Genomic DNA, 115,343 nt, shown 5'->3' with positions numbered 1-115,343 from the left:
ATATTTGCGAACCTATGTTTGATAATGATCCTAGCGATCCTAATTATCAGTCGAGAATAGATTACAGCAAAACATTTGCTTTTAAGGATTATACCTTAGAGCGTAATCCTATAGTTTATGAATTCTCCGATATTGATATGACTACCAAACGCAAGGTGCTTATGGATAACGACTACTTTACCCTGATGGAGTATTCGGCTAAATGGGACCCAATCCCTACCATGCTTTGCCAAAACCATACACAGCTTGTAAAAGGCTTTATGGGGCAAACGACATCGTTTGACGAGAACTTAATCAAATCAAATGTATTGATTATGGGGCAGAACCTGCAAAACGGAGAAGCAAGATACATTCACGGTACAAAAGGGAAAGGAATGTTTACCTTTTACGGAGGGCATGACCCGGAAGATTACCAGCACCGGGTAGGTGATGCACCTACGGTTTTGGACCTGCATCCTAATTCACCGGGTTACAGGCTAATTCTTAATAATGTACTGTTCCCTGCAGCAAGGAAAAAGAAACTTAAAACATAATGTTTTGACAATATAACATCAATAAAAAACCCGCTCATTGAGCGGGTTTTTTGTGTAAGTAAGATATATATTGTTTTACGTAAATTATTTAACTTTATTAACGATAGCTGCAAAAGCTTCAGGGTGGTTCATAGCAAGGTCAGCAAGAACTTTACGATTAAGTTCAATACCGTTAGCTTTAACTTTACCCATGAATTGAGAGTAGCTCATACCGTGTAGTCTTGCACCAGCGTTAATACGCATGATCCATAATGCACGGAAGTTTCTCTTCTTTTGTTTTCTGTCACGGTAAGAGTAAGCCATTGCTTTCTCAACCGCGTTTTTAGCTACTGTCCAAACGTTTTTACGTCTTCCAAAGAATCCTTTGGCTTGCTTCAATACTCTTTTTCTTCTAGCTCTTGAAGCAACTGAATTTACTGCTCTTGGCATAATTTTAAATGTTTTTTTGTAGTAGGCGTTCCTTTATATAAAGAAAACTTAAAGCCATACTCCAGGGTTATTAAATTGTTTTAACCGGACTTAAATAAATATTAGATAAGTCTTAATTGCTCTTTTACGCTTCTCTCATCTGTCTTGTGAACAAGAGTAGAGTGAGTTAGAGCTAGCTTACGCTTTTTAGATTTTTTAGTCAGGATGTGACTTTTGAAAGCGTGCTTTCTTTTGATTTTACCAGAACCTGTCACTTTAAAGCGCTTTTTGGCACTGGATTTAGTTTTCATTTTAGGCATTTTCTTCCTGTATTAAATTATCTTACTTACTACTTTTTTTTTAGCCTTAAAGCCGAAAGTCATAAAGTAATAAGCCTGTTGTAAATAACAAGCCCCTGCTTTAGACTTTCGACCTTATGACTATTAGACTTTACAGTCTTATTTCTTTTTCTTAGGAGCGATAAACATTATCATCCTTTTTCCTTCAAGTACCGGCATAGATTCTACTTTACCATACTCTTCAAGATCCTGAGCCAGCCTTAATAAAAGAATCTGTCCCTGTTCTTTGTATATAATAGAACGTCCTTTAAAGAATACAAAAGCTTTTAGCTTTGAACCCTCTTTCAGGAATTTCTCGGCATTTTTTCTTTTAAACTCGTAATCGTGCTCATCAGTCTGAGGTCCGAAACGAATTTCCTTCACTGTAATTTGTGAAGATTTTGCCTTAAGCATTTTATCGCGTTTCTTTTGCTCGTAAAGAAACTTCTTATAATCCATTATCTTGCATACAGGCGGCGCTGCGTTTGGCGAAATTTCTACCAAATCCAGTTCCTGTTCCTCAGCCATTTGAAGGGCCTGAGATGTTCTGTATACTCCCGTTTCTACATTTTCGCCCACAAGTCTTACTTCAGGAACTCTGATTTCCTTGTTAATTTTGTGAGGATCTTTTTTTTCTACTCGAGGTTGGTAACCTCTGTTGTTTCTTATTGCTATGGCTATAAAATTTTAAGTTAAACTTAGAATGCTTTTAGTGTCTTATTTATTTCTTCTTTTACTAAAGAAGCAAACTCTTCAATTGTCATTGTTTGGTTCGATTTACCTGCATCGCCATGTTTACGTACAGAAATCGTACCATTCTTTTCTTCTTCCTCACCTACAATCAGCATAAACGGAAGCTTTTTAACTTCGGCCTCACGTATTTTCTTACCAATTGTCTCGTTTCGGTTATCAATTAGGGCGCGAATTTCGTGATTTTCCAGCAAATCTAAAACTTTTTTAGCATAATTTTCATATTTCTCACTAAGAGACAGTATGATAGCCTGCTCCGGCATTAACCAAAGCGGGAAGTTTCCGGCTGTATTTTCAAGCAAAATTGCGATGAATCTTTCCATAGATCCAAACGGCGCACGGTGAATCATAACCGGACGGTGAAGTTCGTTATCGGCACCTTTGTAAGTCAGGTCAAAACGCTCAGGAAGGTTGTAGTCTACCTGGATAGTACCCAACTGCCACTGCCTGCCTAATGCATCTTTTACCATGAAGTCCAGCTTCGGCCCATAAAACGCAGCCTCGCCATATTCAACCACAGTGTTAAGGCCTTTGTCTTTAGCTGCGTTAATAATAGCATTTTCTGCTTTTTCCCAGTTTTCGTCGCTACCTATATATTTCTCCCTGTTTTCCTGATCTCTTAATGAAATCTGTGCGCTAAAGTTTTCAAAACCAAGTGAACTGAATACATACAGTACAAGGTCGATTACTTTTTTGAACTCTTCGTCAAGCTGATCCGGAGTACAGAAGATGTGTGCATCATCCTGAGTAAATCCGCGAACGCGTGTTAAGCCGTGAAGCTCACCACTCTGCTCATAACGGTATACAGTACCAAACTCAGCATAACGCTTAGGAAGGTCTTTGTAAGACCATGGTTTTGTATTGTATATCTCGCAGTGATGCGGACAGTTCATTGGTTTTAGTAAGAATTCCTCACCCTCGTTTGGAGTGTGGATAGGCTGGAAGCTGTCTGCACCATATTTTGCATAGTGGCCCGATGTTACATAAAGCTCTTTTTGCCCTATGTGCGGAGTAACCACCTGCTCATATCCTGCTTTCTTCTGCGCCTTTTTAAGGAACTGCTCTAAACGGTCACGAAGGGCAGCGCCCTTAGGTAACCATAAAGGTAATCCCTGTCCTACTTTAGATGAGAACGCAAAAAGCTCAAGCTCTTTACCCAGTTTCCTGTGGTCACGTCTTTTAGCCTCTTCAAGCAGCTCAAGGTACTCGGTAAGGTCTTTCTGTTTAGGGAAAGATATACCGTATACACGTGTAAGCTGTTTGTTCTTTTCGTCACCTCTCCAGTAGGCACCGGCAACGCTCATAATCTTCATAGCCTTAATTATACCGGTGTTAGGAATGTGTCCTCCACGGCATAAATCGGTAAAAGTAGCGTGATCACAAAAAGTGATGGTACCGTCTTCAAGGTTTTCTATAAGCTCAACCTTATAAGGGTTGTTCTCATTTTTATAAAATTCAAGTGCTTCTGCTTTAGTGGCAGAACGCATTTTAAACTCGTGTTTTTCTCTGGAAATGGCCAGCACGCGGTCTTCAATAGCTTTAAAGTCCTTATCGGTAATGGTATGCTCGCCAAAGTCTACGTCATAATAAAAACCATTGTCTATAGCAGGGCCAATAGTAAGCTTGATGCCAGAATACATTTCCTGTAGAGCCTGTGCTAAAACGTGAGAAGTAGAGTGCCAAAAAGCCTTTTTACCCTCTTTATCGTTCCAGGTATATAATATTAATGAACCGTCGGTCGTCAGCGGGGTCTTGGTTTCAACTGTTGTACCATTAAAAGATGCAGAAATCACGTTTCTTGCTAATCCCTCACTAATGCTCATGGCAACATCCAGGGGAGTTACCCCTGCGTCGAACTTCTTGACTGAACCGTCCGGTAATGTAATATTTATCATTATTAAAAATTTATAGAATGCAAATATAGCGTATTAACTATACAAAGGCAATATAGTAAGTAATTAGATTTTGTGGAATTTAATACTAAATTTAAATATTTAAAAAGTTGAAATTTGAGATTTCTCCACAAGGTCGAAATGGAACAGATTTGTTTGGAGAGAAGGTGTGTCTTCCATTTCGAGTGTAGCGAAGCGAAATCGAGAAATCTTAAAATTTATTTTACGAATTAATGTTTTCCATTTCGACCGAAACGCAGTGTAGTGGAGAAATCTAGGTAAAATCCTTACATTTGGATATGTTTCAAACTGTTGATAAACACAACTATTATATTTATATTCTTACGAATAAAAGTAAGAGTGTATTATATATAGGGTTTACAACCGATTTAAAAGACAGGTTGCATTTTCATCAATACCCTGAAGCGCATTCAAAATCTTTTACGGCAAGATATAAATGTTTTAACCTTATTTATTGGGAACATTATACGGAAGTTCAGGCAGCGATTGACAGAGAGACTCAACTTAAAAAATGGAGTAGAAGTAAAAAAGAAAATCTGATTAATGAGGTTAACCCGGATTGGAGATTTTTGAATAATGAAATTTGAGATTTCTCCACAAGGTCGAAATGGAACAAATTTCATTTAGAGAACATATGTTTTCCATTTCGACCGAAACGCAGTGTAATGGAGAGATCTGTATCTATAAGGTATTATTTAAATGATAACAAAAATCCCCGCTCAATTGAGCGGGGATTTTTGTTTTATAAACTATATCTTAATGATCGTGACCTTCGTGGTCGTGTCCCTCATGGTCATGATGTTCGTGTTCTTCAACCTTAAAGTCGGCTCTAATTTCTTCGTGAGTAATTTCGCCACCACTTGTACCTGTCTGGTAACCGAAGTAAATAACTACAACGCTAAATACTAATACTATTACAGAAACGATATTGCCAAACGATTTCTTTTTAAAGCTTGCCCAAAGCCCTACAAGGCTAAGTCCGCCCAGTATATAACAAAGCATGGCTAGCGTTTCGGCTAACTCTTCGTGTTCATGAATTAAATGATGATCGGCACCCGGCATGTGTTCTACAATTTCTTCGGCACCTTCGCCCGAAGCCATTGCCGGCAGTGCACAAACTGCTGCAAGTATAAAAATAAAGTAAGCAGCACGCTTAACTGCTTCCGACTTAGAAATAAATCCGCCAATCATTACAAGTAATCCTATAATAGGGACAATAATAGGCATGTGGTTTACAATAAGGTGAAAATGCGCATCATTCATGGTAATTTGGTTTTTGATTATACTTTCAAAGTTAATCTAATTTTTAAATTACCAAACGGGTGTAAGAAAAGTTAATGGAATTATTATTTTACACTACTATTTATTACTCCCCAAAAACCACATCCGGATTTTCAAGATTATCCAGTTTTTGAATGTACTCCTGTGGTAATAGTGATAGCCCGTATTGATAGGACGCATTCATCCACCCAAACCCCGACTTGGTTATATAAGCAAACTCGGTACCTACATTACCATACTCCGCATATACTTTATGGGTGGTGTTTACCACGTCATATTTTTCAGGAATAGTACCGTTGTAATCCACGGCGTTTTGGGTAATGGTCCAGAGCCAGCGGTAAATCAGTTCGCGGGCCTCATTTTCGTAACCGTAATTTATAAGTCCTTTCCAGAGCAGCATTTGATGCGGAGCCCATCCGTTAGGGTAGTCCCACTGTCGCTGTACATCGTTGGTTTTATATTTTTCAAGGGAAGCTTTAGAAGAGGCAAGAATACCGCCTTTGGCTTTAAGTTCGCTCATAAGTACCGGAACCATTTTACGAGCCTGCTGTGGGGTGCATAACCCAGACCATAAAGGGAAGAAATTTGTCGCCGACATATAATCGGTAATTTCATTCTTTTTAAAGTTGTAATCAAAATAGCAGCCCGCATTTTCATCCCACAGGTATTTTTGCATCAGTTCCCTGCGGTTTTCTGCCTTTTCACTCCAGTAAGACGAAGTATAGGTTTTTCCGTTTACGGTAAAGCTGTCCTTAAAATAGGTGCCTATTAAAAACTCAAAATCCTTCTCATATTTATATAGGAGTGCATTAATATCAACACAATTCAGGTCGGCAGCTATATTGTCCAGTCGCCAGCTGGTGTCGTGGCCGCTTTCGCGGAGGGTACGGTCGTGTACAAAATAGCGGTCTAAAAGGCTGTCTTTTATAGTGCCTGCCTTGTATTGTTCTTCAAATTCTGAAACCGACATGTTATACTTGTCGGCATATTCCTGTAATACCGCCTTAAAATGTCCGGGTTCTGTTTCGGGAGGTATGCCTATCCCTCCGGCATAAAAACGGTTAAGTCCGGTTTCGGGAGTATAGCGTTTACCGTGCATCCATACATTTTCATACTCCTTTATGGCTGTACGCAGACTTTCTTCCAGCCATTTTTTATCTTTAGGGTGCATGGCACTGTACACCTCTCTTATATAAGAGGAAAGAAAAGGCGGTTGCGTACGCGTTAAGTAATACGATCTATTAGCATTAAGAATCTTACCGTAATGCTCTATCTGATAGCAAAAATTGTCTACCATGCCTTTGGCAAGGTCAAGTCTGTGGTCTATAATAAGGCCTATGCCTTCAAAATAACTGTCCCAGCCATACATTTCGTTAAACCTTCCGCCGGGAACAACAAAGGGCACTCCTTTGTTATTCTCAATCTTTAGGGCTAATATTCCCGGATTGTTATTAATGGACTGTACATATTCTGCCGTAATCTCTTTAGGTAGGACTACCACATCAAGATTGGGCATTTTTTTCTGTAGGTTCTTAAAGTAAGCAATCCCTACATTATCATCATACGGAACGTAAATACGCCTGCGTTCGTCATGCATTTTATCGTCGTCCGTAATACGGTTAATGCCGTTTTCGTCTATTGTTCGGGTAAGGTCGTCCCAAAACTGGGTACGTATGCGGCGCGAAATGCGTTCGGCAGGAGGTTCCTGAATCTGTCTTAAGGTTATAAGGGCGCTTTCCTGCGCATTTTCGTGTGCAATGGCAAGCTCCTGTAAAAGGTTAGATAAATAATAGGTGTTCCTTATAATAACGGTGTCGCCTTTAGTACTTACCATAAAGTAGTCTTTGTTAGGCGCGTCGTCTTTTGTTATTTTCTTATCACCATCGGTATCATAACCAGCTAAAAGTTCCTGCATGGTTTTATCCACAGGAAGGTCAAATACGGTTTGGCTCTCAACAAATTTATCGTTGCAACTCATAAATATACCAAATGTGCTAACCGCAAGGGTAACTCCTATATATAAGGAGTAGTTGCGGGAGGTCTTTATATTGTTTTGCCTCATTTTTAAATGCTTTAAAAGTGAGAATGCCTAAAATTAGTAAATTCTTACAGCTTATAAAATTGTAAGACATTGCTTAACATAATATTAGTATGTATTTACAGGATTGAAAATTTTACATACCGTTAATTATTAAATATGAAAAGCATGTGGTGTGATTTGGGAAGGGAGTATGCTTGGGTTTATTTTTTATATTTGAGTTTATTTCAGAATATATGGATGACACTTTAATAAAAAGAGCTGAAGAGTTTTTTATCTCAGAATGCGGAGGTAGCAGGGCTGATTTTTATATTAATGATTGTATAGAAATAAAAAGTGAGCTTAAAATATTTGTCTTTATAAGACCGGCAGATTTTGAATTAATGAAAACTTTGGGGTTTTATTATGTAGGCGTTCCGGGGCCGGCAGTATATGATATAATAAAAGATGAGTTCTCTATGAGTAATTCAGTGTCTTTCTTAATGGAATATGGAGAACATGAAGAATACTTGGCAATAGGTAATGAAACAATGGAAACTAAGTATACCTATCAGGATATTGTTAATTACCTGGATAGGAGAGGGTATTTAATTACCGATGACTTTGACAGGGTTCTTGAAGCTTTAAAAATTGAAGATCGTGGTAAATTGTCATATAGATTGACAAGGTCAAGACGCGATGAAATTATTATTTGCAATCCACCTAATGAATGTTGTGAGGCATTTGAGTTTTTTCTTAAAGAATTAAAAGCTGATTATGTAATAGAAGGTGATGAGATATTTGTAAAAAAGGATTTATTGCATTCTTCAACATATTATGACGATGAAGAAAAAAGTTTAAAGATGAGAGGAAAAGAATAAGTATATGTATATTTTATCTTTAAATATTACAGGCGGAGATTATATTCTATGGTTTATTATAGGAGGAGTTTGTCTGTTATGTTTATGGGTTTATGTATTACAACTTAAATATTCAGTATTCCAAAAGAATGATAGATTGAGGCGTGAAGCGTATATTAAAGAGGATAGTATTAAAATAACCGTCACTTTTGATGATTGTAAGGTTAAGGAAAAGAAGAGTTATTCTGTAAAACCATCATCAAACGGATACAGGTCTCAGGGGCTAAATTCCTTATTGGATTGCCGTAATGCCCAAACTGCAACACAAAATAAATATTATAATATCGAAGCGAAAGCTAAAGCTAATGGTACAACAAAAACATTTAAGGTAGATAACCTGCCTTTTGACAGGGAAACACTTCTTATTAAACTGTATATTCAAAAAGAAATAACTATATACTGTAATAAACACCTAAACAGCTACCTTTTTGATCTTAGCTTTTTAGATTAAAACAATCTTTAGTCTTGCAATTATGATGTTAAAGAAAATAATTATTGTTTTCTCATTGTTTGTTTCTGCCGAAGCCAGTTACGCTCAGCAGTCAAACGGATATATGGATGGCTTCTTTTTAGATTATGTGATAACAAAAGACGGAGATACTATATATGGAGCTGTAAAAGAAGAATTGTTTAAGGCTTATATCTTAAAAATAAGTAATGATGGGACAGGGTCCTATACCAGATATGAAGCTGATAATTTAAAAGGTTATCGATATAATGGCTATGTAACTATTAATAAAGAACCAAAAGATGGTATCTATACCGGGCTGAAAGCTAAAAAGGACTCCTTAGATAGTGCGCAGAACGATTATATTGTAAAAAATAACGACACTATATATGGAGATGTACATGAACCTTTGCTTGGTTCCCGCTATATTATCCCTAAACAGGGAAAGAAAATAAAGTTTAAGGGAGAAGTTGGTTTGGTGTATAAAAGAGGTCAGTATATATATGAGTACAGGGATAAGCCTAAAGTAGAAACATTGGATTCAAAAGAAGATTGGCTGTTGTTACTATATAAAGGTAAGGGTTTGAAACTTTATGGATATGCTACCGGTCATCAGGGTACGTGTTATTTTATAGAAAAAGATAAAGAAATGCATCTTTTACGAATGGACGAAGACTGGCTTGATTTGCTTAATAAACTATTTGCAGATAAACCCGATGTTCTCAAATGTTTTAAATCAGGTTTCCTTAGCTTCGAAAATATATATCTGGCAGTACGCTACTACGATGAACATTCTAATTAAGTAATGATTCACTATATATATAATAGAGTAGGGGTGTTGTTCCTATATATATTATACAGGAGTAAAGAATACCACACTATTATGTATATAGGAGTCCCTTTTCCCTTTTCCCTTTTCCCTTGTCACTTTACTTAAAAAAAACTTTCACGGTCAAAAACCACCTTTTCAGTTAGTTATGAAATAAGGTTAAAAAAAGATTAAAAAAAGGGCATTAAAAGTTTGCGTTAGTGGAAAAGATGGCTACTTTTGCACCCGCATTAGAGGCACACGTTCTTAGAAAAACAGCTTACCGGACCGCTTATTATAGGAGTGGAATTACTGAGAAAAAATAATCAGAAAAAAATTCGGAAAAAGTTTGTGAGAAAAGAAAAGTTTGCTACTTTTGCACCCGCAATAACAGCGAGTTCTTTTGGAGAGTGATATTATCTGGAAACCCTTTTAAATAAAGGGAGGAGCTTAAAAAGGCTTCGAAAAAAAAGTTCAGAAAATATTTGCAGAAATGAAAAACTTGTCTACCTTTGCAACCGCAAAACGAGCGACGTACTTTGAGATAATGAAACCGCATTTTGAGCTTTACTTTTTAAGTGAAGAAAAGCTTAAAAGAATCTGAAAAAAATAAGAAAAAAGATTTGCAGGTTAAGGAAAAAAGATAGTATCTTTGCCTTCCCGTTTCGGAGATGAAACGAGCCGCAATCACTGATTCTTTATCGGAAAAGCTTTAAAAATAAAAAAGAAATTTTTTTTTGAAAAAAGCTTGCGGGATTAAAAAGAAGTTGTACTTTTGCAGCCGCTTTGAGAAACAAACGCCGAAAGGCTGAGTGATTGAGGTGAGAATAAAACAGAAGAATACGTTCATAGACATATTGGATTGACAGCATAAAGAGAGAGTAAGAAACTCGATTTATCGAAAAACACAGACCTAGCAATAAAGATCGTAAAAATATTAAAAACATACGATGAAGAGTTTGATCCTGGCTCAGGATGAACGCTAGCGGCAGGCCTAACACATGCAAGTCGAGGGGTAGAGGAAGCTTGCTTCCTTGAGACCGGCGCACGGGTGCGTAACGCGTATGCAATCTGCCTTGTACTGGGGGATAGCCCGGAGAAATCCGGATTAATACCCCATAGTATATAGAACTGGCATCTTTTCTATATTAAAGAACTTCGGTACAAGATGAGCATGCGTCCCATTAGCTAGTTGGTATGGTAACGGCATACCAAGGCAATGATGGGTAGGGGTCCTGAGAGGGAGATCCCCCACACTGGTACTGAGACACGGACCAGACTCCTACGGGAGGCAGCAGTGAGGAATATTGGTCAATGGACGCAAGTCTGAACCAGCCATGCCGCGTGCAGGATGACGGTCCTATGGATTGTAAACTGCTTTTATACGGGAAGAAACCCCTCTACGTGTAGAGGGCTGACGGTACCGTAAGAATAAGGATCGGCTAACTCCGTGCCAGCAGCCGCGGTAATACGGAGGATCCAAGCGTTATCCGGAATCATTGGGTTTAAAGGGTCCGTAGGCGGCTTTATAAGTCAGTGGTGAAATCCGGCAGCTCAACTGTCGAACTGCCTCTGATACTGTAGAGCTTGAATTACTGTGAAGTAACTAGAATATGTAGTGTAGCGGTGAAATGCTTAGATATTACATGGAATACCAATTGCGAAGGCAGGTTACTAACATTATATTGACGCTGATGGACGAAAGCGTGGGGAGCGAACAGGATTAGATACCCTGGTAGTCCACGCCGTAAACGATGGATACTAGCTGTTCGGTCGCAAGACTGAGTGGCTAAGCGAAAGTGATAAGTATCCCACCTGGGGAGTACGAACGCAAGTTTGAAACTCAAAGGAATTGACGGGGGCCCGCACAAGCGGTGGAGCATGTGGTTTAATTCGATGATACGCGAGGAACCTTACCAGGGCTTAAATGTAGAGTGACAGGACTGGAAACAGTTTTTTCTTCGGACACTTTACAAGGTGCTGCATGGTTGTCGTCAGCTCGTGCCGTGAGGTGTCAGGTTAAGTCCTATAACGAGCGCAACCCCTGTTGTTAGTTGCCAGCGAGTAATGTCGGGAACTCTAGCAAGACTGCCGGTGCAAACCGTGAGGAAGGTGGGGATGACGTCAAATCATCACGGCCCTTACGTCCTGGGCTACACACGTGCTACAATGGCCGGTACAGAGAGCAGCCACCTGGCGACAGGGAGCGAATCTATAAAGCCGGTCACAGTTCGGATTGGAGTCTGCAACCCGACTCCATGAAGCTGGAATCGCTAGTAATCGGATATCAGCCATGATCCGGTGAATACGTTCCCGGGCCTTGTACACACCGCCCGTCAAGCCATGGAAGCTGGGGGTACCTGAAGTCGGTGACCGCAAGGAGCTGCCTAGGGTAAAACTGGTAACTGGGGCTAAGTCGTAACAAGGTAGCCGTACCGGAAGGTGCGGCTGGAACACCTCCTTTCTAGAGACACGATCGTTAGGTTAAGTAATGAGTGATAAGTAAAAGACTTACTCTCGCTGTTAGTTCAAAAATTTAAAGTAAGAGAGCTGGAAGAAAGCTGCTGAGTAACAGAGTTGCTAAGTAGGTAAGATTCTAAAGAAATATAGTCTCGTAGCTCAGCTGGTTAGAGTACTACACTGATAATGTAGGGGTCGGCAGTTCGAGTCTGCCCGGGACTACTAAATCTCTTCTTATTTTAGATACAAAGGAAATTTTAGAAGTTGAGTTACACTTTTAGTGACCGTTTTAAACTGTTAACTGAAAAGAGTTAGCTGCTTACTGAAAAACGGGGGATTAGCTCAGCTGGCTAGAGCGCCTGCCTTGCACGCAGGAGGTCATCGGTTCGACTCCGATATTCTCCACATCCGGCTAAAGTCGCTGATATTATTGTCAGTGGCGAGATGCCACACGTTCATTGACATATTGAGATAAATACAAGTAGAAAAATATAGAAAGCACAGTTGTGTGTTATTTATAACACACATATAAAGTACAATAAGCAAAATAAGGGCGTATGGGGGATGCCTGTGGCTCTCAGAGGCGAAGAAGGACGTGATAAGCTGCGAAAAGCTGCGGGGATTGGCACATACGAATTGATCCGCAGATATCCGAATGGGGCAACCCACTATATTGAAGATATAGTATCCGATAGGAGGCAAACCCGCTGAACTGAAACATCTAAGTAGGCGGAGGAAGAGAAAACAAAAGTGATTCCGTGAGTAGTGGCGAGCGAAAGCGGATTAGCCCAAACCAGTGTTGTTACGGCAATACTGGGGTTGTAGGACCACGACATTGTATGTAAATTGAATCAGAAGCATCTGGAAAGTTGCACCATAGAGGGTGATAGTCCCGTATGAGTAAGAGATATAATACATAGTGGTATCCTGAGTAGGGCGGGGCACGTGAAACCCTGTCTGAATCCGGCGGGACCATCCGCCAAGGCTAAATACTCCTGAGAGACCGATAGTGAACCAGTACCGTGAGGGAAAGGTGAAAAGAACCGTGAATAACGGAGTGAAATAGATCCTGAAACCATACGCCTACAAGCGGTCGGAGCCCTTTAGTGGGGTGACGGCGTGCCTTTTGCATAATGAGCCTACGAGTTACCGTTGCTGGCAAGGATAAGTGATTAAGTCACGGACCCGTAGCGAAAGCGAGTCTTAATAGGGCGCTTTAGTCAGTAATGGTAGACGCGAAACCGTGTGATCTACCCATGGGCAGGATGAAGCTGTGGTAACACATAGTGGAGGTCCGAACCGGTTGACGTTGAAAAGTCTTCGGATGACCTGTGGGTAGGGGTGAAAGGCCAATCAAACTCGGAAATAGCTCGTACTCCCCGAAATGCATTTAGGTGCAGCGCTGGATATAGTTATATAGAGGTAGAGCTACTGATTGGATGCGGGGGCTTCACCGCCTACCAATTCCTGACAAACTCCGAATGCTATATAATGTTTACCAGCAGTGAGGGCATGGGTGCTAAGGTCCATGTCCGAGAGGGAAAGAACCCAGACCATCAGCTAAGGTCCCCAAATGTATGCTAAGTTGAATAAACGAGGTTTGTCTGCCCAGACAGCTAGGATGTTGGCTTGGAAGCAGCCATTCATTTAAAGAGTGCGTAACAGCTCACTAGTCGAGCGGACGAGCATGGATAATAATCGGGCATAAGTATACTACCGAAGCTATGGATTTACGTTTAGGCGTAAGTGGTAGGGGAGCATTCTATTCAGCGTCGAAGGTGATATGTGAGTATTGCTGGAGCGGATAGAAAAGAAAATGTAGGCATAAGTAACGATAATGCGGGCGAGAAACCCGCACACCGAAAGACTAAGGTTTCCTCAGCTATGCTAATCAGCTGAGGGTTAGTCGGGACCTAAGGCGTACCCGAAGGGGGAAGTCGATGGCCAACGGGTTAATATTCCCGTACTGCTTATAATTGTGATGGGGTGACGGAGTGATGAAAGTACCGCGAACTGACGGAATAGTTCGTTGAAGCACCTAGCTATAAGGCCTGTAGGCAAATCCGCAGGTTTTGGTGAAATGCGATAGTACACGGAGTCTTCGGACAAAGTGATAGTGTACCTAAGGGCTTCCAAGAAAAACCTCTAAACTTAGATTATAAGCACCCGTACCGTAAACCGACACAGGTAGTCGAGGAGAGAATCCTAAGGTGCTCGAGAGATTCATGGCTAAGGAATTAGGCAAAATAGACCTGTAACTTCGGGAGAAAGGTCGCCAGCAGCAATGCTGGCCGCAGTGAAAAGGTCCAGGCGACTGTTTATCAAAAACACAGGGCTCTGCAAAATCGTAAGATGAAGTATAGGGCCTGACACCTGCCCGGTGCTGGAAGGTTAAGAGGAGATGTTATCTTCGGAGAAGCATTGAATTGAAGCCCCAGTAAACGGCGGCCGTAACTATAACGGTCCTAAGGTAGCGAAATTCCTTGTCGGGTAAGTTCCGACCTGCACGAATGGTGTAACGATCTGGACACTGTCTCAGCCATGAGCTCGGTGAAATTGTAGTATCGGTGAAGATGCCGATTACCCGCAGTGGGACGAAAAGACCCTGTGCACCTTTACTATAGCTTAGTATTGACCTTGGATAAGTGATGTGTAGGATAGGTGGGAGACTTTGAAGCGGCGTCGCCAGGCGTTGTGGAGTCATTGTTGAAATACCACCCTTTGCTTATCTGAGGCCTAACCGCACTTTGTGCGGGACATTGCTTGGTGGGTAGTTTGACTGGGGTGGTCGCCTCCAAAAGAGTAACGGAGGCTTCTAAAGGTTCCCTCAGCAGCTTGGTAACCGTGCGTAGAGTGCAATGGCATAAGGGAGCTTGACTGAGAGACATACAGGTCGATCAGGTACGAAAGTAGAGCATAGTGATCCGGTGGTTCCGTATGGAAGGGCCATCGCTCAAAGGATAAAAGGTACGCCGGGGATAACAGGCTGATCTCCCCCAAGAGCTCATATCGACGGGGGGGTTTGGCACCTCGATGTCGGCTCGTCACATCCTGGGGCTGGAGAAGGTCCCAAGGGTTGGGCTGTTCGCCCATTAAAGTGGCACGCGAGCTGGGTTCAGAACGTCGTGAGACAGTTCGGTCTCTATCTACTGCGGGCGTTAGAAATTTGAGTGGATCTGACTCTAGTACGAGAGGACCGAGTTGGACAAACCTCTAGTGTATCTGTTGTCCCGCCAGGGGCACCGCAGAGTAGCTACGTTTGGAAGGGATAAGCGCTGAAAGCATATAAGCGCGAAACCCACCACAAGATGAGATTTCTTTTAAGGGTCGTGGAAGATGACCACGTTGATAGGCTATAGATGTAAAGGCAGTAATGTCATAGTCGAGTAGTACTAATAACCCGTAAGCTTATGTACGCTCTTTCCCTCCCTCCAGGGGGAGGGGAGAAACTTTCTAATTTAAGTATACTATTCTTTATCTCAGTATGTTAAGATATTTGTTTACAGTTACATTGTACCTGTAATCATGTTGCCCAAAGCAACATAACGACTTAAGGTGGTTATTGCGGCGGGGCTCACCTCTTCCCATTCCGAACAGAGAAGTTAAGCCCGCCTGCGCAGATGGTACTGCATCTTGTGGGAGAGTATGTCACCGCCTTTCTTTTGAAAACCCTATCCATAACCGGATAGGGTTTTTTGTTTTGTATGTGTTTGTAAAATACACCTGATAAAAACACACCTTAATTTGCTGTATCCATAATAAAGGCATGGTATTTGATTTTTCCTGTTAAAAAATTAAAAAATCATTAACTATAAATTACTTATCATGAAAAAACGATTATTAGGCCTTACACTAATAACCTTGCTATGCTTAGGCAAAGCTAATGCTCAGGAAACTAACGGATCAAAAGCCAGCGTGGAAGAATCAGTTACAGGAATTCAGGCCGGACCTTTTGGAGCATGGGTTAATCATGAATTTAAATTGACTAATCAATTGACTCTCAGAGCTGAAGCCGGAATTACAACGGAATATTGGTATAGTGGTAATTACAGAGGTAAGTCCAATATAGATGATGGTTGGTCATATAATCCGGTTATTACTGCAGAAACCCGTTGGTATTACAATTTAAACAGCAGAATAAGAAAGGGTAAAGGCATCAAGAAAAATAGCGGAAATTTTCTTTCACTACCTATTTCATATCACGCTGATTGGTTTTTTATTGATACTAATAAACAAACCAGTTATTCCTTAGACAGTAATATTTTATCAATTGTACCTACATGGGGCATACGCAGGACTATAGGTGAACACTTTGATTATGAAGCAGCTATAGGTTTGGGGTATGGTTATGTATTTAAAAAGAAGGAAGGTATCTATACATGGGGGTCTGATCAAGGAACAGTACTTAATCTCCACTTTAGAATAGGATATCATTTTTAAACTTTAGGAATATTTTAATACAGCCTGTGGTTAGTTATTGTAACTTTAGACTGAAATTCAACTAAACAACTATACCATGAAAAAACTATTTTTGGCCTCAGCCTTGCTACTGGCTGCTATTACAGCCTCAGCAGGAGTTACTGTAAAAAGTAATACAGTTTGTATTTTAAAACAGGAGCAGGACGTATATAAAAAGATTAAAGTAACGGAAATACCTAAAGAGGTTCTTGATAAAATTCATAAAAACTATGGTGATTATGAGATTAAAGAAGCTTATAAGTCTGACGAAGGTAATTATAAACTGTTACTGATGAAAGACGGTATAGGGTTAACAGCGTCGTTTACAAAAGCAGGCGACCTTATTAAAATTTATTCCTAATTTATCTATTATAAATGGAAAAGGGATTATCTGAATAGGATAGTCCCTTTTTTTATGGAATGTTAGAACTTCACCAAAGGTTTGGCCTCAACTTTTTACTATATTGCCGATATAGATAAAATTGATTTAATGTGTAAAGATATAACCCCACTTTTAGTAGTAGTACTTGTTTTTAGTCTTTGTATTGCAGCAGTACTTACAATTATATTTAGAATATTTCTGAAATCGGCATATAGAAAATGGTGGGTTTACCTGCTTATTTTTTTAGGTTTTTTAATATTGCAATATCTAGGTTTGTATTTAGTTTTAAATTTTTAGTCATGATGACTACACTGAATAAATTATTTACTTTTTCTTTTCATTGTGATAGTATTCACAAACGTCTTTCATAACGCATTCACTGTGTTTTGGGTTACTGGGCCTACAGGTTTCACGACCCAGGTAAGATATCGCCATACCGGCATCAGCCCACATATCTTTCGGAATAACCTCCATCATCTGTTTTTCTATCTTAACAGCATCTTTCCCCTGAGCTATGCCTAAATGGGGAGCAACACGAATAACATGAAGATCGGCCATAATGCCTTCTACAGGTACACCGGCTTCACGCATTATCACATTTGCCGATTTACGCCCTACACCTTTAAGTGCGGTAAGCTCTTTCATGGTCATAGGGATATTTTTGTCTTCTTTAACGGTAGAAGCAATGTCCTGTAACCAGGCAATTTTGTTGCCGTGAAAACGCACCTCGCTCAGTATTGCGGTAAGTTCTTCTGTATTGGCTTTTGCCAAAGCTTTCATGTTAGGAAACTCCTTAAAGAATTTAGGTGCAACTTTATTGATATGGGCATCGCTGTCCTGTGCAGAAAGCACAACCATTACCAACAGTTGGTAAATGTTTTTATATTCTAACGGATGCTTTGCACCTTTATATTTGGCTATAAGTGGTTTAAGCGCTTTACCCCAGTCGGTTTGTTCGTTAAATAAATCCATAGAATAAAGTTACTGTTTTATTTTAAATGATGGATTTTAAAAATTTAATGATTTTTCCATTCATTAAGAGGTCAAAGAAATCTTTATGACGTAAAGTTTAATTCCGATTCGTAAAGAGTAAATTGAGAAATCTTATACATATTATTCTAAATGTAATCAAAATACCTTGTGTACCAAGTTGGTTTATAGTTGGTATAAACATTTTTAAAATCTTCAAAACTACCGTCATAAATAGTGTCAAGATGGTTATAACTAATATATGTGAAACCGCTCTTTTTTAGAATTCGTTTAATTCGGTCAGCCATTTCATTTATAAGCTCTTCTTCAAAATTTATTGTCACAAGCTTCCCAAAATTACTTATCCGTATAGAGTAGCCTAATTCATTTTTATAGTTTTCAATGAGCTGTTTCGGTATTTTTAAATCGCAAAAGAAACTTGCATCCTGTATCTGATTATCTACTATGAAATCTATATTGAAAAAACAGTCTAAATCTTTTTTCAAAGAAGTAACCTTTTTATACAGAGTATGATAGTTAAAATAAGAAGGGTGTTCATATTTGCCTTTCTCATCAAAATTTAAAAGTATATCGTGTACTTGATTGTCCATTTTTAACTATTACGCAACTAATATATCACTTTACTTAAACATAGCAATTGCTAAATTAAACAATTGCCACATTAACAAATTAAAGTTATCTTTGCACTCAGCAATACAAACCCTATTTCATGAGTTCTGATAACAGCAAACGCTATAGCCTAAGGGGAGTTTCGGCTTCTAAAGAGGATGTTCACAATGCTATTAAAAACATAGATAAAGGCTTATTTCCAAAAGCTTTCTGTAAAATTGTACCCGACTATCTAACAAACGATGAGGAGTACTGCCTTATCATTCATGCCGATGGTGCAGGTACTAAGTCGTCACTGGCTTATATGTACTGGAAAGAAACGGGAGACATTTCTGTATGGAAAGGTATAGCTCAGGATGCCCTTATCATGAACATAGACGATCTTCTTTGTATAGGTGCTGTAGATAACATTATGTTGTCATCTACCATAGGGCGTAATAAGAACCTTGTTCCGGGTGAGGTTATCTCGGCTATCATTAACGGTACCGAAGAACTTATTGAGGAGTTAGGGAAATTTGGTGTAACCATCCATTCTACAGGTGGGGAGACTGCCGATGTGGGCGACCTTGTTCGTACAATTATAGTAGACTCTACAGTAACTGCACGTATGAAACGTAAGGATGTTATTGATAACGCTAACATTAAAGCCGGTGATGTTATCGTGGGCCTTGCTTCTTATGGTGAAGCGTCTTACGAAAAAGGATACAACGGTGGTATGGGAAGTAACGGACTTACTTCTGCACGTCATGATGTGTTTGATAATTACCTGGCTCAAAAATATCCAGAGAGCTACGATGCTGCTGTTCCGGCAGAGCTTGTTTACTCAGGAAAAACCAAACTTACCGATGCTGTTGAAAACAGCCCTATAGATGCCGGTAAGCTTGTACTGTCGCCTACACGTACGTATGCGCCAATCATCAAAAAGATACTTGATAAATATACTCCAAACGATATTCACGGTATGGTACACTGCAGTGGTGGTGCACAAACTAAGGTGCTTCACTTTGTAGATAATGTACACGTAATAAAAGATAATCTTTTCCCTGTACCGCCATTATTTAAGCTTATACAGGAACAGAGTGGTACCGACTGGAAAGAGATGTACCAGGTGTTTAACTGCGGTCACCGTATGGAGCTTTATGTTCCGCAGGAAATTGCCGAAGACATTATTTCAATCTCTAAATCATTTAATGTAGATGCACAAATCGTAGGAAGGGTAGAGGCTTCTGATAAGAAAGAGCTTACCATTACCAGCGAATACGGTACATTTACTTACTAAAATATTTAATCCGCCCACTGAGGCGGATTTTTTTATTTCTTATATTGGAGTTTATTTAGATTGCTCCACTACACTTCGTTTCGGTCGAAATGGAATTCCATTCCGAATGAAGCGATAGCGAAATCGAGGAATCTCTATGTAATTGTGATTTAACCTTACCAAACCAATGAACAATACCTTTCTTAATGCACAATGGCGTAAGCTTGTAATGATGAATTATGCTGTAGATCCAAAGATTCTGAAGCCTTACGTACCTTTTAATACCGAACTCGATTATTTTAACGATACCTGCTATATAAGCCTTGTGGGCTTTATGTTTGTGGATACAAAAGTACTGAAGCTTAAAATCCCTTTCCATATTAATTTTGAAGAGATAAACCTTCGGTTTTATGTAAAGTACGGCAATACCGAAGATTATAAAAGGGGAGTGGTATTCATTAAGGAAATAGTACCCCGACCTGCGCTTACCTTTGTAGCTAATATGCTTTACAACGAAAACTATGAAACGCTGCCTACCCGCCATAGCTGGATAGAGCGTGACGATTCGTTAATGGTAGAATATGGTTGGAAGAAAGACGACTGGAACAGTATTAGGGTTACGGCAGACATAGAAGCTACGGATATAAAAGAGGGCAGCGAAGAAGAGTTTATTACCGAACATTTTTGGGGCTATACCAAAGTAAATGAAAGCGTAACTTCGGAATATGAAGTGGTGCATCCGCGCTGGCAGGTTTATCCTGTAAAGGATTATGAGATTAATGTAGACTTTAAAAATGTTTACGGACCTCAGTTTGATTTCCTGAAAGCACTAAAGCCTGTCTCGGTATTTTTGGCAGAAGGTTCTGATATCGTCGTTAAAAAAGGAAAGAAATTAAAAATAGTAACCGAATTGATATAAATAAAAAAGGGCAGTTTTAAACTGCCCTTTTTGCCAACCATTAAATTAAGATATATTACACCAATTACCTTCCAATAATAAGTTTGTGGGTTTCGGTAGCTGTATCGCTAACAATCTGCATTACATAAGTACCAGATGCAAATTGCTGCATACCCACTTCGGCAATCATTCCGTTTGCCTGCATTTCCATAACCAGTTTGCCTGTTGCAAGGTCATATACGGCTATTTGTGCATTGCTGCCATGCTCCTGTGCCAACTCAAGATTAAATACTCCGTTAACCGATGGATTAGGGTATACCATGCTTCGGTTTACAGATGCTACAAAGTCTTCTGTATCTAAAGAGCAGGTTTCCTGCGATTCATAAGCACCAATGTCCCTGCGACCGTTAAATACATCCTGACCTAACTGATCCTGAGAGTTGTCGTTAGGGTCTCCCATATCGGCAGCTGCACTTGGGCATCCCAGTTTATGTGTAAAAGTATCCCCTCCGTTATCACCTAATGCTAAAAGTTCAATTTCTAATGGAGTAGTTAATGATCCTGAAATATCGGTCTCAGCACTAACATAAGCTTCTGCTTCGGCGATACCCACAAGGTTATATCCCATTGAGTTTACCATTTCGCCTTCGGCATATATATCGGCACCCGCTACAACCGAAAGGTTTCCTGCCACAATAGTATTTGCTACAGTAGGAGCCATCATAGAGTTGTTAGATATACCACCACCGCTTATAGTAGCCGAGTTTAAGGTTATGGTATTAGCGTTTATCATCAGTTCGGCATTGTTATAAATACCACCTCCGTTTGTTAGTGAAGTATTGCCCGATATAGTGGTTTTAACCACATTTGCAGAACCTGCATTTATATGTATACCGCCACCTTGTCCCAATAATCCGGTAGCACTGTTATTTGATATTGTAGAAGCATTTACATTTAATGTACCTCCGTTATTAAATATACCTCCGCCACCGTCATCGGCAGCTACTCCTGCAGCTACGTTACCATCTATGGTTACGTTGTTTACAGTCATTATACTTCCGTTCTGATTCCAAAGTCCGCCCCCCTCACGTGCAGCAACATTTAGATTTACAGTACCTCCGTTAATTTCTACCATAGCAGCACCACTAATGTGTAGTGCACCACCATTCCCCGGATTAGGAGCACCTGCACTTCCGCTAACATTATTTTCATTAAGGAATGATGTATTTATAGTAAGATCTCCGTCCACAATCTCAATACCACCACCTGCACGGTTAGCACTGTTAAGCGTAATACTTGTATCGTCTATGGTTACCATACCAGCTCCGCTAAAAATACCGCCGCCGCTGCCGCTTGTTCCTGTAGCAAGATTGCCCGAAATGGTACTGTCTGAAATTTGAACCATACCACTCACATTAAATACACCACCACCGCCATCTGTAGCTGCGTTACCTTCGGCTTCGTTATTTTCAATCATTACATTGGTAATAATCATGGTTCCGCTTCCGTTCCATAAACCACCGCCCTGTAGCGAAGCAGAGTTATTGTTAACCATACCGCCTGTAATGGTCGCACTACCAGATCCGGTTATGTGCAGACCACCACCATTACCCGGAGGGCCGGATACTGAGTTTCCGCTAAGGTTTACATTGGTAAGTATAATTGTGCTTGTACCTGAGTTGTCTTCTATACCACCACCAGCTCTGATAGCCATGTTTCCTGAAATTTCGGAATCGGTAACAGTAAGCTGCGATCCTACATCGTTAAGTATACCACCGCCACTGCCCAGTGTTCCGTCTGCAGTGTTGTTACTAATTGTAGCGTTAGCGATTACAAGAGTACCTGCATTAAGGTTGTAGATACCACCACCGCCCTGATCGGCTCCTGCACCACTAGCAATATTGTTTGTTATAAGTGTTCCATCTATGTTCATGGTTCCCGAACCATTCCATAAACCACCACCTTCAGCTCCTGCCTCGTTTCCGGAAACCACACCGCCATTTATGATAATATTACCCATTCCGGTTACGTGAAGTCCGCCACCGTTACCAGGCGAATTGTTTGTTGTATTGTTTGAGATAGTAACATCATTTAATGTTACAGCACCTGCCATCCCTGAATTATCTTCTATACCACCGCCTGCGCGATTAGACACATTGCCTATAATCTCGGCTTCGGTAATGGTAAGTGTACCACCTACGTCGTTAAGTATACCACCTCCTGAACCTGAAGCACCATCGGCAGTATTGTTACTTATAACTGTTTCGGCATTTATCATAAGCATACCGCTAAGGTTGTAAATACCTCCACCACCTTGATCGGCACCTGCACCACTGGCAGTATTTCCGCTTATTACAGTACCTTCTATGGTCATCATACCGCTTCCGTTCCAAAGTCCGCCGCCTTCGGCTGCTGCCATATTATTATTTACGGTACCTCCTGTAATTACAGTATTTCCTGCTCCGGTAATATGTAGTCCGCCGCCATTACCGGGGCTTGATCCTGTCATGTTATTGTTAAGTGTAACATCGGTAAGGGTAATGGTAGTCCCTGCACCTGAGTTGCCCTCTATACCACCACCTGCACGACCGGCAGCATTACCTGTAATTACACAGTCGTTTACGGTAAGGTTACTTCCTGTACCTACCAGAATAGCTCCTCCGCTACCTGCTGTGCCATCGGCCTCGTTACCGGTAAAGGTTGATGCGTTAATAGTAACATCACTCATCCCTGTAATGTAAATGGCGCCACCACCCATGCCGGCTGTAGCACCACTTGCCGTATTGTTAGTAAAGGAGCTGTTGTTTATAAGTACATCGGTACCTGATATAGAAAGTGCCCCACCATTATCTGATGCGGCACCGCCTGTAAAAGATATATTGTTAATGGTTACCATCGATGCATCTGTAATAACAAAAATACTGTTGCTGTTTCCGCCACTTATAATAGTAGCATCATCTCCATTACCGTTTATAATAAGTTCCTTATCAATAGTTATTGAACTACTAAGTGTAATAGTGTTGTTATTGGTGGTTATTGCAAAGTTAATTGTACTTCCCGCCGTAGCATCCAGTACTGCCTGTCGCAGTGACCCCGCGCCACTGTTATTGGAATTTATTACAGTATATACCTGAGCATTGGCTGAAACTCCAAGGAAAAGGCATACTACTATAATAATTTTTAAAAGAGTAGATTTTTTGTCCATATCATTAAACATTTTTGGTTTGTATTATTTGTAGTTACGATTTTAATTGTTTAATGGTTTTGCAGTGAAATAGTTAAATAAAACTTAAAACGATAATTAACCCTGCGTAAATAATTTGATTTGAAGATTTTTTGAATGAAAACTATTACTACCTTTAATAAAAATTTAATTACACAGGACATGAAAGTAAACTTAAAGAGCGGAGTAGATAAGCTTTTGTTCGGGATGAAACAAAATGATGTAAAGGCCGTATATGGCGAGCCTGACAGAGAATATAAAGACGATGAGGAGAACATTATTTATGTATATAATGACAGGAAAATGAGACTTACCTTTTATGAGGATGAAGACTTAAGACTTGGATACATTATCTCATCGCATCCTGACCTTGAACTTTTTTCGCACAAAGTAATAGGGAAGAAGTGGGCTGAAGTGGCATCGCTAATGAAGGATAATAAGGTGAACTCTTTTGAAAAAGAACCTTATGATATTACCGATAACTATTTTAATGAAGATAACTGGGTTATTTTTCAGGTAGAGTTTGAAGAGGTTAATACCTTAGAGGTAGGTGCGGTATTTAATAGCAATGATGAATTTGACTGGAAGTTTTAAACTTTAGATAAAGACAACAAAAAAAGGACATCGGTTATGATGTCCTTTTTTGTTATACCAGAGCCTGATATTATTTCTTTTCAGGCATTTTGTCAAGTAATTTTATCTCAAATGTAATATTAGCATTTGGAGGGATAACACCACCTGCACCTCTTTCACCATAAGCAAGGTGTGAAGGGATGTAAGCTATAAGTTTATCGCCTATATTCATTTGCTCAATAGCTTCAATAAATCCAGGAATCATACCTGTTTTCTTACCTGTTTGGAAAGGTATTGGAGCATAAGCACCTGCAGCATCTTTTTGAGGGATGTAGTTACCAAACTTTTTAGCAGTTTCCACGTCGCTTGAATCAAACAGGGTTCCGTTTTCAAGGAAGCCACTGTAATCTAAATATACTTCAGATCCAGGTAGCGGTTTTTGTCCAGAACCTTTCTCTAAAATTTTGTAAACAAGCCCTGAAGCAGTTTTAGTACCTGTAGTTTTAAGTTCGCTTATGTAAGCAGCCATATCTGTTTTGGCTTTAGCAAGTTCTTCAGCTTTCTTTTTCTGCTCTTCAGCAGCTTTTTCATAGTACTCCTTGAAAACTTTATCAGCCTTGAATTTCTTAGCTTCTTTACCAACGCGTATAATTTTTACGCTAATCATATCGTCACCGTTCTCAATTAGGTTTACCACATCCTGGCCTTCAATAACGTGGCCAAAAACAGTATGTATACCATCTAAGTGAGGTGTAGCTTTATGTGTAATAAAGAACTGGCTTCCGTTTGTGTTAGCACCGGCGTTAGCCATAGACAGGATACCTTCTTTATCGTGTTTAAGATCTGTAATCTCATCAGGGAATTTGTATCCCGGTCCGCCAGAACCGTTTCCGTTAGGATCTCCCGTCTGGATCATGAAGCTTTTAATAACACGGTGAAACTTTAAACCGTCATAAAAAGGTTTTCCTTTTCTGTCACCTACTACCATTTCATTTGTTCCCTCTGCAAGAGAAACAAAGTTGGCTACCGTAAGCGGAGTTTTTTCATACTCAAGCTGTAAAAGGATTTTACCTTTATTGGTTGTAATTTCAGCATATAGGCCGTCTCCCAGTTTAGGGTCTGTAGCGACAGCATCGGTATTTTTGCAAGAAAAAAGTAAAGCAACAAGGCTTAAGAATAAACTTGTCATTGGTTTCATTTATAGATTTTGATTAATTTTTCTTTGTGTCGTCCGGCTTAATGTCGTTAAGGGTAACGGTACACATTAAAGGCTGATTAGTACCTATCTTGTTTAGGTCGCCCCTGTAGCCGTAACCAAGGTTTGAAGGAAACAGGAAAGTTACTTTCTCACCTTTGTTCATAAGCTTTATACCATATCTAAGGCCTGCCATGATATCTTCCTTATCTACATAGTATACCTGAGGTTTTAATTCTTGTTCGGTATAAATCACATTACCTTTTATATCTTTTATATCATAAGTATAATAGGCAATGTCACCACGTTTAGGTGTAATGGTATCTGTAGTGTTTTCTATATCATAGCGGTACCAGTAACCTTTGTCGGCTGCATGGTATTTATGCTCCGGACTCTTTTTAATAATAGAATCTATAGCCGACTCCTCATTAGCAATAAGTGCCTTGTTGCGTTCTATAGACTCCTGCATAAAAGTACCCGAACTATGAGAAACAGGATACCTTGCCTGTTGTTTTGAACAGGCTGTTATAAGGATTGCAATAAAAGCTAAAGGCAATAAAAATGTCTTCTTCATTTTTGTCAGTCTATTTTAGTGTGTGCTAATGTAGCAATAAATTTTTGTATTGTAGCTTCCAGAGTATCTGTAGATTTACCTCCGGCAGCATTAATATGTCCGCCGCCGCTAAAATGCTCACGGGCATACTGGTTAACATCAAAGCCGTCCTTAGAACGGAAGGATATTTTTATTATTCCCTCATCCTTGTTTTCTGTAAACATAGCCGTAAACATAATATCTTTCATGCTAAGCCCGTAATTTACAATACCCTCTGTATCACCTTTAGCATGCCCAAAACTGTTTAGTTCGTCCTGAGTAAGGTAAGTGTAAGACGTTTTGTAAAGCGGCATTACTTTCATGTTCTGCAAAGCCCTTGCCAAAATTTGTATACGGTTATGAGAATGATTGTCGTATAGAAGGCTATGAATTTCGCTGTTGTCTATGCCTTTATCAATAAACTCTGCAACGATGCGGTGTGTGGTACCTGTAGTTGATGGGTACCTGAAAGAACCCGAATCGGTAACAATACCTGTATAAAGGCAGGTAGCAAGGGTTTTATCTATAAGGTCTTTTTCATTAAGCATGTTTATAAAATGATACACCATTTCGCAGGTAGAACCATAGCTGGTGTCGCTAAACATATAAGCAGCATAGCTATCGGGTTTTTGATGATGGTCTATCATTATAAACGGAACCGTAAGTGCTTTTAGTACCGCTTCCATTGTATCTCCTGTACGGCTAAGCACATTAAAGTCGAGTGTAAATACTATTTCGGCTTCCTGTAAAATACGCGTGCTTGTTTCAGTATCTTTTTCAAATACTTTTACTGTATCCGATTCCGGTAACCAAGTTAAAAAGTCAGGAAACTCATTTGGAGAAATAACCGTTGCATCATGCCCTTTTAATTTAAGGAAGTGACGTAGTCCCAGTGTTGAACCCATGGCATCGCCATCAGGATTACGATGTGGTATTATGGCAATTTTTTTAGGAGAAGCCAGTAAACTCTTAATCTTATCAATATCGTGTGAAGTCATCATGCTGCGAATTTACAGTTTTTTGCTTTATAAGTTTGTTTTAGCGAATGAGGTATTCAAAAAAAAAGCCTCATTAGGTGTTGCCCTACTGAGGTTGTACTTTGGTTGAATATTTATTAGTCTTTTACCGTGTTTAGCTAGTGCCGTTTAGTTGTATGGTGCTTATATGCTTAATGTCATTTTCGGCAAACCTTTTAAAGTCATAAAGGTATTTTAAGGACTGTTTTTTAAAAGATCCCGGCATTATAAAGGCTATTATTTTCATAAAGCCTTTAAACTCAAAATAGTTTTCAGAAACATATTTCGTCCTGTCTCCCGGTAAAGATATAAATCTGTTTTTTACCACATTATAAACCCCGTTTGCCTCATAGGTTCCTGTATATTCTTCCGGTAGTTTCTTTACGGTTATGGTTTCCAGCATTTCAATATTACGGTTACCCATCCTGAATATCAGGCGGGATTTTGCACCCGGTTGCCCGGGTACACCGTTAAGAAGTTCAAAGCTTGCTAACCCGTCCATCCAGTGTTTCATGTTGTCGGGGTTGTCAAAGAGCTCGATAACCTTACTTACAGGTAGCTCGATTTCAATTTCAACTGTATATTTCATTTTAGCTAAAATTTGAGAGAATTAAGACATCTCGAGACTTCAAAATATAGTCCGTCTATATAGTAAGAGTTTTCTTTTAGGGTTAAATAATCATAAAGACCATCAACGAGTTCTTGCTGTCCGCCATATTCAAACCCTAATATATTTAAGAGTTCATATTCGTTCATAACATTAATTACGTAAAAACTGGACTCTTTAGATGTGCCTTCACCTGTACTCAGTATAGCGTCGAGTATTATATTGGCCTGTACGGTTTGTTTTATGGCATCATCATATTGTTCCAGCTCCTTATAAACAAATATCCTGTATTCCATCATTCTTATACTGAAGGGGTATATTTTTAATATCTTAGAAGACAGGGTCAGTATGTCCTGATAATCCTGCTTGGTAAATTCCTCCTGTTGTAAAATTTTGTTGAGATCCTGTTGTGCGTCCGAACGCTCATAAGGTGCATATTCATCCTGAAAAGAATAGCCAAAATAAAGATGCCTGCGTTCTTCTAAAGTCATAGTACTGTCAGCGACTATATATCGGGCATAAAGCTTATCAAAATAATAAGGAGAGTTTTTGTCTTTTACATTTTTCTCAATAAGATCGAAGTCAGGTTTTTTTAATTCAAAATCCTGGGCATAAAAAGACTGTGTAAGAAATAATATTAGTAAGGAATAAAGTAATTTCATGTTGGTAGTGGGTTGATTGATTAAAGATAGTGAAAATAGTTTAATTTTTTAACATAAAACAGGTGGAATATTAATCTCCGCCACAGCCTCCGCATCCGCTACAGCCAGATCCGCATCCGCTGTTTCCGTGAGAGCTGCATCCGCTATTGCAGCTATCGCCGGAACAAGAGGAAGTAGTACACCCACTATTTGAGTTTCCGTTGCCTCCTCCTTTCCTAAAGGCATTGATTAAAGCTATTATAATAAATATAATAACTATTACAGTTAAAGGTATGCCGTTGCCTGAAGCCTGAATACTTATAGCTATCACAACGGCAACAAAAGATACTTTTAAAAGCTTTTGTGCTAACAAAGAAGGTTTTTTAATAAGCCAGTAATTATCTATACTTACCCTTTGAAAATTAATTTGTGTAAAACGGGTTTTGTTATCCTGCCAGATGTCCTCTGGCGGAATGGAACCAAACATCTCGTTGTAAATTACATGAAGATCGGAATAGCTGTTATTAAACTTTTTCCTTTCAGCACCTCCTCCTTTGGTTGGGTTGTGGTGTATTTCCCTTTGCAGGGTGTCACGGCAAAAGTCTATCCAGTATGATTTTGTATAGGTTAGATGTAAGTGCCATGCCTGGTCTACAGAATCGGATGGTGTTACGGGAGATTTAGATACACAGCATAAAAAAATGAACTTCCTATACTCTTCTATAACTCTGTTGGTATATTCTTTTGTCCAGCCGTTTTCCCTTGCAAGGCGTGCCGAAAATGTAAAGGATGCATCGGGGTCATCTAACCTGAAGTTTGAGATTTTATCCCATAGGTCTTTTTCGGGTGTGGTCATTTAAAAGCTAAAATTTTGTTAAAAATATAAAAATGATATTAAATTACATGTTTTGATTTTTTTTCTTTTGTTACTAAATTGTAATCTGCCGTTTTTGAGTGTTTTTTATGAGTAAGGCATTTGCTTTTGACATTTTTAGATAAAACAATCCTGTAAAATAACTTTTTGTTTGATGAAAACTCAGGTTGATTTTGGGTGCTAATGGTGCATATTTGTTGATAAACCTGCTAAAAAATAATCAAATTAAAAAACATAAAAACTCATTTTTCAGTTTCAAAATATTGGATTACTTTTGCGCATGCAACACAATGTACTTATTCTAGATTTCGGATCGCAATATACTCAGCTTATTGCGAGAAGGGTTCGCGAGTTAAATATCTTCTGCGAAATTTTCCCTTACAACAACCCACCGGGTGATTTATCGTCTTATAAAGCTGTAATACTTTCAGGTAGCCCGTTTTCGGTAAGGGCAGAAGATGCACCGCATCCTGACCTTTCTGAGATTAGAGGTAAACTGCCTATGCTTGCAGTATGTTACGGAGCTCAGTATCTTGCTCACTTCCACGGAGGTGAAGTAGCCCCTAGTAATATACGTGAGTATGGTCGTGCTAACCTTTCTTATGTTAAGGAAGATGAGCAGTTTCTTGAAGGTGTTTCTGCAGGTAGTCAGGTATGGATGAGCCACAGTGATACAATCAAGCAATTACCTACTAATGGTGTAAGGCTTGCAAGCACTAAGGATGTGGAAAATGCAGCTTACAGAATTGAAGGCGAAACAACTTATGCAATACAGTTTCACCCAGAGGTTTACCACTCTACAGATGGTAAACAAATGCTGGAGAACTTTTTAGTAAAAATTGCAGAAGTGCCTCAAAACTTTACTCCAGATACATTTGTTGAAGATATTGTAGAGGAGCTTAAGGTTAAAATTCAAAATGATAAAGTAGTACTTGGACTTTCAGGAGGGGTAGACTCTACTGTTGCTGCAGTACTTTTAAATAAGGCAATTGGCAAAAACCTATACTGTATTTTTGTAAACAACGGACTTCTTCGTAAAGATGAGTTTGAAAATGTATTACACCAATACAAGGATATGGGGCTTAACGTTAAGGGAGTAGATGCATCTGAAAGGTTCCTTAGTGAGCTTGCAGGTATTGAAGATCCTGAAACTAAAAGAAAAACTATCGGTCGTGTATTTATCGAAGTATTTGATGATGAGGCACACTTACTTACCGATGTTAAATGGTTAGCTCAGGGTACTATCTATCCAGACGTAATTGAGTCGGTTTCTGTAAAAGGACCTTCAGCTACCATTAAATCTCACCACAATGTAGGTGGATTACCGGACTTTATGAAACTTCAGGTTGTAGAACCGCTAAGAATGCTTTTTAAAGATGAGGTAAGAAGAGTAGGTGCTACTTTAGGAATTGATCCTGAGCTTTTAGGAAGACACCCATTCCCTGGGCCAGGTCTTTCAATCAGGATTTTAGGAGATATCACTCCGGAGAAAGTACGTATACTTCAGGAAGTTGATCATATATTTATCCAGGGTCTTAAAGATCACGGCCTGTATAATAAAGTATGGCAGGCAGGTGCAATATTATTACCTGTAAACAGTGTAGGTGTAATGGGAGACGAGAGAACTTATGAGAAAGTAGTTGCACTTAGGGCTGTAGAATCTACAGATGGTATGACTGCAGACTGGGTTCATCTTCCTTATGAGTTCCTGATGAAGGTTTCTAACGAAATTATCAATAAGGTAAAAGGTGTAAACAGGGTTGTTTATGATATCAGCTCTAAGCCACCGGCCACAATTGAATGGGAATAAGAAAATAGATATTTAAGTTATATAATAAATAAGCCTTCACTTTTAGTGAGGGCTTATTTTATTTATGGCAGGGTTTTGGTAAATAGTTAAGCAGATATTTATAAAATCGCGAAAAATCTTTTAATTTAGATTTCATAACTACTAAAAAAATATAAGCCATGAAAAAATTATTACTACTGGCCTTTTTCGCCTGTTTGCCTTATAATTCCCTTCTTGCACAGAATAATTACGGCAACGAAGAAAATGACGACGAATATGATACCGAAGAAGTGTATTCAGATGATGGAGAGGAAGAAGAAGATCCTGATGCGTTTTTTATTGATCATAAAATATTGCCTGGGGAGAGAATGATAATGATCTCTAAAAAGTACATGATAGACCCAAAGGATATTTATGAATATAATGAATGGGCTGTAGGAGGATATGATTCAAAACAGGGTGGAGGAGTATTAAAGATTCCTTTGCATAAGTCGCACAAAAAAGATCTTGATGCGTTTAAGGCAAAGCTGGAAAAGGAAAAAGGAGGCCCTATACAGGTGCCTGCTCCGCCAAAAAAGAAGAAGAAAGATATAAAACCTGAGGATTTTAATAAGGGATAAATATTTGAGGTTAAGGCTTTTTTGATAGGTTTAGTGTTTTAACTGAAATTTATCATATTTTAGGCCTTAGCAGTTGTAACAAAAGCTAAATTTGCATCCACCTAAATGTTATAAATAAACCAAACTTAAACATGAAGTACATTGTAATTTTATTTTTTTCACTAGCGTTATTTTCAGGCTCTGCTTATGCTCAGGGTAAATATAAAAAGCACCAGGTAGCAAAAGGAGAGACAGTAACAGATATTGCAAAAAAATATAAAGTTACCCCATATGATATTTACAGGCTTAATCCAGATTCTCAAAACGGTATTAACGAAGGAGCAATACTACTTGTTCCTACTGCAGGAGGAGTTCCGGTTAAGACTGATGTTGCTGTAAGTGAGAAATCCACTAAAATTGCAAATCCTATACATGAGGTGCAGCCTAAAGAAACGCTTTATGGCCTTTCTAAACAGTACAATGTATCTGAAGAAGATTTAAAAAAGGCAAATCCTGAGATTGTAACAAATGGTTTGCAGATAGGTCAAAAAATTATAATCCCCGTAAAGGGGAGTGGTGTTGAGGCTCAGGCTGAAAGGGCAGAAAAGCAACTGTGGAAAAAGGATGCTCCTTCTTATATGTACCATACAGTAGAGGCTGGTGAAACAAAATATTCCATTGCTAAAGACTATGGAATGAGTCTTCAGTTACTGGAAGAGCTTAATCCCGAAGTTAAAGATAGTCCGCTGCCGTTAGGCTATAAACTAAAACTGGACAAGAATTCTATAATAGCTAAAGAAATAGCTCCGGGAGCTCAGCTTAAAAAGCCGGAGAACCAATATATAGAATATACGGTTCAGCCTAAAGAAACTTTTTACAGCCTTACAAGAAGGGTGGGGATTACAGAGCAGGAGATAGTAGCATTAAACCCAGATGCTAAAGACGGCCTTAAGGAAGGGATGGTTTTAAAACTGCCTAATCCTAATCCCGATTCAGGAACTGTATTTGGTGCTACAAGATCATATGCTCCGGGTATTTCTAACCTGTCTGTAACTTTAAACAAAGCACAAACAAAACAACTTGCATTACTACTGCCTTTTAATATTAATAAAGGGGCTGATGATGAAAGTGAGAAAGAAAGGGTTAGAACTAACAAGTTTCTTAACATGACCCTTGATTTTTATGCAGGTGCATTAATCGCTATAGATTCTGCACAGGCTATGGGGATACCTGTAAAAGTAAAAATACTTGACTCGCAGGAATCAAGCACGAGCTCGGCTATAGACAACCTTCGTGGTGGTCTTGTAGGGGTAGATGCGGTTATAGGTCCGTTCTTCCAGAATAATGTTGAGAAAACAGCACAAATTTTAGCCGGGATTCCTATAATATCTCCGTTATCTAAGGAAGCAGGTAAACCATTGCCAAACCTATATCAGTCGGTACCTACTCAGGATATGGTAAGAATGGCTATGCTTGATTATCTTAAGTTTAAAAGCGGTAATGTAATAGCTGTTATAGACGAGAAAAAACTAAGCTCTAAGCAGTTTATAAGAAATAATTATGCCGGAGTTAAATTTGCAGACGGTACTATTACAGAGGATATAATGAAACCTCTTTTAGATCCTTCAAAAATGAATTATATAGTGCTTGATACTGAAAGTGCCGGAAAGGTTTCTAACACGGTAAGAGTACTTTCAAAACTAATGGCAGACTACCAGATTCAGCTTGCGGTAATGGAGAGGACAGATATTCTGGATAATGAGGAAGTGCCTTTAAAGCTACTTACAAGGTTAAGAATGTTATATCCGTCGGTAACTAACGACAGCGAAAATCCTATGGCTGCCGGATTTATAAAAAAGTTTAAAGCGAAAAACGGTGTAATGCCTAATCAGTTTGCTTCAAGGGGTTTTGATGTTACTCTGGATGTTATTCTGCGTATGTATCAGCCTGAAGGTTTTGCAGAAACAATAGCAACAAAGGCATCTCAACAAACAGAGAACAAATTTGTTTACAGGACTTTAAACGGAGGTAATTATAATAACGGAGTTTATATCCTTAACTACGAAGAGGATTTAAGCATAAAACAGGCAAATTAATTATGACATCCAAGGTAACTTATCTGGGAGAGTTAAGAACATCTTCCATTCACCTTCAGTCGGGTAGCGAGATCATATCAGATGCCCCTCTTGATAATAACGGAAAAGGCGAGGCATTTTCCCCTACAGATACTGTGGCAAATGCATTAGCAACCTGTATGTTTACCATTATGGGTATTAAAGCCCGTGATATGGAGATAAGTTTGGAAGGCTCTACAGCTGAGGTTACAAAAACTATGGCTGCCGACCCAAGGCGTATTTCTAAGATTAAGGTTGTTTTTAACCTTAAATCAAATGCAGATGAAAAATCCAGGGAGTTGCTGGAAAGAGTAGCGATGAGGTGCCCGGTACACTTTAGCCTTCACCCTGATATTGAAAGGGAAATAATATTTAACTGGTAATATTCGATTAGAACTTATACTAAAATACCCACTGTTGGGTATTTTTTTTGTTTAATAATGAATCTAAATTCGACTTACGAAGTTTTTTTAGATTCTTTGGTTTATGTAAAGTGTTTCATTCGCGTGGCACTTTGGTCAGGAAAGAGCACCCTTTTTTTGAGGGTGCTTTTTGTTTTTAAGTGGGTTTAACTTGCTAAATTTGCTGTTCAGTTTTATTTATGGACGAACAAAAACAATTGCTGATAAAATTAGCACATACAAAAATGCCTTTTGGTAAATATGAAGGGCGTTATCTTATAGATTTACCAGAGCATTATGTGGTATGGTACCACAATAAAGGTTTTCCGGCAGGGCAGTTGGGGCAGCAGCTTCAGTTGATATACGAACTAAAACTTAACGGACTTGAAAAACTGATAAGGAATATTAAGAATCAATATCCGAAACCATAGAAAAATGAATTTTTGTTAAAGAAGTGTTTCTTAAACATGAATTTTTGATGGTTTTTTCTGCCTTTTGTGGGGAGCATTTTCAAATTTTCAAATTACCTCATTTCCATATTACTTATAATCGGATAAAATTGCTTATTTTTGCCACGTTTTTTACAACAGCAACAACACAACAACAGTACAATGAATCAAACGAAGTATATTTTTGTTACAGGAGGTGTAAGTTCTTCTTTAGGGAAAGGAATCATAGCTGCTTCCTTAGCGAAATTATTGCAGGCCAGAGGTTACAGAACCGCTATTCAGAAATTTGATCCGTATATCAATGTGGATCCGGGTACACTTAACCCGTATGAACATGGTGAATGTTATGTAACTGATGATGGTGCCGAAACGGATCTTGACCTTGGGCACTATGAGCGTTTTCTAAACGTTCCTACATCACAGGCTAATAACGTTACGACAGGAAGGGTATATCTTTCGGTTATTGAGAAAGAGAGAAGAGGAGAGTTTTTAGGAAAAACAGTACAGGTTGTTCCGCACATTACCAATGAGATTAAGGAACGCATGCAGCAGCTTGGTAAAACGGGAGACTATGATATTGTTATTACCGAGATAGGAGGTACTGTTGGTGACATCGAGTCACTACCGTATATCGAGTCTGTAAGGCAGTTAGTATGGGAACTTGGTGAAAATAACGGTATTGTTATTCACTTAACGCTTGTGCCATATCTTGCGGCTGCAGGTGAGCTTAAAACAAAGCCTACACAGCACTCTGTAAAAACATTAATGGAAAGCGGTATCAAGGCAGATATCCTTGTTTGCCGTACAGAGCATGAGCTTTCGTCTGATTTAAGACAAAAGCTTGCATTATTCTGTAATGTTAAGAGAGAAGCGGTTATCCAGTCGATAGATGCTTCTACAATATATGATGTTCCTAACCTAATGCTTGAGGAAGGCCTTGACAGGGTAGCGCTTAAAAAGCTTGACCTTGCAGAGAAAAACAAGCCGGACTTAAAGCAATGGAACGATTTTCTTTACAAGCTTAAAAACCCTAAGCATACTGTAAACATTGGTTTAGTAGGAAAGTATGTAGAACTTCAGGATTCATACAAATCAATCCTTGAGGCGTTTATACATGCGGGTGCCGTAAACGAAACTAAAGTAAATGTAATCAGTATCCATTCAGAATATCTTGATGAGCACAATGCAGCTAAAAAGCTTGCAGGTTTAGACGGTATTTTAGTTGCTCCCGGTTTTGGAGGAAGAGGTATTGAAGGTAAAATAGAGACTGTTCGTTATGCAAGGGAAAATAAAATTCCTTTCTTTGGTATCTGTTTAGGTATGCAAATGGCAGTTATAGAATATGCCCGTAACGTAATGGGTTGGGAAGGAGCTAATTCTACAGAGATGAATGAAAGCACTCCATATCCTGTAATTAATATAATGGAAGAGCAAAAGAACATTACAGAGATGGGTGGTACTATGCGTTTAGGTGCATGGAAATGCCACATAGCAGAAGGTTCTCTTGCAAACAAAATATACGGAAGCACAGATATATTAGAGCGTCACCGTCACCGTTATGAATTTAATGGTGCTTATCTTGACGAAATGCAGAGTTCAGGCCTTATCGCTTCGGGTATTAATCCTGATACAGGTCTTGTAGAAGTAGTTGAGCTAGAAAATCATCCGTTCTTTATTGGGGTACAATACCACCCTGAGTATAAGAGTACGGTAGCTAACCCGCATCCGTTATTTGTAAGCTTTGTTAAGGCTGCAGTTAAGAAAAAGTGCGAATAATAAGATAACATATTCCCTTAAAAAGGAACCACACTTAGGTGTAATAACTTAAATAAATGGAAGAAAAGAAAATAGATTACAGATCGGCCATCGGCTTTGCTCTTATTGCAGTTGTACTAGGTTGGATGATTTACAACAAAACCGAAGACACTAAAAAGGAGCTGGACCAGGAGAAAGCACAGGAACAGGTTGAAAAAGAAAAACAGAGTGTTGTTGCAGACGAAAAGACTGCAGTTTTAACAGAGCTGGATTCTACTTCGGCAGATTCTATTAAGGAAGTAAACCTTAAAAGTTCTTTAGGTGCTTTTGCTTACGGAGCTTCTTTACCAACAGCTAAAGATGGTGAAACCGAACTTAAAAATGCTTTACTTTCACTTAAGATAGCTAACAAGGGTGGTTATATTGCAGAGGCTACTCCGCTTGGATATGAAAAGTTCCATAAGGATTCAGGGCAGCTGGTAGAGCTTATAAAAGACAATAATGCCGACTTTAATCTTCAATTTAAAACTAAAGATAACCGTATCCTTAACACAAGGGATATGTACTTTGAGCCTGTTTTAAGTAAGAGCGGAGAAAACCAGGTGTTAACAATGCGCCTTAAGGCTGGAGCAGATGCTTACCTTGAGTATCGTTATGAGATGAAACCTAACGATTATATGGTTGATTTCTCTATCCGTACACAGGGCTTATCTCAGGTGCTTGATACTTCTAAGCCACTGGACTTAGAGTGGAGTATGAAGACCTATCGTAATGAGAAGAGTATCTCTTATGAAAACAGATATACTAAAGTTGTTTATGAATATGAGGATGGTAAGGATGACGACTTTGGTGATGGTAGCAGTGACAGTGAAAAAGCAGAAGATGTAACCTATATAGCATTCAAACAGCACTTATTTACTTCTATCCTTTTAACGGATAAGGCATTCAAAACTGCTGATATGAGTTCTGAAAACCTGGTTAAGGAAGAAACTAAGGATACTATATTTACTAAACAGTTTACAGCTAAAATGCCTCTGGAGTTTGAAGGTGGTGAGATTAGTTACAACATGGATTGGTATTATGGTCCTGCGGATTATAAGATTCTTAATAATTTCGACAGAAACCTTGATGAGGTAATTCCTTTAGGATGGGGTATTTTTGGCTGGATTAACCGTTACATCTTTATCCCTGTATTCACCTTTTTAAGTTCGTTCTTACCTTACGGTATAGGAATTATAGTGTTTACTATCCTTGTAAGGATTGTAATGTCTCCGGTAACTTATAAATCGTACCTTTCTCAGGCTAAGATGAAAGTTATACGTCCTGAAATACAGGAAGTAAACGAGAAGTACAAAAAAGACCCGATGAAAAAGCAGCAGGAGACAATGAAGCTGTACAATAAAGCGGGCGTAAACCCAATGGCAGGATGTTTACCGGCATTAATGCAAATACCTGTATTCTATGCATTATTCCAGTTCTTCCCGTCGTTCTTTGACTTAAGACAAAAGAGTTTCCTTTGGGCAGATGACTTATCATCATATGACTCAATTTATCACTTACCTTTCCGTATTCCTTTATACGGAGATCATGTGAGCTTGTTCCCAATACTTGCATCAATAGCTATTTTCTTCTATATGAAAATGACTACAGGTGACCAGAGTATGTCGGCACCACCACAGGAAGGTATGCCGGATATGAGCAAGATCATGAAGGTAATGATTTACATTTCCCCAATAATGATGCTTATATTCTTTAATATGTATGCATCAGGACTGAGTTTATACTACTTCATTTCTAACACTATTACCATAGGTATTATGTTTGTAATTAAAAATTACATTGTAAAAGAAGATAAGTTACATGCTCAAATCCAGGAAAACAAAACCAAGCCTAAAAAGCAAAGCCGTTTCCAGCAGAAGATGCAGGAAATGATGGAACAGGCGCAGGAGCAGCAAAAGCAAAATAAAAGATAAATGGTAAAGCACTCTTCGGAGTGCTTTTTTTAATAAATTGGCTTGCTGTTTGCACGTAATAAAAACAGTATATTTTAAGTTTAGATAAAAAACAGATTTGTATTATGAGATACTTTGCAGTACTTATTGCATTTTTTATTACTATAGGGCTTAATGCCCAAAGTAAAACCGACATCAATAAGTTTGATGCTAAAGGTAAGCGCCACGGTGTTTGGAAAGGTACTTATGAAACCACCGAGAGGCTTCGTTATGAAGGTACTTTTGATCATGGCGTAGAAAAAGGTACTTTTAAGTTTTATGATGATACCCAAAAAGGATCGCTAATTGCTACCCGCGATTTTTCTGCAGGTAATGGTGTTAGCTATACCACTTTTATAGACCAGAAGGGTAATAAGGTTAGCGAAGGTAAAGAGGTAAATAAAGTTCGTGAAGGCGAATGGAAAGTATACCACCCTGACGGGAAAACCATAATGTCTCTTGAAAACTATTCTAAAGGAAAGCTTAATGGCTTAACAAAGATATTTTTTGCTAATGGTGCCATTGCTGAAGAAAAAGGTTATAAAGAGGGTGTGCAGGATGGTATTTACAAAAAGTACAATGAAAAGGGTACTGTACTGGAAGATTCTAACTATAAAAACGGTAAGCTTAACGGGCAGGCTGTTTTTTATGATAAGTTTGGTAATGTATCTTCTAAAGGAGAATTTGTAAAAGGATATAAATACGGATACTGGGAGTATTATGACAATAAGAAACTGGTAAAAAAGGAATTTATGATAATGCCTAAAGAGGTAACAAGGGACTAACAGAAATTTGTAGTACTTTTGCATAAATTTTTTCAGGAAAGGAATTAAAAATGAAACGAGTAGTAGTTGGGCTTTCGGGTGGTGTAGATTCGAGCGTTGCGGCATACCTGTTGCAGGAGCAGGGGTATGAGGTTATAGGCCTGTTTATGAAAAACTGGCATGATGACTCGGTTACCATCTCAAACGAATGTCCGTGGCTGGAAGACAGCAATGACGCTTTGCTTGTAGCCGAAAAATTAGGTATACCTTTTCAAACGGTAGACCTTAGTGAACAATACAGAGAGCGTATAGTAGACTATATGTTTAACGAATATGAGCAGGGTAGGACTCCAAACCCTGACGTGCTTTGTAACCGCGAAATTAAGTTTGACGTGTTTATGAAGATTGCCCTTAGCCTGGGAGCAGACTATGTGGCAACAGGACACTATTGCCGTAAAGGCACTATAGAAAAGGATGGTAAGGAAGTTTATCAGCTTTTAGCAGGTGTAGACGGTAATAAGGACCAATCTTACTTTTTATGTCAGCTTTCACAGGAGCAGTTAAGTAAGGCATTATTCCCTATTGGGGAGTTAACCAAGCCTCAGGTGCGTGAAATAGCTGCTAAAATGGATTTAGTTACCGCAGAGAAGAAAGACTCTCAGGGGCTTTGTTTTATAGGTAAAGTACGCCTGCCGGAGTTCCTTCAGCAACAGCTGCAGCCTAAAGAAGGTGTTATTTATGAAATATCGGCTGAACAGGAAACTTATGCTCAGGAAATACCTCAGTTTGCAAACATACACGAACAACTGGCTTATGAGGCTAAAAACGTTGAGTATACGCCGCAAATGGGTAAAGAGGTAGGAAAGCACCACGGCGCACATTATTACACCATAGGGCAGCGTAAAGGCCTTAATGTAGGGGGTACAAAAGAACCGTTGTTTATTATCGCTACGGATGTAAACAGTAACGCTATTTATACCGGGCAGGGACATAATCACCCGGGACTGTTTAGAAAAGCACTGTTTATTAAAGGCAAAGAAGTACACTGGGTACGTGAAGACCTTACCCTTAAAGATGGTGAGACGATGGATGTAATGGTAAGAATACGTTACCGCCAGCCATTGCAAAAAGCAACCCTGTATATGTTTGAAGACGGTATGTATGTTGCGTTCAACGAACCGCAGTCGGCCATAACAGAAGGGCAGTTTGCAGCCTGGTATATAGACGACGAACTGATAGGTTCGGGAGTTATTTCAAAATAAAAATTGTCAGATTTTATATATAAACCCAACGCATAATAGTGTTGGGTTTTTTTATTGGGTAAAGTGTATATTTGTTAAATGGATTTTAATTTTCAGCCCTCTGTTCCCCGGGACTTCAATAAACAACCTGCTTTAATTTCAGGAGAAGAATCTTTACAGTTTTCTAATTATGAATATTTAGTTATTAAAGATGAAGTTTTTGAGATTAGATTTAGATATTTAGGAGGTCCTTTTAAAGAAGTCATTGTTACCGAAAATCTTCTTGCAGTAGGATATCAGGATAATTTTTATCTGTATGACAGAATTGATGAAAATGCTTTGTTAGTACTTCCTTTAAAGGGATATTTTGGGAGTTTACATTTTCATGAAGAAAGATTCTATGTATGTGATATGGAGTCTTTATATTGTATAGAGAAGTCAGGTAAAGTGCTTTGGCAAAGTAATTCTTTTGCTGTTGATGGTGTAATAATAGAAAGTTTTACACCAGAAAGAATTATGGTTCAGGCAGAGTTAGATCCGCCTGGAGGTTGGAAAGATTTTATCTTAAATAAGAAAACAGGGGAAATACTTAAAATTTAATAGATGCTATATAACTGCGCATAATAGCGTCAGTTTTTTTATTGCTAAAAAAGTTATATTGCACTTTGATTTAAGTAACACCTTACAATTTATGATGCATAATGATATCCAGCATGAGTTAAAAAGCCACTTAGGCGTTAATGAACATTTGCTATGGGTTGGTGAACCCAAACAGGGTGTAATTTTCAGGACATCTGATATTTTTGTTATTCCTTTTAGTATTTTTTGGTTTGGTTTTGCTCTTTTCTGGGAGTTTACGGTCATTTATTATGGTATTCCTGTTTTTGCGATTTTCGGACTCTTTTTTGTTGTTATGGGGTTGTATTTTATAATAGGTCGATTTATATACGACGCTAAAAACCGAAAGAATACTATTTATGGCATTACAGAGAGCAGGGTTTTAATAAGGTCGGGGATTTTTAAAAAGGAAGTAAAGTCTTTAAACATTAAGGTCTTACCACATATTACATTTAGAGAAAATAAAAATGGTTCGGGTACTGTATTATTTGGTTATGATGACTTTAGAAGCAGATTTGGGAATAGGACTATATTTAACACCAGGAATTTTCCTCCAAGTTTTGAGTGTATTCCAAACGTAAAAAAAGTATATGACATTCTTGTAAGTATACAAACGGAGACAAAATAGAATAACCAGTATATAATAATCATCTAAAACCAACTTATTTAATTATGTATAAAATATTTTTTTTGACAGGGATGCTCTTGTTAATGGGCTCGTCTGACTGCGAAAAGTTTAAAAAAGGAACTTTTGTTCTTGACGAAGGAAATGGTAAAGCGTATATAATAACACGTAAAAAAAACAAACAGATTGAAGAAGACAGGGGCAATGGAGTAATGGTTGAGTTTGATTTGGAATGGACTTCAGATTGTTCTTATAAGCTTTATAATCCTAACGTAGTAAAAGGGGATATAGGACCTATTCTAATTGATACGCTTTACTGTGAGATTACAGATGTTAAAGGAGACTCTTACAGGGCGGTATGCCACTCAAAAGGCTACCCAGATGCAGTAACACCACCTATAGTAAAAATAGATTAAAGACGTAGCTTTGTAAGAAGTGTTTGAGACTTTTTAAAAGACAAGAAACAGGCTAAAATCAATTTAATACTAATGCAAAAAATTTTACTATTATTATTTTCCTTACTGCTTGTTAACTGTAAAGAAGCCAAGGAGGAAGATTTAATGACTGTTGGGGAAAATACAATTGCAGCTGAGTCTAAGGAAACCAATGGGAAAGAAAAAGAAATGGTAAACGTTCCTAAATATATACAGCCTTTACAGCACAATAATAAAGTACTTATACTGAAAGGGGAGCTAGATATATATAACAAAAACTTGAAGGAAACCGGAAAAGCAGCAGGCTTGTATGGTTTGATTGTAAGTACAGACAGTATTTCGAAGAATAGGTATGACCTTACCGGAGATAATGATTACTGCAAGTTGCATAATTTTGTAAAAGTCAGTCATCCACATGTAAAGGGATGGGTATATGGTAAGAATGTGTATGAGTATGATATGAGTAGGGAAACTGTTTTTACTGTTAACGATGTACAGTTTAAGATAATACCAACAAAGAATTTTAAAGTAGGGGTTTCTGATGACGAAGGGCTTACCTTTTGTGGAAGTGAAAGCCCAATGGTATTGTACAACTCAAAATTTGAAAAAGAGGAATTTATTCCCATAGAGAATAAGAATGACTATTATGTAAGTGATTACATTACATATGATAGTCATGACGGTTGGATGGATGAAATTGCTAAAGTATCTTTAAAAGATGATATCCTGCTTCTTGATATTTTTAGGGAATACCAGGAAGGAAGTGCTAATATTATTTTTGAAATTTATTTAAGTAAATTCGGTTCTCATGCAATAATAAAAGAAGTTATAAATCACGAACCAGAATAGTAATGCTATACAACCTGCACACTCATAACTACACCGCTAATGATAATATACTGGAAGTAGTAAACCGCTATCCGTATGAGGATATTGATGTGCCTTATTTTTCTACAGGTATACATCCGTGGTATATAGATGTAGATAAGCTGGACGAGCATTTAACGGTAATTGATGCCCGTTTGGCAATGGATAACTGCCTTGCCCTTGGCGAATGCGGACTGGACAAACGCATAGAAATGCCAATGGATGAGCAGCAGAAAGTGTTTGAAAAGCAGTTAGTATTAGCAAAAAAACATCAAAAACCCGTAATTTTGCACTGTGTGGCGGCTTATCAGGAAGTGATAGAAACCAAAAAGAGGTTAAATGTTGATGTCCCGATGGTTATTCACGGGTTTTCTAAAAATTCACAGGTAGTCAGGCAATTACTGGATAATGGCTTTTACATTTCATTTGGCAAGTATCTGTTAAGAAATCCAGAGCTATCTCAGGTATTTGTAACGGTTCCTAACGATAAGTTCTTTATGGAGACTGATACCATCGAGGAAGGACTGGAACAGGTATATGAAAAGGCAGCCGCCGCAAAAAATATTAGTATAGAAGAATTAAGGAATATAGTAAGCAATAATTTTAAAACCGTTTTTAAGAATGGCTGAATGGACCGAGAGAGCAGAGCTCTTATTTAAAAAGGAAGGGCTTGATAGATTAAAGAATGCAAAAGTAATGGTTGTGGGACTTGGAGGAGTAGGATCGTTTGCTGCCGAATTTCTTGCCAGGGCAGGAGTGGGCAACATGACCATAGTAGATGGCGATGTTGTGGATATTACAAATATTAACCGTCAGCTTCCGGCACTGCACTCAACCGTTGGGCAGCCAAAAGTAAAAATAGTAGGTGACAGGCTTATGGATATCAATCCTGAGCTTAACTTAACAAGGGTAGAGGAGTTTTTATCTCCGGAAAGGGCTTTTGAGCTTGTAACTACCGAGTTTGATTATGTGCTTGACTGTATTGACAGCATTACGCCTAAATTAAACCTTATTTTAGCTGCTAAGCGTAAAAAGGTTAAGATTATAAGTAATATGGGCGCAGGAGGCAAATATTTAGCCTCTAAGGTAAAGGTATCTGATATTAGCAAGACAGAATATTGTCCGTTGGCAAAAAATATAAGAAAGCGTCTTAAAAAGGAAGGTATTTCTAAAGGGGTTAAGGTAGTATTCTCTACCGAAGAGCCGGATCAGAGCAGTCTTAAAATGACGGATGGTTCAAACTTTAAGAAATCATTCTTTGGTACTAACAGCTGGATGCCGGCCCTGTTTGGGCTTCATGCAGCCGAAACAGTAGTAAAGCACATTATAAAGCATTAAAAAATCCCCTTTAGGGGATTTTTTGTTTTTGGTGTTAGAGTTAGTATCCCTGTTGGGATATTATTGTTCTTGCTAAGGTTTTGTTGTGGTATCTTCTACCTCTTTTTTCTTAGCAGTTGCTGTATCTTTTTTAGCCGTCTTAGGCAATGTTGCTGTAGGTTGTGCAGCAGCGGGCTGTGCATTAATAGGTGTAACCTCAGGCTTTTTCTTTACAGTGGCAGGTTTTCTTACCGTTGTATTTGTAGTTGGTGCAACGGCAGTAACAGTAGCTGTAGAATCCTGTACTTCTATAACAACCTCTTCAGGTAATGCCGGGCCTACAGGTATGTAGATATCGGTAACCCATTGTGAAGGGTCTTTTGAATCTGCCGGGCCTTTAGTGTATACTTCCAGGTAAGGCTGTTCAAAATTCTCTTCAAGCTTATTGTCTGCAATATGTTTAAATGCAGCATCCCAAGCCTTTTTAAGGTGTTTGTAGTCGCCTTTTAAGGTTGTTTTAAGCGCATTAAATCGATTTATTTTACCGGCCTTAAATTCACTTCCGTCAGATATAAGCATTTCATCTTCCAGCGGTATGCATACGGTAAATGATGTTAGGCCTTTATCAGTATCAAAAGTATGGAAGTAAGTAAAAGGTTTGCCTTTTGTAGCTATGTTATTTGATGTTACAAATTCCTGTAGTTTAGGGAACATCGCTGCCATTTTTTGTGGCATTTCCGATATTTTACAGGTTGTAGAGTCACCTATGTAGTAAGCTGATTCCCTTATAACAATTTCATCAACCTTAATTTCAAAAAAGTTAATACGGTTTACCAGTATATAGTTAATGCGGTTAAGGCTGTGTGTAAGTAATTTTGAAGCTTTTTCATCGGCACCACCTTTTAAAATGGCATTGGCCTTTTCCATAAAGGTTAGCTGTCCTTTCATACGAAGGGTAACTTTGGTAGCTTCTTTTAAAGTATCTTTAAAAGACCAGTATACTTCAGATTGTAGTCCGTTAAGCTCTGCATTTTGGTAAATAGAATCATTTACGGCAGAATTTATGGTTTTTACATTTCCGGTTTTATTGTCAAGTTTCCAGTTGGTATAAGTTCCTGCTCCTGTGGTATTATCCGAAAAAGTATAAACGGCTGTAGTATCTCTTGTAAGTATGCCTGAGTTTTCCCAGTTTTTAAAATCGTTTACAAAGCTGTAAACTACATTTTTAGGTGCTTTAATAATAAGTTCCTGGGTAACGTCATACTTTCCGTTTTGAGTGGCTATGAATACTGCTCCTGCAACCGCAGCCAACAATAGCAGAAGGAAAAGGTACTTGACAATTTTCATACAGGCGTAAAGACTTATTATTTAATGTAAAAGTATAAATTTCCTGTAAGAAAGCAAATAACTGTTAAAATTATATACCAAAACGCAAAAAACTCCGTTGAACGGAGTTTTTATAACGTTTTTTGAAATTTATTCGCACTCTATAAAGTCCTCAGGATAAGGCGTCATGCTTACCTTATCTACTAACAGGAAGATGTCTTCCTCTTTAGTGTAAATGTCCATTTCATCACTTTGCTGTTTGGCATTCAAAGCCTTGCGATGTGTTGTAATAGTGTACTGCTGAAGCTTATCGGTAACATTATAGTTAAACGAAATAAGATTTTGGTAATCACTTTTAAACTGGATTTTCCAGTGATGCTGTTCGCCATTCTTTCCGTCATACTTTAATCGGAAAGATATTTTAGAATAGCAGCTTGTTTTTTGCCACGGCTGCCATCCGTTATCGGTTTGTGCTGTTGCCAAATGTGAAGCAAAAGCAAATACAATCAGCAAAATAATTCTTTTCATACGCGTGGTTTTTTTATTGGAAGTCGGTCTCATAAACTCCTTGGTTTACTAACAGTTCTGTAGTTACCATTTCAGATGACACACCATTAGTTGCCGTTGTTGTTTTAAAAGGAAACATAATTCCGTTTACTTCTCTGTAATCGGTAAAGTATGATGTACTGCTTGTGTTGTCAATTTTAGCATTACTGGCAATAATAAGGCCCGTTTTTGTACAATAATAATTGGTCATTTTAGTGCCGTAAGTAGCATCTTTATAACTAACAGCATAAGCTTCCTGATTGTTGATGGAGGTAATGCCTTCCAGCTTGGAATTAGGATCGCTTAACGGGATAATAAAGTTTTGGTAAAAATTACGTCCGTTTTTTACGTTATCATATGTCTTTTTATCCAGTTTAGTACGTGAGCCCCCCATTACCATATAACCTCCATTGTTATTCACAACCATAGAGAAACTTTCCTGACCGTCTGTAAAGCTTTTAACAGAGCAGTTATTGGTTTTATCCATTTTAGTAACCATTGTAACAGTAGTAGTTTTACCTTCATAACTGCTTACCGATGAAGTTTTCATTACCATGGTTTCTATACCTTTAATCTTATCTTCACCACCGGCAGCTTTTACATAATTGTTTACTACTGTTGTTACCGTTATACCTTCCTTTACAGGAGTTAATGGCGTAGTTTCGGCAGGGATGCTTATAGAATTTTTTGCAGGTATATCAGCCGGTTTATCCGATTTTGCAGCCAGTAAAGACGTTCTTGCCTCACTTAGCTGGGTATCCGTTTTTGTTACTGCCTGAGATGCTGCAGATCCCGGAGGCGGTAATAACTGAGTCCTGCCAAGGTCAAAGTAATTTACTATCTGCAATCCTTTTTTGTAAGGGATGTACAAAGTGTCGGTATCTATACCCTGAGGTCCCTGTTTTTTGATAAGGAACTTGTTTTCACCTTCCTGTAGGGGAACACGAATATAACTGATGGTTGCCGGAAGCGTTTGCCAGTTACGGGTATCTGCCTTTTCTGTAGCAGCCCCTGCAATATCACCACCTAATTTCATAAGATCTCCTGCGGTATCACCAAAAAGCTCTTTACCTAAAGCACCTAAGCCGGCGCTGGCTGCTTTTTTAGTAGCAAACCTTGCAACAAGATCTATGGTTTCACGCAGCATCCTGTCTTTCAGGCACTGTTTTGCTATAGGGTAAAAGTCCTGGGCAAGCTCAAAAGTAACATCTTCGTTACCAACCTCTACAGCTGCTCTTGAATAGTAGCTGTACCTCTGGCGGTATTTAGGGATAGCAATGGCATTTACAGACCCAATATCAAAACCTACCGGAATAGGGATAAAAATCTCTTCCTGAGTAGCTCCGTCATAGTAGGTGCCGTAAAAGAAACCATCTGCACCACTGGCGGTAATAACTATCTGGTCTTTAGCAGGGCCTAGTCCGTTTTCCCAAAATACAATAGCTTCTCCGGTTGCAACAGGTGCTACCGGTTGTGCAACAGCTACCGGCTCTGGAGCAGGTTTGCTTTTGCCTTTACCTTTTTTGGTTGTTTTTGCAGGAGGGGTTGGTTTTGGATCTTCCGGGAAACCGAATTTTTTTCTATAAGTTTCATAGTCTTCCTGGAAGCCCATTGCCTTAGAGGTACGCATCAGGTCTTTTTTCAGTTGGAGTGGGGTAGGTACCCCAAAAAACTGATCTCCGTTGCGGGCATATATCTCTTCGGCATTTCTGTAAGCAATAAACGCATTGTTTATATCGCCGGTAGATTCATATAATATACCCTGAAGAATTTGTGAAAAGGCATCTTCGCTATACTTGTTCTTATTCTCTTTATACTTTTCATTAAGCTCATACAGTTTTATGTTAATCCTTTTTGCCTCCACAAGTGCTTCGGCAGGTTGTCCTAACTGAAAATAGTTTAAGGCTTTGTAATAGTGAATGGTTACCTTTTCAAAATCTTCACCTTTATAAGGCTCGGCCATCGGGTTAGTAAACTTTGCCGATACGGCCTGGCCAACATTTGTTTTAGTCATCCTGTCTTCAATCATGATGTAAGCCTCTTCTAAAAGGGCGTTACTGTTTTCATAATTGCCGTTAAGATGTTCTACTTTTCCTTTTTCAAGCAGGTATAAAAGTCTGTTTCTGTCTTTGTTTAGAAATTTATTATTTTCGATGCTCGCTATTGCGTTGCTAAAATCTCCGTTAAACAGGTCGCTTTCAATGTCTGCGGTTTTAGTGTTGTAGGTACTACAGGATTGAAAGCTAATCAATAACAGTAGCAATGCCAGTTTTGCCGGCATTAAAAGTATGTTTTTGGTTGCTTTCATGATTTGTTTGGGTTGGGATTACATTTTTTTGTTACCCAGATATTTTTTGATCTTTTTGTCACCAATCCAAACTTTATCGTTTGTTTGAATGTTAGTAAGCTCAAGGTCTATCTGGTAATAGATTGTTTTTTCTTTAGAGTACTGGTCTACAATAGAGTTGATTGTACCCTGAAGCATAAAGTCGGCACCGTTTTCAAGACCGAATTTTTTCATGGTAGATTGTGAAGCATAGTTTTGCTGATCGGCTCTTTCTGCCCTTATTTCCTCACGCATAGAACCTGCCTGTACCAGTTTCATTCTTCCTGAATTGATGATTTCTTTTTCAATGTCTTTAGAGAACGTTTCTGTTGCAATATGCTCATGCGATTTGTTGGTAATCATACCTACAATAATAACAGGTTTTTTACCTCCGTTTTCGGAAGCATAAGTGCTGTACCATGAGTGAGACATAAGCTCTGCAGTAATTTCTTCGGCAGTAAGGCGCGAATCTGTTTCGTTCCATCTTCCGCTAAGGTCAGTTACACTGTCTTCACTTACACGTTGAACATGTGGTGCACAGTTAGTTAGGGTAATTCCTAATACAAAGGCTAAAATAAATTTGTAAGAAGTTTTCATAAATTCTGCGAATTTGGTTAATAATTCAAAGTTACTAAAAAAGGTACTTGTTAATACTTGTTAAAAAGTATTAAATCCTCTTTTACAACATTGATGCCAATTTAGAAAGAAAAATACCCCAACGGGGTATTTTTCTCCCCTCAAATTAAACTAACCCAATGAACTATAAGTTTTTATATTTTTTTGAGTAGTATGTATTTTTGTAAAAAAAAATTAATCAAATACACTACAGTCATAATCTAACCAAAACTGGGTTTGCTCTGTGTACAGATAGCCATACCCGCAGTCTTCGGCAGCGTTAATAAGATTAAGGGCAGCGGTTCTTACTGCACTACATGTAGAAGGTGTTGCATTGTTACTGAAAATCAGAGTTTTTTCGTAAAGAATGTCAGATAATGTTTCCAGCTGATCAAGGCAGGCATCATTGCTAACGTCTGTTGTTTCCTCTTCTTCACAAGAAACAAAAGCTGCAGGTACACTTAACAGCATAAGTAAGAGTAAAAGTTTTCTCATTGTCTTCATAATAAATTGATTTGTAGGTTAATACTAAGGTTATTTATTACAAAGTTGGGGTAATATGCAAAGCAAAAAAATACCCATTACTGGGTATTTTTACTACAAAAAAAATCAAAAAATGATATTTTAATTCTACCAAAACTAAAAATCATACTTCCGTTCCATGGAGTATCGTAAGAGTTCGCTTTTTCCATGGAGGCTCAATTTTTTAAGTATGTTCTTTCTATGAGTATCTACTGTGGTTTTGCCTATAAAAAGGAGGTCGGCAATTTCCTGAGAGGTTTTTCCCTGTCCTACAAGGGCAACAATTTCCTTTTCACGTTTACTAAGGGGTAAGTCTCCCTCATCGTTTTTGGGTTCGGCACTTTTTATAGAGTCGTCAAAAAAGGTTTCACCGTTCATAACGGCCCTTATGGCAGCAAGCACTACCTTAAGAGAGGAGTTTTTCATTATGTAGCCGTCTACACCGGCTTCGGTCATTTGAGAAACCGCCTCTTCCTGCTCAAACATGCTAAAGGCAATAACCTTACAGTTTGGATAATCCTTTTTTATTTCGCGGGTAGCCGTAATACCATCCATTTTAGGCATACGTATATCGGTAAGTACAATATCGGGTTTTTTGGCATGAACTATTTCCAATAGCTTTTCGCCGTCGTTAGCTTCGCCCACAACTTTAATGTCATCCTCATATTCCAGGAATATCTTTATACCGTCTATAAGCGACTGATGATCTTCTGCAATAGCTAATCGTATCATATCGGCAAATCTATTATAATGGTAGTCCCTTTACCCGGAGTTGAGTCTATGGTAAAAGTACCGCCAAGCTGTTCAACCTTTTTTCTTATAGTATTTAGCCCCATACCATCGCTGGTATGTGTTTTGGCAGGGGGAAAGCCCACGCCATTGTCTTCTATTATGATATTGATATTTTCGTCGTGGTTAGTAAGCTGTATGGACGCCTCAGTAGCCTGAGAGTGTTTTATAATGTTGGTTGACAGCTCCTGAACCATCCGAAAGATAGCAATTTCTATTGTATTTTCCAATCTTTTATTAAAGCCAACTGCCATAATCTCAATGGATAACTTGCCGGGGATGGATATTTTTTCGGCCATTTTCCTAATAGTTGGTATAAGCCCCTCGTTAGCAAATACCCCCGCGTTTTTGGCATGGGCAAGGCGGCGCACCTTTTGGTAAGCTTCTTCTATAAGCTCATCGGTGCGGTCGTATAGTTTGTTCTCTTCTTCGCGCAGTTCATTTTTACGCAGGCGAAGGTGTTCAAAATTTATTTTGAGTGTAGCAAGCATACTGCCCAAGTTATCGTGCAGGTCGTTTGCAATGCGCTGCCTTTCTTTTTCCTGGCCTTCCAGCATAAGGTCTATACTGCTAAGCTCATACTCTTTAAGCGCTTTTTCCAGCTTTTGCTGTTCAATAAGCTTTTCCTGTTTAGAGATGTGCTCACGGCGGCGTGCGTTTTTAACGATAAGGAAACCTATAATAAGGCTGGCAATAAGCAGCCCCACAACTATATATACCAAAGCTTTATTTGTTTTTACTTTACCTTTTAATACTTCATTTTCAAGTTCTTTTTCGCGTGTTTGGTATTTGGTCTGTATATCGTTTATGGCAATGTTTTGTTCTATTACATTAGCGCTGTCGGCAAATTTTTTAGCCAGGAGTGCATATTTGTATGCGTTTTTGTAATCTTTTAAAGAGTCATAGTTTTTATAATATTCTTCATAAATATATTGTTTTGCAGGCAAAGAATATTCTAAAGGAAGACTATCAGCTTTTTTTAGATACTTTATAGATTCAAAGTATTTTTTTTTATGTTTATATGAAGAAGACTGATTGCAATAATTTTCTAATAACGCAGGATAATTTTTTTGTTCTGTTTGGTATTTTAAATCTTTTTTTAGATAGTAAAGTGCAGAGTCGGGTTTGTTTAAACTTTCATTGTATAAAAGAGCTAAATTGTTATATATTCCTGATTCTAGTTCTTTGTCATTACCTTCCAGAGCATATTTTAATGCCTTGTTGTAAAAATCCTTACTTTCATCAGCTTGATTTTTTTTGGCTTTAAGCATAGCATAATATCCATAACCTCGTGATAACTTAACAGGGTCTTTACTTTTTTTAGCATATTCTAGATATTCAATTATATATTTAGAATAGTCAGTTTTATTAAACTCTTGGCTACATATAAGAAAAGCGATATCTAAGTTGATTTCCATAGCCTTATCAAGACTATCGATTTCTATATATAATTTTTTTGATTTTAGATAGTCGCTTAAAGCAATTGTTGGTCTATTTATGCTTTCTTTTATTCTTCCATCAAAATAATAAAATTCTGCAGTTTCACTTTTTAAAAGCTCTTCCACAGTTATTTTTTCTATAGTTTTTTGAGCTTCAATTATGTCATTGTTGTCTAGTTTTTCTTTTACTTTTTTCAATAAATCACTACTGCCTGTTTGAATAAAGGCAGACAGTAGTAATAATATATTTAATACTCTATACATTTAATTATAATTTCCTAAGAAGTCCACTGCCTAATTTATTAGGCCACCAATCAGGAGTGCTTTTGGCTTTTTTTAGGGTTTGCATAAAAGTAGGTAAGTCATACTGGTCATCATGACATATTATAACGGTAATATCTTGAGCAAAATCGAAATCATCCGGTCCTTTTTTAATAGCATTTGATAAATTGAATGTATAGGTTTCCAGATAAACATTACTTGGATCATTAACAGCACTTAAGTCAGTATCAGGATCTACACCATCAACAGAAACATGTATAAACACTAGATTACTTACGCCGTTACCTCGGTCTGTGTAATTAAAGATATCATTATTAGAATCTCCGAATCTATAACTTTGCCCAGAACCTAGAACTGGCAGTACAACTTTATAAGTGGCGCTTTTACTTGTAGGATTGTATGATCCTATTCCATCATAAATAATGTTAATGTCATTAATTGAATTTCTACCCATAATTCTTTGTTTTTAGTGGTTGATTACATGCAAAATTGCGGAACATAAGTTAATAAAAAAATCCCCATTAGTGGGGATTTTCATTTTAATTTTTTAACAAGAATTTTACTTATACTTTTTTAAGCCCTCCAAATCCAATCTTTGCGGGAATTTTTAGCCTAAAAGAAGAATTAAAGTAAGAGTCTACCACCCAGCTAATATCCAGTTCATCATCGTGTGCAATAATAAGGGTTATATCTTTACTGGTGTCAAGAGGGGCATTGCCTGAAACGTCTATAAGGTTGTTTAAGTTAAACTGTACAGCAGGCTGTACAACACCTCTTTCTTCTGTAAGGTTATAATCGTCTATACCTTCAATCTCCATAAAAATAACAATTGCATTTTCGGTAGTTACACCGTCGTTACGGCTTAGGTTGTATATCTGGTCGGTATAAAACTTGTAGTTACTGCCAGCCGGTAAATCGGGCAGGTAAACAGAAAACCAACCGTCAAGATTACTGTTGTATTCCCCGGTGCTTTCATAAACTTTAGTAAGGGATTTGGTTGTGATAGTTTCGTTTTCGGCAGCCTCATTTTCACATGATGTAAAGGATATGAAGCTTCCCAGAAGCAGGCATAGAATTGAAAATTTCTTTAATTTCATGGTAAAGTGTTTTGTGGTTTATAATGTAACGAATATAAAAAAATCCTCCCAAATGGAGGATTTAAAATTTTGTTTTCTATATCATTATTCTTTCACAAAATACTTTATAAAGAATAAAACACCTATAAAAGCAAGAAAGGCAATTAATATCCAGTAAGAGCCTTTGTAGTATTTTTTATGCAGGCTAAGGTCTTTTCTGTAAACGTATATCATGGCTGCCACAAACACAACAATAAAAAATGCGGCAAAGTATAATTGTCCTTTAGTAAACATGTTGAAATCTTTTTTGCAAAGCTACAATAAGCCTGTTTAATTTTCGATACTTTTAAAGCTTAAAATACAATGAGCCATGAAAAAACAATTAGACGCCGTAAAGGAGTTTCATACTGCCTTTGGACTTGGAGTAAGCGAAATGCCTAAAGCAAGCCTGGGAGAAGCCGTAAACATGCTTAGGTTTAACCTTATGAAAGAGGAGAACGAAGAATATCTTGATGCTGTGCAAAACAACGACCTTACCGAGATTGCCGATGCCCTTGGCGATATGCTTTATATTTTGTGCGGTACCATTATAGAGCACGGACTTCAGTATAAAATAGAAGAGGTGTTTGATGAAATTCAGCGCAGTAATATGAGTAAGTTAGGGGAGGACGGAAAACCTATTTACCGCGAAGACGGTAAGGTTATGAAGGGGCCTAACTACTTTAAACCTAATTTTGAGGAGATACTTAAATAAAAAAAGCCTTAGCAATCGCTAAGGCTTTTTTTATATTTATTATTAAATTATACTTTAACTGTCCATCCAAAAGTATCTTCGGCCAGTTTGTATTGTATGTTGTTAAGCTTTTCTTTTAGCTGTAAAGCTATTGGGTTTTCAAGCTTAGGCAGTTCATAATATTTTTCTTTGTAGCTAAAGCCCACAATAGGGTTAACTACAGCGGCAGTACCTGCACCAAATATTTCTTTTAGGGAACCGTCTTCGGCAGCCTTTACAAGTTCTTCCACTAATACCGAACGAACCTCTACATTAATACCTTCGCGCTTAGCCATATCTATAAGGCTTTTACGGGTTACACCGTCTAATATCCTTTCGCTTGTAGGCGCTGTGTATAATGTATCGTTTATCCTGAAGAAAACGTTCATTGTACCTGCTTCCTCAAGTTTGGTATGCGTAGCATCGTCTGTCCATATAATTTGCTGGTAACCCATTTCGTTAGCCAGTTTTGTTGGGTAAAACTGAGCCGAATAGTTACCCGCAGCCTTAGCAGCACCTATACCACCATTAGCGGCACGGCTGTAATGCTCGGCTATAATAACTTTTACCTCACCGGAGTAGTAAGACTTGGCAGGCGAAAGTATAATCATAAAACTATAGAAATTAGCAGGGGCAGCAACTACACCTGGACCTGTAGCGATCATGAACGGGCGGATATATAGGGAGTTTCCTTTACCTGTTTTAACCCACGCCTTTTCAATCTGTAACAGCTTTTTAAGTCCGTCCATAAACACGCTTTCAGGCACTTCAGGCATTGCAAGCCTTACTGCCGATTTATTAAAGCGTTCAAAGTTTTGATCAGGACGGAAAAGCCATACATCGTCATGTTCGTCTTTATAAGCTTTCATACCTTCAAAAATAGCTTGACCGTAATGGAATACCTTAGCAGAAGGATCTATTAAAAAAGGTTCATAAGGTTTAATAACAGGTTTTTCCCATACGCCTTGTTTGTAGTCACAAATTAACATATGGTCGGTAAACACAGTGCCAAAAGTCAGGTTCTCAAAATCAACGGAGTCAATTTTAGAGGTAGAGGCAAGGTTTACTGTAATGTCGTTTTCGTTCATTTATATAGATTAGTTAAATAGTAGTGTTCTTGCAAATTTACTAAAAAAATGTCCAAATAGCCATTTGTGTTAAAAAATACGCAGCAAAACTACCATAAAATATTGTAAGTAAGCAAAATAAATTAAAAGCTATAAATTGCGGGTATTACTATTTTCTGTATAAATTTGCATACACTAAACTTAATTAAACTAAAAAAATGAAGAAATCGCTTTTAGCTGCAGTAGCAATGCTTGCTTTTGTTGCCTGTAAGAACAAGGAGACTCATGTGGAATCTGAAGATACTGTTATAGAAACTCAAAACGGTGCCATGGAGGTAGATACCGATACTATTAATGAAGACGAGGATATTACTGTTGAGGTACAGGAAAACGGTAAGGTTTATGCATCTTTTGGCGATAAGATAAATACTAACGATGCCCTTACACAGGAGGAGATGTTTAAAAAATATAAAAGCCTTAAACCAGGCGATACCGTTAATGTAAAGTTTGCCGCTAAGATTAACGACGTTTGCCAAAAGAAAGGCTGCTGGATGTCACTTAATCTGGCAGACGAAAAAGAGTCTTTTGTAAAGTTTAAGGACTATGCCTTTTTTGTTCCGTTAAATGCAGCAGGGCAGGATGCAGTTGTAACAGGTAAAGCTTTTGTTAGCGAAATATCTGTAGATCAGTTAAAGCACTATGCTAAAGACGGAGGGAAATCGGAAGCTGAAATAGCTAAGATCACTAAGCCGGAAGTTAAGTATGGCTTTATGGCCGATGGTGTTTTAATAAGCAAATAATGAAGAAGGCCTTTTTAGTATTGTCTGCCGTTTTATTTCTTGCCGTTTCGTGTAAGGATAAGGAGGCCGATAAAGAAACTGTAAAAAAAGAGCAGGCTCCTGCAAAAGAGGAAAAGGAGTTTAAAATGTATGAGATGTCTCAAATGGCTGCTTTAATGGAGCAGATGTATGTTGACAATATGAGGCTAAGGCAGCGTATTATTGACGGTGACACTATAGGGGATTTCCCGAAACATTTTTTAAAGATTTACATGGCCCCTATGACGGATGAAACCGACAGGGATGATTTCTTTAAGGAGCATGCCGATAAATTTATTGAAGCACAGCAGCGCATTTATATTGATACAGTTCATGCAAAGGAACGTTTTAATGAAGGGGTAACATCCTGCCTTGCTTGCCATGAGTCGAAATGCGGCGGACCTATTCCGAGGATTAAGAAACTTTATATTAAGTAATTGAAAAGAGAAATTATACAAACGCTTGACGGATCGGTAACCATACACCTTCCTGAGATGAAGGAGAGTTACCACTCTAAATTTGGAGCTATTCGTGAAGCTTATCATGTATTTATACAAAACGGGCTGGCCTTAACAAAAGGGCAGCCTGTTTCTGTTTTAGAGATAGGGTTTGGTACAGGGCTCAATGCTTTTATCACCTATCTGGAGTCTGTAAAAAACGGGCAGGAAATAAACTATACAGGGGTAGAGGCATATCCGGTGAGTAACGATGAGGTAAAGCTATTAAACTATGTGGAGCAGCTTAATGCCGAAAACGAGAAGCAGGTTTTTACTGCTATGCATGAGGCAGATTGGGAGATTCCCTCACAAATAAATGATAAATTTACTTTACTAAAAAGGAAACAGTTCTTTAACGAGATAAACGACGTTGAAAAGTATGATATTGTTTATTTTGATGCATTTGGGTTTCATGCTCAACCTGAATTGTGGACAGCCGAAATTTTTCACATAATGTATAAGGCATTAAAACCCAATAGCGTACTTGTAACCTATGCATGCAGAACAAGTATTAAAAAAGCTATGCAGGAAGCGGGTTTTATAACAGAAAAACTTCCCGGGCCACCCGGAAAACGCGAAATGCTAAGAGCATTTAAACATTAAAAAATTGTTAAAATATTAAGTTAATGAAAATTTTAACGCAAACGTTTTAGTTAATTTATATTGTAAGTTCGATTTTATTATTATCTTTACATGCGTTCTTATAAAAACACTAACATTAATAATTTTAAATGAAATTATGCCCAGAAGTATGTTTGCTTATACAAAGACGGTTTTGGAAAGCGTAAGTTTTGATCCGAAATTGTTTTGTAAGGAAGTTGAAAAAGCAATCAAAACGTTACTACCTTACGAAGTTGAACAACTTATTGACTGGCTCTATAATTTTACGACTGAAAAGCCCGAATTAAAAGCTTGTCTAATATATGTTGAACAATAAAAAACGATAAAGGAGCCATAAGGCTCCTTTTTTTGTGCTTTATTTTTTATGAACCGGACTGGTTATCTCTACATTGTGAAAAGCAATGGCTCCTCTTATTACGCCGGAAATTGTAGTGCGTAATGCTTCTATAATATGAATTTTAAGCTCCTTTTTTGAGTAGATAAGGCTAACTTCCCTTGAAGGCCTCGGCTCAGGGAAATGACGCAGTTTAGCCGTCGATTTTTCGCTCATATCTACCGTATGAAGATAAGGGAGTAATGTCATGCCCAGTCCTTCATCCACAAGTTTTATCATAGTTTCAAAACTGCCGCTCTCTACCTGAAAATGATTGTCTGCCGGTAATGATGATGCCTTACAGATGTTAAGCACATTATTGCGGAAGCAATGCCCATCCTGTAATAATAAAATGTTGCTTAGGTTTGCTTCCAGGTCCTCTACACTAAATTCTTTCTTCTGGTAGGCAGGATTGTTTTCCGGCACATAGGCTACAAATGGTTCGTAGTAAAGTACCACTTCCTTAATACTGTCTTCGTTAAGGGGAGTAGCCGCTATAGCTGCATCCAGCTGTCCGCTTTTAAGCATTTTTATAATCTCTTCCGTTGGGCGCTCCTCTATAATAAGGTTTACCTTAGGGTACTTATTTGTAAAATTGGTAAGGAACATAGGTAAAAGGGTAGGCATAACCGTAGGGATGATACCTATTTTAAATTCTCCGCCTATATAGCCTTTCTGTTGGTCAACAATGTCTTTTATCCTTATCGACTCGTTTACTATGTTCTTAGCCTGTGTAACTATCTGCTGGCCTACTTCGGTTAGCTGAATAGGTTTTTTGCTGCGGTCAAAAATTTGTACATCCAGCTCTTCTTCCAGTTTTTGTATCTGCATACTAAGGGTAGGCTGGGTTACAAAACTCTTTTCGGCTGCAAGTGTAAAATTTTTGTATTCGGCTACAGCGAGTACATAGTTGAGTTGTGTTATAGTCATTGTTTATAGTTATAGATGTGTTACGATAGATTTTTATGATAAAATTATAAAAATCATCGATATCGCTTATATTTTTTTAGGGTTATTTTTTTTAACTTTGAGGGAAAGCTAAATCAAAAAATAACTAAATAAACTTGATATGACAACGAAAAAGAAAAAAGCAGAAGCCACGAATATACTAGGGTTGCCGGTAAAAGAGACAGAAGTAATTGCAGCAGAACTTAATATACTGCTTTCTAATTTTCAGGTATACTACCAAAACCTGAGAGGGATACACTGGAATATTCGCGGTAAGCGTTTTTTTGACCTGCATGTAAAATTTGAAGAACTATATAATGATGCCCAGCTAAAAATAGATATGATAGCAGAAAGGGTACTTACACTTGGAGGAACACCTTTACATACTTTTGAGGATTATATTAAAAATAACCGACTTGAAGTAGGTAAAAATGTTTCTAAAGATGTAGATGCTGTTCAGCTTATTATGACCTCATTAAGTGACCTGCTTAAAATAGAAAGGGTTATTCTTGATGAGACAGACAAGATAAATGATGAAGGTACTAACTCTATGATGAGTGACTTTATTACCGAGCAGGAAAAAACCATCTGGATGATGAAAGCTTGGAGTGAAGAAGAAATTTAACAACAAGCTTCTGTAATTATTTAGAACGATTAAAAATTTATCGTTACTTTAGCAGAGTGAAATTTCTTGTAAAAATAGTATTATTCTTATTTATCACTTTCCTTTCGGCTCCTACAATTATTAGCCTAATGGAAGATGATGATGCCGATATTTCTATGATTTACAGTCTTAATGAGGAAGAAATTCACAAAGAAATAAAAGAGATAAAAGCAGGACCTCAAATTGAGTTAGAGCTTCCTCTTGTTATACTTGAAAAAAAATCTAAAGTTATAAACTCAAAAAATCTCCTTAGGCATACTAATGCCTTTGGAGATATTTTTTCACCTCCTCCCGAGAACGTATAATCCAATTATTGCCGCTATTGTCGGCTATTAGATTAAATGCTTGTGTTTACAGGTATTTAATAATTTTAATTGTATTATATCTTATCGGTCATGACAAAAAAGACAAATCTTTTTGCCAACCTTAAAGCTGATTTTCCATCAGGTCTTGTGGTTTTTTTAGTGGCTTTACCCCTTTGTTTGGGTATTGCCTTAGCTTCTGGTGCTCCACCTTTATCCGGAATTATTGCCGGTGTGGTAGGGGGTATTGTAATAGGCTCCCTTAGTAATTCTCATATAAGTGTATCGGGTCCGGCTGCCGGACTTATAGCTATTGTATTAACAGCAATTGCTACCTTAGGTTCTTTTGAGGCCTTTTTGCTTGCAGTTTTCCTTTCGGGGGTATTGCAGGTTATTCTTGGTTTTTTAAAGGCAGGTAGTATTTCAAACTATATCCCTGCTAATGTAATTGAAGGGATGCTTGCAGGTATTGGTGTTATCATCATTATTAAGCAAATGGAACATGCTGTTGGATATGACAAGACTTACGATGGTAGCGACTCACTTTTCAGGCTTGACGGGGGAAATCCGTTTTCTGATATTCCGGATATCCTGTTGCGTTTTGAAGGCGGAGCGGTTATCATTACAATTATATCGCTTCTTATTCTGGTTATTTGGGATAAGGTGCCTGCACTTAAAAAGCTGAAGATACTGCCGGGAGCCCTTGTGGCTGTAATTGCCGGAATTGTAATTAATCAGATATTTATAAGTACCGGAAGCCATTTTGCACTTAGCAGTGAGCACCTTGTTACACTGCCTGTACCACAATCTTTTAGTGATATTGCCGGCTTTATAGTAACCCCTGATTTTTCTGCAATTACAAACAAAAATGTTTGGATTAGTGCCGGAACAATAACTGTTGTGGCTTCTGTTGAAACGCTTTTATGTATAGAGGCCTCCGACAGAATGGATGTACAAAAGCGTTATACGGATACGAACAGGGAGCTTAAGGCACAGGGTATTGGTAATATAATTAGCGGCTTCATTGGCGGATTGCCTATTACATCTGTAGTAGTGCGTTCATCTGCAAATGCAAGCTCAGGAGCAAAAACAAAAATGTCTGCTGTTATTCACGGTTTCCTGTTACTTATATGTGTATTGGCTATACCAATGGTTTTAAATAAAATCCCATTGGCAACATTGGCAGCAGTGCTTATCCTAATAGGTTATAAACTGGCTAACCCGGCTAAGCTTAAGCTTTTTTGGGCAAAAGGCAAATATCAGTTTATCCCTTTCTTAGCAACATTGATTGCGGTTGTAGCTATAGATCTGCTTAAAGGTGTGGCACTGGGTATGGCAATAAGTATCATATTTATCCTTAAAGGTAACCTGCAAAGGGCTTATCATTTTAGGAAAGAGGAATATGAAGAAGGAGATATAATACATATAGACCTTGCACAGGAAGTTTCTTTTCTTAACAAGGCAGCAATAAAATCGACCCTTAACGATATACCGGAAAATTCTAAAGTAATAATAAACGCGTCGGATACGGTTTATATAGCCCATGACGTACAGGATCTTATTAAAGAATTTACGAACATTCGTGCTAAGGAAGACAATATTAAGGTTAAATTAGTTGGTTTTAAAGAAGCATATGATTTGGATAATACCGAAGGACATGTTTTCTTTGAACACGGAAAGAAGAACAAGAAAGAAAAAGCAGAATAAAAATAGAAAACACAGAAAATAAATTACGAAGATATTATGAGCGAGTTTTATAAACAGTTATTAGAGAACAACAGGAATTGGGTACAAAGTAAAATAGATAATGATCCTGAGTATTTCTCAAGATTAGCAGACGGACAGTCTCCACCTTTATTATGGATAGGCTGTAGTGATAGTCGCGTACCTGCAAATGAAATTGTGGGAGCACAGCCGGGAGAGGTTTTTGTACACCGTAATATTGCTAATATGGTTGTTCACTCAGATATGAACATGCTTAGCGTACTTGATTATGCCGTTAACGTACTTAAGGTAAAACATGTAATTGTTTGCGGTCACTACGGATGTGGTGGTGTAAAAGCAGCTATGGGTAATGCTTCTATCGGTTTGATTGATAACTGGATCAGACACATTAAAGATGTTTACCGTCATCACAAAACATACCTTGATTCTATAGTAAACGAAGATGAGCGTTTTAATGCATTTGTAGAGATAAACGTAAAAGAGCAGGTGTTTGACCTTGCTAAGACATCAATAGTTCAGGGAGCATGGAAAAGCGGACAGTCACTTCACCTGCATGGTTGGGTATATGGTGTAGGTTCGGGTATTGTAAAAGATCTTGAAGTTAACGTGAGTGATAATCACGATTTAGATAAGGTTTATCGCTTAAGCCTATAATAACAAAAAGGGACACTGTAAAGTGTCCCTTTTTTATTTAAAAAGTTTATTTCTTATTGTTTGTCAGATAACTCTGTCTGATTTCTGAAAACCAGTTTGCCGTCAAAGCTATCCAGTAGTATGATACTGTCTGTAGTAACCTTACCACTAAGAATTTCCTTAGACAGTTCGTTCATCACCTCTTTTTGTATTACACGTTTTACCGGACGTGCACCAAAGTCAGGATCATAACCTCTTTTAGACAGGTAATCAATAGCTTCCGGTGTGGCATCAAGCGTAATGTTTTGCTTAGCCAGAAGTTTGGTAACCGATTTAAGTTGAAGGCTTACAATCTCTTTGATGTTTTCAGCAGAAAGCGGAGTAAACATTACTATATCATCTATACGGTTTATAAACTCCGGCCTTACGGTTTGCTTCAGTAATCCCAATACTTCGGTTTTGGCTGCCTCCGTAGCTGCTTCAATACTGCCTTTAAGGTTTTCAAATTTCTCCTGTATAATACCGCTACCCATGTTAGAGGTCATTATAATGATGGTATTCTTAAAGTCGGCTAAACGGCCTTTATTATCTGTTAAGCGCCCTTCATCAAGTACCTGTAACAGTATATTGAAGGTATCAGGATGGGCTTTTTCAATCTCGTCAAGCAATACCACACTGTATGGTTTTCTCCTTACAGCTTCGGTAAGCTGTCCGCCTTCATCATATCCTACATATCCCGGAGGCGCACCTACTAATCGGCTCACGCTATGGCGCTCCTGATACTCGCTCATGTCAATACGTGTCATCGCATTTTCATCATCAAACAGGTAAGAGGCAAGTGCTTTGGCAAGCTCTGTTTTACCAACACCTGTTGTACCCAGGAACAGGAATGAACCTATTGGTTTCTTTTGGTCCTGTAACCCGGCACGGCTACGCCTTACGGCATCACTCACAGCCTGTATGGCTTCTTCCTGACCTACAACACGTTTGTGAAGTTCGTCTTCAAGGCTAAGCAGTTTTTCACGCTCGCTTTGCAGCATTTTAGTAACAGGTATACCGGTCCATTTGGCAACTACTTCGGCAATATCCTCATGCGTAACTTCCTCTTTTATAAGGCTGTTACCTTTTTGGCTTTCCTGTAGTTGTTTTTCCATTTCATCCAGCTTTTCCTGAGCTTCTTTAATCTTTCCGTAGCGAAGCTCGGCTACTTTACCGTAGTCGCCTTCACGTTCGGCACGTTCGGCATCCAGCTTATAATTCTCAATGTCTGTTTTTGAAGCCTGAATGTTGTCTACAATATCTTTTTCGCTTTTCCAGCGGGCATATATCTCGTTGCGTTCTTCTTTAAGATTAGCCAGTTCAAGTCCTAACGACTTTAGTTTGGTCTCATCATTTTCTCGTTTAATGGCCTCTATCTCAATTTCAAGCTGCATTATCTTACGGTCCAGTACATCCAGCTCTTCCGGTTTGGAATTGATTTCCATACGCAGCTTAGAAGCGGCTTCATCCATAAGGTCGATAGCCTTATCCGGAAGGAAACGGTTGGTAATGTAGCGTTGTGAAAGTTCCACAGCTGCTATAATGGCGTCGTCTTTAATACGTACCTGGTGGTGAGCTTCATATTTTTCCTTAATACCACGAAGTATCGAGATGGCACTTTCGGTATCCGGCTCATCTACCATTACCTTTTGGAAACGTCGTTCCAGCGCTTTGTCTTTCTCGAAGTATTTTTGATACTCATCAAGAGTAGTAGCACCTATGGCTCTTAGCTCACCACGCGCCAGGGCAGGCTTAAGGATGTTTGCGGCATCCATAGCACCCTCACCGCCACCGGCACCTACAAGGGTATGGATCTCATCTATAAACAGTACGATATCACCTTCAGCAGAGGTTACCTCTTTCACAACCGATTTAAGCCTTTCCTCAAATTCACCTTTATATTTAGCCCCTGCAATAAGTGCACCCATATCCAGCGAGTAAACTACCTTATTCTTTAGGTTTTCCGGTACGTCACCCTGAATGATACGGTGTGCCAAACCTTCTGCAATAGCGGTTTTACCCACACCGGGTTCACCCACAAGCATCGGGTTGTTCTTGGTGCGTCTTGAAAGGATTTGAAGCACACGGCGTATTTCCTCATCACGGCCAATTACCGGATCCAGTTTACCGTCGTTAGCCAACTGGTTTAGGTTCTTTGCATATTTGTTTAAGGCGTTGTAGCTTTCCTCCGCACTGGCCGATGTTACCCTTTCTCCTTTGCGTAGTTCCTCTATGGCTGCTTTAAGGTCTTTTTCGGTAACGCCCTGGTCTTTTAGTATTTGGGCTACTTTACTTTTTGAAGTAAAGATGGCTAGCAACAAATGCTCTATGGAAACGAACTCATCGTTCATTTTGCGGGCAATGTTTGAAGCCTCGGTAAGGGCAGTTGATGCGTCACGTGATAACGACATCTCGCCACCCGATACTTTAGGGAAGCTTTGTAGTGTACTGTCCAGTATCTGTTGGAACAGCTGTACGTTTACGTTAAGTTTTTTAAGTAAGAACGGAGTCACATTTTCATCTACTTCAAGAATAGCTTTTACAATGTGCTCGTTTTCAATTTGCTGATGGCCATAACTTTGGGCAATTTGCTGTGCCCTTTGTATGGCTTCGTGAGATTTTATGGTAAAATTATTAAAGTTCATATTCGAATTGTTTAAATTTGATATGCTTTATTCAATTTATATTCCAATAAGTAAAATCTGACGAAATGTCTGTTTTTTGCTTTAAAACAAACTTTAAAACAGACAAAGTGTCTGAAAACATGACGATTATGAGTTTTTTTGATAAGATATTTGGCGATTCTAACGGTAAAGTTAGCGGTTCTAATCCACAAATGTGGAATGATTTAACAGAAATAAAACAGTTAGATGAGATAGTGGAGGAGTCTAAGGAGACACCCGTTATCATCTTTAAACACAGTACCCGCTGTGCGATTAGCCGTATGGCCTTAAAGCAGTTTGAACAGGATTATGCCATTGATACCGATAAGGCTAAACCTTACTTTTTAGACCTTTTATCTCACAGGGATATTTCTAACGAAATTGCTACACGATTTGATGTAATGCATCAGTCGCCTCAGTTAATTGTTATTAAAGAAGGTAAGGCTGTTTATGATACCTCACACGGAGCCATTGATGCAGGTGTTGTAAAGGGTATAGTGTAAAAAATGAACAAAGTGGTTATTCAACCACTTTGTTCATTTTTTGTGTAATCTCATTTAGGCACAGGTTATTTATACTGCCTTCGTGAGTATGCTTTGTAGCTTTAGGAGAAATGAATGTCCCGTTTTCTACCTGTTCGCTTACAATTTTATAAGCATCCCTAAAAGGGATACCCTGAGTTACCAGTTCGTTAAGGGCATCTACCGTAAACAGGTAATCATATTTTTTATCGTCCAGTATATTGTTGTTAATTTTAATTTCCTTAATGGAATAATGTGCCATTTCCAGACATGATTTCAACGTTTGTAAAGAAGGGAAAAGTCCTTCTTTTAGCAACTGGAATTCCCTGTGGTAACCGCTGGGTAAATTATTGGTTATAAGGGTAAGCTCATAAGGCAATGCCTGTATTTTGTTACACTTACCACGAATAAGCTCAAAAATATCTGGGTTCTTTTTATGCGGCATAATGCTCGACCCAGTGGTTAAGTGCTGTGGCAGGTTTATGAAATTAAAATTCTGACTCAGGTACAGGCAAATGTCCATAGCCAGTTTTGATAATGTCCCGGCTACCGATGCCAGTGCAAAAGCTGTGGTCTTTTCGGTTTTTCCGCGGCTCATTTGTGCTGCTACCGAATTGTATTTTAACGTAGCAAAACCAAGTTCGTTTGTTGTAAAGGTTCTGTCTATGGGGAACGAACTCCCATATCCTGCTGCCGAACCTAACGGATTCTGGTCGGTCACGGTAAGGGCTGCATTCAGCATAACAACATCGTCTATAAGGCTTTCTGCATAGGCAGAAAACCACATCCCGAATGATGAGGGCATCGCCACCTGCAGATGCGTATATCCCGGTAACAGTATGTTTTGGTACTGATTTGCCATAGCCATAAGCAGGTCAAAAAGTTCCTTTACCTGTTGCTTTATCGTTGTAAGCTCCGCTTTTAGGTATAAGTGAACATCGGTTAAAACCTGATCGTTGCGGGAACGTGACGTATGTATTTTTTTTCCGGCATCGCCCACCTTTTCGGTAAGCAGGTATTCCACTTTGCTGTGTACATCTTCAAAGCTGTCTTCAATAACAAAGTTTCCGGCCTTAATTTCTGCCAGTATTTCTTCCAGTCCGGTAAGTAATTCACTTACTTCCTTATCAGTTAATAATCCTGTTTTTCCAAGCATTTTGGCATGTGCCATAGACCCGATAACATCATATTCTGCCAGTACAAGATCCAGTTCGCGGTCGTTGCCTACGGTAAATATATCGGTCTTCTTATCTGTTGGTATGCCTTTTTCCCAAAGTTTCATTACTGTTGTTTTAATGTGGCTTCCTCAGCCGTTTTGGTAGTATAATTAAGGAATTGGGAAAGTATTTTTATATACAGTTCAATTCCTTCTTTAATTTCATTGATATAAATAAACTCATCTGCCGAGTGTGAGCGTAGAGATAATCCCGGCCCCAGTTTTAACGACTGGCAGCTTAGTACCGACTGGTCTGAAAGGGTAGGTGAACCATAGGTTGTTCTGCCCAATGCTACTCCTGCCTGTACAAGAGCATGCTCTTTTGCAATGGATGATGAGTTGAGATGCATCGATCTTGGCTTTACCTTTACCTTATCCGATTCTATACCTGATTTTATGGTTTCCAGAACTTCCAGGTTGGTATAACAGTCGTTTACCCTTACATCCACAACCAGATTGCATTCTGCCGGAACCACGTTATGCTGTTTCCCTGCATTGATTTGTGTAACTGTCATTTTAACCGGACCTAACACTTCCGATACCTTTTCAAACGTATATTCCCTAAACCATTCCATAACTTTAAAAGTATTGTAAATAGCCATATCGTTATTAGGATGTGCAGCATGCCCCGGAGTTCCCGTTACGGTTACATCCAGTACCAGTAATCCTTTTTCGGCTATGGCAAGCTGCATCTCGGTAGGCTCGCCCACTATGGCACAATCCAGTTCGGGTAAATGTTTCAGCACACTGTTAAGGCCGTTTGGTCCGCTGCTTTCTTCCTCTGCCGAGGCAACCATTACAATGTTATAAGGCAGGTTTTCGGCCTCATAAAAATAGGTGAAGGTAGCCATTAGCGATACCAGGCAGCCTCCTGCATCGTTACTGCCCAGTCCAAACAGTTTGCCTTCTTTCTCAATAGCCTCAAACGGATCTAACGTATAAGCCTGATTAGGTTTTACGGTATCATGGTGTGAGTTAAGCAGCAGGGTAGGCTTACCCTCGGCAAAATGCTTATTGAAAGCCCATATATTATTGTTTTCTCGTTTAAAGGGAATGTTGTTATTACTAAACCAGGCCTCAATCAGTTTTGCCGTATTCTCTTCTTCCGATGAAAAAGACGGAGTGGCAATAAGCGATTTTAGCAGGGAAATTGCTTCTTCGGTTAGGGTATGGATTGTTTTTAAACTCATAAATACTTTTTTTAGAGCGATACCTGTGTACAGGTTGTGTCACCCTGTTTTATCATTTCGGGACTGCCGATATATACTGTCGATACCCCTTTAGTAAGGGCATCATAACAGTTTTCCAGTTTAGGCAGCATACCTGAATGGATTATTTTTTCTTCTCGTAACTGAGTGTATGTATCAAAAGTAAGTTTTTTTATTACCGAATCGTTATCATCGGCATTGCTAAGCACTCCCTTTTTCTCAAAGCAATACAGCAGGTTTACCTCAAAATCGTTACTGCAGGCTACAGCCAAAGCACTGGCAATAGTATCAGCATTGGTGTTAAGCAGTTGCCCTTTGCCATCATGAGTAATAGCACAAAACACAGGAACCACATTTTGCAGTAACAATACCTTTACCAGTTCATGGTTAACCGAAACAATATCGCCTACCCAGCCAAAATCGACAGCCGCATTCTTCCTTTTTTCGGAAAGTATCATGTTACCGTCTGCTCCGGTAAAACCCAGAGCATTATTTTGCAATGCCTGTAACTGTGCGGTTATATCTTTATTGATAAGCCCTGCATAGGTCATAACCGCTACATCCAGCATGGGCTTATCGGTAATTCTCCTGCCTTCATGAAAAACGGGAGTAATACCTAAGCCTTCGGCTGTTTTAGTTGCAATTTTGCCGCCGCCATGTACCAGTATTTTGTAACCGTTTAGTACTGCAAAATCCTTAAGGAATGCCTTAAGAGCCGGTTCACTGTCAATTACATTGCCGCCTATTTTAACGACGGTAAGTTTTGGCTTATTCTCCATGCTCCAGAATTTTGGTAAGTATCGCCTGTGCAGCATACGTCCTGTTATTAGCTTCGGCTATCACGATAGATGCTTCACTGTCCAGAACCTCATCAGTAACAATCATATTTCTCCTTACCGGAAGGCAGTGCATAAACTTAGCGTCATTGGTAAGTTTCATCTTATCGACTGTTACAGTCCACGAAGGGTCTTTACAGGTTATTTGCCCGTAATCCATATAGTTGCTCCAGTTTTTTGCATAGATAAAGTCGGCATCGGCAAAAGCCTCTTCCTGATTGTGTGTAATAGTAACCCCTTTGGTAAATTCGGGATTAAGCTCATAACCTTCAGGGTGCGTGATAACAAAATCAACATCGGCCTTTTTCATCACCTTAACGAAAGAATTAGGCACGGCATGAGGCAGTGCTTTAGGATGCGGAGCCCATGTAAGCACCACTTTAGGCCTTTTTACGGATTTGTATTCCTCTATGGTTAATACATCGGCTACAGCCTGTAAAGGATGCTCGGTAGCACCTTCAAGGCTTATTACCGGGACAGATGCATATTTTTTAAAGGCAGAAATTACCTGTTCTTCCTCGTCTTTTTCCTTATCGGTAAGGGTAGGGAAGCTCCTCACGGCAATAATGTCGCAGTATTGCGATACAACCTGTGCGGCTTCTTTAATGTGTTCGGCTTTATTGCCGTCCATTACTACGCCATCTTCAAACTCCAGTGCCCAGCCTTCGGTATTAAGGTTCATTACAATGGCATCCATCCCAAGGTTAAGGGCAGCCTTTTGTGTACTTAGCCTTGTGCGGAGGCTTGGGTTAAAAAACAATAGCCCCAGGATCTTGTTTTCCCCTATTTTTTTATTGGCAAATGGTGCCTGTTTTATGTTTTTAGCTAACGCAATCAGTTGGTTTAGATCCTGAATGTCGTCTACCGAAGTGAAGTGTTTCATTTTGTAATTAATTGAAAAATAACTTATAAATCCTTTAATGCATTTTTAAGACCGATAAAAAAGCGGTCTATGTCCTCCTTGTTTATAGACAGTGGCGGTAGTATGCGCAACAGGTTTTTTTGAGATGCGCTACCGGTGAATATAAACTCGTTATAAATCAGTTTTTTCCGTAATTCGTTTATGTCAAAATCAAACTCAAGCCCCAGCATGAGTCCGCGTCCTTTTATGTTTTTAACCTGTGGTATAAGTGCAGCCTGTTCCTTAAAGTAGGAGCTCATGGCATTAACATTATCCATAAGGTTTTCCTGCTTTATAACATCCAGTACGGCTGTTGCTGCTGCACATGCAAGATGGTTACCGCCAAAAGTGGTTCCCAGTAAACCGAAGGATGCCTTAAACTTAGGGGAGATAAGGATACCGCCAATAGGGAATCCGTTACCCATACCTTTTGCCATAGTAATAACATCCGGCTTTATGTCGTGATGTTGGTGTGCGAAGAATTTCCCCGAACGCCCATAACCACTCTGTATTTCATCCAGTATTAGTACCACATCATTATTGTTGCAGGCTTTTTCTATAGCCTTAAAGAAAGAGGTAGTGCCCTCGTCCAGTCCGCCAACGCCTTGTATGCCTTCTATAATAACACAGCAAACATCACCCTCGGCCAGTTCTGTTTTTAAAGCTTCCTCATCATTAAGCGGAAGGAAAACCACTTCATGCCCTGCATTAATCGGAGCAACTATCGATGGGTTATCGGTAGCAGCAACTGCGGCAGAGGTACGTCCGTGAAAGGCCTTATTAAAAGCAACGATTTTCTTTTTACCGTTATGGAACGATGCCAGTTTGAGGGCATTCTCGTTAGCCTCTGCACCCGAGTTGCACAGGAAAAGGCTGTAGTCAGAATAACCTGAAAAGCTAACCAGTTTTTTACCCAGTTCTTCCTGTAACGGATTTTCGATAGAGTTGGAATAAAAGCCCAGTTTTGCTACCTGCTCGCTCACTGCCTTTACATAAAGCGGATGTGAATGCCCGGCAGAGATAACACCATGGCCTCCGTAAAAATCAAGGTATTCCTGTCCTTTATCGTCCCAAACTTTTGCCCCCAGTGCTTTTACCGGAGTTATATTATATATAGGGTATACATTGAATAAACTCATTGTATGTTATTTTTTTAGAATTAATTAAAAACCTGTTGCCTTAAGCTGTAGTCCGGTGGTTTCCTCCAGACCGAACATCAGGTTCATGTTTTGTATTGCCTGCCCCGAAGCACCTTTTACAAGATTGTCTATTACTGATGTTATTAAAAGATAATCGCCTTTTTGCTCCAGGCTTATAAAGCATTTGTTGGTTTGTACGGCCAGTTTCAGGTGAATACTATCAGTAGTTATCCTAACAAAAGGTTCATTACTGTAAGAATCTGTATACAGTGTTGTAACCTCGTCAAAACTTCTGCTCACTTTGGTATAGAGTGTCGCAAATATCCCACGGGTAAAATCGCCACGGTTTGGTATGAATAATACTTCCTGATCAAAACCGTTTTGCAGCTGTCCAAGGCTTTGTATGATTTCGCCCATATGCTGATGCTCAAAAGCCTTATAGTGTGACATGTTACCAATACGCCACGGGTGGTGTGAAGTAGCTGATGGCTGAACCCCTGCACCTGTACTGCCTGTAGTAGCATTGATGTGTACTGCATTATTAAGCAAACCATTTGCGGCTAATGGTAATAAAGCCAACTGTATTGCTGTGGCAAAACAACCGGGATTAGCGATATACTGGGCTGATTTAATCTGGTTCTTATTCAGTTCCGGAAGACCGTAAACAAAGCTTTTGCTATTGAAGGTAGCATCTTTCTCCAAACGGAAATCGTTTCCTAAATCTATTATCCTTGTGCTTTCTGAAAAGGCATTGGCTTCCAGAAAAGCGATTGATTTACCATGTCCTAAACAAAGGAAAACGACATCTACATTTGGGTTAACTGTATCGGTAAAATTAAGCTCAAGGTCGCCATACAAATCCTGGTGTACACTTGCTACCGAACTACCCGCATTTGTAGTGCTGTAAACAAAATCAATATTTGCCTGCGGATGGTTTGCCAGCAGTCGTAACAGTTCGCCTGCCGTATATCCTGATCCGCCTATAATACCAATGTTAATCATAGCTTTCTCCGTTTACCTGTGCATAAATGTTTTGCGCGTTGCCTAATATCTTGATAAAGCCTTTGGCATCATCCGATGTCCATGCATTGTTAACTTCCCCATATTGCCCGAACTTGGTGTTCATTAAATCGTGTGCCGACTCAATACCGTCAAGTGTAAAATGATAAGGCTTAAGGCTTACTGTTACTGTACCTGTAACTGTTTTTTGAGTGTCTTCTAAAAACGCCTCTATGTTTCTCATTACAGCATCAAGGTATTGCCCTTCATGGAAAAGCATTCCGTACCAGTTGCCCAGTTGCTCTTTCCAGTACAGTTGCCACTTACCAAGCACATGCTTCTCTAAAAGGTGGTGTGCCTTGATGATTATAAGCGGTGCTGCGGCTTCAAACCCTACACGCCCTTTAATGCCTATTATGGTGTCGCCAACATGTATATCCCTGCCTATAGCAAAGGCAGAAGCCAGTTCTTCAAGCTTTTGGATATTAACCGAAGGCTTGTTAAATTCATTGTTGATACCTGTAAGTTCGCCTTTTTCAAAATGAAGCACAACTTTTTCAGGTTGTGTTTTTGTTAAAGGAGAAGGGTAGGCCTCTTCCGGTAACGGTTGCGATGAGGTTAGCGTTTCCTTACCGCCCACGCTCGTACCCCATATACCTTTGTTAATGGAGTATTGTGCTTTTTCCCAGCTGTATTCCACACCGTTTTGCTGCAGGTAAGCCACTTCTTCCTGACGCGTTAGCTTAAGGTCACGTATAGGGGTAATGATGGTCATTTCCGGAGCGATAGTCTGAAATACCATATCAAAACGAATCTGGTCGTTACCTGCGCCGGTACTACCGTGAGCAATAGCTTCGGCACCTACGCTTTTTGCATATTTTACCGTTTCCAGTGCCTGGAAAACCCTTTCAGCACTTACCGAAAGTGGGTAGGTATTGTTTTTAAGCACATTACCATACACAAGGTATTTAATGGCTTTTTCATAATATTTATCTATAATGTCAAGGTTTACGTGGTTCGCACTGCCCAATTCGTAAGCCCTTGTCTCGATACCGTTTAATTCTTCAGGAGTAAAACCTCCTGTATTGATAAGTATGGTATGTACTTCATACCCAAGTTCATTTTTTAGGTACTTAAGGCAGTATGAGGTATCAAGGCCGCCGCTGTAGGCTAAAACTACTTTTTTCATTATACTTTTTCTTTTTTAAGGAAAAGTGCCAGCTTTATGTTTTTTAGCCTTAACAGCACTTTTTTGTTAAACGTGTATTTTTCTTCTGTTTTCTTTTTTGCCGGGTCATACAGCATACCGGTACAAAGGCACATTTTGTACTCTTTGCGTTCCAGTATGTCAAAATTTGAGCAGCCACGACATCCGTTCCAGAAACTTGGATCATCTGTAAGCTCGCTAAATGGTACAGGCTTATACCCTAAATCAGAGTTGATTTTCATTACGGCAAGGCCTGTTGTAATACCAAATATCTTTGCTCCCGGATATTTTTCCTGAGAGTATTTAAATACTCTTTCCTTTATCTTTTTTGCAAGGCCAAGCGCTCTGTAATCAGGATGTACAATAAGCCCTGAGTTGGCCACAAACTTCCCGTGTGACCAGCTTTCGATATAACAGAAACCTGCAAACTTACCATCTACAGTGGCTACAACCGCATCGCGGTTTTCCATTTTCTTCATAACATACTCAGGGGTTCTGCGGGCTATACCTGTACCTCTTTGTATGGCAGAAGCATTTATGGTTTCGCATATCTCTTCTGCAAACTTGTAATGCTCTTCATGAGCTATCACGATAGATATATTCATTTCAGTACTAATAGAAATAAATTAATATATAATCAATAAAATAAACCTTGGAAAAGAACCGGACGGACCGGAACATAGTAATATTGCAGACCTTACGGCCTGAAACGTCGTCGATTCTGAAAAGAATTAAGATTGCTGATAAAAGAACGGCCTTTTGACTGAGACCTTAAAAAAACAGAGTTTGTTTTCAATTCAATTAAAAATAAAGTTAATACTAAATAAAGGGTGCTCTAAATGAGTCGGTATTATCATACCAACCGTATTATCCGGTAGTTTAACCGGATAGGAGCTTGACCCTTAGGGAGTTTAGTATTAAAAATATTTTTATTCATCGTTGCAAATGTATAACTAAATTTAAACGATGGTTGTTAATTTTTTTGTTAAGCCTTTATTTTTAAGTAATAAATGATAAAAAGGTTTTTTGATTTAATATTTGAAATTTTTTTTAGGGTAAAATTTTTAAATATTAATTTTTTTAGCTTTAAAAAACAAAGGTAGTTATAAAAAAGCCCCTCGATTGAGGGGCTTTAAGTATTATTTCTTGCTGAAAGGCGGCAATAATTTGCTGCTTACCTCACCAAAGCCAATTCTTATATTATCGTTTTGACAGTAACCACGCATAATTACAGTGTCTCCGTCTTCAATAAATTTACGCTCTGTACCGTCGCTTAATTTAAGCGGGTTTTGTCCGCCCCATGTAAGCTCAAGCATAGACCCGAAGCTATCAGGAGTTGGGCCCGAAATTGTACCACTACCCATTAAGTCGCCTGAGTTAACACGGCAACCGTTTACTGTATGGTGAGCAAGTTGTTGTGCCATGCTCCAGTACATATATTTAAAGTTAGAGTTAGATATTACAGTTTCACCACCATTTTCAGGAGCGATTGCTACCTGTAGTTTAATGTCAAAAGCATGCTCTCCTTCCTGCTGTAAGTACTCTAACGGCTTAGGGTCGTTTTGCTCAGGACCTGCAGCACGGAAAGGCTCAAGGGCATCAAGCGTTACTATCCACGGAGATACTGAAGAAGCAAAGTTCTTGGCAAGGAATGGCCCTAGCGGCACATATTCCCATTTTTGTATATCACGTGCACTCCAGTCGTTAAACAGTACCATACCAAAAATATGGTCTTCTGCCTCATCAACAGGAATAGGTTCTCCCATAATATTAGCATCTGTAGTGATGAAAGCCATTTCCAGCTCAAAGTCAACACGCTTAGAAGGGCCAAATACCGGTTGTGTTTCTCCCGGAGGAAGTGTTTGCCCGTTTGGACGATGAACCGGTATGCCCGAAGGTACAATGGTAGAGCTTCTGCCGTGGTAACCTACAGGGATGTGAAGCCAGTTTGGTAAAAGTGCATTATCCGGGTCGCGGAACATTTTACCTACGTTAGTAGCGTGCTCGCGGCTTGAGTAGAAATCGGTATAATCTCCGATAAGTACGGGAAGCTGCATTTCCACATCTTCTATATTAAAGATAACGACCTCTTTATGTTTATCGTTATCTCTTAATTCTGGGTTATTGCTGTCAAAAATATCTGCAATACGATTTCTTACAAGGCGCCATGTCTTTTTTCCGTCAGAAATAAAGTCATTTAGCGTGTCCTGCATAAACATGTCGTCTGTAAGTTCAATACCTTCAAAGTAGTTTAATTGCTGCAGTGCACCTAAGTCTATCGCATAATTACCTATCCTTGTTCCTATCGTTATTACATCATCTTTTGTTATGAAAACGCCAAACGGAATGTTTTGTATAGGGAAATCGCTGTCTTGTGGTACATTAAGCCACGATTTTCTGGATGGGTCGTTTGCTGTTAATGTCATATCTGTATGTTTGTGTATTATTTTGTTTTTCAAGTATCAAATATACTTTGCTATATCGTTTTGACAAACGATTTTTTGTATTTTTGACGGCAAATTAACGAAAAAATATAAAATGCAACGCGACGAACAAATTTTCGACCTGATTCTTGAAGAGCAGGACAGGCAGATAAACGGACTGGAACTTATTGCATCAGAAAACTTTGTGAGCGACCAGGTAATGGAAGCAGCAGGTTCTGTACTTACTAATAAATATGCTGAAGGGTATCCCGGAAGAAGGTATTATGGCGGATGTGAAGTAGTGGATGTTATCGAGCAGATAGCTATAGACAGAGCGAAAACCTTGTTTGGTGCTGAGTATGCAAACGTGCAGCCGCACTCAGGATCTCAGGCTAATGCTTCTGTTTTCCATGCGTGCCTTAAGCCAGGTGACAAAATTTTAGGTTTTGACCTTTCTCATGGTGGTCACTTGACTCACGGTTCTCCCGTAAACTTTTCAGGAAGGTTATACAACCCGGTATTCTACGGAGTAGAAAAGGAGACAGGAAGACTTAATTATGATAAAATACAGGAAGTAGCTACTAAAGAGCAACCTAAAATGATTATTGCAGGTGCTTCGGCTTATTCCCGTGATATGGACTTTAAACGTTTCAGGGAGATTGCAGACAGCGTAGGAGCTATACTTCTTGCTGATATTTCTCACCCTGCAGGGCTTATTGCAAAAGGACTTTTAAGCGACCCTATACCTTATTGCCACATTGTGACTACTACAACTCACAAAACGCTAAGAGGGCCAAGAGGTGGTATGATACTTATGGGTAAAGATTTTGAAAACCCATGGGGTATTACAACTCCTAAAGGAGAGGTAAGAATGATGTCATCTTTACTTGATGCTGCCGTATTCCCGGGTAACCAGGGTGGGCCGTTAGAACATATTATCGCTGCTAAGGCTGTTGCTTTTGGTGAAGCTTTAAGCGATGAGTTCTTCCGTTACACACTTCAGGTACAAAAAAATGCTAAAGCAATGGCTGAAGCTTTTGTTAAGAGAGGATATGACATTATTTCCGGAGGTACAGATAACCACATGATGCTTATCGACCTTAGAAACAAAAATATTACAGGAAAAGAAGCTGAGAACGCATTAGTGAAAGCTGAAATTACTGTAAACAAAAATATGGTTCCTTTTGATGATAAGTCTCCGTTTGTAACATCAGGTATCCGTGTGGGTACAGCTGCAATCACTACACGTGGTTTAGTTGAGGCTGATATGGAAACTGTGGTAGACCTTATTGATAGGGTGGTTATGAACCATACTAACGAAGAAGTTATTGAAGAGGTAGCTGATGAGGTAAATGCAATGATGGGTGAAAGACCAATTTTTGTATTCTAATACAGAAGCATAATAGATATTAAAAATCCCTCCCGAAACGGAGGGATTTTATAATTAATATTGATTCTTTATGAAATTTTTTAAAAAAATTATCCTTACAATTTTTGTGCTAGCATTTTTTTATGGATTAGCATCTATAGGTGAATATTATGTGGATATAAAAACATCAGAAGAAATTAATAAAATAAAGGGAAACCCTGCCTTTACATATGCTAAAGTACTAAAAAGATATAAGTATAAGGGTTGGAACATAAAAGTTGAATATATAGTTGATGGTAAACTATATGTAGCCAGTGAGGAAGTTGACATTTTTGATTCTGTAAAAGAAGGAGATAGTGTAAAAGTAGAGTACTGTAAAGGAAATCCCGAATTGATGATAACCCAATTTAATAAAGAATATTAATCCCTCGAAACGGAGGGATTTTTTTTGTAAAAAAGTTGAGGTGTGCAGTTCGTCGGTTTTATATTGATTTTACCATAATTAAATGATTTAGTGATATTTCACGTACTAAATATTTCTTAATTTTATTGTCAGGAAAACTGAATATCAACCAAAACCAAGGGAGTTATGAGAAAGTATTACATCTTTTTGATACTATTATTTTCGCTAGCTGCCGCCAATGCCCAAAGTTTCGGTAATTCTGAAATAAGGGTAGACGGCACTTACGATATTAATATGCTTATTTATGGCGTATGGCTGCGGCAGGGCACCACAGGAAATGTTACCATGCGCTTTAACCAAACCCCCGAAGGTATAACCACTGCCGTAAACATGGTTAAAAAAATGCTTGCCGATAACGGTAAAAGCATGGAAAGCCCTGATATTTTTAACAGCTTTGAAGGAAGTGACCTTAACCGAAAGGATTCCGGAAAAATGCATTACTCCATACAGGCAGGAAATTCACGAATAAATGAGGGATGGATTCTGGAAGACGGATCTGTTTTACAGTTGCTGTTTGGAGCCTGTAATTATGAGGTGAACATTATAAATGCCTATAAATAAAAAAGACCCGTGGGTGGAAGCCCCTGGGTCTTTAAATTGTTGGTCCATAACATGACCAGCAATGAGCGGCAAATGTATTGCTAATATTTGATTAACACTACAAAAATCTGCTTTATTTTACTTTACTATTATCTCATGTTTTGTGAGCAGTCCCTTAAGTCCTGATTGTGAAAATATTGCCCTTTTCAATTTATTCTTTTCAGGGTCTATTGTAAAGTTATAACTGCTGTAAAAATCGGTTTTATTAGCAATTGTATCCATAAAAACACTTTTATGCAGGTCACAATTGTCAAAAATGGCTCCGGTTAAGTCGGCACTCATAAAGTCGGCGGCAATAATTCGGCAATCTGTAAACACGGTACTTTTCATTTTCAGGGTATAAAATTTGGCATAGTCAAGTATACAATCCTTAAACTCAAATTTGAACAGCAGCGAATCTACCATAGCAAAGTTTACTCCGGTAAAATCACACCCGGTAAACATCACATCCCTCAACGATACATAGTTTATCCTGGCTTCGGTAAAATTGCAGTTTACAAATTCACAGTCAATAAAAGCTACGCCTAAGTAATTACATTCTGTAAAATCGCAATTGGTAAACGTACAGCGCTCAAAATCTTTATACATAATATCGTCAGTGCCAAATATCTTGTCGGTAACCTGTAAGTCGAGTATGTAGTTTGAAGACATAATGTGGGTTTTAGCGAAGCAAGTTAGTGAATAGCGGTTTTTAAGAAGCCGTATTTTGTGATTTTATTAAAACAAAGACATTTTATAATGGCTAACTTAGTGATACTTAATTAGTAACTAAATAAAAAAGAATCATGAAAAAAACAGTATTCACACTTTTATTTTTACTTAGTGTAGCATTTGTACAGGCACAATCTTTTGGAGCGTCAGGACTTAGTGTAAGAGGGAACTTTTCTAATGCTAAAGATTACCAAAAGTGGTTTAGGATAGGCAATACAAACGATGCCACTATGAAGTTTGAACAAACCGAGAAAGGTATTGACGAAGCTGTAGCTACAATACAGCGTATGTTAGTTGAAAATAACCTTGATGTTGGCAGACCGGATGTTTATAAGAGTGTAAAGGTAGAAGGGACAGGTAGCGATACCGCAAGACTAAACAGATTAATAATGTCAGGTGATGCAAGGGTTAATCTTGCCTGGTTTGCGCCCGACGGATCTACATTACAACTTTTCTTAGATAAAAACAGTTATGAGGTTAATGTAATGAATGCCTTTAAGATGTAATAAATATGTACCTTAGGCTCTCTTAATAGGGAAGTATGGATTCATTACAAAAATTGCGTCAGGTTGTTTTTAGCCTTCATCCTTTGCCGGATATGGAATGGGAACAGTTTGCCGAAATACTTCAATACAAATCATTTTACAAAGGAGATTTCCTTATAAGCGAAGGAGAGCAGGAACATAATGTTTACTTTTTACTGAAAGGTACCACGCGTAATTACTTTAACCGTGACGGAAAAGAATTTACGGTTGCCTTTCATTTTGAAGGTGAGTTTGTTACTGCTTTCTATTCGTTAATAACCTCAAAACCCAGTGTGGTTACTATCGAATTCCTTGAGGATGCACATGTAATAGCTATACCCTATAATAAACTACAGGAATTTTATACCGGTTCTTTTAACGGGGCTACCGTAGGCAGAAAAATGGCAGAAATACAGTATGCCAGGCGACTTGAAAAAGAAATGGAGCTCCTTTCGCTTACAGCAGAAGAGCGGTATGCCCGATTATTGAAAAAGAATCCTAAAATAGTAGCTTCTGTTTCGGTAAAACATATTTCTTCCTATTTGGGTATACAACCGGAAAGTCTTAGCCGTATAAGGAAACAATATTCTCGAAACTAACATACATCATTTTTAATGTAGTACGGTAGCCTCAATTTTGCTTTAAAAAGTAAAATTATGGATGTTGTTATAGTACTATCGGTGTTTTTTGTTTTGAGTGCCCTGTATTTTAAGCTTGTAAAGAAAACTTATAAATGGAAGGTTAGTGGTAACATAGCCATGTGTGCCATGCTTATGTTTACAGCTATAGGCCATTTTTTGTTTACCAAAGGTATGGGTATGATGCTGCCTCCTTTTATTCCGTATAAAGAGTTTGTGGTTTACCTTACGGGAGTTATGGAAATAGCATTTGGACTTTTGTTATTGTTTCCAAAATACAGGAAGCGAACAGGAATAATACTTATAATTTTCTTTATTCTTATCCTTCCGTCTAATATTTATGCAGCCCTGCATCATGTCAATTTAAAAACTGCCGACTTTAGTGGTAACGGACCTGTGTACTTATGGTTCAGGATTCCTTTACAGTTGTTTTTCATCTGTTGGGTTTACCTGTTTTCGATAAAGAAATAAGAGTTTTCTTGTTTTAAAACAATTCTCTGTTGTTAGTATAATTTTTTGTTAAAACGATTTGGGTAGATGTTAAATATCTGATAATTAGGTATATTTAAGTAACAATTAAATCACCCATTATGATAAGAAAATTATTACTCTTCGTTTTCTTTATCCCTTTTACTGTATTTTCTCAAAAGGTTAAAGTGGATTCTGTAGCGGTGCTTGTTTTAGACAGAATGAGCGATGTTATAGGTGAATTAGGTTCCTGTAGTTTTAATCTGACTACTTCGGTTGATGAGAAAGGCCTTTATGGCCTTGAAAAGAAATTCTCTAATTATGAAGTGTACTTTAAAGGGCCTTCTAAAATGCTTGTGCAGGCCCGTAGCGACGATTTTCATAAAGGATACTGGTATAATGGCGAACACATGGTATATTATTCCTATAAAGAGAATAACTACTCTGTAATAGATGCTCCCGATTCTACACTGGTAATGATAGACAGAATTCATGAAGATTATGAGATAGAGTTCCCTGCTTCAGATTTTTTCTATCCTGCAATTACAGATGATATACTGGAAAACTTTCCTACAATAGCTTTCTTGGGCAGTAAAAATATACATGGACAAAACTGTTTTCACATTCTTGCAGACAACGACAAGATGACTTTTCAGGTATGGATATCGGATGATGCCCTAACCCTGCCTTTAAAGTTTGCCATAACATATAAGGATAAGGAAGGAAGCCCGCAATACCTGGCATCTTTTTCGGATTGGAAACTTAATCCCGATTTGCCGGATGTCTTATTTGAATTTATCCCGCCACCGGGCTCCCATGAAATAACTATCTTATCAAAAAACGAACAGTAATTAAAAGCTTTATCCCATGGAAACACTATCAAACAAAACGTTAAGGTATGTAGCAGCCATGATTATGGCTTTAGTACTATTTTTTCCATTTGAAATGGAAGCCCAGAGAATACCACACAGATCCGGAGGCGGTGGAGGAGGAGGAATGGCCCACAGGAGTGCACCCTCCAGAAGTGCCCCGTCAAGACAGGCCCCATCCAGAAAAGCACCTACTAGGCAGGCTCCGTCCCGATCAACACAGCAGGCACATTCACAGCCTAAACGAACCATTAACGGAGGTAGCAGAAAATCGCCCGACAGAAAGTCTACTACCAATCATAATATCTCTTCAAATAACAGAGGGGGTGATAATAAGATAGGTAACAATAACGACAGGAATTCCGGTAACAGAAACTCAGGTAACAGAGGTAATAATTCCGGTAATAGGGTAAATAACTCAGGCAACAGAGGAAATAATAATAATGTAAACATTAATATTGATAATAGTAAACACTATAATCATATTAATAACAGGAATACGGTAGTTCGCTCTAACAGGGCAGCATATGTAAGGCCGCCTTATCGTTATGGCGGTTTTGGTTTTTATGCTTACAGACCATACTATTATCATCCTTTCCGTCCGTTTTATTGGGGACCTGTATGGCATCCGTGGGGTTATTTTGTAGCGTCACTGGCCACGACTGCAATTATTATTTCTATAGAAAATCAAAAGTACCATTACGATCAAGGGGTGTATTAAGTAGAGAGCGACGGAGGTTATACCGTGGTTCAGGCTCCCGTTGGTGCAACCATAAAAGTCCTCCCTGAAGGATCGGAAACCGTTACGGTAAACGAAACCACAAACAACTATTATTACGGTGGTACCTATTATGAAAAATCAGGTGATGGTTATACTGTTGTACCTCCCACAGCAGGTACTATTGTAGAACATCTTCCTGAAGGTGGGGAAGAAGTGAGAATGGGCGACCAAACCTATGTTAAATATGGCGAAACTTATTATCAGCCTGTTCAGATTGATGGTAAGAATATGTACGAGGTAGTAGATGCTAAAGAGGAAAAGTAAGGTGTAAGCATTGTTTCTATATATTTTTATTGTAATTTTTTTCTTTCATTACACAGTAATTAATTTTTTGTTAAAGTAGTATTTTATTTGTTAAATAGTGAATTTTAATACTTACATTTAATATGTAGATTAATATTACTTACTGTTTAAAAACGGTAATGTAAAGGTGTTAATAAGACTAGGAAAATAGAAGAAGTTTTACCCCACAAAACAAGCTGATGACCCACACAAAAAATTGGCTTAACAGTATTTCCCTACATTTACGTATAGCCCTTATAGGGTTTGTATGGCTGTGTAGTTATGGAACCGGTTATGCACAGAACGATACTATAATCCTTAAAAATAAGGACAGACTTATTGGTGAAATAAAAGAAATGGACAGAGGTGTCCTTATTATTGAAACCGATTATAGTGATAGTGATTTTAAATTAAAATGGATAGATATTAAAAAGCTTTCCAGCGATCAAACCTTTTTAATTACATTAAAAGAAGGAAAGAGAATTAACAGTAAGCTGCAAATGGACTCTATTAACGGGGGCAGGGTAGTTTTACATGACATTATTACAAAAGACTATATCTATACAACAATAGATGATATAGTGTATGTAAAGTCTGTTAAACAGGGCTTTGTATCCCGTTTAGATGCGTCACTGTCTATAGGGTTAAACCTTACGCAAAGTAACAACTTTAAACAGTTAAGTGTAAGGAGTACTTTAGGGTATACAGCAAATTACTGGAGTGTTGCAGGAAGCTATAATGCCATAAAAACACGGCAGGACGAAAGCGAAGATATTAATCGTACGGATGCCAGTCTTGGTCTTAAATATTTTTTTAACCATGATTATTTTATAAATGTTTCTTCAGAAATATTATCCAATAATGAGCAGCAGCTTAAATTAAGGGTTACTACTAAAGCAGGTGTTGGTAAATATTTTGTACATACAAACAGGGTTTACTTTGGTAGTGCAGTAGGTTTGGCATGGAACAATGAAAGGTACGAAGAGGCTTTAGGCACTAACCGAAACAGTGCAGAGGCTTTTGTGGGAATGGAACTGAATATGTTTGATTTTAAAGATTTTAGCCTGCTTACCAATGCTGTTGTTTATCCGAGTTTAACGGAGTCTCGCAGGGTGAGGAGCGATATTAAACTGGATGTAAAATATGATTTGCCTCTTGACTTTTTTATAAAGATGGGAGCAACCTATAACTATGATAAAAGGCCGCCGGAAGGGGCCAATAAAGAAGATTATGTTTTCCAGGCTACTTTTGGCTGGGAATTATAATAATTTGTGTTAGTTTTTATAAGGCACCCCGATATGAAAATATCGGGGTATTCTTTTTTCTAATCCTTTTTAAATCAGAGTTGTAAGAATGCTTGTGATGATTTAATGCCAGATTAGGTTTTTTTAGGCGGGTCTAAAATTGTATATTTGCTGATATTCAATGGTTTTAAGGAATTGCATATCGCATTCTGCAGCCCTTCAGTCCTTATCTATATTACCATAAAATAAATTTTCTGTGTGGTAATAGGGACTTATTGCAAAAGGGGCTATTAGCTTAAATAGTATTAACACAAAGGGGATTATTTATACATCCTGAGGATTAACACATATAACACTTACATAATGGAAATTCACATTATTGATTTAGTAATATTTATTGTTTATCTGGTTGCCATGCTTGGGGTAGGATTCTACTTTATGGGGCGTAACAAATCAAAAGACGATTACTATGTGGGAGGCAGGAACATGTCCGCCGGGCATATAGGCCTTTCGGTAGTAGCTACTGATGTTGGCGGAGGATTCTCGATAGGTCTAGGAGGGCTTGGTTTTATGATGGGGCTTTCGGGAAGCTGGATGCTGTTTACCGGCCTTTTAGGGGCTTGGTTAAGTGCAGTACTGTTAATACCTAAGGTTTACCCCATAGCAAAGGAAAATAAGTTTTTAACCTTTCCGCAGTCACTGGCACATCATTATAATACTAAGGTAGCTCTTATAGCAGGATTTATTTCGCTTATAGGGTATGTAGGTTTTACCAGTTCACAAATACTTGCCGGAGCAAAACTGGTAGAAGCTACTTTTCCGTCGGTATCCATAAATATGGCAGTACTTATAATGGGAGTTATTGCTGTGGTGTATACGGCTGTAGGAGGAATTAAGGCAGTTATTTATACCGATACCATCCAGTGGATAATATTAATGGGCGGACTTATATTTATAGGGATTCCAATGGGATATGTATACATAGGTGGTTGGGAAGCTATTAGTAAAACGGTACCTTCCGGTTTTATGTCGTTAACCAATGTGTCTTTTGTACAGCTGTTTAACTGGTTTATTACCATAGTACCTATATGGTTTGTGGGTATGACACTCTATCAGCGAATATTTGCTTCCAGAGATGTAAAAACAGCTAAAAAGGCATGGTTTGTTGCCGGATTGTTTGAATGGCCTATAATGGCGTTTATGGGCATCGCTTTAGGGTTGTTTGCCAGGGTAGGTTATGAGCAGGGATTATTTGAAGCAATAGGTTATGCTCCCGGAACTCACATTGATCCCGAGCTTGGACTTCCGTTATTTTTAAGGACGATATTACCTGTTGGGTTAATGGGACTGATGCTGTCAGCATACTTCTCGGCTATTATGTCAACAGCCGATAGTTGCTTAATGGCTGCATCGGGTAATTTTACTACCGATATACTGGAATACTTTAAGGGAACCCGAAAGTTCGGGCATATAAAATACTCGCAAATAATAACTCTTGTAATTGGTGCACTAGCTATAATTTTGGCAACCAATATGCGAAATGTGCTGGAGCTGATGCTTTACTCTTATGCATTTATGGTTTCGGGGTTATTAGTACCTGTATTAGGTACTTTACTGCTCAAAAAACCATCGGCAAAGGCGGCAGTGGCAGCCATGATTGTAGGCGGACTCACAACGCTTGTTTTAATAATAACACAGGTGAAACTGCCATTTGCCCTTGATGCTAACTTTTTTGGTATAGCGGCTTCGTTTGTTTCGTTTATGTTGGTGCAGTATACCAGCAAGCTAAAAGGTGTTATGGCTTAAATAACGATTATGAATTTAAATTGATAAAGTCCCGTATATAATACGGGATTTTTTTTGTATATAAAAATGTTAAAAAATTTTACATAAAATACTATCTTGCATCTATTAAACCAATTACAACCATTATGAAAAGAAATCACCTTACATTATTTTTTTTGTTCTTAACTTCTTTTATTTATGCTCAGGAACCATTTGTTACGGTATGGCAGGCCACAGCACCATCATATCAGATAAATATACCGATAGTTAATGAGGCTGGTAATAACTATACTGTAGATTTTGGAGATGGAACTGTGTTAACCAATCAAACCGGGCCTTGTAGCCATGTTTTTGAGTCTATTGGCGGTGAGGAATTACATACCGTAACTATATCTGGTACATTTGGAAGAATAGATTTTTCAACAATGCCTGCATCAGCGGTTAAGCTGTATTATATTCAGCAATGGGGAGATGTGCAATGGACCAGTATGGAACATGCTTTTTTTTCGTGCTATCAGCTAATTATAACTGCTACTGATACTCCTGATTTGAGTCAGGTTACAAGTATGGAAGGTATGTTTCATGGAGCTTCTAACCTTAATTCAGACCCTGAATTTCCTTTAAATCTAAACAATTGGGATGTTTCAAATGTTACTAATATGAAAGATTTATTTAGAGAGGCTCCTATTGGTGAAACTTCCCTTGATAATTGGGACGTTTCTAATGTTACTAATATGGAAGCCATGTTTGCCGATGTTACTAATTTTAATGGGAATCTAAATAGTTGGGATGTATCCAGTGTTACTAATATGAAGCAAATGTTTTATAACACGCAAATGTTTAATCAGCCATTAGATAATTGGGATGTTTCAAATGTGACCGACATGTCTTTTATGTTTAATAAAAATGACGTGTTTAACCAACCATTAAACAGTTGGGATGTATCCAGTGTTACTAATATGGAACAAATGTTTGGAGGTATAGAATCTGTAAGCAGTCATTTTAATCAGCCATTAGACAATTGGGATGTTTCAAGTGTTGTTAACATGAAAGGTATGTTTGCTAATGCTGTAGTCTTTAATCAATCTCTAGATAGTTGGAATGTTTCAAGTGTTACTGATATGTCATATATGTTTTACAGAGCATATGATTACAATCAGCCATTGAATAGTTGGGACGTGTCTAGTGTAACGAATATGAGATATATGTTTAATGATGCACATGTATTTAATCAGCCATTAAATGACTGGGATGTTTCCAGTGTTACCGATATGAGGTATATGTTTACTGATGCTAATAATTTTGACCAACCATTAAATAATTGGGATGTTTCCAGTGTAATAACAATGGAAAGAATGTTTACTGGAGCAGATGTATTTAATGGTGAAGTAGCAAACTGGGATGTATCCAATGTTGTTAACATGGGATATATGTTTGGTGGTGCAGAATTATTTAACCAACCTGTAGGAGATTGGGATGTTTCCAATGTAACTGATATAAATTCAATATTTGCGAACACAAATAATTTTAATCAGCCTTTAAATAATTGGGATGTTTCTAATGTTATTGATATGAATAGTGCTTTTAATGGAGCTTTATCTTTTAATCAGGATTTATCAGATTGGGACTTTTCAGGGGTACAAGCTAATTTTGTTTATTTTGTATCTGGAACTAATCTGAGTACAGTGAATTATGACGCTCTTTTACTTCGATTTGCCGAACAGGAAATAGAAAATCAGTTGTTGATATCATATTATCTTTCTTATTGTGATTCTGTAGTCAGAAATTATCTAATTAATGATTTGGGATGGAATATATCTGAGGACGAGCAGTCTGATGATTGTGAGACCGAAGCAAATCCAATAAACGGATATGTGTTTTTTGATGAAGATAATAATGGATGTACCAATAGTGATGTGCCGGCAGCAAATGTTTTAATAAAAGCAACTAACGGTAATTTTAATTATATTACAACAATAGATACTGACGGCTATTATGAAATGGACACATTTGTAGCAGGTACGTATGAAATAGAGGTTATTGCTAATAATTATTTTACTGTATCTCCAGAAACAGCTACAGTTACCTTTACAGGCACAGGAGATACAGAAGAACTTAATTTTTGTATTACAGCTAACGAGTTAGTAGAGGATTTAAATATAACTATCCTGCCTGTAACTGATGCCCGTCCTGGATTTGAGGCAGAATATCAGTTAGTAATCGAGAACTTAGGGATACAGTCTATCCCTATAGTAACGGTAAGTTTTGAGTATAACGATGCAATGCAGTCTTTTGTAAGTGCTGTTCCGGCTGCATCATCAAACTCAGGAAATGTACTGACTTTTACATTGGCCGATTTTCAGCCTTTTGAAAGCAGGACAATTGATATTATTATGCAAACGTTTACCCCACCTACAGTAAATGGTGATGATGTTTTAAATTTTACAGCTACTGTAACCCCTAACCAAAATGATTATACTCCTGAAGATAATACTTTTGAATTTGAGCAAATTGTGGTAAACTCTTATGATCCTAATGATAAGCGAGTGGTACAGGGGAGCGAAATATATCCTGAACAGACAGATGAATATCTTGACTATATTATAAGATTCCAAAATACAGGAACTGCAAGCGCCATAAATATAAGGGTTAAGGATGTACTTAGTGAAGAGGTAGACTGGAATACGTTTAGACCGATAAGTTCAAGTCATGAATATAGATTAGAAATTACTGATGGTAATCAGGTAGAGTTTATTTTTGAAAACATCAACCTTCCTTTTGAAGGTGAGGATGAAGCAGGTAGTAATGGTTTTATAGCCTATAAAATAAAACCTGTTGCCGGACTTGAGGTTGGTGATATTATTCATGGTAACGAGGTTAACATTTATTTTGATTACAACCTACCTATTATAACAAACAGCGTTACAACAGAGATAGTTAGTTTGATGGGAGTAAACGATTATGCTTTAACCGGCAGCATTGTATTATATCCTAACCCTGCTAATGATGTTCTTCATTTAAAAAGTGAGAATAACGTAGCTCCGGAAATGGTTGCCATATATAACCTACAAGGGCGCGAACTAATGTCTTTTAACCAGAATATGGAGAATATGAATATTAGTGGTTTAAGTGCAGGTGTATACCTTATAACTGTAAAAACCAGTCAGGGGTCAGCACAATACAAACTAATAAAAGAATAATCAGAGATATTTTTAAAAAAGCCCCTGTACTATCAGGGGCTTTTTTTTTATAAGGCATAAGTTTTTGGGGAATCTCAACAACAAAAAAACAGGTAATCCGTTTAACTTAGCATAAAATGAAGATTTAAAAACCAACAATCACACCATGCTGAAAAACCTATTTACCTGCCTTACTATTCTGTTAGGTATTCAAACTGTATTATCTCAAAACATTACCGCTAAAATTATTGATTCAGAGACAGGGGAGAGCCTTTCTTATGCCAATGTTCAAATTGACGGAGAAGATAGTGTAGTAAGTAACTCTGAAGGGTATTTTAGCATACCTCCAAAAAATAATGATGAGAAGACTACACTAACCGTTTCTTTTTTAGGGTATTATACCGAGAATCTAACCGTAGGGGAATTAAAGAATATTAACTTCCTTATAAAAATGCGTCCAGGGACTTTTGAGTTGGAAACGGTATACATATCCAATACAGAAATTGATGCCTATAGTATAATGGCTTCTGTCAGGAAGAATCTTAAAGCCAATTATACAGATTCAGGTAAACCAACAAAAAATACTGTTTTTTTTCGTGAGTCAACAGTAATAAGGCCTAAACAGGTTAAGCTTGAAATGACACAGGCTACGGGATACAGCAAGCAGCAAATTAAGGATGCTAATAAGGAACTGGATGAGTTTGCCGCAAAGATGATAAACTATCCTCCTAAGCAGTTTACAGATAGGTTATATAACTATTATACTTCTACAAAAATACATAAGGAAAAGCCGGTGCCGGTTCAAAAACTTGAAGTCGTAAAAGCAGTAAAATTTAAGGATGCTAACCGATCGGTAACCCTGGATGATATGGAAAAGTTAGGTGCACAGGTTTTATTTAAGCACTTAGACGCCACAAAACATTACAGGATTAAAAGCGGACTTATAGGGGTGAGGGATACCATAGTGTCAAACAATAGTTTTGTTACTGATAGTGAATATCGTGAACTTGAGGACGCGGAGAAAAAGACCAACCAGAAAGCAGCAAGATCATATAACTGGACTTTTTTGTACAGAACAAATATTTTAATCAATGGCAGATTTGACTTTATTAATAGCAGTGAGTTAAGCGAATTATATGAATACAGCTATGCCGGAGTTGCCGAGAGTGACGATAAAAACAACCGTATTTTTATAATCAAATTCAGGCCCAACAAGAGAAGGGCTAAGTATACAGGAACGTTGTATGTTTCCGAGAAAGACTATGCTATTGTAAGGGCGGATTATACTTTAGTGGAAGGAAAGAAGCTTAGTGGTATTAATCTAAAACTTATTTTAGGTATTAAGCAGGCTGAGAATTTTGATAAAGGTACGTTGGTATATAAAAAGAGGGAATCGGGGGAATATTACCTGCAATATGCTTCTCAGGAAAACGGACAGTACATATATATAAACAGGCCGCTGAAATTTATAGAGATAACAGAGGGTGATAAAGACAAGGTAGGTTTTGACTTTAAAGCCGAAATGGATGAGTTTGAGAAAGAAGAATATTTTGTTATGTCGGAATCAGCAATAACAGAAGGCGATTATGAAGCCGCTCAGGAACCCGAATTTGATTATATGCAGTTAGGAAGTTACGATCCTTCTGTATGGAAAGAATATACCACGATAGAGCCTTTAAACGAAATGAAGCAGTTTAAATCGGTTGAGTAAGAGAAAGCAAAAAGCCCATACATTGTATGGGCTTTATTTTTTTAGATTGATACCTGATTATTACTTCAACATGTAAGTAATGGCGCCACCATCAACAGTAATGTCTGCACCACTTATAAAGCTTGCTTGGCCGGAAGATAAAAACACTACTGTATTTGCAATTTCATCGGCAGTACCAAGGCGTTGTAGCGCGGTTGATGCCGCTAAATTTTCTTTAGCTTCAACATTCGCTACACTATCCAGTCCCGGTGTTTGTATTGGTCCCGGGCTAACAAGGTTTACACGTATTTTTCTTTCAGCCAGTTCGTTTGCTGCAATTTGGGCAATTTTGTTTATGGCTCCTTTTGTAGCAGAATATATACTGGTTCCTATACCGGCAGCTGTTGCCACTATTGATGAGGTGAATATAACCGACGAACCATTAGCCAGATGAGGCATTAATTTTTGTAATGTAAAATAATGACCTTTCACATTGGTATTAAACTGAGCATCAAAATCTTCTTCGGTTGTTTGTGCTATAGGTCCGAATGTGGCGATTGCGGCATTCAGGAAAAGTACGTCTAGTTTCCAGTTGTTTTCTGCAACAAATTTTTCCAAAACTGCAATACCATCAAGGTTTGAGGTATCAGACACTAAAGTCTTTAAATTCGGATTATTGATTTCATCTGAAGCCTTTTGCAGGTTATCGGCACTTCTGCTTGTTATTATTACGTTTGCTCCGGCATTAATAAATGCTTTTGCTGTTGCTAGACCTATTCCTGTACTTCCGCCCGTTATTACTACGTTCTTGTTTACTAAACTCATTTTTTGATTTTTAATTATTAACAGTACAAAAGTAAATTACATTAATTTATTATTGTAACTTTGTAACTAAAAGTAACAGTAACTTTAGAGTAACCAGGTAACTTATGACAGAAAACATTTGCCACAAGAAAGAAATCATGGCTATCCACGACACAATGGACGTGTTGGGAGGGAAATGGAAAATATCCATTATATCTACCATGTGCTACTATAATAAAAGACGCTTTTCTGATATACTGAATGATCTTAATGGTATATCTAACAAACAATTAAGTAAAGAGCTGAAGGAATTGGAGCTTAATAAGCTTATTAAACGTACTGTTTTAGATACCCAGCCGATATCGGTACAATACAACCTTACGGATTATGGGCAGTCCCTGCAAAACCTTATTCATGATCTTGCAGCATGGGGCGCAAAACACAGGCAGGTAATAATAGGAGAAAGTAATGTTGTTTAATTAAACTCACTAAATAAGCTGAGTCTAAACAATATTAATATGAATAGTTGCGGAAACGCACAATAAATTATGGAAACAACAAATAAAAAAATAGCTTACTCGATACTTGAGCTTGCCATTGTATCGCGTGGCGTTACTATAGAACAAACATTTAAAAACAGTGTTACTTTAGCACAAAAGGCCGAAGAAATGGGGTACAAGAGGCTATGGTTGGCAGAACACCATAACATGGTACATGTAGCCAGCGTTGCCACTTCTATACTTATAGGGCACATAGCAGGAAATACAAAAACAATCCGTGTAGGATCGGGAGGTATAATGTTGCCTAATCATTCACCGCTTATAGTAGCTGAGCAGTTTGGTACGCTCGGGAGGCTATATCCTAACCGAATTGATTTAGGATTAGGAAGGGCGCCGGGAACCGACCAGTTAACGGCACACGCTATCAGAAGTGACAGAATGCAGTCGGTAAACAGTTTTCCTGCTGAGATTGAGAAAATACAACAGTATTTCTCAACAGAAAGCGAGTGGGAGCAGGTACGTGCTGTAGTAGCCGAAGGGGTTAATGTACCATTATATATTTTAGGTTCGAGTTTAGACAGTGCTCACCTTGCTGCAAAAATGGGACTTCCGTATGCTTTTGCCAGTCATTTTGCGACGGGGTTGCTGGAAGAAGCACTACATATTTACAGAAAAGAGTTCCAGCCTTCTGAGTATCTTGATAAGCCTTACACCATTGCAGGTGTTAATGTAATTGCAGCCGATACCGATGATGAGGCTGAAAGGAACTATACGTCACTGATAAGGATGTTTTTAGGCATACTTACAGGAAAAAGAGAACCTTTACAGCCACCTATGGAAATGACGGATGAACTGATGATGATTCAGCATAACCCTGCAGTAAGGGAAATGCTTAAATACTCTTTTGTAGGAAGGAAAGAAGCTGTTGCGAAGCAGGTGGATAGATTCCTGAATGAAACCGGTGTAGATGAACTGATGGTCGTGTCAAACTTTTATGATCATAATGACAGGATTAAATCCTATCAGATTCTATCTGAAATAATAGACGAACGAAATAGGTAATATTGATAAATAAAAAAAGCCCATACATTGTATGGGCTTTTTTTATTTAAGTGAATTTATAGGATTAAAATCATTTTAACAGGAGCAGTTTATATCATATAAGTATTTCGATTTCCTAAATTGGAAAATTGCAGAATCTGAAATAAAGGAAATCAATGTGATAAAAATTCGTCAATTTAATTGACCTTATTTAGCTATTTAGGAAAAATATACTAAACCTATAAAAATTTATAAGAAGAGAAGAATAAATGTCTAATTTTAAGCCAATTATTTTTATAATGCATCTAATTTATGAGAAAAACAATACTTTTTTTATTTCTTATTTTAAGCCTTGTCCAAATCTACGGACAGGAACGAAGTCAGCAAAACGACTCCAGGGTATATTTGCCTCTTATTGAAAAGCAATATGTTGAAGATAAAATTGCAACAGATGCCAAAACCCCCTTATATGAGTTTGCTATCCTGACCGATGTTGATTATACCACAACTAATAGTGGTACCTGGACAGAACTGCCTAACGGCGACCGTGTTTGGAAATTAAGATTTACATCTGATAATGCTAAAAATACTTGAGGGGTAAAACTAAAAATACAAGTAAATAAAGGGATTAATTATAATTTTGGTTGAATTTGATTTAATTACTCTTTAATTTTTGGTTGAAGCCTTATCCTAATTTTGGCGAAAACTTTAATTACCCATTTTATTTTTGGCGAAAAACGGCCTTAGTACAAAAGATTGTATCGTATTGATGCTTTAATAAGTGCTAAGGCTCTTATTTTACTTAGACGAACCTCTTTGTCCTGATGGTGTTTATTTTGGCTTACAAGCTTTATATGGCCTGCTTTCTCCGATTTCTGCACATACTTGATTGTCACAAGCTCCTCGCCGCTCATATCTAACGACACAAGATACATCTCTCCCCAGAAAATATCGTTTTTTATATCCTGTACATTCTTATAAGCCACTATGTCGCCGCTTTTTAGTAAAGGATACATACTATCTCCGGTAACAAACAAAGCTCCGTCACAGTTAGGTAAATTAGGTATGCTTATATAGTCGATTGGGTTTTGACTGTTAGGATTGTCCAGTAAGTGTACAAGCCCGGCAGATGCTTCCATATTATATATAGGTATTACCTGCATCTCCTTTCTCCTGTCTGTCCTAAGTATATAAGGATTAACCTGTAACCCTTTACTCCTGTCTAAGTTAGGGCTATCCGGCCGCTGTAGGTTCTTTATCGTTTCCCGGCTATACTTCTTATGCTCATTCCAGTCACTTGCCATTTCGGCGATGTCTCCACCCTCAATAATATAAGGTAAGTTTTTTTGCATATTTGGTTTACTGCCAAAATCCTTACCGTTTTCCTTACTGTTTTCATCGGTAAGGTTATTTGCTGTTTTGGTTTTAATCATTTTACCCAATCCAGTCATAAGCCAGTCAGAGCTTAATTCAGGAAAAGCAACTAATATATTCGTAATTTTATCAGCTCCCACGTCCTTATTTAGCTTGTCAGTGTCCAATAAACCACGTGAAAGACCTGTTTTTTCAAAAAAATCTCTCTGCGTAATCCCTTGACTATCAACAAAATTCTTTATTCTTGTACGAACATTTTCGTTTTTTTCGTTCATTTTTGCTATAAATACGAATATATTAGTATATTTGTTCCTGTAATAATTAACAAAGTAAATCAAAAAATATGAGTACACGAAAAAAATTTACTGACAGCTATTACCACGGTGCGGCGACAATAGTTGCAGAAAGGACAAACGTCACTCCAAGATATGTGCGTGATGTACTTAGCGGTTTATATGACGGTGATGGCTTTACAGCCAAGAGACAGAAAACAGTAAAGAAAATAAAGGAAGCAGCAAAGCCCTTTAAAAAGAAGCAAAATGAGGCTAATTACAATTAACGTAAAAGACCTTCTAAGTAAGAGCCAAATTCCTCAGACTCTGACTTCAGCTCATTTATTAAAGTCTCGGTCAGATTTGCAAAAACGGCTTCTTTCTGCTTTGCAGCCTCGTCAAACAAAACCTTCCCGATTGCTTCCTTTCCGGTTATCTGAGTGGCTAAAGCTTTTATTATCTGCTCCTGTAAAAATAGGTCGGTTTGTAAAGCGAGAATTTTTGAGAACAAATAATTAAACATTTTATCCTCCCTAAAGGTGAGGTTATCATCCATAGTTACTACGATTTAAGATTAGACACCTCAAATGTAGTGATTTTCCCGAAAGGCCTACAGAGTGGTTCGAGTCCACTCCGGGAGCAACCAATTAGAACCAGTAACAGTAAAATGAACTTCAAACCAAACGACATACTTTTAAGAAAAACCTCAGATGGCCAAACTGTTTGGCTTAATGAGCGTTTAGTCGTTGAAGTTTGTGGAGTTACTACAGAGTATTTATGGAAGGTTCGCAGTGTTTATAGAAAGACGGTTCAAAACTGCTACCAACGCTTTAATATTTTGCCTGCCTCCGGTAAAAGTTGGAGATGGGCAAAAATTAACAGCCAGTTCTATTATGATATTGACTATCTGCCAAACAGAAGCCCTAAGTTTTACAGAGATTTGTTTGGAGATAAGAATGACCTTGTAGAGAGCTTTAAGAATTTTGAAGCTCAACAGGATAATCAATTACTTGAAAGCTATTTTAAAGGCTATATAAAGGCTAATGAAAAAGACTTTTTGCATTGCTATATAGATTGTACTAAAGAACAACAAAAGGCACTTGCCAAAGCTTGTACGGTTCTTGAGTTCTGTATTACCTATATTCAGGAAAACGAGTTCAGGACAGCTAATGAAGGTTACAAGATTCTTGCTGACCTTATTGAAAAACACGAGCTGCGCTACCTTCCTAAAAATTACAGGATACTTAAAGAAAAGATTGCCGAAGTAACCGAGACAGGAGCAGCTATTGCAGAAGTGATACAGCTACCACGTGCCGGGAACACCAACGCTCTTGAGTACAACGACCCGGAGGTTCTGTCTTGGGCTATGCAGCTTACAGCAATGGGGCAAAACTATTCAAACGACTTTAAAACAAGAAAAATACAGGATATGTGCCGCCTGCTTGGTAAGAAAGTGCCTTCACGCAGGTGGTTTGGCCAAAACATTTACGAGCAGCATAATACAAAGTTCCTTACCGCTTCTCAAAGGTTTGGTAAGGGTACTACAAAAGCCTCTATTTATGAGGGCTATGTACCACTACAAAACGCACTTTTTGCGGGAGATTGTTGGCAGGTAGATGCTACCCGTGTTAACATCATATCACACAAGGCAGATGACGGAGCTAAAAAGTTCCTTTACATAGTAGCTGTAAGAGATGTTCACAGCGGCGATGTACTTGGTTATTGCTTTGACTATAGCGAGAACCGTTGGAGCGTTATAAATGCCCTTAAAATGGCGGTTCAGTCTGCCGGGTATCTTCCTTACGAGTTAGTATTTGACCGTTTTCCGGGACACAATACCGATGAGGCCAAAAGACTTATAAGCTCATTAGAGCAAATGGCTGTAAAAGTTACCATTGCGCACAATGCAAATGCAAAGGCATCACTTGAGCGTTGGTTCGGAACCTTACAGTCAGTATTTATGATGGACAGCCAATACTATTACGGTGAGGGTATCAAATCAAGAAGGACGCACGCACACCGCAGCCCTGAGTACCTGTCCCAACTTGAAAAAGAAAGCAATAAGGCCGGGTTTGACCTTGCCGCAGCATATAACGAGGCTGAGGGTATTGTAGAGGCTTACAGAACCACTCCATACTCTTACTACTCCCGCAAGAATAAAGATTTGAATAAAACACCTAAGCTAATGCATGATGAGAGTGAAAAACCTCACGTACAATGGTTAGAAAACTATCAAATCTCAATGATTTTCGGTCTTAAAAAGAAACTTCAAATCCGTAATGGGTTTATTAAGACAGAAATTCAGAAAACAGAGCGCATTTACCAAGTGGATTATGAGGTAATGAGCAACGAGGCAGAGGTAATAATCAGTTACGACATGGAAGATTTAAGCTTCGTGTACCTGTTCAAATCAAAAGGGGCTTTCCTTGTGCATCTTGGCGAAGCTCAGGAGTTCAGCAAACCACAACTTTACGGCCCTCAAGCCGAATACAATAAGCTTGCAGAGGCAAAACAAAGGCTTGCAGATATTGAAGCCCGAAAACAGGCAGAACTTGAGGAGAAAACCGGATATGATGATGTGAGCCTGATTATGGGACGCTTTACAAACAAACAGGATGCCGAAAGAGCGGAGACAGCTCTACTGCTTCAATCAGCACAAATAGAAAACGAAGGTATAAAAAAAGCTGTTGGCAGCACTTACAATACAACCAACAGCCACGAGATCGATATTAATTCCTTTACTAAAAATCAATATTAACCAAAACTCAAGTAAACCATGACAAATGTACAAAAAAGCGAGATTGTAACAGCCATAAACCGTGAAATAACAGCATTAGGAAGCGGGAACAAAGTATCTGTTAAATGCGATGTGTCAAATGCGACAATCTCCAATATGATAAACGGTAACTGGAACCTTATTAAGCCTGAAATGTGGATGAAGGTCGCAGGCCGATTAAATGTAGTTTTCTCAGGTTGGCAAATTGCCGAAACTACCAACTTTAAAACCATCTGGACAGTATTAAACGACGCTAAAGAACAAAGCCTGTTTATACCAATATCAGAAAAAGCCGGAGCGGGTAAATCTGCCGCTATTGAGGTATTTGTAAAAACTATGCCGGGCGTGTACAGAATAAAGGCAAACGAATGGGCAAAACGTGAGTTTTTAACAGAACTGACTACAAGTCTTGGGATAGAGATACCAAGAGGCGCAGTATCGGTTTACAAGTTAGGTGCTAAAATAATCAACTTCTTTAATGAGAGAGCCTTTGAAAAGCCTCTTTTAATCATAGATGAGGCCGACAAGCTTAAAGCTCCGGCACTTCGTTACCTGATACCGTTTTTTAATGAGCTTGAAGATAAGGTGGGGCTTGTAATATGTGGCACTGAGAACCTTAAAAAAGAGATTAAAAACGGCGTAAGGCTTAACTCTAAAGGCTATGACGAGATAGACAGCCGCTTTGGCCGAAACTATGTAACCCTTATAGGTTCTACAGCTAAAGATATCGAAATGATATGTCAGGCTAACGGCATACACGACAAAACTAAAGCACAAAAGATATTTAAAGAATGTAACCCTTTGCCTGTGACTATAGGACAGGAAGGTCAAAAGCAAATCTTACAGGTTGTACAGGACATGAGAAGGGTTAAGCGAGTAATAAAAAGAGAGTTAATAACCCAAAAAGCTTAGTTATGACAGCAAACTACATCTACAACCCGGAAAAGAGGCACTTAATCTTAACCACGCCGTCAGGAAAACCAGTGTTAAGTATTGCCGGAGCTATAGCTCAGAGAATGTACGACAGAATTAACCAACAAAAACGCCAACCAATGGAAATGAATGCCGACCAACTTGAGAGAAAAATAGCCAAGCTTAATGAATGGCTTTTAGCGAACCCCGAAGGTACACATGATTACAGGCTTAACAAGCAGTCCCGTGACTACCATGTAAACAAGCTTATGGATTTGGAAAACAGCGGACTTCGAAAAATTAAGGTATGACAGCCGCTCAGCAAAACCGAAGGTATAAGCTGCACCAAAGGATAAAGAAACTTTATCGCTATGACCCCAACAAAAGGACAGTAATGTGCCTTATAACGATGAGCAAACCAACAGGTATTTAAACGAGTTAAAAACAAAATTTAATTACAACATACAATTAGAAATAACATGAAAACAAAGGTAGAAGATATTGAGGTAAACAGAGCTGAAACGGTAGGTTCTCAGATTCAGCAAGGGTTAACAAACAAGCCTATTGACATTGAAGGATTAAGCGATGCAGAGCTTGAGCGCATACTTGCCTATCGTAAGGAGCAAAAGGATGCCGAGAACAAAGCTAAAAAGGCAGCTTTTGAGAAACAAAAGGAAAAATTTATTAGTGACACTGTGAGCCAGTTCAGGGCAGCAAGTGAGCTGCTTGTCAAGCTAAAGGCTGACACTATCACTCAGGCAAACGAGCTGTTTAAAAAGATGTTTGAGGTTAACGGTAAAGAGCTGAAGGAGCAAAACACTTTCACTTTTAAAAGTGATGACGGCAAAATGAAGGTGCAGGTAGAGCGTCAGGAACGCTTTGAGTTCACAGAGGAGGCAATTGTTCATATTAACTCTATACGAGACATATTCAGGGCGAAGTTTCAGGACAGGAATAAGGGCTTTTACAACCTTCTGGACGGCATCCTGATGAAGAACTCAAAAGGCGATTACGATGCCAAGCTCCTAACCAAAGCCCGCAAGCAGGTAAATGACTTAGGTGATGCCGCCCTGATAGAGGAGTTTGATAAGCTTGTAGACTGTCAGCGAGTTACAGGCTCATCAACTTACTGCCGAGCTTATGCGGTTGATGAAAACGGAAAGTGGCAGGATATAAACGTACAGTTTTCGAGCTTATAAGTAGTGTGTTTATTTGGTTAGTTGGTTATCCCTGAAGGCGAATTGGAATGCCTTTTACTGCGGGTTCGAGTCCTGCTCAGGGAGCAAATAAAGTTCATTGACATATCGGAACAAAAGGAAAATTGGTTAGTTGGTTTTCCCTGATGTCGAAATTGGTAGACGATAGCCCACGAGAGGGCGAGTGCAACGAAAGGTGTAAATCCTTTGTAATCCTAAAGGAGGAGGTACGTGCGGGTTCGAGTCCCGCTCAGGGAGCAAATTTTAAAACAATCATAGATATGGAAAAAAGCAAATTTAAACTCTGGACAGTAATACAGGTACTGTTCATCGCTCTAAAATTAACAGAGCTAATTGACTGGAACTGGGGTTGGGTTCTTAGCCCAATTTGGATGCCTTTTGTCGCAGCTTTATTACTTACAATAGCTGTAGACATTGCAGAAAAGTATGATTAGTTAGGTAGTTGGTTATCCCTGAAGGCAAATTGGAATGCCTTTTACTGCGAGTTCGAATCCCGCTCAGGGAACAAATTTAAATACTAAAAATGAACATAGAAAAACAAATTAAGTACGCAGGTAAGGTGTTGTCGGCACTTCAAACCCTATTTGATGAAGAGAGTGAAAATTATATAGGGTTAGATGAACTAAGAGAGGGCGACAACATGAGTGATTTCATTCGCGTGTTAGCAACAAGCGCTCCACAACACATTTACATCAAGTTTACAGAAGAGGAAATAGATCCTCTTGATTTTAATTACATCGCTAATCGCTTAATTGTTCAAACAGAATTAAGTAAGTAACAATCCGCAGTGGCACTCATCCCGGTTCGAGACCGGGAGCGGAGCTAATAAATTATGTAAATCATGGCAACAACAAGAAAACTAATGACCCTCTTTAGCAAGTATGGCATTGACGAAAAGCAACGCCATGAGCTAATTTATGCATGGACTTCCGGCAGAACCCAAAGCAGTAAGGATTTGTTAAGTATTGAAATCGACGAGCTGTGCGAAAAGCTCGACAACGATTACAGATATAGGACTAACCTTGATGCAAACACGGAGCTTGCCAAAAGGAAGTTAAGAAGTGAAGTATTAACCATCGCTCAAAGAACCGGGATACACAATCCAAACGACTGGAAAGTGTTTAACCGCTTCATGTTAAACAGCAGCATACTCAAAAAGCGACTGAACGAGTATGAGCTTGACGAATTAGAGCGCCTTGTAAAGCAGTTTAGAGGCATAGAGAGTAATTATAGCCGTTCGGCGGCAAAAGCCGGGACAAAGGCTTATTTCCACTCTAAAGGGCTTCCTAAACCTAACTTTAATTAGTGGCCTATAACAAGAAAAACTATTACACCCGCATTATAGAGATACAGAACCTTACAAAAGACTGTCAGTCGCTTGGTATGACTAATGTACACATCTACAAAACGTACATCCTGCCTCATTACCACATCTCTAAACGCACTTTTGACGAGTACCTGGGCATACCTGCCGAAAGGGAACTAAAAAAGCTTAAAGAAGCAGAGAACAATCAAACTAAACTATTTCCGGATGAAGAATAACGAAGAAAAAGCATGCGCTCACGAGAGCCGGTACACTAAGGTTCTGGACAGTTCTGCCACGTGTGAAACTACAGTAACAGCCTGTACAGCCTGCGGGGCGCATTTAGACAAACCTATAACACAAAGTTAGTATGACAGAAGAAGTACAAAACAAAATTGCTAAGGTTTACGAGCTTGTGAACCGAGGCGAACAGGGAGAGCGTGAAGCTGCTAAAAAAGCCCTTGACAAGCTTTTAAAAAAGTACAACTTAGATGAGTCGGCCATAGCAGCAATAAAGCTCAGGCGATACACTTTTAAATATTCTACCAATTTGGAGCTTATGCTGCTTTCACAACTGATAGAATATTTCTTAAAAGGCAAAGAAGTGGCAGCTTACAGGGATACAAGGATGTGTCGTGAGGTAGTTATGAAGCTTGAATATGTTGATTTTATCCTTATAGATACAGCATACGAGTATTTCCGCAGGCACATGAAAGCACAGTATAAAAAGCTTTGCCTGCCTAAAATAAACAGATGCAGGTCAGTTAAAACAAAGAATAAAAGGCGTGCTGAGCTTCAGGATTTGTTTTTCAGAAAGTATGTGGTAGCAAGTAAGATTTACCATACAGACCAACTGGAAACGGTAGACCTTTCAACGCTTACCGATAAGGAACGTAAAGACAGGATGGCCTTGTCAGGCGTTCAGGGTGGCGAGTACAACAGTCAGGTATCAACAGGATTATATCTTGAAGCATGAAACTAAAAATAGAGCTTTCAATATTTCAGTTAGCTATAATAAATGAGCTGATTGCAGACAACCTGCCTATAATGTCAAGAGGTTTGCTTAAAAGTGAAAAAAGTGCCTTTTACCTTATGTCTCAGGTTGCAGATAAGCTTCTTAAAAAAGCTATAGATAAGCGGGTATCAGATAAGAAATTCAAAATTTCATTACAGTATTACGAAGCTTTTGCCCTGCACCAGTTCTTGTTAACCTTCATTGACTACACCGAAACTGACAACAGGAGGATAACACGTGATATAATTGGAATAATCAATCAAAAATTAGCATAATGAGTACTTTAAAAACTTACACCATAACCGGGACGAGCTTTGAAGGCTCACTGGTGTTTAAATACGATTTAAACGGAAGCTTACAGTCGTATGAGCTAGACGGAGAGCTAAACGATGTGCAAAAGAAGTGGTTATATAACGGTAGATTCCCATTCAATGAGGTGGGTATTAGAACCTTTATGTCCATAAATAATTTTACCGTACATGGCGGTGAACTTGACCTGAGCTTTGACCACTTTTGGGATGCCTATGCTTTTAAGGTTGGCAAAAAGCCTATGGCTGCTAACATCTGGAAACGGATGTCTAAAGCCGATAAAATTGCCGCACTAACAGGCATTAAGCCTTATGATGCTCATTTAAGGCGACACCTTCAAAGAGAGAAGGCAAATCCTACCACTTACCTCAACCAAAGGTATTGGGAGAACGAATGGAATAAATATTAACCTTTAAAAGACTCTTAAATCATGGAAAAAATAATAGCAGCTGTAGTGTTTGTTATTGTGATAATAGCTATCACATCATGCAGCCCGGTAGAAGATTACTACGATGATGAACCAATAGATTTTACATCACATGATCCTGTTCCGGTAGAACTCTTAGGAGACTACACGGCGCAAAACGGCAAAGAGGTGCTGATAAAAATAGCTGAAGACAACATCACACTAAACCTTAGTGATTATACAGGCGAGTACTTTGATTTACACCTTCTGGAATATTCGGTTTTCAATAATGGCGACTGTTGGTATATTGTGTACCTCCCGGATGGTAGAGAGATACGGTTTAGCAACTACATAAAGGAGCTTGATTTTATTGTCTTGTCGATATGGCAAAACAACACCCGAAACGAGATAGGCGTATTCTACAAAACCCAAAAAGCACAACCTTTAAAATAGTTTTAAAACATGACAAAAACTGAACAAATTGAGGTAGATGACCTCTTTAAAGATGCAGCTATAATAGTTGTCGAAACAGGAGAAGTAAGGCCTGCAAGACTTCAAATGAAGTTAAAAATAGGCTATATGAGAGCCAGTAGGATTGTAGAACAGCTAAGAGCTGCTGAGATAGTGACGGGAGAACAGCCTTACTGTGTAGTGCAAATCAAGTCACTGGACGACTTAGAAACTCACCTGCAGAACTTGTAAAGTAAATCCATAATAGATAAAGAGAGGCTTAGGCCTCTTTTTTTTGCTAACTTTGAACCTCATTTATAACCTATGATAACAGATTATTGCGAAAGCTGCGGCAGTGAGAACATAGAAACTTACCTTAAAAACAAGCATTGGGAAAGTAAATGTAATAGCTGCAATACTATTGCAGTGGTAGCAGAACCAGTACAACCTTAAAAACAGAAATATGAAAAAAATCCTTACCTTATTTTTGCTGCTCAGCACGGCAGTAACTTTACAAGCTCAGGAACTGACCGGAGCAACTCTTAAAGATTTTGTCTTTAAGTCCAAAGCGCAATTAACGTCAAAGTACGGGAAGCCTGTAGAGGTAATTAGCTCTGATGAGGAGACTCGAAATTTAGAATCGTTATTAGGATATACGACCTATTCATGGACTCTAAAAAATGAATTAAAGATAGAGGTAACTTATACTGAAGAAAAAGTTCAAACAGTAAGGGTTGATAAATATAAATTTAATAAGGATAGATTTTATTTAGAACTGAACTGGGATAAACCGACTCTTAAAAAAGTACAAGACTATGTAGAGATAAAAGGTTTAAAAGGTTTCGATGCGAAATATTATAATCAATCTTCAGAGCTTGTATTGTTTATGGAAAATCCAAATATTAAAACCTTTGGTAAGAAAAAGTAAAGCCCTCATATGAGGGCTTTTTTTATTTTTGTGTGGATATGAGTTTTTGATATACACTCGTCGCGTAGGTAAGTTCCATCTCCTTAGCCTTCTTCTTTTTAGGTGTAGTCCATTGAACGGCACTAATTGCTTTTTCATTCTTTTCAATAAAATCTTTCAAAATTTTATCTTTCTCTGCATTACTTAATAATTTGGATGAAGCAAGCAGGTTATAAAAGCCTGTAAAATGAGGCAGATTGTTATCAAGAGCTATCTGTTCATTAATCCAAAACAATTTTTGCTCCTCAGTACCTTCATTATATACTCTGTGGTTTATTAAAGTTAACCACATGTTTTTAAGGTTGGTTGTATAATCAGCTTCAGCAGTTCTTACGTCTTCTTTATACAACTCTTCTAATTTAGTTAGAGGTATACTCTCAGCATCAGAAAGGGTGTTATAAATAATCCTGTCCCTTGGAATCATCCCCCCGGCTCTTTCTTCAGTAACTACCTTTGACTTAAGAGAGGTGTCTTCAGTAGTAGTATCTTTATCATCGGAACAACCTACAAATAAAGATGTAAAAGCTAAAATGCAAAATATTTTTTTCATAATGTATTTTCTTTTAATCGTTAAACTTAAGCTGCGTCTTCATCGCAACAATCATTCTGTGCAAGTTGGCTTGTCGGGTAAGTAATGGTTTCTACCAAAGTAAAGTTGTTGGCGCCTGCAGGTTCCCATTTAAACGCGTAAGCATTATTTACACCTACAGCTCTTTCGTCACAACAGTCTCTACCGCTATCTATAACAGTATACTCAATTGTTTGGCCTGATGAATAACTGCCGCAGGCACATTTACGAGTTTGAGGAAAAGCTGTGGCTACAGCTCCAAAAAAAGTTAGAAGTAGTAAGGTTTTTTTCTTCATAAGATTAACATTTAATTGGTTGAATAAGAACAAATTAAAAAAATAATACCGCTTTAAACTGTTAAATGAGTGTTAATGTTTTACTTTTTCTTAGTCAAAGTTAAAGTCAACCTGCTGTGTATTTGTCTTTATGGTTCCGGTGGTGGTTACATCTTCGCCACTGGCTTGGTTGTAACCGTCTATAGCTTTTTTAACCCTGCCCATGTAACTGCATTCAAAGCTAAAAATGTGTACCGTTGTAGGGCTTTCATCCTGAGCCAGTCCTTCAGTAATAAGCTTTAGCTTTCCGGTGTTTTTTGTTTCAAGCTGATACACGAGGTCATATAGAACGTCCTGCCAGTCAAAAAACAGTAAGGCACTTTCCCTGTCGGCACTTTTATTATCGGTTTCATATATCTGTTCCCAACAGCAATGCAGGCTAATGGTTGCCGTGTTCGTGTCATGATTTATATTGTACTCTACCAATACGGCCGGGAGCAATAGCTGTTCAAATTCCTTTTCATACAAATACTGCCCTTTGTAAAGGTCTACCATTGCAACGGCCTTAACATTCTTTTCCGTAAACTTCTCTATGGCTTCCTCTCCTGTAATTTTGGAGGTAAGCTCTTTGTAAAACTCTTTCATTTTAAAACTATTTTATAACTGCTTTAATATCGTTTTCAAGTGTTCTTTCAATCCTTCTCATTAGTACATGAGATTCCCCTAAAAACTGCCTCTTTTTAAATGTACGCTCCATTTTCCGGGTGTGTGCCTGTACGGTTACTTTACGCTGATTGCGCCCTCTCCTTACGGCTCTTTGGTGTTGCTTTACCGTAACCGTCCGGTTAATGGTAAGGCCGTCATTATGTGCCTGAGCATAAGGCACATCGGTACCGATTATAAAGTAAGTGCGGCCAACCCGTATTTTACGGATGGAACGTTTTAACCGCCCGGTTCTAACCATTAACGAACCCCGGTCTTTACGCTTACGTGGTTCCCACGGCTCACGGCTGCGGTCAACCCAGTTTTTTTGAACAAAGCGTTCTTTGCTGAAGTTAACCGCTATTGTGGCCGCTTTAGGGACAAAGCCCTCATGTATCCGGCTTAGCTTTTTAAGCTTGATAAAAATATTACTACTCATAGCTTAACTCTACACCTCTAAGCACTCTCATCATAGCCTCATTAAACCACTCCTCAATTTCCTCCGGTGTTTTGTTGGCCAGTGTGGTTTTTGAGGTGTTAATGCCGCCTTTGTTAAGAGCTTCAATATTAATAGTAATACTGCGGGGTTGTGAAGCTCTTTCACTTACACTGTTTACCTGTTCACTGGCCATAGAGCTACCGCTGCTACCCCTTTCATCATCTGCCACTAATTTGCGCCCGGAAAGGTTCGACAGGATCTGCTCGTTCTTTTTGCGCATACTGGTCAGGTCGTCGGAAGTGTAACCTCCTGTAATCTCCCTAATGTTTTGGTCTATGTCAAACTTGAGTTTCTTTATCCTTTTTTGCACTTCAGGGAATGACTGATTAGGGTTTTTCTGTTCTTCCTTCAGCTGTCTATAAAGACTGTTGATATTTTTTGCATTTTGGTTTTCTCCTGCCTTTAAGGTGGCTTTTAAGGTAGAGACAGAATTATCAATTTCCTGTATCCTTCCCTGTGCAGTACTTTTAAGCTCCTCTGCCTGTCGTTTATCAATACTTGCCAGTGTAGACTTGGTTAAATCAAGCTTTGTGCCTTTAACAAGCCCTGCACGCTTCTCGTCAAAGGTCTTTTCCTTCTCAAGGAACTTTTGAAACTCCTCACTCTGAAACTTCAGGTCGGAGATACTTACTGCAAGTGTGGCAATCATAGATGCTATAAGCCCCACCATGTTAGACTTAAATGCAGTATTAAACCCTTTCATAGCTGTAGTGGCCGCTTTAATGCCGTTTGACAATCCCCCTGTAAATGCCATTGCCACTTTACCTACCGATGAGGCCACAAGCAGGTTAGTGGTTTTGAATACTGCAAACGCCAAAGCTGCTCTCTTTACAACCACGATTATAGTATCCATATTCCTGTAAACCTTGTCCAGTAACTTTTCTAAAAACTCAAGGCCATGAGCTACTGAAGGAAGTATCTTTTCACCTAAGCCTATCATTACCGTGTTAAACTTGTTTTTAACGATGGTTGAAAGCGTTTTAAAGTCTCCTTTAGCGTTCTTCAGTGCATCGTCAAGGTTAAAGCTTGAGGCATCAAAAGCGTTGAAGGTGTTAAAGAAGTCATCAGCTCCGGTCTTAAGTTTAACGAATAAAGCTCTTAACCCTTCGGGGCCTCCTATCTTATTGATAAGCTCATCAATCTGTTTAGGGGTCATTCGTTGGAACTTGGTGTTTACCTCCTCAAGAACCTTAGTTAAATCCCTTACCTGCCCTTTATTGTCATACAGGCTAACGCCTATTGATTTAAGCCCTTTTATTGTGGCTTCCTGAGTAAGCCCCTGAAAGGCTGTCTTTGTCATGTTAGCGGCTTCGGCACTTCCTTTTGCAATTGATGTGAACCCGGCAAAAATTTTGTTGGCCACATCTACATTCTGACCTGCACCTTTAGCAGCTCCGGCATATTCCGTTTGCACCTGAGCCAGTTCCTTAAAGGTGGTAATACCTACCTGTACCGCCCGTGCGTTACTCTCCAGTAACATCCGGGTGTCTCCCACACCAAGCCCAAAGGCTTTAATGGCTTTTGTTGTGGCATTAATAGAGTCGTTCAGGTCGGCTCCTGTAGCGGTGCTAAAGTTGGCCACCTGTGTAAATATCTCTTTGGCATCCTTACCATAGTAGCCCAATGCCGACTGGATATCATAATAAGCCTTTGCCGTATCGGTAGCAGCCTTTCCTGTCTCAAATGCAGAGTCCCGGATTAGGGTTTTATAGTTGGTAAGTTGTTCCTGGGTCTTGTCGAGGTTAAGCTGCCTAATGTTCAGGAACTCGGCATTAAACTTACCTGCTTCGTTAACTCCGGTAGCGAGTAACCCGGTTACGGCCACGATACCGGAGGCGAGCAAGACGTAAGGATTACCGAGTAACTCCACCGCCCGCCCAAAAAGAGGCATTTGCTCTGTCATAGCCTTAAAGGAACGCACCGTATACTCTTTCAGGCTCCTTAGTTTGCCTTTCATGTAGTCGGTCGCCTTTCCAAGCTTTTCCTGCACCTGTTTTAGCTTAGTGTTAAAGAGCTTATTTTTAAGCTCCATTAATAATTCTAATTTGCTTGGCATAGTATATTTATAATTTTATATCTTTGTAATCACTAAAGGCTTTAAATCGTGCTGGTTAATATTAGGGTTAATGCATTCGCAACCCTGAGAATATCTCTAAGAGCAGGCGATTTAAAGCCTATTTTTATGTATTAAAATACCGCTTCTGATTATCTCCTCGCCAACCTTCATTTTAAACCATGTACCTACTTCGTTGTATCTGTTACCTGCATTTACAGGCACTACCATTACAAAGTTTTCAAAGAAGCGTACATACATTGTTTGTTTGGCCTGTGGCTTTAACCACACTTCATCCGGAGATAAAAGCACATCCTTTACAAGCGGGAATAGCTGATGCCTGTTTTCGTCTGCCTTTACGTACTTGCCTGAAGTGTGAGTTTTAAAGTTCTTTTTGGTTAGTACTGTTTTCCTTTTTAAATAGTCTTCAAATCCCATTAAACCTTTTACAGATTCTTTAAACAGTTCACCAACATTGTCAGGCGTGATGCTCTTGTCAAGCTCTGCTTTAGGTAGGGACTTCATGTCCTTAAAGGCAGGCAGGTTGTACGCCTTCTCATAGGTCATTTTAGTTATCTTCTTGCCGTCCATTTTAGCATACTGCTGCGCTTTGGTAAATACCTCCTTCAGGTCGCCCCGGTTGATGTCAAACTTAGAGTCGGTAAATTTGTCGCCTAACAGTTTTTTTGCAGCATTCCCGGCTGTTACTTTACCTTCTGTTTTACCTAAGTACTGTACCATCTCACAACGGCAGCCGTAACTATTAGGCGGCCATAACCTCATGGCTTCTTTGTCGTCCAGTGAGAATATTTTACCGTCAAGGGCTTGGTGTTCCGCACGTACCCTATCATCTCCGGCAGTCTGATACTGTACAAATGATGTAACCGTGTCCTTCTCGGCCAAGAACCTTAAATAAGCTGCTGACGTTTGCCCGGTAGCTACCGAAAGGTTATACTCTGTCTCAAGCCAGTTGCCGTTAAAGTTGTCTGCGAGCTTTGCAGCCTCTGCCTTAAATTCATCAAAGCTCCTTATCTGTGCTTTGTCCTTATTGATAAGCAGGTTTGATAGCGTGGCCAGTCTTGCCTCAGTCTTACCTTCTGCAAACTCAAAAAGGTTGTACTCCATCATGCTCAGGGCTAAATGGTCTGGCTCATTCCATCCGGCTTCCATTCTTCTTTTGCCCCAACCTTCATGCAGGCCATTAAGGAATGCAAGTCCTTCGTCGGCCATGAGCTGCGCCTCTGTGCTTAGAGTGTCTTTGTTTTCCCATACTTCCTGAGTGAGCTTATCGTGGTGCTGCTTTATGGCATCCTGAAGCTTTTTGTTAACGGCAAACATATGTTCGTCGCAACACTTATCCGGATACTGTGGCAGGTTTAGGTTCTGGTAAATGCTCTCGTGCATCGCTACGGTGTTAAAGGAGCTTTTTTTTTTACCGATAAGCGGAACGCTAAACGTTTTAGAAAGCCAGTCCATGTCCGGCTCATAATCCTTTTCAATCATTCCGTTCACGATAGTCCAAAACTTATCAAGCTCAAGGTTGTGGCTCTGGTCATACTCAAGAACATCTCCGTCTTTAAATATCGAATAGCCCTGATTGATTAAAAGCGGAATCAACTGATCGTTTACCAAAAAGGTTACAAAACGCTTGTCGGCTACTGCAATCTTATCGTCAAGGTTACGCTCATGTACTTCGCTCTGGCTTCGTGATGAGCCGTTCTCGGTTATCATGTTTCCTCCTACGATAGCAGTTGAGATTTCCGTCTTATTCATTTTGATAAACTCATTGTACACCTGAAAGGCATCGGTACGGTTAGACTCCTTAAAGTCGATAGTGGTACCTATAGGGAAAACCCCGGTAGAAGCTTCCCCGAGTTGTTGAAGCATATAATCTACCTTGTCTATTACCTTCGGGTCTGTTGAGTTTGTGGTGGCCGTAATAAGAGGTAAACCGAATTTCTCACAGAACTCTGCCCACGACTGTGAAACGTTACGCTTCCAGATAAGGTTCGGCACGATATCGTTCATAAGGCCAAGCTCTGTCTCTGTGTCGGTAATCTCAATTAGCCAGTTTTCATAATACGGGTCATCATACTTTATGAAATCATCTTTTGTAAGGTCAGGAAAAACCGCTTTGAGTTCCGGTACCACATTTCGCCTCGGTATAAGCTTAAATTCCGCTTTCTTTTGACTAAATGCTAAGAACTCAATAAGGGTGGTTCCATAGAGTATCGAGTCCAGTGCCTTGGATGTAAAGTCATAGAACCAAGCCGAGTTTAAGAACTTGGTGGCTTCCTCGTTTACGTCTCCGTTGTTATTCTTTACTGAGAAGTCAGTATTAAGGGTAGCATACTTACGCATGCGTACCTGAGCTTTATAATGGCCGTCTGTCTTCAGGTCATTGTACAAGTCCTGTAATGCATCCCTTCTGGGCTTCTCAGGATGTTCGGCATACTTGATAGCGTTACGCCACTTTTGTATATCTTTCCGGGAGCGGTCGGAGTACTGTTTTACAAGCTTATCTATAATACGCCTGTCGGCATCGCTCACACGTTCCCGGCCGCTTGTTTTTGCTGCCTGAGGTGCGGACGTGTTTTTACGGCCTGTGCCGAATGAAAACTCTCTACCTAATATCTTCATGCTGTTTTGATGTGTTATTGCGTTAAAAATGCGTTTTAAAGGTGTTTTAAAGGTTATGTGTTACCACTTTTGGTCTTCACTTTGTCGTGCGCTCCTGATTTTAATATTTATCATTTCGTCTCCGGACTCGTTTTCGTACAAGGGCAGGTCAGGCACAAAGTCGCCTTTAGCTACACCTTTTAACCATTCCAGAGCATCGCCGTACCGCTCACTCCTGTGTTTGGGTATTAGGTTAGGTGCGGTAGATGAGTACAGGTGGTAAAGTGTAAGGTCTATAGTGAGCATTACTATGTACGCATCCCTGCCGTCTGTCGCTCCGGGGTCGTTTGAGTCATAGTTTACAAATACCTTGTCAACCGGATGTTTACCTGCTATATATTTCTTAATCTGTGACACGGCCATGTTCTCGGCCGTGTGAAGCTTTGCATCGTTATAATTGCTTAGTAGTGCTGCTTTAATCTCGTTACGCACTATTGCTGTATAATCGGTATCGTTTAAAAATCTTGCCATTAGTATCGGTTTTTGCTGCGGTTAATAATATCTCTCCTTGATGTTGTACGTGTCTCAAATCCGTCCACATAAGTGACAGCGTTTAGTTTAGCTATTGCAGATTGTAAGGAGTCGGGGCCGTCATCATTAGCGGTACTTCCTTTCTCAAAAGCTAACAGTTGGTCATCTAAGGTTTTGCTGTCCGGGTCTTCCTGAATCTCGGTACTGGTGTACATATTACCTCTCTCAAATATTCCCTGCATTGACTCAATCCTGTCAAACTTGTCGGTCTTGCTTTTTTTGTCTGCCACTACAGGTATATGATATCCTCGTAAGTCGCCCTCCGTATCAAAGTCATTTACAAACTCATCCATAGCAAATAGACCCTCTATGTAATACCTTATATTGTAGTTTTCTAAATTGTGCTTTTCGTACATATCATAGAGCCATTTTGCTGCGTTGGTTCTTGAGGTTCTGCGGCAGAAAACTAATAGCCTGTGGTATTCCCTTCCTTTTTTACCCACAAGGACTAACGACTTAAAATCTCCGTTGTCCTTATACGATAAGTCACCGTAAAAAACAAGTCCGTCATATTCCCGTAACTTTAAGCGTGGCTTGTACCTTAGGTGTTCATTTTTAAAAATTTCCCCGTCCTGAACATGCTCATGCATATACTCTCGTTTGAAGCTTCGTTCCGGTGTTTCATCAAACTTTTGTCTCCAATACTCTGCCGAGGTTTTTTCAGGCCATGAAGGTTCAAAGCTTATAAGGTCTTTAACTGCTTTAACCGATACGATAAAATGACGTATTGGGCGGCCTGCTTCCTTAGCTTTTGCTATGATGTTCTTAAACTCTTTCTTGGCCTGATTTATAATTGTGTTTGGATGAAAATTATTATTAGCAACAATGAACCTTCGTCTTTTAGCTCCTTCGTCAAAACAGCCCTGTAAGTCTTCCCATACCCACTCGTAAGCTTCACGGCTGAGCTTGTCATTTTTACATCGTTTTTTAGAGTCTACGTCATCCACTGCAATATAATCCGGACGTTCCGCACCTACTCTTAAACCTCTTGGGTCTTGTCCTATACTCAGGCACATGAATTTTACCCCATCTGAAGTTGTAAAGTCTCCGGAACTCCAATCGCCATATTTAAACTTACGGCCATAGTCGTTTATAAATCTTTGGTTGTATTGTAGCTGAGCTTGGATGTCTGCTATAAGTTTCTTTGATTTTTGGTCGGTCTTCCCTATAAGCAGCATGAATTTTAATCGCTTGGTAACATATAAGAATAAAGGGATACCCATGTCAATATGAACTGACTTTGCGCCCGAACGATATATCTCGGCCAGTAAGCTTATGATGTCATTTTCGATAATTAATTTGGCAAGCTTTCTGTGGAACTTTGCGCACTTAGATTTTGCATACATAGGGAAATACCACTCAAACCAGTCGACATACTCTTTCTCAAGCTCTTTAATACGCCTGTTTTTGTCTGCCGGGTTCTCATGTATATTTATAAATGTTGCCTGCTCAATACGTGTGCAATGCTGCTCATATTGCTTTATGAGCTTCTCATACTTCTTGTCTATCATTCTACTGATGCTTTATATAAAATAAACCTTTTGTGCCACTCAAGGAATGATACAGCCACCTCCGGTTCTTGACTTGCCATCCAGTTGTCGAACTCCTGAAAAACACTTAAAACCACCTGTACAGACACTTTTCCGGAAACTGTTTCCAGTACCTTTGATATCTTAGCCAGTGCGTCTGCATCTACATTAGGCTTTTCGCCTTCTGCTACGAGCTTCAGCTCCTTGAGTAATATTTCTTTGATTACGTGCGGTGCGCTTATAACCTCAGCCCTTCGGTTGTCCCAGTCCTTTTCTCCGGTTCTGCCTTTGCGCCACCTGCTCAGGGTCTGTTCTGACACATCAATCTGAATGGAAATCTCTTTGCAGCTCATTCCTTCGTTTATAAACATCCTTTCGGCTAACGCCCTTTTTTTCTCATTGGAAAGTACACTCATATTGCGCGTGGTTTTGGAGCAAAGCTCCAAAACTAAACCCTTTTAAAATCAAATGTTTGCAACCCTTTCAGAGAAAATCGCAACCCTTTCAGGATTGTTTTTACAGCATGTTTTTTCGGGCGATGTTTGCCTAAGATTTAAAGCAAACACCAACACATGATTATTAAAGTTAAAGGCAATCAGATTTTTGTTTACGGGACTATTTGGGAAGGAGACGGCACTTACTTTCTTGATGTTTTTTCAAGGATTGACGGCACGTTCCCGGTAATAGATATTCACTTACACTGTAATGGCGGTTCTGTCTTTGACGGCAATCTCATGTACAACTCAATCCTTACCGCTAAATCTCCCTGCGATATCTACATAGACGGGGTGGCCGCTTCTATGGCTGCTATACTTACTCTGGCCGCTCGCAAGGTGTATATGGTTGAAAACGGCTTTTTAATGATACACGCGCCTTCAGGGTACACTTGGGGAGACGCTAAGAAGCATGAGTCAAACGCCGACCTGTTACGCTCTATTGAAAAGAACTTCACCAAAAAGCTTATCGCTAAAACAGGCATGACCGAAAAGCAGGCAAAAGAGCTGCTTGTAGGTGATAATTGGTTTAATGCTGAACAGGCAAAAGAGGCTAAGCTTATAGATGATATCATTGAGCCAGTAACAACTACTACCGAGGTTGAGAACCCCACAGACAACCTTACAACGACTTTTAACTCATTTGCCGCACTATTGGCCGGGAATGACAACAACAATAATAACGACAATAAAAACCCTTTAGAAATGAAAAAAGATGTAATTGCTAAGTTCGGACTGGTTGGCGTAAATGAACAATCATCTGACACAGCGGTCATTCAGGCTATTGAAGACCATTTTAACAACAAGACGGCCACGCTGCAAAGCAATCTACAGGCCGAAAAAACAAAGTATGAAACCCTTGAGAAAACCCTGAACGAACAAAGGGATACTCAAATAAAAAACATGCTTGATGCAGGTCAGGCTGCGGGTAAGTTTACGGCAGCTCAAAGAGAGACTTACGAAAGCATTGGCAAGGCTTCAGGTATACAGGCACTTGAGACGGTTCTTGAGGGTCTGGGTAAAAGAACCCCGCTAAGCTCTCAGGTTAAAGGAGGTGGTTCCGGTTCTGATACAACCGCAGCTCGTGAGGGTTGGGATTGGGATAAGTACCAAAAAGAAGCACCACAGGAGCTTGAGGCATTGGCGCAAAAGAACCCGGAGTCATTCGGTGAGCTGTATCAGGCAAAGTTCAATAAACCTTTTAAAAATCAGTAATTATATATGAAGCGTAAATTATCAATCTCAGCAATTTTAATGAACCTCCTGCTTGCTATTGTGGCGGGGATGTTCTTTAGCCCTTTAGTGGGGTGTAACCCGGCAGTAATCGCCTTTGTTGTCTTTGCGGGCGGTACGGGTGTACAGTTTATAGACCCTATGTTCTTCAGAGGTATCGCTCAGGAAGGTCTTAATCAAGAGATTTGGACGGATGTACTTGTTCAGGACTTCAGGGATGCAGAAGCTGCAAGCTTCCTTAACCTTATCCCGGATGAGTCAAGGCACGTGGTAGCTACAAGGGGCGAAAACGAAGTGATCCATTTGGTTGATGTAGGAGCTGACCCGGAGGTACTAATAAACAATACCACGTACCCTATTGGCTTTGCAGACCAGACCGATAACGATATCCCTATATCTCTGGACTCTTTCACAACCAAAGCTACGAGGGTTAGTGATTTAGAGATTCAGTACATCGCATACGACAAGATACGCCTTGTACAGGAGAAGCACAAAAACGCCATTATGGACACCAAGCACAATAAGGCGGTTCATGCTTTAGGGCCTGCTGCCGAAACTGCAACAACGCCTGTTCTTGTTACAAGTGGCCCGGATGATGGTACCGGAAGGAAACGTCTGATAATGAAAGACCTTGTAGACCATAAAAAACAATACGACAGCAAAAAGATTCCTTTAGCTAAACGCGTGTTGGTTTTGACATCAGACCATTACAATGATTTACTTATTGAGTGTATCAATGCAAATAAGTCGACTGACCACCTTGCTCACGATGATGCAGGATTACTTAACACCCGCCTTTGTGGCTTCCTGACATTTATGTACGTGGATATGCCTTATTACACTTTGGCCACTCTTACTAAAAAGAGCTTTGGGGCTGCGGTGGTTGCAGGTGATGTACAGGCAACTGTATCCTTCTATGCTCCGGATATGTTCAGAGCTGCGGGTTCTACTAAAAACTATACTGATGAGCCTACAACCCAGAACCATGCTTGGTTGTACAACGTTCGTCATAACTACATCGTTCTGCCGCGTAAGACAAGGGCACAGGGTGCTATTCTTTCAGCAGACGTTTAAAACATATAAAAAATATGGCAAAGTTAACTGATAAAAACAAGGCGTTGGCCGCTAATATATTTAAGGCCAACCCTACAGTAAAAACTCTTTACATTAATGATAGAGGGGAATTTTTTACGAGCAGCAATTTAGCGCGTAACAGTGTTAAAAAGGCTGAAGACATTACCGAGATACCTAAAGCTTCGGTAGTAACGGAGACAGAATCTTCTAAGGCGCAGGAACAGCCAGACCGCCCCAACGTTGCAAAAACTGTTAAGGCGATTAAAGCAGCTGAGACTCTGGAAGCTCTTAAAGAGTTTGAAGGAGATGACAGGAAAACTGTTCAGGATGCCCTTGAGGCAAGAATAAAAGAGCTTGAGGCTCCGGGTACGGAACCTGCTAAAGAGCCTGTAAAAGACCCGGCACAAGACAATACAAACGCGCAATAATAGTAAGATATGGCAAATTTAGACGGAGTAGGAATATCCAACGGTCAGGTTGGAGCAAATACGCTTAATGCAAGCGACGGTATTTCGGCCATTATTATTGCCTGTGCTGCAACTGATACAACTGTTCACGGGGAGGTTAAAACGCTGTTCAATTCGGTAGATGTAGCGTCTGCCGGATTTACAGCAGCCTTTGATGCAACTAATAACGTAAACGCAACACGCCACCTGAAGGAGTTTTACAGAATGGCAGGAGAAGGCCAAAAGCTTTATGTTATGCTTGTGCCTGCGGCCACTACCATTGCAGAAATACTGGAGGATGCCGATAAAGCAAAACAGTTGCTTATCGCTGCCAAAGGAGAGGTAAGACAGTTGGCAATAGCTGTAAACCCTGTAGGCGAAATAGTTCCCCTTAACGGTCTTCCGGATGACGTGTACAACTCAATCCCTAAAGCTCAGGCTTTAGCAGACTGGGCGTATAACAACCACTTCCCTTTAAATATTGTTCTTGAGGGCTACAGCTACACAGGCGCAGCCGCAGCCGCAGCCGATTTAAGAGCAATTGAGAATGTGGCAGCTCCTAAGGTTAGTATTGTAATCGGTCAGGACTATGACCATGCAGACACTAAAACCGACAATGCACGAAAATTTGCAGATGTGGGTACTGCACTGGGTACAGTCTC

119 protein-coding genes, 3 tRNA genes, 3 rRNA genes and 1 pseudogene (2 of these 126 only partly in view) are annotated in these 115,343 nt (G+C 38.9%); 76 read left to right on the top strand and 50 right to left on the bottom strand.

Annotated features, from left to right (window positions below):
- Positions 1-533 carry the 3' portion of an asparagine synthetase B gene (locus tag FUA48_RS16715; RefSeq protein ID WP_147584596.1) on the top strand. The gene continues 733 nt to the left of window position 1, outside the view, so 533 of the gene's 1,266 nt are visible here — the last part of the coding sequence; its start codon lies beyond the left edge, outside the window; its stop codon occupies positions 531-533.
- Between the two features lie 84 nt (positions 534-617).
- Here the strand turns inward: FUA48_RS16715 and rplT are convergent, their stop codons facing one another.
- The 4 genes from rplT to thrS all read right to left on the bottom strand — a co-directional run bounded on the left by rplT (position 618) and on the right by thrS (position 3,924).
- Positions 618-962 (bottom strand): 50S ribosomal protein L20, encoded by a 345-nt coding sequence (rplT, locus tag FUA48_RS16710; protein WP_129752450.1) that lies wholly within the window; start codon positions 960-962, stop codon positions 618-620.
- A gap of 101 nt (positions 963-1,063) precedes the next feature.
- Positions 1,064-1,261, bottom strand: a complete 198-nt coding sequence (gene rpmI / locus FUA48_RS16705) for a 50S ribosomal protein L35 (protein ID WP_129752451.1) — start codon at positions 1,259-1,261, stop codon at positions 1,064-1,066.
- Positions 1,262-1,399: 138 nt separating this feature from the next.
- On the bottom strand, positions 1,400-1,954 hold the full coding sequence (infC, locus tag FUA48_RS16700; RefSeq protein ID WP_394349209.1) for a translation initiation factor IF-3: 555 nt from the start codon (positions 1,952-1,954) through the stop codon (positions 1,400-1,402).
- 23 nt (positions 1,955-1,977) lie between these two features.
- The gene (thrS, locus tag FUA48_RS16695; protein ID WP_147584593.1) at positions 1,978-3,924 is read right to left on the bottom strand and encodes a threonine--tRNA ligase; all 1,947 of its coding nucleotides are present in this window, start codon (positions 3,922-3,924) and stop codon (positions 1,978-1,980) included.
- A 296-nt stretch (positions 3,925-4,220) separates the two neighbouring features.
- On the opposite strand from thrS, the gene FUA48_RS16690 reads away from it, so the two are divergent.
- The gene (locus tag FUA48_RS16690; protein ID WP_147584592.1) at positions 4,221-4,529 is read left to right on the top strand and encodes a GIY-YIG nuclease family protein; all 309 of its coding nucleotides are present in this window, start codon (positions 4,221-4,223) and stop codon (positions 4,527-4,529) included.
- A gap of 169 nt (positions 4,530-4,698) precedes the next feature.
- Here FUA48_RS16690 and FUA48_RS16685 read toward each other — a convergent pair whose 3' ends face one another.
- Entirely contained in the window at positions 4,699-5,205 is a 507-nt protein-coding gene (locus FUA48_RS16685; RefSeq protein ID WP_205729423.1) for a hypothetical protein, read from the bottom strand.
- A 103-nt stretch (positions 5,206-5,308) separates the two neighbouring features.
- On the bottom strand, positions 5,309-7,285 hold the full coding sequence (locus FUA48_RS16680; protein ID WP_147584590.1) for a trehalase family glycosidase: 1,977 nt from the start codon (positions 7,283-7,285) through the stop codon (positions 5,309-5,311).
- A gap of 212 nt (positions 7,286-7,497) precedes the next feature.
- Here FUA48_RS16680 and FUA48_RS16675 point away from each other — a divergent pair, with 212 nt between their 5' ends.
- The 10 genes from FUA48_RS16675 (at position 7,498) to FUA48_RS16630 (ending at position 16,695) form a co-directional block, all read left to right on the top strand.
- The gene (locus FUA48_RS16675) at positions 7,498-8,121 is read left to right on the top strand and encodes a hypothetical protein (RefSeq protein WP_147584588.1); all 624 of its coding nucleotides are present in this window, start codon (positions 7,498-7,500) and stop codon (positions 8,119-8,121) included.
- A 4-nt stretch (positions 8,122-8,125) separates the two neighbouring features.
- The gene (locus FUA48_RS16670; protein WP_147584586.1) at positions 8,126-8,611 is read left to right on the top strand and encodes a hypothetical protein; all 486 of its coding nucleotides are present in this window, start codon (positions 8,126-8,128) and stop codon (positions 8,609-8,611) included.
- A gap of 22 nt (positions 8,612-8,633) precedes the next feature.
- Complete coding sequence (locus FUA48_RS16665; protein ID WP_147584584.1) at positions 8,634-9,410, top strand: hypothetical protein; 777 nt, start codon at positions 8,634-8,636, stop codon at positions 9,408-9,410.
- 953 nt (positions 9,411-10,363) lie between these two features.
- Positions 10,364-11,880 (top strand): 16S ribosomal RNA (locus tag FUA48_RS16660).
- A gap of 144 nt (positions 11,881-12,024) precedes the next feature.
- A tRNA-Ile gene (locus FUA48_RS16655) sits at positions 12,025-12,098 on the top strand.
- Positions 12,099-12,207: 109 nt separating this feature from the next.
- A tRNA-Ala gene (locus tag FUA48_RS16650) sits at positions 12,208-12,281 on the top strand.
- Positions 12,282-12,412: 131 nt separating this feature from the next.
- Positions 12,413-15,292: ribosomal RNA gene (locus FUA48_RS16645) — 23S ribosomal RNA — on the top strand.
- Positions 15,293-15,427: 135 nt separating this feature from the next.
- Positions 15,428-15,536, top strand: a 5S ribosomal RNA gene (rrf, locus tag FUA48_RS16640).
- Together the 16S, 23S and 5S rRNA genes with 2 tRNA genes alongside form the textbook arrangement of a ribosomal RNA operon.
- Before the next feature lie 165 nt (positions 15,537-15,701).
- Positions 15,702-16,316 carry a hypothetical protein gene (locus FUA48_RS16635; RefSeq protein WP_147584582.1) on the top strand — a complete coding sequence of 205 codons (615 nt, stop codon included), beginning with the start codon at positions 15,702-15,704 and terminating at the stop codon, positions 16,314-16,316.
- Positions 16,317-16,392: 76 nt separating this feature from the next.
- The gene (locus FUA48_RS16630) at positions 16,393-16,695 is read left to right on the top strand and encodes a protein kinase family protein (protein WP_147584580.1); all 303 of its coding nucleotides are present in this window, start codon (positions 16,393-16,395) and stop codon (positions 16,693-16,695) included.
- A 345-nt stretch (positions 16,696-17,040) separates the two neighbouring features.
- On the opposite strand, the gene FUA48_RS16625 is transcribed toward FUA48_RS16630, so the two are convergent.
- Complete coding sequence (locus FUA48_RS16625) at positions 17,041-17,688, bottom strand: endonuclease III domain-containing protein (protein WP_147584578.1); 648 nt, start codon at positions 17,686-17,688, stop codon at positions 17,041-17,043.
- A gap of 146 nt (positions 17,689-17,834) precedes the next feature.
- The gene (locus FUA48_RS16620) at positions 17,835-18,296 is read right to left on the bottom strand and encodes a hypothetical protein (protein ID WP_147584576.1); all 462 of its coding nucleotides are present in this window, start codon (positions 18,294-18,296) and stop codon (positions 17,835-17,837) included.
- A 119-nt stretch (positions 18,297-18,415) separates the two neighbouring features.
- On the opposite strand from FUA48_RS16620, the gene FUA48_RS16615 reads away from it, so the two are divergent.
- Positions 18,416-19,594, top strand: coding sequence for an AIR synthase related protein (locus FUA48_RS16615; RefSeq protein WP_147584574.1), 1,179 nt, complete (start codon positions 18,416-18,418; stop codon positions 19,592-19,594).
- A gap of 166 nt (positions 19,595-19,760) precedes the next feature.
- The gene (locus FUA48_RS16610; protein ID WP_147584572.1) at positions 19,761-20,492 is read left to right on the top strand and encodes a YqjF family protein; all 732 of its coding nucleotides are present in this window, start codon (positions 19,761-19,763) and stop codon (positions 20,490-20,492) included.
- A gap of 64 nt (positions 20,493-20,556) precedes the next feature.
- On the opposite strand, the gene FUA48_RS16605 is transcribed toward FUA48_RS16610, so the two are convergent.
- Positions 20,557-23,676 carry a right-handed parallel beta-helix repeat-containing protein gene (locus FUA48_RS16605; RefSeq protein ID WP_168197006.1) on the bottom strand — a complete coding sequence of 1,040 codons (3,120 nt, stop codon included), beginning with the start codon at positions 23,674-23,676 and terminating at the stop codon, positions 20,557-20,559.
- Positions 23,677-23,856: 180 nt separating this feature from the next.
- On the opposite strand from FUA48_RS16605, the gene FUA48_RS16600 reads away from it, so the two are divergent.
- Positions 23,857-24,288: a hypothetical protein gene (locus FUA48_RS16600; RefSeq protein ID WP_147584568.1), complete on the top strand. Its 432-nt coding sequence runs from the start codon at positions 23,857-23,859 to the stop codon at positions 24,286-24,288.
- Between the two features lie 70 nt (positions 24,289-24,358).
- Here FUA48_RS16600 and FUA48_RS16595 read toward each other — a convergent pair whose 3' ends face one another.
- From FUA48_RS16595 to FUA48_RS18495, 6 genes are all read right to left on the bottom strand, one after another.
- Positions 24,359-25,465, bottom strand: a complete 1,107-nt coding sequence (locus tag FUA48_RS16595; protein ID WP_147584567.1) for a peptidylprolyl isomerase — start codon at positions 25,463-25,465, stop codon at positions 24,359-24,361.
- 13 nt (positions 25,466-25,478) lie between these two features.
- On the bottom strand, positions 25,479-26,036 hold the full coding sequence (gldI, locus tag FUA48_RS16590; protein WP_147584566.1) for a gliding motility-associated peptidyl-prolyl isomerase GldI: 558 nt from the start codon (positions 26,034-26,036) through the stop codon (positions 25,479-25,481).
- 5 nt (positions 26,037-26,041) lie between these two features.
- Complete coding sequence (locus FUA48_RS16585; RefSeq protein WP_147584565.1) at positions 26,042-27,055, bottom strand: DHH family phosphoesterase; 1,014 nt, start codon at positions 27,053-27,055, stop codon at positions 26,042-26,044.
- 130 nt (positions 27,056-27,185) lie between these two features.
- Positions 27,186-27,659, bottom strand: a complete 474-nt coding sequence (locus tag FUA48_RS16580) for an SRPBCC family protein (RefSeq protein ID WP_147584564.1) — start codon at positions 27,657-27,659, stop codon at positions 27,186-27,188.
- Between the two features lie 5 nt (positions 27,660-27,664).
- Positions 27,665-28,339 carry a DUF4919 domain-containing protein gene (locus tag FUA48_RS16575; RefSeq protein ID WP_147584563.1) on the bottom strand — a complete coding sequence of 225 codons (675 nt, stop codon included), beginning with the start codon at positions 28,337-28,339 and terminating at the stop codon, positions 27,665-27,667.
- A 70-nt stretch (positions 28,340-28,409) separates the two neighbouring features.
- Positions 28,410-29,174 (bottom strand): glycine-rich domain-containing protein, encoded by a 765-nt coding sequence (locus FUA48_RS18495; RefSeq protein WP_205729422.1) that lies wholly within the window; start codon positions 29,172-29,174, stop codon positions 28,410-28,412.
- Between the two features lie 298 nt (positions 29,175-29,472).
- Between FUA48_RS18495 and guaA the strand changes: the two genes are divergently transcribed.
- From guaA to FUA48_RS16495, 15 genes are all read left to right on the top strand, one after another.
- A complete protein-coding gene (guaA, locus tag FUA48_RS16565) occupies positions 29,473-31,002 on the top strand; it encodes a glutamine-hydrolyzing GMP synthase (protein WP_147584562.1) in 1,530 nt (509 codons plus the stop codon).
- A 158-nt stretch (positions 31,003-31,160) separates the two neighbouring features.
- Positions 31,161-31,601, top strand: coding sequence for a hypothetical protein (locus tag FUA48_RS16560; RefSeq protein ID WP_147584561.1), 441 nt, complete (start codon positions 31,161-31,163; stop codon positions 31,599-31,601).
- Between the two features lie 131 nt (positions 31,602-31,732).
- A complete protein-coding gene (locus tag FUA48_RS16555; protein ID WP_147584560.1) occupies positions 31,733-33,676 on the top strand; it encodes an amino acid ABC transporter substrate-binding protein in 1,944 nt (647 codons plus the stop codon).
- Positions 33,677-33,678: 2 nt separating this feature from the next.
- Positions 33,679-34,077: an OsmC family protein gene (locus tag FUA48_RS16550; RefSeq protein WP_147584559.1), complete on the top strand. Its 399-nt coding sequence runs from the start codon at positions 33,679-33,681 to the stop codon at positions 34,075-34,077.
- A gap of 218 nt (positions 34,078-34,295) precedes the next feature.
- Complete coding sequence (locus FUA48_RS16545; protein WP_147584558.1) at positions 34,296-34,526, top strand: DUF3820 family protein; 231 nt, start codon at positions 34,296-34,298, stop codon at positions 34,524-34,526.
- Positions 34,527-34,706: 180 nt separating this feature from the next.
- Positions 34,707-36,320, top strand: coding sequence for a CTP synthase (locus tag FUA48_RS16540; RefSeq protein ID WP_147584557.1), 1,614 nt, complete (start codon positions 34,707-34,709; stop codon positions 36,318-36,320).
- Positions 36,321-36,376: 56 nt separating this feature from the next.
- The gene (gene yidC / locus FUA48_RS16535) at positions 36,377-38,272 is read left to right on the top strand and encodes a membrane protein insertase YidC (protein ID WP_147584556.1); all 1,896 of its coding nucleotides are present in this window, start codon (positions 36,377-36,379) and stop codon (positions 38,270-38,272) included.
- Positions 38,273-38,376: 104 nt separating this feature from the next.
- Positions 38,377-39,075, top strand: coding sequence for a toxin-antitoxin system YwqK family antitoxin (locus FUA48_RS16530; RefSeq protein WP_147584555.1), 699 nt, complete (start codon positions 38,377-38,379; stop codon positions 39,073-39,075).
- A 50-nt stretch (positions 39,076-39,125) separates the two neighbouring features.
- Positions 39,126-40,316 (top strand): tRNA 2-thiouridine(34) synthase MnmA, encoded by a 1,191-nt coding sequence (mnmA, locus tag FUA48_RS16525; RefSeq protein ID WP_147584554.1) that lies wholly within the window; start codon positions 39,126-39,128, stop codon positions 40,314-40,316.
- Positions 40,317-40,394: 78 nt separating this feature from the next.
- A complete protein-coding gene (locus tag FUA48_RS16520) occupies positions 40,395-40,895 on the top strand; it encodes a hypothetical protein (RefSeq protein ID WP_147584553.1) in 501 nt (166 codons plus the stop codon).
- A gap of 91 nt (positions 40,896-40,986) precedes the next feature.
- Positions 40,987-41,541, top strand: a complete 555-nt coding sequence (locus FUA48_RS16515) for a PH domain-containing protein (protein ID WP_147584552.1) — start codon at positions 40,987-40,989, stop codon at positions 41,539-41,541.
- A gap of 44 nt (positions 41,542-41,585) precedes the next feature.
- Positions 41,586-41,954 (top strand): hypothetical protein, encoded by a 369-nt coding sequence (locus FUA48_RS16510; protein WP_147584551.1) that lies wholly within the window; start codon positions 41,586-41,588, stop codon positions 41,952-41,954.
- Positions 41,955-42,026: 72 nt separating this feature from the next.
- Complete coding sequence (locus FUA48_RS16505; protein ID WP_147584550.1) at positions 42,027-42,821, top strand: hypothetical protein; 795 nt, start codon at positions 42,027-42,029, stop codon at positions 42,819-42,821.
- A 2-nt stretch (positions 42,822-42,823) separates the two neighbouring features.
- The gene (locus FUA48_RS16500) at positions 42,824-43,468 is read left to right on the top strand and encodes a TatD family hydrolase (protein ID WP_147584549.1); all 645 of its coding nucleotides are present in this window, start codon (positions 42,824-42,826) and stop codon (positions 43,466-43,468) included.
- Positions 43,461-44,177, top strand: a complete 717-nt coding sequence (locus FUA48_RS16495) for a tRNA threonylcarbamoyladenosine dehydratase (protein ID WP_147584548.1) — start codon at positions 43,461-43,463, stop codon at positions 44,175-44,177. Before FUA48_RS16500 ends, FUA48_RS16495 begins: the two co-directional genes overlap by 8 nt.
- A 72-nt stretch (positions 44,178-44,249) precedes the next feature.
- On the opposite strand, the gene FUA48_RS16490 is transcribed toward FUA48_RS16495, so the two are convergent.
- The 10 genes from FUA48_RS16490 to FUA48_RS16445 all read right to left on the bottom strand — a co-directional run bounded on the left by FUA48_RS16490 (position 44,250) and on the right by FUA48_RS16445 (position 53,371).
- The gene (locus FUA48_RS16490) at positions 44,250-45,503 is read right to left on the bottom strand and encodes a GyrI-like domain-containing protein (RefSeq protein ID WP_147584547.1); all 1,254 of its coding nucleotides are present in this window, start codon (positions 45,501-45,503) and stop codon (positions 44,250-44,252) included.
- A 129-nt stretch (positions 45,504-45,632) separates the two neighbouring features.
- A complete protein-coding gene (locus FUA48_RS16485; protein WP_147584546.1) occupies positions 45,633-46,010 on the bottom strand; it encodes a hypothetical protein in 378 nt (125 codons plus the stop codon).
- Between the two features lie 13 nt (positions 46,011-46,023).
- Positions 46,024-48,336, bottom strand: coding sequence for a COG3014 family protein (locus tag FUA48_RS16480; protein WP_147584545.1), 2,313 nt, complete (start codon positions 48,334-48,336; stop codon positions 46,024-46,026).
- A gap of 18 nt (positions 48,337-48,354) precedes the next feature.
- Complete coding sequence (locus tag FUA48_RS16475) at positions 48,355-48,951, bottom strand: penicillin-binding protein activator LpoB (RefSeq protein WP_147584544.1); 597 nt, start codon at positions 48,949-48,951, stop codon at positions 48,355-48,357.
- 213 nt (positions 48,952-49,164) lie between these two features.
- The gene (locus FUA48_RS16470; RefSeq protein WP_147584543.1) at positions 49,165-49,473 is read right to left on the bottom strand and encodes a hypothetical protein; all 309 of its coding nucleotides are present in this window, start codon (positions 49,471-49,473) and stop codon (positions 49,165-49,167) included.
- A 135-nt stretch (positions 49,474-49,608) separates the two neighbouring features.
- On the bottom strand, positions 49,609-50,223 hold the full coding sequence (locus FUA48_RS16465) for a response regulator (RefSeq protein ID WP_147584542.1): 615 nt from the start codon (positions 50,221-50,223) through the stop codon (positions 49,609-49,611).
- Positions 50,220-51,983: a sensor histidine kinase gene (locus FUA48_RS16460; RefSeq protein ID WP_147584541.1), complete on the bottom strand. Its 1,764-nt coding sequence runs from the start codon at positions 51,981-51,983 to the stop codon at positions 50,220-50,222. The genes FUA48_RS16465 and FUA48_RS16460 overlap by 4 nt, the downstream gene beginning before the upstream one ends.
- Positions 51,984-51,987: 4 nt before the next feature.
- The gene (locus FUA48_RS16455; RefSeq protein ID WP_147584540.1) at positions 51,988-52,455 is read right to left on the bottom strand and encodes a hypothetical protein; all 468 of its coding nucleotides are present in this window, start codon (positions 52,453-52,455) and stop codon (positions 51,988-51,990) included.
- A 109-nt stretch (positions 52,456-52,564) separates the two neighbouring features.
- On the bottom strand, positions 52,565-53,098 hold the full coding sequence (locus tag FUA48_RS16450; protein WP_147584539.1) for a hypothetical protein: 534 nt from the start codon (positions 53,096-53,098) through the stop codon (positions 52,565-52,567).
- An 84-nt stretch (positions 53,099-53,182) separates the two neighbouring features.
- On the bottom strand, positions 53,183-53,371 hold the full coding sequence (locus FUA48_RS16445) for a hypothetical protein (RefSeq protein WP_129750970.1): 189 nt from the start codon (positions 53,369-53,371) through the stop codon (positions 53,183-53,185).
- A 76-nt stretch (positions 53,372-53,447) separates the two neighbouring features.
- Here FUA48_RS16445 and FUA48_RS16440 point away from each other — a divergent pair, with 76 nt between their 5' ends.
- Positions 53,448-53,831: a pyrophosphohydrolase domain-containing protein gene (locus FUA48_RS16440; RefSeq protein WP_147584538.1), complete on the top strand. Its 384-nt coding sequence runs from the start codon at positions 53,448-53,450 to the stop codon at positions 53,829-53,831.
- A gap of 47 nt (positions 53,832-53,878) precedes the next feature.
- On the opposite strand, the gene FUA48_RS16435 is transcribed toward FUA48_RS16440, so the two are convergent.
- Positions 53,879-54,937 (bottom strand): branched-chain amino acid aminotransferase, encoded by a 1,059-nt coding sequence (locus FUA48_RS16435; RefSeq protein ID WP_147584537.1) that lies wholly within the window; start codon positions 54,935-54,937, stop codon positions 53,879-53,881.
- Between the two features lie 197 nt (positions 54,938-55,134).
- Here FUA48_RS16435 and FUA48_RS16430 point away from each other — a divergent pair, with 197 nt between their 5' ends.
- The 4 genes from FUA48_RS16430 to FUA48_RS18565 all read left to right on the top strand — a co-directional run bounded on the left by FUA48_RS16430 (position 55,135) and on the right by FUA48_RS18565 (position 57,168).
- Positions 55,135-55,716: a DUF4920 domain-containing protein gene (locus FUA48_RS16430; protein WP_240732503.1), complete on the top strand. Its 582-nt coding sequence runs from the start codon at positions 55,135-55,137 to the stop codon at positions 55,714-55,716.
- Positions 55,716-56,171, top strand: a complete 456-nt coding sequence (locus FUA48_RS16425) for a hypothetical protein (protein WP_147584536.1) — start codon at positions 55,716-55,718, stop codon at positions 56,169-56,171. The genes FUA48_RS16430 and FUA48_RS16425 overlap by 1 nt, the downstream gene beginning before the upstream one ends.
- Entirely contained in the window at positions 56,172-56,834 is a 663-nt protein-coding gene (mnmD, locus tag FUA48_RS16420; RefSeq protein ID WP_147584535.1) for a tRNA (5-methylaminomethyl-2-thiouridine)(34)-methyltransferase MnmD, read from the top strand.
- 136 nt (positions 56,835-56,970) lie between these two features.
- Entirely contained in the window at positions 56,971-57,168 is a 198-nt protein-coding gene (locus FUA48_RS18565) for a hypothetical protein (protein ID WP_129750975.1), read from the top strand.
- A 39-nt stretch (positions 57,169-57,207) separates the two neighbouring features.
- Here the strand turns inward: FUA48_RS18565 and FUA48_RS16410 are convergent, their stop codons facing one another.
- Entirely contained in the window at positions 57,208-58,155 is a 948-nt protein-coding gene (locus FUA48_RS16410) for a LysR substrate-binding domain-containing protein (RefSeq protein ID WP_147584534.1), read from the bottom strand.
- A gap of 139 nt (positions 58,156-58,294) precedes the next feature.
- Between FUA48_RS16410 and FUA48_RS16405 the strand changes: the two genes are divergently transcribed.
- From FUA48_RS16405 to can, 4 genes are all read left to right on the top strand, one after another.
- The gene (locus FUA48_RS16405; RefSeq protein ID WP_129750977.1) at positions 58,295-58,798 is read left to right on the top strand and encodes a Dps family protein; all 504 of its coding nucleotides are present in this window, start codon (positions 58,295-58,297) and stop codon (positions 58,796-58,798) included.
- Between the two features lie 56 nt (positions 58,799-58,854).
- The gene (locus FUA48_RS16400) at positions 58,855-59,142 is read left to right on the top strand and encodes a hypothetical protein (protein WP_147584533.1); all 288 of its coding nucleotides are present in this window, start codon (positions 58,855-58,857) and stop codon (positions 59,140-59,142) included.
- A 90-nt stretch (positions 59,143-59,232) separates the two neighbouring features.
- Positions 59,233-60,846, top strand: coding sequence for a SulP family inorganic anion transporter (locus FUA48_RS16395; protein ID WP_147584532.1), 1,614 nt, complete (start codon positions 59,233-59,235; stop codon positions 60,844-60,846).
- 36 nt (positions 60,847-60,882) lie between these two features.
- The gene (gene can / locus FUA48_RS16390; protein WP_147584531.1) at positions 60,883-61,518 is read left to right on the top strand and encodes a carbonate dehydratase; all 636 of its coding nucleotides are present in this window, start codon (positions 60,883-60,885) and stop codon (positions 61,516-61,518) included.
- 53 nt (positions 61,519-61,571) lie between these two features.
- On the opposite strand, the gene clpB is transcribed toward can, so the two are convergent.
- The gene (gene clpB, locus FUA48_RS16385; protein ID WP_147584530.1) at positions 61,572-64,181 is read right to left on the bottom strand and encodes an ATP-dependent chaperone ClpB; all 2,610 of its coding nucleotides are present in this window, start codon (positions 64,179-64,181) and stop codon (positions 61,572-61,574) included.
- Between the two features lie 65 nt (positions 64,182-64,246).
- On the opposite strand from clpB, the gene ytxJ reads away from it, so the two are divergent.
- Complete coding sequence (gene ytxJ / locus FUA48_RS16380) at positions 64,247-64,702, top strand: bacillithiol system redox-active protein YtxJ (RefSeq protein WP_394349182.1); 456 nt, start codon at positions 64,247-64,249, stop codon at positions 64,700-64,702.
- 16 nt (positions 64,703-64,718) lie between these two features.
- On the opposite strand, the gene argH is transcribed toward ytxJ, so the two are convergent.
- The 9 genes from argH to fahA form a co-directional block, all read right to left on the bottom strand.
- A complete protein-coding gene (gene argH / locus FUA48_RS16375; RefSeq protein ID WP_147584529.1) occupies positions 64,719-66,002 on the bottom strand; it encodes an argininosuccinate lyase in 1,284 nt (427 codons plus the stop codon).
- Positions 66,002-67,126 (bottom strand): M20 family metallo-hydrolase, encoded by a 1,125-nt coding sequence (locus FUA48_RS16370; protein ID WP_147584528.1) that lies wholly within the window; start codon positions 67,124-67,126, stop codon positions 66,002-66,004. Before FUA48_RS16370 ends, argH begins: the two co-directional genes overlap by 1 nt.
- An 11-nt stretch (positions 67,127-67,137) precedes the next feature.
- Positions 67,138-67,923, bottom strand: coding sequence for an acetylglutamate kinase (argB, locus tag FUA48_RS16365; protein ID WP_147584527.1), 786 nt, complete (start codon positions 67,921-67,923; stop codon positions 67,138-67,140).
- A complete protein-coding gene (locus tag FUA48_RS16360; RefSeq protein WP_147584526.1) occupies positions 67,913-68,863 on the bottom strand; it encodes an N-acetylornithine carbamoyltransferase in 951 nt (316 codons plus the stop codon). Before FUA48_RS16360 ends, argB begins: the two co-directional genes overlap by 11 nt.
- A gap of 23 nt (positions 68,864-68,886) precedes the next feature.
- Positions 68,887-70,020, bottom strand: coding sequence for an aspartate aminotransferase family protein (locus FUA48_RS16355; RefSeq protein ID WP_147584525.1), 1,134 nt, complete (start codon positions 70,018-70,020; stop codon positions 68,887-68,889).
- 24 nt (positions 70,021-70,044) lie between these two features.
- The gene (gene argC, locus FUA48_RS16350) at positions 70,045-71,022 is read right to left on the bottom strand and encodes an N-acetyl-gamma-glutamyl-phosphate reductase (protein ID WP_147584524.1); all 978 of its coding nucleotides are present in this window, start codon (positions 71,020-71,022) and stop codon (positions 70,045-70,047) included.
- A complete protein-coding gene (locus FUA48_RS16345) occupies positions 71,015-72,208 on the bottom strand; it encodes an argininosuccinate synthase (RefSeq protein WP_147584523.1) in 1,194 nt (397 codons plus the stop codon). Before FUA48_RS16345 ends, argC begins: the two co-directional genes overlap by 8 nt.
- Positions 72,208-72,831 carry a GNAT family N-acetyltransferase gene (locus tag FUA48_RS16340; protein ID WP_147584522.1) on the bottom strand — a complete coding sequence of 208 codons (624 nt, stop codon included), beginning with the start codon at positions 72,829-72,831 and terminating at the stop codon, positions 72,208-72,210. The genes FUA48_RS16345 and FUA48_RS16340 overlap by 1 nt, the downstream gene beginning before the upstream one ends.
- 534 nt (positions 72,832-73,365) lie before the next feature.
- Positions 73,366-74,652 (bottom strand): fumarylacetoacetase, encoded by a 1,287-nt coding sequence (gene fahA, locus FUA48_RS16335; protein ID WP_147584521.1) that lies wholly within the window; start codon positions 74,650-74,652, stop codon positions 73,366-73,368.
- A 112-nt stretch (positions 74,653-74,764) separates the two neighbouring features.
- Here fahA and glyA point away from each other — a divergent pair, with 112 nt between their 5' ends.
- The 3 genes from glyA to FUA48_RS16320 all read left to right on the top strand — a co-directional run bounded on the left by glyA (position 74,765) and on the right by FUA48_RS16320 (position 77,042).
- On the top strand, positions 74,765-76,039 hold the full coding sequence (gene glyA / locus FUA48_RS16330; RefSeq protein ID WP_129750992.1) for a serine hydroxymethyltransferase: 1,275 nt from the start codon (positions 74,765-74,767) through the stop codon (positions 76,037-76,039).
- Between the two features lie 70 nt (positions 76,040-76,109).
- Positions 76,110-76,442 (top strand): hypothetical protein, encoded by a 333-nt coding sequence (locus tag FUA48_RS16325; protein WP_147584520.1) that lies wholly within the window; start codon positions 76,110-76,112, stop codon positions 76,440-76,442.
- Between the two features lie 165 nt (positions 76,443-76,607).
- Positions 76,608-77,042 (top strand): hypothetical protein, encoded by a 435-nt coding sequence (locus tag FUA48_RS16320; RefSeq protein WP_147584519.1) that lies wholly within the window; start codon positions 76,608-76,610, stop codon positions 77,040-77,042.
- A 117-nt stretch (positions 77,043-77,159) separates the two neighbouring features.
- On the opposite strand, the gene FUA48_RS16315 is transcribed toward FUA48_RS16320, so the two are convergent.
- Positions 77,160-77,732 carry a pentapeptide repeat-containing protein gene (locus FUA48_RS16315; RefSeq protein WP_147584518.1) on the bottom strand — a complete coding sequence of 191 codons (573 nt, stop codon included), beginning with the start codon at positions 77,730-77,732 and terminating at the stop codon, positions 77,160-77,162.
- A gap of 134 nt (positions 77,733-77,866) precedes the next feature.
- Between FUA48_RS16315 and FUA48_RS16310 the strand changes: the two genes are divergently transcribed.
- The 9 genes and pseudogenes from FUA48_RS16310 to FUA48_RS16270 all read left to right on the top strand — a co-directional run bounded on the left by FUA48_RS16310 (position 77,867) and on the right by FUA48_RS16270 (position 89,273).
- Positions 77,867-78,298 carry a hypothetical protein gene (locus tag FUA48_RS16310; RefSeq protein ID WP_129750995.1) on the top strand — a complete coding sequence of 144 codons (432 nt, stop codon included), beginning with the start codon at positions 77,867-77,869 and terminating at the stop codon, positions 78,296-78,298.
- Positions 78,299-78,333: 35 nt separating this feature from the next.
- Positions 78,334-78,915: a Crp/Fnr family transcriptional regulator gene (locus FUA48_RS16305; RefSeq protein WP_147584517.1), complete on the top strand. Its 582-nt coding sequence runs from the start codon at positions 78,334-78,336 to the stop codon at positions 78,913-78,915.
- Between the two features lie 57 nt (positions 78,916-78,972).
- Positions 78,973-79,425: a DoxX family protein gene (locus FUA48_RS16300; RefSeq protein WP_147584516.1), complete on the top strand. Its 453-nt coding sequence runs from the start codon at positions 78,973-78,975 to the stop codon at positions 79,423-79,425.
- Between the two features lie 119 nt (positions 79,426-79,544).
- Positions 79,545-80,273 (top strand): DUF2092 domain-containing protein, encoded by a 729-nt coding sequence (locus tag FUA48_RS16295; RefSeq protein WP_205729421.1) that lies wholly within the window; start codon positions 79,545-79,547, stop codon positions 80,271-80,273.
- 16 nt (positions 80,274-80,289) lie between these two features.
- Positions 80,290-81,336, top strand: a pseudogene (locus FUA48_RS16290) (DUF6515 family protein).
- 218 nt (positions 81,337-81,554) lie between these two features.
- Positions 81,555-82,619, top strand: coding sequence for a DUF481 domain-containing protein (locus FUA48_RS16285; RefSeq protein ID WP_147584515.1), 1,065 nt, complete (start codon positions 81,555-81,557; stop codon positions 82,617-82,619).
- Between the two features lie 342 nt (positions 82,620-82,961).
- On the top strand, positions 82,962-84,404 hold the full coding sequence (locus FUA48_RS16280; protein WP_240732502.1) for a sodium:solute symporter family protein: 1,443 nt from the start codon (positions 82,962-82,964) through the stop codon (positions 84,402-84,404).
- 125 nt (positions 84,405-84,529) lie between these two features.
- Complete coding sequence (locus tag FUA48_RS16275; protein WP_147584514.1) at positions 84,530-87,583, top strand: BspA family leucine-rich repeat surface protein; 3,054 nt, start codon at positions 84,530-84,532, stop codon at positions 87,581-87,583.
- 145 nt (positions 87,584-87,728) lie between these two features.
- Positions 87,729-89,273 carry a carboxypeptidase-like regulatory domain-containing protein gene (locus tag FUA48_RS16270; RefSeq protein WP_147584513.1) on the top strand — a complete coding sequence of 515 codons (1,545 nt, stop codon included), beginning with the start codon at positions 87,729-87,731 and terminating at the stop codon, positions 89,271-89,273.
- Positions 89,274-89,333: 60 nt separating this feature from the next.
- On the opposite strand, the gene FUA48_RS16265 is transcribed toward FUA48_RS16270, so the two are convergent.
- Positions 89,334-90,077 (bottom strand): SDR family NAD(P)-dependent oxidoreductase, encoded by a 744-nt coding sequence (locus tag FUA48_RS16265; protein ID WP_147584512.1) that lies wholly within the window; start codon positions 90,075-90,077, stop codon positions 89,334-89,336.
- A 104-nt stretch (positions 90,078-90,181) separates the two neighbouring features.
- Between FUA48_RS16265 and FUA48_RS16260 the strand changes: the two genes are divergently transcribed.
- The 3 genes from FUA48_RS16260 (at position 90,182) to FUA48_RS16250 (ending at position 92,191) form a co-directional block, all read left to right on the top strand.
- A complete protein-coding gene (locus tag FUA48_RS16260) occupies positions 90,182-90,535 on the top strand; it encodes a winged helix-turn-helix transcriptional regulator (protein ID WP_147584511.1) in 354 nt (117 codons plus the stop codon).
- A 69-nt stretch (positions 90,536-90,604) separates the two neighbouring features.
- Complete coding sequence (locus FUA48_RS16255) at positions 90,605-91,618, top strand: LLM class flavin-dependent oxidoreductase (protein WP_147584510.1); 1,014 nt, start codon at positions 90,605-90,607, stop codon at positions 91,616-91,618.
- 291 nt (positions 91,619-91,909) lie between these two features.
- On the top strand, positions 91,910-92,191 hold the full coding sequence (locus tag FUA48_RS16250) for a hypothetical protein (protein WP_147584509.1): 282 nt from the start codon (positions 91,910-91,912) through the stop codon (positions 92,189-92,191).
- A 149-nt stretch (positions 92,192-92,340) separates the two neighbouring features.
- Here the strand turns inward: FUA48_RS16250 and FUA48_RS16245 are convergent, their stop codons facing one another.
- Positions 92,341-93,246 (bottom strand): S24 family peptidase, encoded by a 906-nt coding sequence (locus FUA48_RS16245; protein ID WP_240732501.1) that lies wholly within the window; start codon positions 93,244-93,246, stop codon positions 92,341-92,343.
- A gap of 68 nt (positions 93,247-93,314) precedes the next feature.
- On the opposite strand from FUA48_RS16245, the gene FUA48_RS16240 reads away from it, so the two are divergent.
- Positions 93,315-93,530 carry a hypothetical protein gene (locus tag FUA48_RS16240; protein ID WP_147584508.1) on the top strand — a complete coding sequence of 72 codons (216 nt, stop codon included), beginning with the start codon at positions 93,315-93,317 and terminating at the stop codon, positions 93,528-93,530.
- On the opposite strand, the gene FUA48_RS16235 is transcribed toward FUA48_RS16240, so the two are convergent.
- Positions 93,527-93,799 (bottom strand): hypothetical protein, encoded by a 273-nt coding sequence (locus FUA48_RS16235; protein ID WP_147584507.1) that lies wholly within the window; start codon positions 93,797-93,799, stop codon positions 93,527-93,529. The two genes, FUA48_RS16240 and FUA48_RS16235, sit on opposite strands and share 4 nt — an antisense overlap.
- A 111-nt stretch (positions 93,800-93,910) precedes the next feature.
- Between FUA48_RS16235 and FUA48_RS16230 the strand changes: the two genes are divergently transcribed.
- The 16 genes from FUA48_RS16230 to FUA48_RS16165 all read left to right on the top strand — a co-directional run bounded on the left by FUA48_RS16230 (position 93,911) and on the right by FUA48_RS16165 (position 102,559).
- Entirely contained in the window at positions 93,911-96,001 is a 2,091-nt protein-coding gene (locus tag FUA48_RS16230) for an integrase catalytic domain-containing protein (protein ID WP_147584506.1), read from the top strand.
- An 18-nt stretch (positions 96,002-96,019) separates the two neighbouring features.
- Positions 96,020-96,931: an ATP-binding protein gene (locus FUA48_RS16225; protein ID WP_147584505.1), complete on the top strand. Its 912-nt coding sequence runs from the start codon at positions 96,020-96,022 to the stop codon at positions 96,929-96,931.
- A 2-nt stretch (positions 96,932-96,933) separates the two neighbouring features.
- A complete protein-coding gene (locus FUA48_RS16220) occupies positions 96,934-97,242 on the top strand; it encodes a hypothetical protein (protein WP_147584504.1) in 309 nt (102 codons plus the stop codon).
- Between the two features lie 168 nt (positions 97,243-97,410).
- Entirely contained in the window at positions 97,411-98,130 is a 720-nt protein-coding gene (locus tag FUA48_RS16215) for a DUF3164 family protein (RefSeq protein ID WP_147584503.1), read from the top strand.
- A 137-nt stretch (positions 98,131-98,267) separates the two neighbouring features.
- Positions 98,268-98,385 (top strand) — tRNA-Leu (locus tag FUA48_RS16210).
- A 23-nt stretch (positions 98,386-98,408) separates the two neighbouring features.
- On the top strand, positions 98,409-98,582 hold the full coding sequence (locus FUA48_RS18450; RefSeq protein WP_168197005.1) for a hypothetical protein: 174 nt from the start codon (positions 98,409-98,411) through the stop codon (positions 98,580-98,582).
- 89 nt (positions 98,583-98,671) lie between these two features.
- Positions 98,672-98,926 carry a hypothetical protein gene (locus tag FUA48_RS16205; protein WP_147584502.1) on the top strand — a complete coding sequence of 85 codons (255 nt, stop codon included), beginning with the start codon at positions 98,672-98,674 and terminating at the stop codon, positions 98,924-98,926.
- 63 nt (positions 98,927-98,989) lie between these two features.
- The gene (locus FUA48_RS16200) at positions 98,990-99,454 is read left to right on the top strand and encodes a hypothetical protein (RefSeq protein WP_147584501.1); all 465 of its coding nucleotides are present in this window, start codon (positions 98,990-98,992) and stop codon (positions 99,452-99,454) included.
- Entirely contained in the window at positions 99,454-99,690 is a 237-nt protein-coding gene (locus FUA48_RS16195; protein WP_147584500.1) for a hypothetical protein, read from the top strand. Before FUA48_RS16200 ends, FUA48_RS16195 begins: the two co-directional genes overlap by 1 nt.
- Entirely contained in the window at positions 99,680-99,820 is a 141-nt protein-coding gene (locus FUA48_RS18445; protein WP_168197004.1) for a hypothetical protein, read from the top strand. Before FUA48_RS16195 ends, FUA48_RS18445 begins: the two co-directional genes overlap by 11 nt.
- A 1-nt stretch (position 99,821) precedes the next feature.
- Entirely contained in the window at positions 99,822-100,427 is a 606-nt protein-coding gene (locus tag FUA48_RS16190; protein ID WP_147584499.1) for a hypothetical protein, read from the top strand.
- Positions 100,424-100,741: a hypothetical protein gene (locus FUA48_RS16185; protein WP_147584498.1), complete on the top strand. Its 318-nt coding sequence runs from the start codon at positions 100,424-100,426 to the stop codon at positions 100,739-100,741. Before FUA48_RS16190 ends, FUA48_RS16185 begins: the two co-directional genes overlap by 4 nt.
- On the top strand, positions 100,741-101,184 hold the full coding sequence (locus FUA48_RS16180; RefSeq protein WP_147584497.1) for a hypothetical protein: 444 nt from the start codon (positions 100,741-100,743) through the stop codon (positions 101,182-101,184). The genes FUA48_RS16185 and FUA48_RS16180 overlap by 1 nt, the downstream gene beginning before the upstream one ends.
- Positions 101,185-101,205: 21 nt before the next feature.
- Positions 101,206-101,634 (top strand): hypothetical protein, encoded by a 429-nt coding sequence (locus FUA48_RS16175; protein ID WP_147584496.1) that lies wholly within the window; start codon positions 101,206-101,208, stop codon positions 101,632-101,634.
- Positions 101,635-101,643: 9 nt separating this feature from the next.
- Complete coding sequence (locus FUA48_RS16170) at positions 101,644-101,883, top strand: DNA translocase FtsK (protein ID WP_147584495.1); 240 nt, start codon at positions 101,644-101,646, stop codon at positions 101,881-101,883.
- Positions 101,884-102,094: 211 nt separating this feature from the next.
- Positions 102,095-102,559 (top strand): hypothetical protein, encoded by a 465-nt coding sequence (locus FUA48_RS16165; RefSeq protein WP_147584494.1) that lies wholly within the window; start codon positions 102,095-102,097, stop codon positions 102,557-102,559.
- A gap of 22 nt (positions 102,560-102,581) precedes the next feature.
- On the opposite strand, the gene FUA48_RS16160 is transcribed toward FUA48_RS16165, so the two are convergent.
- From FUA48_RS16160 to FUA48_RS16120, 9 genes are all read right to left on the bottom strand, one after another.
- Positions 102,582-103,148 (bottom strand): hypothetical protein, encoded by a 567-nt coding sequence (locus FUA48_RS16160; RefSeq protein WP_147584493.1) that lies wholly within the window; start codon positions 103,146-103,148, stop codon positions 102,582-102,584.
- Between the two features lie 26 nt (positions 103,149-103,174).
- Complete coding sequence (locus tag FUA48_RS16155; RefSeq protein ID WP_147584492.1) at positions 103,175-103,462, bottom strand: hypothetical protein; 288 nt, start codon at positions 103,460-103,462, stop codon at positions 103,175-103,177.
- Between the two features lie 90 nt (positions 103,463-103,552).
- Positions 103,553-104,086 carry a hypothetical protein gene (locus tag FUA48_RS16150; RefSeq protein WP_147584491.1) on the bottom strand — a complete coding sequence of 178 codons (534 nt, stop codon included), beginning with the start codon at positions 104,084-104,086 and terminating at the stop codon, positions 103,553-103,555.
- A gap of 7 nt (positions 104,087-104,093) precedes the next feature.
- Positions 104,094-104,582: a phage virion morphogenesis protein gene (locus FUA48_RS16145; RefSeq protein WP_147584490.1), complete on the bottom strand. Its 489-nt coding sequence runs from the start codon at positions 104,580-104,582 to the stop codon at positions 104,094-104,096.
- Entirely contained in the window at positions 104,575-106,698 is a 2,124-nt protein-coding gene (locus FUA48_RS16140; RefSeq protein WP_147584489.1) for a phage tail tape measure protein, read from the bottom strand. Before FUA48_RS16140 ends, FUA48_RS16145 begins: the two co-directional genes overlap by 8 nt.
- Positions 106,699-106,809: 111 nt before the next feature.
- Positions 106,810-109,335, bottom strand: coding sequence for a phage portal protein family protein (locus FUA48_RS16135; RefSeq protein WP_147584488.1), 2,526 nt, complete (start codon positions 109,333-109,335; stop codon positions 106,810-106,812).
- Between the two features lie 60 nt (positions 109,336-109,395).
- Positions 109,396-109,845: a phage protein Gp36 family protein gene (locus FUA48_RS16130; RefSeq protein WP_147584487.1), complete on the bottom strand. Its 450-nt coding sequence runs from the start codon at positions 109,843-109,845 to the stop codon at positions 109,396-109,398.
- Positions 109,845-111,416: a hypothetical protein gene (locus FUA48_RS16125; RefSeq protein WP_205729420.1), complete on the bottom strand. Its 1,572-nt coding sequence runs from the start codon at positions 111,414-111,416 to the stop codon at positions 109,845-109,847. The genes FUA48_RS16130 and FUA48_RS16125 overlap by 1 nt, the downstream gene beginning before the upstream one ends.
- Complete coding sequence (locus FUA48_RS16120; RefSeq protein ID WP_147584486.1) at positions 111,413-111,850, bottom strand: DUF1804 family protein; 438 nt, start codon at positions 111,848-111,850, stop codon at positions 111,413-111,415. Before FUA48_RS16120 ends, FUA48_RS16125 begins: the two co-directional genes overlap by 4 nt.
- A gap of 156 nt (positions 111,851-112,006) precedes the next feature.
- Between FUA48_RS16120 and FUA48_RS16115 the strand changes: the two genes are divergently transcribed.
- The 4 genes in view from FUA48_RS16115 to FUA48_RS16100 are tightly spaced (at most 14 nt apart) and all read left to right on the top strand, a layout consistent with a single transcriptional unit that may run on beyond the window.
- Positions 112,007-113,143, top strand: coding sequence for a head maturation protease, ClpP-related (locus FUA48_RS16115; protein WP_147584485.1), 1,137 nt, complete (start codon positions 112,007-112,009; stop codon positions 113,141-113,143).
- A gap of 6 nt (positions 113,144-113,149) precedes the next feature.
- Entirely contained in the window at positions 113,150-114,235 is a 1,086-nt protein-coding gene (locus FUA48_RS16110) for a hypothetical protein (RefSeq protein ID WP_147584484.1), read from the top strand.
- Positions 114,236-114,249: 14 nt separating this feature from the next.
- Positions 114,250-114,663 (top strand): hypothetical protein, encoded by a 414-nt coding sequence (locus FUA48_RS16105; RefSeq protein ID WP_147584483.1) that lies wholly within the window; start codon positions 114,250-114,252, stop codon positions 114,661-114,663.
- Positions 114,664-114,672: 9 nt separating this feature from the next.
- Positions 114,673-115,343, top strand: the 5' portion of a protein-coding gene (locus tag FUA48_RS16100; RefSeq protein ID WP_147584482.1) for a DUF2586 family protein. The gene runs 574 nt beyond the window's last position; 671 of the gene's 1,245 nt are visible here — the first part of the coding sequence; the start codon lies at positions 114,673-114,675; its stop codon lies off the right edge, out of view.

Origin of the sequence: Flavobacterium alkalisoli (assembly GCF_008000935.1) — a bacterium.
GTDB classification, from domain to species: Bacteria; Bacteroidota; Bacteroidia; order Flavobacteriales; family Flavobacteriaceae; genus Flavobacterium; species Flavobacterium alkalisoli.
The sequence above is the reverse complement of the archived record's forward strand: the minus strand, read 5'-3'. Positions and strand labels throughout refer to the sequence as shown.

Coding starts and splice junctions, on each gene's coding strand:
- rplT (WP_129752450.1), bottom strand. CDS start 962: ATGCCAAGAGCAGTAAATTCAGTTGCTTCAAGAGCTAGAAGAAAAAGA.
- rpmI (WP_129752451.1), bottom strand. CDS start 1,261: ATGCCTAAAATGAAAACTAAATCCAGTGCCAAAAAGCGCTTTAAAGTG.
- thrS (WP_147584593.1), bottom strand. CDS start 3,924: ATGATAAATATTACATTACCGGACGGTTCAGTCAAGAAGTTCGACGCA.
- FUA48_RS16690 (WP_147584592.1), top strand. CDS start 4,221: ATGTTTCAAACTGTTGATAAACACAACTATTATATTTATATTCTTACG.
- FUA48_RS16685 (WP_205729423.1), bottom strand. CDS start 5,205: ATGAATGATGCGCATTTTCACCTTATTGTAAACCACATGCCTATTATT.
- FUA48_RS16680 (WP_147584590.1), bottom strand. CDS start 7,285: ATGAGGCAAAACAATATAAAGACCTCCCGCAACTACTCCTTATATATA.
- FUA48_RS16675 (WP_147584588.1), top strand. CDS start 7,498: ATGGATGACACTTTAATAAAAAGAGCTGAAGAGTTTTTTATCTCAGAA.
- FUA48_RS16670 (WP_147584586.1), top strand. CDS start 8,126: ATGTATATTTTATCTTTAAATATTACAGGCGGAGATTATATTCTATGG.
- FUA48_RS16665 (WP_147584584.1), top strand. CDS start 8,634: ATGATGTTAAAGAAAATAATTATTGTTTTCTCATTGTTTGTTTCTGCC.
- FUA48_RS16635 (WP_147584582.1), top strand. CDS start 15,702: ATGAAAAAACGATTATTAGGCCTTACACTAATAACCTTGCTATGCTTA.
- FUA48_RS16630 (WP_147584580.1), top strand. CDS start 16,393: ATGAAAAAACTATTTTTGGCCTCAGCCTTGCTACTGGCTGCTATTACA.
- FUA48_RS16625 (WP_147584578.1), bottom strand. CDS start 17,688: ATGGATTTATTTAACGAACAAACCGACTGGGGTAAAGCGCTTAAACCA.
- FUA48_RS16620 (WP_147584576.1), bottom strand. CDS start 18,296: ATGGACAATCAAGTACACGATATACTTTTAAATTTTGATGAGAAAGGC.
- FUA48_RS16615 (WP_147584574.1), top strand. CDS start 18,416: ATGAGTTCTGATAACAGCAAACGCTATAGCCTAAGGGGAGTTTCGGCT.
- FUA48_RS16610 (WP_147584572.1), top strand. CDS start 19,761: ATGAACAATACCTTTCTTAATGCACAATGGCGTAAGCTTGTAATGATG.
- FUA48_RS16605 (WP_168197006.1), bottom strand. CDS start 23,676: ATGGACAAAAAATCTACTCTTTTAAAAATTATTATAGTAGTATGCCTT.
- FUA48_RS16600 (WP_147584568.1), top strand. CDS start 23,857: ATGAAAGTAAACTTAAAGAGCGGAGTAGATAAGCTTTTGTTCGGGATG.
- FUA48_RS16595 (WP_147584567.1), bottom strand. CDS start 25,465: ATGAAACCAATGACAAGTTTATTCTTAAGCCTTGTTGCTTTACTTTTT.
- gldI (WP_147584566.1), bottom strand. CDS start 26,036: ATGAAGAAGACATTTTTATTGCCTTTAGCTTTTATTGCAATCCTTATA.
- FUA48_RS16585 (WP_147584565.1), bottom strand. CDS start 27,055: ATGATGACTTCACACGATATTGATAAGATTAAGAGTTTACTGGCTTCT.
- FUA48_RS16580 (WP_147584564.1), bottom strand. CDS start 27,659: ATGAAATATACAGTTGAAATTGAAATCGAGCTACCTGTAAGTAAGGTT.
- FUA48_RS16575 (WP_147584563.1), bottom strand. CDS start 28,339: ATGAAATTACTTTATTCCTTACTAATATTATTTCTTACACAGTCTTTT.
- FUA48_RS18495 (WP_205729422.1), bottom strand. CDS start 29,174: ATGACCACACCCGAAAAAGACCTATGGGATAAAATCTCAAACTTCAGG.
- guaA (WP_147584562.1), top strand. CDS start 29,473: ATGCAACACAATGTACTTATTCTAGATTTCGGATCGCAATATACTCAG.
- FUA48_RS16560 (WP_147584561.1), top strand. CDS start 31,161: ATGAAAAAATTATTACTACTGGCCTTTTTCGCCTGTTTGCCTTATAAT.
- FUA48_RS16555 (WP_147584560.1), top strand. CDS start 31,733: ATGAAGTACATTGTAATTTTATTTTTTTCACTAGCGTTATTTTCAGGC.
- FUA48_RS16550 (WP_147584559.1), top strand. CDS start 33,679: ATGACATCCAAGGTAACTTATCTGGGAGAGTTAAGAACATCTTCCATT.
- FUA48_RS16545 (WP_147584558.1), top strand. CDS start 34,296: ATGGACGAACAAAAACAATTGCTGATAAAATTAGCACATACAAAAATG.
- FUA48_RS16540 (WP_147584557.1), top strand. CDS start 34,707: ATGAATCAAACGAAGTATATTTTTGTTACAGGAGGTGTAAGTTCTTCT.
- yidC (WP_147584556.1), top strand. CDS start 36,377: ATGGAAGAAAAGAAAATAGATTACAGATCGGCCATCGGCTTTGCTCTT.
- FUA48_RS16530 (WP_147584555.1), top strand. CDS start 38,377: ATGAGATACTTTGCAGTACTTATTGCATTTTTTATTACTATAGGGCTT.
- mnmA (WP_147584554.1), top strand. CDS start 39,126: ATGAAACGAGTAGTAGTTGGGCTTTCGGGTGGTGTAGATTCGAGCGTT.
- FUA48_RS16520 (WP_147584553.1), top strand. CDS start 40,395: ATGGATTTTAATTTTCAGCCCTCTGTTCCCCGGGACTTCAATAAACAA.
- FUA48_RS16515 (WP_147584552.1), top strand. CDS start 40,987: ATGATGCATAATGATATCCAGCATGAGTTAAAAAGCCACTTAGGCGTT.
- FUA48_RS16510 (WP_147584551.1), top strand. CDS start 41,586: ATGTATAAAATATTTTTTTTGACAGGGATGCTCTTGTTAATGGGCTCG.
- FUA48_RS16505 (WP_147584550.1), top strand. CDS start 42,027: ATGCAAAAAATTTTACTATTATTATTTTCCTTACTGCTTGTTAACTGT.
- FUA48_RS16500 (WP_147584549.1), top strand. CDS start 42,824: ATGCTATACAACCTGCACACTCATAACTACACCGCTAATGATAATATA.
- FUA48_RS16495 (WP_147584548.1), top strand. CDS start 43,461: ATGGCTGAATGGACCGAGAGAGCAGAGCTCTTATTTAAAAAGGAAGGG.
- FUA48_RS16490 (WP_147584547.1), bottom strand. CDS start 45,503: ATGAAAATTGTCAAGTACCTTTTCCTTCTGCTATTGTTGGCTGCGGTT.
- FUA48_RS16485 (WP_147584546.1), bottom strand. CDS start 46,010: ATGAAAAGAATTATTTTGCTGATTGTATTTGCTTTTGCTTCACATTTG.
- FUA48_RS16480 (WP_147584545.1), bottom strand. CDS start 48,336: ATGAAAGCAACCAAAAACATACTTTTAATGCCGGCAAAACTGGCATTG.
- FUA48_RS16475 (WP_147584544.1), bottom strand. CDS start 48,951: ATGAAAACTTCTTACAAATTTATTTTAGCCTTTGTATTAGGAATTACC.
- FUA48_RS16470 (WP_147584543.1), bottom strand. CDS start 49,473: ATGAAGACAATGAGAAAACTTTTACTCTTACTTATGCTGTTAAGTGTA.
- FUA48_RS16465 (WP_147584542.1), bottom strand. CDS start 50,223: ATGATACGATTAGCTATTGCAGAAGATCATCAGTCGCTTATAGACGGT.
- FUA48_RS16460 (WP_147584541.1), bottom strand. CDS start 51,983: ATGTATAGAGTATTAAATATATTATTACTACTGTCTGCCTTTATTCAA.
- FUA48_RS16455 (WP_147584540.1), bottom strand. CDS start 52,455: ATGGGTAGAAATTCAATTAATGACATTAACATTATTTATGATGGAATA.
- FUA48_RS16450 (WP_147584539.1), bottom strand. CDS start 53,098: ATGAAATTAAAGAAATTTTCAATTCTATGCCTGCTTCTGGGAAGCTTC.
- FUA48_RS16445 (WP_129750970.1), bottom strand. CDS start 53,371: ATGTTTACTAAAGGACAATTATACTTTGCCGCATTTTTTATTGTTGTG.
- FUA48_RS16440 (WP_147584538.1), top strand. CDS start 53,448: ATGAAAAAACAATTAGACGCCGTAAAGGAGTTTCATACTGCCTTTGGA.
- FUA48_RS16435 (WP_147584537.1), bottom strand. CDS start 54,937: ATGAACGAAAACGACATTACAGTAAACCTTGCCTCTACCTCTAAAATT.
- FUA48_RS16430 (WP_240732503.1), top strand. CDS start 55,135: ATGAAGAAATCGCTTTTAGCTGCAGTAGCAATGCTTGCTTTTGTTGCC.
- FUA48_RS16425 (WP_147584536.1), top strand. CDS start 55,716: ATGAAGAAGGCCTTTTTAGTATTGTCTGCCGTTTTATTTCTTGCCGTT.
- FUA48_RS18565 (WP_129750975.1), top strand. CDS start 56,971: ATGCCCAGAAGTATGTTTGCTTATACAAAGACGGTTTTGGAAAGCGTA.
- FUA48_RS16410 (WP_147584534.1), bottom strand. CDS start 58,155: ATGACTATAACACAACTCAACTATGTACTCGCTGTAGCCGAATACAAA.
- FUA48_RS16405 (WP_129750977.1), top strand. CDS start 58,295: ATGACAACGAAAAAGAAAAAAGCAGAAGCCACGAATATACTAGGGTTG.
- FUA48_RS16395 (WP_147584532.1), top strand. CDS start 59,233: ATGACAAAAAAGACAAATCTTTTTGCCAACCTTAAAGCTGATTTTCCA.
- can (WP_147584531.1), top strand. CDS start 60,883: ATGAGCGAGTTTTATAAACAGTTATTAGAGAACAACAGGAATTGGGTA.
- clpB (WP_147584530.1), bottom strand. CDS start 64,181: ATGAACTTTAATAATTTTACCATAAAATCTCACGAAGCCATACAAAGG.
- ytxJ (WP_394349182.1), top strand. CDS start 64,247: ATGTCTGTTTTTTGCTTTAAAACAAACTTTAAAACAGACAAAGTGTCT.
- argH (WP_147584529.1), bottom strand. CDS start 66,002: ATGAAACTTTGGGAAAAAGGCATACCAACAGATAAGAAGACCGATATA.
- FUA48_RS16370 (WP_147584528.1), bottom strand. CDS start 67,126: ATGAGTTTAAAAACAATCCATACCCTAACCGAAGAAGCAATTTCCCTG.
- argB (WP_147584527.1), bottom strand. CDS start 67,923: ATGGAGAATAAGCCAAAACTTACCGTCGTTAAAATAGGCGGCAATGTA.
- FUA48_RS16360 (WP_147584526.1), bottom strand. CDS start 68,863: ATGAAACACTTCACTTCGGTAGACGACATTCAGGATCTAAACCAACTG.
- FUA48_RS16355 (WP_147584525.1), bottom strand. CDS start 70,020: ATGAGTTTATTCAATGTATACCCTATATATAATATAACTCCGGTAAAA.
- argC (WP_147584524.1), bottom strand. CDS start 71,022: ATGATTAACATTGGTATTATAGGCGGATCAGGATATACGGCAGGCGAA.
- FUA48_RS16345 (WP_147584523.1), bottom strand. CDS start 72,208: ATGAAAAAAGTAGTTTTAGCCTACAGCGGCGGCCTTGATACCTCATAC.
- FUA48_RS16340 (WP_147584522.1), bottom strand. CDS start 72,831: ATGAATATATCTATCGTGATAGCTCATGAAGAGCATTACAAGTTTGCA.
- fahA (WP_147584521.1), bottom strand. CDS start 74,652: ATGACATTAACAGCAAACGACCCATCCAGAAAATCGTGGCTTAATGTA.
- glyA (WP_129750992.1), top strand. CDS start 74,765: ATGCAACGCGACGAACAAATTTTCGACCTGATTCTTGAAGAGCAGGAC.
- FUA48_RS16325 (WP_147584520.1), top strand. CDS start 76,110: ATGAAATTTTTTAAAAAAATTATCCTTACAATTTTTGTGCTAGCATTT.
- FUA48_RS16320 (WP_147584519.1), top strand. CDS start 76,608: ATGAGAAAGTATTACATCTTTTTGATACTATTATTTTCGCTAGCTGCC.
- FUA48_RS16315 (WP_147584518.1), bottom strand. CDS start 77,732: ATGTCTTCAAACTACATACTCGACTTACAGGTTACCGACAAGATATTT.
- FUA48_RS16310 (WP_129750995.1), top strand. CDS start 77,867: ATGAAAAAAACAGTATTCACACTTTTATTTTTACTTAGTGTAGCATTT.
- FUA48_RS16305 (WP_147584517.1), top strand. CDS start 78,334: ATGGATTCATTACAAAAATTGCGTCAGGTTGTTTTTAGCCTTCATCCT.
- FUA48_RS16300 (WP_147584516.1), top strand. CDS start 78,973: ATGGATGTTGTTATAGTACTATCGGTGTTTTTTGTTTTGAGTGCCCTG.
- FUA48_RS16295 (WP_205729421.1), top strand. CDS start 79,545: ATGATAAGAAAATTATTACTCTTCGTTTTCTTTATCCCTTTTACTGTA.
- FUA48_RS16285 (WP_147584515.1), top strand. CDS start 81,555: ATGACCCACACAAAAAATTGGCTTAACAGTATTTCCCTACATTTACGT.
- FUA48_RS16280 (WP_240732502.1), top strand. CDS start 82,962: ATGGAAATTCACATTATTGATTTAGTAATATTTATTGTTTATCTGGTT.
- FUA48_RS16275 (WP_147584514.1), top strand. CDS start 84,530: ATGAAAAGAAATCACCTTACATTATTTTTTTTGTTCTTAACTTCTTTT.
- FUA48_RS16270 (WP_147584513.1), top strand. CDS start 87,729: ATGCTGAAAAACCTATTTACCTGCCTTACTATTCTGTTAGGTATTCAA.
- FUA48_RS16265 (WP_147584512.1), bottom strand. CDS start 90,077: ATGAGTTTAGTAAACAAGAACGTAGTAATAACGGGCGGAAGTACAGGA.
- FUA48_RS16260 (WP_147584511.1), top strand. CDS start 90,182: ATGACAGAAAACATTTGCCACAAGAAAGAAATCATGGCTATCCACGAC.
- FUA48_RS16255 (WP_147584510.1), top strand. CDS start 90,605: ATGGAAACAACAAATAAAAAAATAGCTTACTCGATACTTGAGCTTGCC.
- FUA48_RS16250 (WP_147584509.1), top strand. CDS start 91,910: ATGAGAAAAACAATACTTTTTTTATTTCTTATTTTAAGCCTTGTCCAA.
- FUA48_RS16245 (WP_240732501.1), bottom strand. CDS start 93,246: ATGAACGAAAAAAACGAAAATGTTCGTACAAGAATAAAGAATTTTGTT.
- FUA48_RS16240 (WP_147584508.1), top strand. CDS start 93,315: ATGAGTACACGAAAAAAATTTACTGACAGCTATTACCACGGTGCGGCG.
- FUA48_RS16235 (WP_147584507.1), bottom strand. CDS start 93,799: ATGGATGATAACCTCACCTTTAGGGAGGATAAAATGTTTAATTATTTG.
- FUA48_RS16230 (WP_147584506.1), top strand. CDS start 93,911: ATGAACTTCAAACCAAACGACATACTTTTAAGAAAAACCTCAGATGGC.
- FUA48_RS16225 (WP_147584505.1), top strand. CDS start 96,020: ATGACAAATGTACAAAAAAGCGAGATTGTAACAGCCATAAACCGTGAA.
- FUA48_RS16220 (WP_147584504.1), top strand. CDS start 96,934: ATGACAGCAAACTACATCTACAACCCGGAAAAGAGGCACTTAATCTTA.
- FUA48_RS16215 (WP_147584503.1), top strand. CDS start 97,411: ATGAAAACAAAGGTAGAAGATATTGAGGTAAACAGAGCTGAAACGGTA.
- FUA48_RS18450 (WP_168197005.1), top strand. CDS start 98,409: ATGGAAAAAAGCAAATTTAAACTCTGGACAGTAATACAGGTACTGTTC.
- FUA48_RS16205 (WP_147584502.1), top strand. CDS start 98,672: ATGAACATAGAAAAACAAATTAAGTACGCAGGTAAGGTGTTGTCGGCA.
- FUA48_RS16200 (WP_147584501.1), top strand. CDS start 98,990: ATGGCAACAACAAGAAAACTAATGACCCTCTTTAGCAAGTATGGCATT.
- FUA48_RS18445 (WP_168197004.1), top strand. CDS start 99,680: ATGAAGAATAACGAAGAAAAAGCATGCGCTCACGAGAGCCGGTACACT.
- FUA48_RS16190 (WP_147584499.1), top strand. CDS start 99,822: ATGACAGAAGAAGTACAAAACAAAATTGCTAAGGTTTACGAGCTTGTG.
- FUA48_RS16185 (WP_147584498.1), top strand. CDS start 100,424: ATGAAACTAAAAATAGAGCTTTCAATATTTCAGTTAGCTATAATAAAT.
- FUA48_RS16180 (WP_147584497.1), top strand. CDS start 100,741: ATGAGTACTTTAAAAACTTACACCATAACCGGGACGAGCTTTGAAGGC.
- FUA48_RS16175 (WP_147584496.1), top strand. CDS start 101,206: ATGGAAAAAATAATAGCAGCTGTAGTGTTTGTTATTGTGATAATAGCT.
- FUA48_RS16170 (WP_147584495.1), top strand. CDS start 101,644: ATGACAAAAACTGAACAAATTGAGGTAGATGACCTCTTTAAAGATGCA.
- FUA48_RS16165 (WP_147584494.1), top strand. CDS start 102,095: ATGAAAAAAATCCTTACCTTATTTTTGCTGCTCAGCACGGCAGTAACT.
- FUA48_RS16160 (WP_147584493.1), bottom strand. CDS start 103,148: ATGAAAAAAATATTTTGCATTTTAGCTTTTACATCTTTATTTGTAGGT.
- FUA48_RS16155 (WP_147584492.1), bottom strand. CDS start 103,462: ATGAAGAAAAAAACCTTACTACTTCTAACTTTTTTTGGAGCTGTAGCC.
- FUA48_RS16150 (WP_147584491.1), bottom strand. CDS start 104,086: ATGAAAGAGTTTTACAAAGAGCTTACCTCCAAAATTACAGGAGAGGAA.
- FUA48_RS16145 (WP_147584490.1), bottom strand. CDS start 104,582: ATGAGTAGTAATATTTTTATCAAGCTTAAAAAGCTAAGCCGGATACAT.
- FUA48_RS16140 (WP_147584489.1), bottom strand. CDS start 106,698: ATGCCAAGCAAATTAGAATTATTAATGGAGCTTAAAAATAAGCTCTTT.
- FUA48_RS16135 (WP_147584488.1), bottom strand. CDS start 109,335: ATGAAGATATTAGGTAGAGAGTTTTCATTCGGCACAGGCCGTAAAAAC.
- FUA48_RS16130 (WP_147584487.1), bottom strand. CDS start 109,845: ATGGCAAGATTTTTAAACGATACCGATTATACAGCAATAGTGCGTAAC.
- FUA48_RS16125 (WP_205729420.1), bottom strand. CDS start 111,416: ATGATAGACAAGAAGTATGAGAAGCTCATAAAGCAATATGAGCAGCAT.
- FUA48_RS16120 (WP_147584486.1), bottom strand. CDS start 111,850: ATGAGTGTACTTTCCAATGAGAAAAAAAGGGCGTTAGCCGAAAGGATG.
- FUA48_RS16115 (WP_147584485.1), top strand. CDS start 112,007: ATGATTATTAAAGTTAAAGGCAATCAGATTTTTGTTTACGGGACTATT.
- FUA48_RS16110 (WP_147584484.1), top strand. CDS start 113,150: ATGAAGCGTAAATTATCAATCTCAGCAATTTTAATGAACCTCCTGCTT.
- FUA48_RS16105 (WP_147584483.1), top strand. CDS start 114,250: ATGGCAAAGTTAACTGATAAAAACAAGGCGTTGGCCGCTAATATATTT.